Raw genomic sequence first — 115,343 nt, 5'->3', positions numbered from 1 at the left:
TTTTATTCAAATTTTTAAAGAAAAGCGTGGTTTTATAACTCCGTAATTGCTCTTCAGTATCGTACAGCAAACGAAACAACATAACGGTTGGCGATGGTTTTGGCGGAATTACTTCTTCTTGCCAACGCAAGGTAGGTTTGGTTCTGAATCCGCCCATCGGCGCTTTTAAATGTAAAATATTGGAAGTAGAAATATACAAAATATCAAATCCTCTTTGTCGCAATTGCATTCCGAAATCATTGTCTTCTCCAAAACCAAATTCGTAACCCATATTAAATCGAAGACCTTTAAGGCAAGAAGATTTTACAAAAGCATGACCTGCGCCAAAAACGGTAAATTGCTTTGGCGTTTGTCGCTCAATAATTTGTGTTTTCAAATGACAAGCCACCAAAAATACTTCGTTACCGGTTGATCGAAACGATTCCATCGCCTTTTCAAGTAAATTATTTTCGAAAACAATATCATCATCGGCCAAAAAACAAAACTCGCTTTCTATCAAATCCAATCCAATATTTCTTGCATTACAAGCGCCACTTTGATGGGTGAAATGGTGTTTGATAGTAAAAGGCCACGGGTTATTTTGAATAAAATCCAATTCGGAAACACTGTCTTCTAATGGATTTTGTTCAATGATGATTACGTTAGTCGGTAAATGAGTTTGTGATGCCAAATGGTTAAGCACATCAAACAAATATTGTTTTCTTCCGATAGTGGGAATCAACACATCTATCGTACCTTTTTCAATGATGGATTTGGTAGAAATTAACGGAATTTGGTTTAATCGCTCGGGGTTAAAACTTCTCTTTTTATAAAACAAAGAAGTGACCAATGGCATTAAAGGAAATCGCTTTTCAAACAGTAATAAATTGAAAAACAAAAGAAAAATCCAACGCGTTCGGTAATGTTGTTTGGTGAATTTAAAAAGTTGTGAAAGACTTTCCTTTGGAACAGACTCTTCAATACTTTTTCCCTTAAGTAATTTCGGTTCGGAATAGCATAACAATCCGTGAACAATAGCTCTTTTGGCAAAGGAATGAAGAAAATAATCAAAATTGTTTTCAACTTTTAAATCAAGTTTACAAGCTTTTAAAACTGAAGCTTGAATTGCGCCAACTTGACTACTCGTTTGCCAAGTAGCATATCGAACTTCTTTATTGATTTTAATAAAAGGCGAATCTTCGATATAACCCAATTCTCTTCCGAAATAATTATTGTCCGAAGGATTGAACGAAAAAAGCAACTTTTGGTGATGGAATAAACTTTCAACAACGGCAACATTCAAATGATTTCTTTGACTTTCGTGACACCAAACCAATATTTCATGCTCCAATTGATCCGCAAAATCAAGTAACACCGCCACTACATTCCGATGGATTTCCTTCGAAAAATCGGACGCCGTATCGGAAACGACTTCGGTTACTTTTGATTTGTTGTGATAAATTATAATCATGACTGTTCTTTGCTTTATTTCAGATTAGGTCCGGCGAACGTAATAATTTCATTACCTCTGAATCTGACCGTTTTGTGCGGATAATTCATTTTTTTGAAAAATTCTTCCACTTTGATATGCGTTTTTTCACCATTGACAACGTGATAAGAAGCGATGGCAAAATTGGGTTTCAGCGTTTTAATCGTTTCAACACAACCATCAAGTGCTTCAATTTCGGCACCTTCGATATCCATTTTGATAAAATCCAATTTGGCAATGGCACTACTTTTCACCCAATTGTCAATAGTCACCGCTTGCTTCTTAACGCAATGTTCTGCATCGGGCATCCAAACCGCGGAAGAACCAACTGTTCCGACTTCGTAAAAATCAATCAGCTCATTTTTATTCCAAAGAAGTAAATCCTGAATGATTATATTGTTCGTTAAATCTTCGTTTAGACTGATATTTTTATGAATTCTTTCGATATTGAATTTATCCGGTTCAAAGGCAAATACTTTTCCGTTTTGACCTACCAATTTGGAGAAGAAAACAGACAAATGCCCACAATTGGCACCTGCATCAATTACAATATCCTCATTTTTTACTTTATAAAAATGTTGGTAATAATTAAAATCATCGACAATTGGATACAAAGCTTCGTTAGTAATCAAAAAAAGATTCTGAAAAGTAGTTTTGTAAGTTGCTTTTCCGTTGGTTTCAACCAAATCAAAAGCCACATTTTTCGGCTTCAACAACCTATAGTAAAATAACTTAAAGCGTTCTTTGACATTTCCTTTCGGCACCAATTGGCTGAGTATTTTTTTTAATGCCTTTTTCATTGGATTATAGATTTATAAAAATCGGCACTTTGCTTGGCTACTACTTCTATGCTGAATTTTTGTTCGACTTTTTTTCTCGCGGCGGCACCAAATTGATTTCTCAAAGCTTCATTTTCGAGTAATGTGATTATTTTTTGGGCAAATTGTTGGTGTTCTCTTGGAGGAACCAAAAAGCCATTAACGCCATTGTCTATAACCTCTGTTGCCCAACCAATATTGGAAGCCACGATGGCTTTTTGCATCGCCATTGCTTCTATCCATGAAACCGGTAAAGCTTCCGCAAATGTAGGGAAAACGCAAACGGTTGCCGCATTAATATGTTCCTTGATGGTTTCATAAGGAACACTTCCCAAATAGGTTACCTTTTGAAAAGCAGCTTTATCAAATAAGGGTTGCATCATTGACCAAACAGAGGAATTTCCGGTAACGATATCCGAAGCATCTCGTCCGATGATGATTAGTTTGGCTTGATTATTTTCTTTGTAAACTTCATTAAAAATCAAAGGCAATTCGAGTGACCCTTTTTTTCGGATGAGTGTCCCAAAGTACAAAATGGTATTTTCTTGTTGGATATTTGAATCATTATTCGAAAAATTCTCCAAATCTATACTATTGGGAATAATCGTAAAATCATTTTTTAACGAAAATAATTCCTTCGTCACATCGGCTGTGTATTGGCTAACCGAAAGCAAGGCATCAGCGTTTTGCAAAGCTTTTTTCTCTCGAAATTTATTGAGAGTTTTAACCGGTCTTTGGTCCAAATGACAAAAATAAGTATCCGAACCATTGAGCCGAATCACCACAGGACAATTGGGTTTAATTTCGGAAGTGATTCCGGTCCAATCCGGTGCTTCTACAATATCAAGGGCTTTGTTTTTGACTAAAGTATTGATGACTTTTTGGATTTTCTTTTGGGTCAAAAGTCTGGAAAAACCTTTTAGCTTGACGTTTTTGATTCGGTAATAATGAATATTGTTTTCAGTAAAAACCTCATCTTCTTTTTGGCCGTAAACTAAAACATAAACTTCATGTCCGGCTGTCGTCAAACCTTTGGCCAAATTCAAAATACTCGTCCCTATTCCACCGGACGAACCCATTTTGGGATGCGGAAATTCGGGTGTTAGAAAAGCCACTCTCATGTTAGTTCGGGAATTCGTGAATGTAATACGCCGATAAATCTTTATCGATAATGGTCATCTTGGAAGGCAAAACCGTTTTTCCTTCCGGAATATCGTCGGTTACCACAGCATTCGCACCGATTACTACATTATTGCCAATAGTAATATTGCCAAAAACACCTGCATTCGGACCGATAAAAACGCGATTACCAATAGTGGGCACACCTATCTTTTGACCATAATTGCTGACACCAATCGTAATACCTTGAGAAATATTGCAGTTTTCACCTATGACGCTATCGCCATGGATTACGACATTGCCAAAGTGACCAATGTAAAATCCTTTTCCTATTTCTGTTCGATAAGAAATATCAAAACCATACTTGACTTTAAGCCGTCTTAACCAAAGGAAAAAAAAGTAAAATAATAAGCGATTCTTAGTACGATAATGCTGTACTAAACGAAAAATAGTCATGAATTTTAAACCCGGAATCGGATGCGAAATAAAGACAAAGAACAGCGTTCTAAAATTGATTTTAGAAAGGTTATATCGTTTATAATCTGCTAAAAGTAGACTTTTAACCATACTAGTCTTTTATTATATTTCTTATGGCTGTCCAAATTCTCTCCGAAGCCAATTCGGGCGGATGCTGATTGATTTTTTCAAACCATTGTTGGGCATTGACAATGATAGCATTGGCTTCATTACCCATTCCTTTTATAAGGCAATCTTCCATTTCAGCTGGACTATTAATCCACAAAACCGAGTCTATATTCGGCATTGATCTGAAATGTATAAATTTATAAATATTTTTTACAGTCCAATGTGGAAATTGCACATTCGGAATATCATAATTGATATAAGCGCAAGGCTTTTGAAAAGATACATAATCAAAAACCATTGACGAACCCAAATTAACCACCATCTCCGTGTGAGCAATCGTATTCATTTGAAGCATCAAATCTTCTTTGGTTGGCAAAATGTCGTGCCAGGCTTCACCCATTTTTTTCCATTTGGGATTGACACTGACAATTATATCTTTATATTGCTCTAAAACAGCGTCATAACGGTTTGAAAAATCAACCGGACATCTTCTGAAAACAATGCCTAAATTATGCCCTTTTTGATTGAGTTTTGCCACCGCTGCAGCAGTATCTGACAAATAAGTTGGATCGTTCGGTGAAGTGGTCACATCATCTCCCGAAAAACATATATATTTTTTAGCTAAATCTAATTGGTATTCCTTGAAAAAAGCTTCTTTTGAAACTAATAAGTTCTTTTCGATATGGGTTTCAAACTGTGGCGTTCCGGTAACAAACACCTGATTTTCTTTGAGATGCGGATAATAATACAACAACTCATTTTTCATGTGATTACTCCAAACAAAGTAGTAATCAGTTTCAATAATTTTGGTGGCTTTGGGCAAATTATCCCATGAGAAAATAAACGTTGCAGTCGGAATTCCTAAATCCTGCGCTGCCAATATAGGTGCAATCGCCAGCATCATTCTTTGATTGGTACAAAAAACAAAATCGGGTTTCTCTTTTTCAAGTGTTTCCAGACTGTCGAAATACAATTTGGTCTTTCGTTCCTGCTTGACAATATTTTTTCTGATTCGATTTAACCCTTTTTCAGAGTTGTTCCAAAAAACCAACCAATTAGTACTAACGCTTTTTAGTGATGATTTAATATCTCGGTAAGAAAATGGAAATCTATAAGAATCGTATACTTTATCTTTTGATTTTTTGATACTAAGATTTAGCTCAATTTGGGTTTGCGCTTTTTTTAAAATATCGGTTAACGGATGTACTTTGGCATTTTGAAAGCATATTTCTTTGAATCCCAATTCACTTAAATTAAAAGGCGTATTATTCCAAAAAGAAATGTCATTTCCCTTATTTATACCAATGCTGTGAAAATTGGTAAAAGCAAAGTTCTTTAAACCCACACCATCAGGAAGCAAAATAAATATTTTTTTATTTTCAGAATTTATCATTTTTTCAAAATTTGGGCCGTATTAATCCATTGCCAAATGTGAAAACTACTTTGATTATCTCCTTTAAAGAAATTATCCAATTCGTTTTGCAACTGTTTTTTATCAAACCAATTATTCTTTTCCAATAGTCCAACTTCAGCCATTACCCAATCTTTTAAATCGGCTGAAAGCCATTCTCTTTGTGGTGTTTGCAAAGGTCTTTTGGGTGCCAAAACTAAGTCTTTTTGCAAAAACTTCTCGGCTATTTTACGAAGCATCCATTTTTGAGCACCATCTTTTATTTTAAAATCGGTTGGTCGGCTGAAAACATATTCTACCAATTCATAATCCAAAAACGGTTCGCGCAATTCTGTGCCATACATCATAGAAACCCGATCATTGAAACGCAATGCTCTTGGGATTTTGGTATAAAATAAATCGCGGTATTGCAAATTGAGTAAATGGTCTTCAAAAGGCTTTGGATAGTTCGTTTTACCGTAATCTTTAGCAAAATCACTGTCTAAAACACCGATTCTAAAAGGTGACTTTGTTACACCTTGCACTACACTATTTGAATTGGAAACATAATAATCATAACCTGCCCAAGCTTCGTCTGAACCTTGTCCGTCAAGCAAAACCTTTACCCCTTTTTCGCTGGCTGTTTTAAAGATTTTAGCATAAGCAATCGTTGGAACACCACCATAAGGTTCAGCCTGATGTTGTGCCATTTTAGAAGCCAAATCCGGAATTTCATTTGCAGATAGAGAACAAACATTCAAATGATAAGGTCTTTGTTCGAGCATCAGTTTTACCCAAGGCAATTCATCATAGCGCTCGTCATTGGTTACAAAAGTAAAAGCCTCAATCGTTGATTTGTCTATATTTTGTTGGTCAATCAGTGCCAATAAAGTACTCGAATCCAAACCACCGCTCAAATTAAATCCGATAGGAACATCGGCTCTGAATCGGAAATTGATAGCTTTTAGAAGCAAATTGGTGATGTAATCTTCTTCGTTTTGCTCAAAATGATTTTGCAATTTCACAATTCGTTCTTCAAAATGATACCATTTTTTAATTTGTAAATGGTTGTTTTTTAAAGTCAAAAAATGTCCGGCTTCGAGTTGGTGTATGTTCGTCCAAAAGGTCTCATTGGGCAAACCATAACTGCCTTCGGAGAAAAAGTTAAGCCAAACCTTCTCGTTTGGAATTTTAGCAATATCGGCTGCAAAAAGCGTGTTGATTTCTGAAGCAAAATAGAAGTCATTTTGGTCGAAAAAATAATAAAACGGCTTTACACCAAAGCGGTCTCGTGCGGCAAATAACGTTTGTTCTTTGAGGTTCCAAATGGCAAACGCGAACATACCGTTGCATTGGTCCAAACACTTTTCACCCCATTCGCGGTAAGCATTAAGTAAAACTTCGGTATCTGATTGGGTTTTAAAAGTATATTTAGGTTGGAGCAACTTTCGCAATTCCAAATAATTGTAAATCTCTCCATTGAAAATCAGCACAAAATTGCCGCAATCGCTAAAAAAAGGTTGGTTTCCGGCAGCGGATAAATCAATAATACTCAAACGGTTGTGACCTAAAGCGATTTGGTTTTCAATCAGCCATTTTCCGGTAAAATCAGGTCCGCGGTGTTTTTGTACACCGAGCATGTTCAACAAAGTATGCTGATGGGCATTGGGTCCAATGATTCCGGCAATTCCGCACATAAGTTATTATCTTATTCTATAATTAATAGCCGTTTTGATTTTATAAACCACATAATCTATCTGTTGTTTCAAAGTTGGATTGGTAAAAATCAGTTGCAATCCACCGGAATAAGTGTCAGAAGGAAACGGTCCGTAATCCGGACTTTTATAATTTGAAATCACTCTGGTGTACAATGATTTAGGAAAAATATCTCTGATAATTTTTAATTGCGGAATTCTGTCGCCTTCTATGATGATGATACCATTATTCGTAATCATATTCTTGATTTTCAATACATGTTCATCAGTACCGTCAATAATGATTAAATCAAATTTTTGAGTCGTTTCAATATCTTTTAACGTATTGAAAATTTGAACTTTGGAATAATACTCTTTTAAATATTTGGACAAGGCATTCAAACAAAACTCGTTGGCTTCAGTACCTACGTAATTCAATTTTCGATGCTGCTTTTGATAAAAATCCTGAATACAATAAGCAATAGAACCGATTCCGAGTCCTAGTTCTAATACATTTTCGGTTTTGTATTTGTCCACAATATCCACTATCGTTTTCAAGGCAAATTCAGAGGCAATATGTTGGTTTCCTTCCAGACCGGAAAAATATTTAAACGTGGTTACTGCAATATCTTTATTACTCATTGGGTTATAATTTGTTTAGTAATTTTTCTGCCTTTTCCCAATCTTCCATAGTGTCGATATTCACGTGAAATTCAGGATTACTTTCAAGATAGGCTATCTTATTTCCGTAAAGACTCCCGTTTTTAATCACTTCTGTTTTGGTCACATAGATAGAACCGTCACGGTGAAATGCTTTAGGTAATGCTTGTCTTCGGGGAATAATGGTCGCTTCACCGGTAGCAATTTTTAACAAACCATTTTCAGTTTCTTCAAACGCCCAATGTGGATTGTATTCCAACGGTATCGGTAAAACACTAACCAAACAATCAGCATTGGTATTTATAAATTGTGAAATGGCTTTGTCTATACAGCCTTTTTCACGAAACGGACTGGTCGGTTGTAACAAACAAACGGCATCAAAAAAGATATTTTGAGCTTCAAAGAAAGCAATGGCGTGTTGCACTACTTCGAGTGAAGTTGAAGTGTCTTCAGCCAATTCCGCCGGACGAATAAATGGCGGTTTACAACCGTAAATTTCTGCGGCTATTGCAATTTCTTCATTATCTGTTGAAACCACTACTTGCGTTAACAATGTTGATTCTTTCGCAGAATCTATGGTGTATTCAATTAAGGGTTTTCTACCCAATAATTTGATGTTTTTTTTAGGAACGCCTTTCGAACCACCACGAGCCGGTATTAATCCTAATATTCTCATTAATAGGTGATTGTTTTATGAAACTGCAAAGGCAAATCTTTGAGCAGTTGCGCTATTTTAATTCCGGCGTCGCCTCCGCCATAAATATCAGATTTTGGTCTTTCTTTTTTGGTTAAAAGGGTTGCGATTGCTGCTACAATTTCTTCTTCAGCATAACTTACATCCACTACATTTTGACCACGGTCACGTCTGTTTTGGCGCGAACCGATATTGATTGTCGGAACGCCAAGATATGCACACTCTCGAATTCCTACGCTCGAATTCCCAACCAAACAAAGAGAAGAATGCAATAAATTCAAAAAATCATCACCTTCCATATTTTTGAAAAAGTGAACATTACTCATCTCGTATTTTTCGCGAAACGAACGAATTCCGGTCGAAGTTCCATCGGCTCCGGCATCTACATTGGGCCAAAACCAAAGCGTTGGCTTATTTATTTTTTGAATCGCTCTTAAAGTCGCTTCTATGTGTTTTCTGGAATCTTGGTATTCGTTGGTCACCGGATGTTGCATCACGACGATGTAGCCGTTACTCAAATCAGGTTGTGAACCAACACCACCATATTTTTCATAAGGATTGAACGTTAGTGCATTATTTTTGGCTACTTCCTGAGCAATGTCGATGGACGGACAACCCGTATTGAAAACCAATGATTCATTTTCTCCCAATTGAATGACCCTTTGTTTGGCATTTTCGGAAGCTACAAAATGATAATCGGCTAATTTGGTAATGGCGTGTCTGACTTTCTCATCAATATTTCCGGTTACTTCGCCACCTTGTATGTGTGCCAAAGGAATATTCATATAAGAAGCGGAAATCGCAGTCGCCATCGTTTCAAATCTATCGGCAACGGTTACTACAATATCGGGACGAAGATTGTCAAAAACAGTAGACAATTCAAGAATTCCGATTCCGGTGGTTTTGGCTGCTGCAGTTAGGTTTTCACCTTCTAAGACATTAAACACTTTGGCGGCAATTTCGAAACCGTCTTTTTCTATATAATTCACCGCACTTCCGTATCGGTCGAGCAAAGCAGAAGCCGCGACAATGAGTTGCAACTCTAATTCAGGGTGTTTTTTGATAGCGGTTAAAACGGTTTTAACTCGGCTATAAGATGGTCTGGCTGTAATAACGACAGCTATTTTTCTGGTGTTGCTCATGCTAAGTCTTCTTCATTCAAAAAATCCCATTGGGACATATTGGTATTCAATTGTCTTCCGATTACTTTTTCAAAATCGGCTGCGGAAATGCCGTAACCTTTGGGCTTTTTACTTTCTAAATCCGCAAAAGTCAGGATATGACCTTGTGGTAAATTTTTATTGATGGCCAATGATTTTTCAAAGATGCTTTTAAGTTCTCTGAAATCTTCATTGCTGTTTTTATTGATTGGGTTATTTTGGGCTACATGAATTTCATTTACTGCTTCCACCAGTTGTTTGGTTTCTTCTAAGGTCAATGACGCAATCGCATCAGGGCCAAACATCGAACGGTTAAAAACCACATGAAATTCAAGTATCTCGGCACCAAGCGCTACAGCGGCAATTCCGGTTGAAATTTTAGCTGAATGGTCTGAAAAACCAATGGTCACTTTATACCTTTCTTTTAATTCCGAAATCACATTCAGTCCGAATTGTTCCGGTTTTGTCGGATAAGCTGTGGTGCATTGCAAAATGGAGAAATCCGCCTTTTTACTTTTCAGAAAGTCAACCGTTTTATCTAATTCGGCAAAACTGCTCATCCCTGACGAAATGATGATTGGCTTTCCGGTTTGGGTAATTTTTTCGAGTAAAAGAAAATTATTGACTTCTCCTGAACCTACTTTATAAGTATGAACGCCAACTTCCTCCAGCCAATCCACGGCTAAATTACTGAATGGCGAACAAATAAAATCCAAACCCACTTCATCACAATGTTTTTTAATGCTTTTCCATTGTTCCAAGGTAAATTCCATTCGTTTCCAATAGTCATAACGCGTGGCATCTTCTTTGGAAAATTTGACCCGAAAAGGTTCATGAATACTGCTTTCCGCTTCGGCTATGTGCATTTGGAATTTAATTGCCTGAACACCGGTTTGTGCCACGGCATCAATATAGGAATGCAAAATTCCCAAACTTCCATCGTGAGCTTGCGCAATTTCGGCTATTAAATAAGGTTTGTTGTTCATTAAAAAAGGTTGTAACGGAAGTAAAAATAAGTATTTTTATGCTTTAAGGTATAATTTTACGTGCTTTAATTTGGGGTAAATATTAAATGCTGTTTATGTTAATTCCTTTGGTGGATACAACATTTTGCTAGAGTCAAAAATAACACTTTTGATTCAGACGCTATTTATCTTGGAGTATTTCATTCAGTCTCAATTTAAAATTGGCATTGCTAAAATAATCTCCGAATGGATAAACCGGTTCATCAGACTTTATCCTGGAGAGAATAAGTTGTTCCAACTTATCTTGTATTTCCTTTTTATCATCCATAGTGGCAATATACTTTTCGTCTTTAATAATAGTTCTCAATTCACTCACTTGAGGAGAAATAGACAATACCGGTTTGTTAAAAGAGGCTAAAAACGGTGCTTTACCCACTAGAATATTACAATATAACGGACCGTTTTCTAAGATGATATTGATATCGGCAACATGGGTTTGTTCATAGCATGAATTGGAAAAATTCAAAGTATCTAAAATAACAATGTTGGGTGTTTTAGCATATCGTTCTGCAAGTTTTTTGAGATCAATTCCTTTTAATCTCAAGATAAACTCAGTTTTTTCACTGTAGATTGAATTACTATGAACCAATGCTTCATAAGCATCTAAAAGGTTTTCTATATTTCTGCCAAATTGAATCGCACCATGATAGGCTATGGTTATGGCTTTACCTTTTTTTAAGGCCTTATCAGTATCTGATAAATCAAAAACACTTTCACAATATTGATGAGGCAAACTGTAAAACTTCTTTCTCGAACCATACAAAAACTGCATGTCTTTTGCCATTGCATTGGCGGAACTCATACAGGTTTTGGCTTGAGAAACCACTTTTTGCATCGATTTCATTTGAAACAATTCTAAATTGGTTAGCTCTTTTGTTGTTCCGACATACCAAAAAATCGGATACGGATCGTGAAAATTAACAATGGCCTTTTTTAATATCGGAAGATTTTTACACCCTAAAATTGTTTCATGAGCCAAACCGGCACTTCTGATAAAAATATGGTCATACCCTTGATAATCAATCTTTCCAATGTAAGAACCATAAACCTTATTAATGTGTTCTATGGCTAATGAAACGCCAAACAATCGCCAATAAAATTTATTAATTAATTTGGTTAAAAAAGGAATTTTTAAGTTTAAAACGTGGCTTTCTATGGAATCAACAGGTAATAAATGCAATTGATCATCACTCGGCTGACTTTTAAGATAAACTACATTAATAATCGCATTCGGATGAGCGTTTCTTAATCGGTATAAAAAGGAGCGAGAAATGATACCCTGACTGGTTCCGGACACTCTTAAATCTTGCTCGATTATTAAAATTTTCATTTGTTTTTTATTTTAAGGCTTTCCTAATCCTGTAAAAACTTAACCTTACCGGCAAAATAACATAAAAAAAACGCCATTTGAGTTGATCTATCTTGGACAGTTCAAGGATAGTTAAAATTTTTTCAAATAAAGCATACTCTTTAAAATTTATTGAAATAGCCATAAAATAACGGACAATAGCATAAGACAATAATTTCTTTTCTTTCAAATTTTTTATTACCAACAATATTGCATTAACATAAGATTCTCTTCTAATCGGGTTATGATTATAAAACTCTCCTGTGTTTGATTCAGGATGTTTACGGCCATAGAACAAGCATTTGTCAATGGAAATCCCTTTGTATCCTGAAGAAACAATTCTGGAGTACAATTCCCATTCTTCCGCATACATCAAATGTTCTTCAAACCTATTGTGCTCAAAGCATTCTTTTTTCCACATTACAGCGCAAGAATTAAAAGGAAGTTCATTCTTAATCATCGCTTCTACATCATTCTGGTCGATGTAAAATGAGGTGTAATCTTTGGAAAAATCAAATTGATAATCAAAAACACCAAAAAAGACATTTCGGATATAACGACAAAAATAAATATTGGTATCAGCCAATTCAGAAACACACAATTCTAAATTTTGCGGATGCGGAAGATCATCGTCATCAAAAAAGATAATACATTCACCTTTCGCCAAATCTAAACCATAATTTCTACAACCCGGCAAACCTTTTATGTACTTATCGGAACGTTTTAAAAACTGAAAACGCTTGTCCTGACTGAGAATAGGTGCGATAACTTCGGCTGTGTTATCCGTTCCGCCATCATCAATAATGAGACATTCCCAATCGGAAAACGTCTGATTTTGAATGGACAGCAAAGTCTCCAAGATAAAATTGGCCCTGTTATAGGTTGCCATGATTATGGTTACTTTTACTCCGTTCATGCTGTTATGGTTAAAAACATTGGCTTATTTGTTGGATACTCTTTTCTTGAAAAATTCATTTATGGTGCTCCTATTCAGGTTGGTTAAATAATGCCACCCTAAAAACCCCCAATCTTTAAATTGCAATGGTCTGATTTTCTTTAGTTCTTCTTGATACTTTCTGAGTATTTTGATCCGTTGGTATTTGGTATAATAGTTTAGTTTTTTTTCAATCAAAAAAGTATAAAAGGCAACAAGAGAATTGCTTTTCAGCGGTAAATTATCTTTTTTACCGGTAATATTCAAACCCGATAAACGGACACAAACTACACTTTCGTTGATGGAATAAATTGGTTTATCTTCAGCAAAATCGAGCCATGCCCTATCATCACTATTCCAAGCCAATGGATAATTGTAAAATCGGTGCTTTTCAAAGGCACTTTTCAAAAATACATATTCTGAAAGTGAACTTCTGGAAATTTTCATGAGCTTTCTAAAATAAGAATCGGTAGCGCTTTCCCAAATCGGATTGTTACATACTGCGGCTTTGTGCTTGGTTTCCTCTACTATAGTTTGTGAGGCAAATCGAACCAAATTGGTTTTAGAAAGAAATTGAGGAAGTTGAGCATAAAACTGCTCTACAACCGTATCAGTTAAGTAATCATCATCGCCTAAAATCATGAGCCATTCCTCGTTTTTAGTAAGCGAAATGCATCGTTCCCATTGTTTGACCAAAGCTTTCCCACCCAAATTATCATCAAAACGATGGTAAACCCATTGGAACTTATCTTTGAATTTAGCCAACATATCTTTGGGGGTTTCCGGACTCGCATCATCACCTATATAAACTGTAAAACGCTGGTCCGTTTGGTTGGCCAACGAAGCTAGGGTTTCCTCAAAAAAAGCGAGTTTGAAATACGGAATGACGATGGCTAACATTACTTTTTTTTAGTTTTATACAATCCAAATATAGAAAAACCAAAAAAGGTTTTACAAAATAAATCGATTACAAATTTCTCACTTTTTAATTGGGCTGCGTGATGGGTTTCCGTTTTTTTATACAGTAAAAAAAGATCCAAATAATGCTTTTGACATTGTTCACTGTACTTTTTAAATATATAGTCGTTGTTGGCTTGTTGCATCGCTTCTGTGAACGATCTGATCATGGACTTTTTGGAGACATAATATCGGAAAGTGATTTTGTTTAAATGATGGAATTGAACATTTAAAACTCCTAAAGCTATCCAAAAATCCCAATCTTCATGGCCTTGATAGGGCATATTTTCATCATAACCACCAACCTCAACCCACAACTGCTTTTTGTAAATGGCACAAGCATCAATATAATTGGCGGCCAATATTTTTTTGAAATCGTAAGGTTCAACTTCCCAAAGACCTTGCTTTTCTCCGAAATAGGCGGCATGTCCGTAAACCACTCCAATATTGTTATTTGCTTCAAAAACAGTGATGGCCTCTTTAGCAAAATCTGCCATCAACAGATTATCTGAATCCAAAGGTAAGATGTAGGTTCCTTGCGCTTTTTCAATTCCAAAATTGCGGGTTTTGCCTAAACCTTCATTGGATTTGGTAAAATATTTAAACCTGTCGTCCTTTTTCACCCAACTTAAAGCGATAGCTTCTGTGGTATCGGTTGAACCATCATTGACAATTATGGCTTCCCATTTTTGGAAATTTTGCGCAACGACGGATTCCAAAGTAGCTTCTAAAGTGGCTTCAGAATTATAGCACGGAATAATGATACTAAGCACAGGATTCATAGGTATCGATAAGATTTTATCAAATTAAAAAACAAATGCAATTTCCTTGCTATTTTTTGGGAAGGATGTTTATAATTCGACACATTAGACAAAGACTTTTTGATTTTTTGAGAGACTATTAATTTCTCCTTTTCCGTAAGATAAAAATAAATCTTTTTGTAAAAAAGCAGGTATTTATTTTCTGCTTCTACGGGTTTCACTTTCGACCAAATGCCGTCACCATGAATGCGATACACGCTCATAACTTCATCTATACAGGCAATCTTTTTTTGCTGACTTACCACTTTATATACTCCTAAATCTCCGAAAGGCAAAGTAGTAATCCAGTCAGGAATAATCAAATTTTCTTGATTCCTGAACATTACACTGGCGGTTGTAATAAAATTATAATACCGCAACAATTCTTCATAAGAAAAAGGAACAGTATTAAATGGCTTGGGCACTTTATGTAATTTCAATTCAGCATCTTTCAACATATTAGCTCGGGTAAAGCAAATATTGCAGTCTTGGTTGGCTTCCAAAAAATCAACTTGTTTTTGTAGCTTTAATGGATCAGTCCAATAATCATCACCTTCACACAAGGCAATATATTTTGCTCCGGTTTCAATACAATGTTGGTACATAAAAATCCCGTTAGGACTAGCGCCTAAGTTTTTTTCGTGTAATATTAATTCGATTGTATCAGGGTATTTCGCTTTATATTCCTGAAGCAGTTTTCTGGTAGTATCTGTAGAACAGTCATCGCCAATATACAGTTTAAAATCAAAATTGGTTTGTTGCATTACAATAGACTCCATGGCCTGTACAATATAAGATTCATGATTATAAGTCACCATCCATACTGCTACAAAAGGGTTTCTATTATTTTCAACTTCCAAATCCAAATCCTGACTTTTCATTACTGTAGTGATCTCTAAAAATTATCTTTTTACAAATAGTATGTTGAAAAGATTGGGTTCGTTGGGAACATTGAATCTTTTATCTTCTACAAATCCATTCTCATTCAAAAGCGAAATTATACTTTTAAAATTAGGATCGATTTCATTCAATTCAAAAATAATTCCTTTTAGTTCTTTACTTTTCAGCGTTTTAGCAGCACCAATTAAAAAAGGCATTTCAGAACCATCGATATCAATCTTTAGATAATTGGGTGCCGGATAAATTCCTTCTTCCACAAAGCTGTCAATAGAAATCAACTGAATCTCTTGATTTTCAACAAAATTGAAGTTCAAATCATTACGAATTTCGCCATGCTCAACCACTTTCTGATGTCCGCCTTCCCAAGGTTGTCCAATGTTGATAATCGCTTTTCCATTTTTGGCTCCAACTCCTGCGTTTATGGCTTTAAGTCTATCTTCGCCAATATTGTTGATTGCTATATTTTGTGAAAAAACAGAGAAATTTTTGGCTTCCGGTTCAAACGACACTACTCTAACGCCTTTTAAAGCGGCGTATAAAGAAAAACGGCCTTCGCAAGCACCTAAATCATACAGCACTTGATTGGGTTTTATGGTATCAATAAAATCCAGGTTCTCGGTTTCATAATTCATTCTGGCGCATAGCTCAAGTGAACGTGTATAAGTCATTAATTTAAAGTCTATTCCACGAACTTCTACTTCGCTGTATTTCTTTTCTTCAGTGTTCATTTATGAGTAAATTTTTGATAGGTCATCTATTGACGGGAAGTCTTTTGTAATCAATTCTTCCATCGGTTTATAAATATAAGGATGCGCAAATTTTCTTTGGATAAAAGACGAATCCTCTAAATCATTGTACCTGAAATGGCAACTCCATCTGGGATTATTGGTGATGTTATCGCCGCTTTGGTGAATTAAAAAAGAAGAAAAAAGTAAGGCGTCACCGGCATTAAGTTCTACAGAAATTAATTTTTCTTTTTCGGCTTCGCTTAAAACCACCATACCGAAACCATTTTCAATATGATCTGTTCTTAATCCGTCCAAATGACTTTTAGGCAATACTTCTAAGGCGCCCAATTCTTTATTGATATCAACTAAGGGTATCCAAATCACAACAGAATTCAACGACCCTTGCATACTTCTCCAATCCTGATGGGCATCGACGGTATGAAATACTTTTTGTTTGGCTAACTTAGGATGATTAAAATACAAAACAGGTCTGGTGCTGACAATGGGTGTTTTCAGTCCCATTTTTTTGAGCAGTTCCACAATTTTAGTATCAAGAGACAAAGTGTGTAGGCTAATCAAATGCTGCGCTTGTTTACCGCAATTGGAAAGACACTCTAAATCGTCTTCAAACAAACGATATAAAAAACTGTTGAATTGGGCTTCGTTAATCTCTTCTAAAACACATTGTGCAACATATTTTTTTTCTATAAACTGCCTTAAAAAAACATTTTTCGCGTCTTTTAAAACTGCTTCAATCGCTTGTTTAGGAAAAAAATTCTCCAAAATTAGGTATCCGTTTTTATTAAAAAATTCAATTTCCTCTTTCATAATTCAAAAAAAACAATTTTAATTTGATTCAACTTATTCCTAAACATCTTCTCCAAAATCATTTGTCTTACTTAAAAATTGGGCACAATAATTTTTTTCTTAAAAGCCTCAATTTCCAATTTTTCATACTCATAAGTGCTTAGTTTATTCACAATTTTACCTTTTTTATCTTTCAAGTTTAAAATGTAAAACTCAATCCAAGGTTCTTGCTTCCAAGGTTTTGAATTACCTTCATACTTAAAAGGCTGGTGCATCTGTTTTACATATATCGTTGCGCTCTTGTATCGATTTCTATTTTGATTGTCAAGCGAATACATCACAATCCCTTGCAATTCCTTTTCCATGGGTAAATTTAATGTAGAACTCGATAAAAAAGGTTCAGATCTTACTGCATCCATCATTCTAAAACAACTCAATATAAATCTTTCATTCCCAATTAACGGATGGTTTTCGCTAATGGCACCATCTTCATCAAAGTAATTAATTATTTCTACTTGTTTGTTATCATAATCAGTAAAGATAACTTTAAAATAAAGTCTATCAAACAGATGGTGATAATTAAATAAAGATATGGACCATGTAAATTTCCAAAACTTATAAGGTTGTATCGGTGCTATAAAAACCCTATCGATGTAACTCAATCTATAAGTTATTGCGTTTTGAGGAACGGTTTTGGGCAATTGGGTATTCTTAAAATTACCAAACTGCGCCGGATTGTTTAATTTCTTTAATCTGTAATCTCTGTACAAATCATGAGAACAGGACAAAATAGTATACCAAAAAATAACCATTCCAACACCTACAGAACTCAACACAGAATATTTGGCTTTGGGTTTTGTGAAATCTTCAACTTTATTATTTTTCTTAAAAAAAAATCGGCTTAACTTAACCGGTATATTGGTTAAAGACAAGAACAATAATATCATACAGAAAACAATTGGCCCGCCCATAATTCCAATTCCTGACATGGCAAAAGTTAGAAATAATGCCAATCCGAGAAAACACCAAATAACCAAAGACCAAGCTCTTTTAAATAAAAATAAAGGAAGCGCAATTACCTCGATAATGATGGTTGACCAATTAAAAAAATACATTAAGCCCTTATAATCCAACAGATTCCAAAGATACCTGTCCGGAAAAAATGAAATATTCAGAGAATAGTAAAATCCTAAACCTTCTTGCCATACCGGCCCTAAAAGTTTGTGTAATCCGGCAGCGGTCATCAATACCGAAGCGGAAAGACACATTAAAACAATTGCCCATGAGCCTTCATTCGTTTTCTTGCCTTTCCATAAGTCTACCGAAATAAAAATAGCATAAAAATTAAAAATGTTTTTCAGAAATATCTCCAAGGAAAAAGGAATAACCAAACCGCCTAACACAAAAATTAATATCCAAGCCAGTCTGATTCTGTAGCCAACCAATAACATCAATAAAGAGATTATGTAAAAGAAGGACAAGAGATAAGATTCTGTACTTGGTACTTCTCTTCCTAAAAGCAGTAAATTATAAGGTTCTAAGCCGTATTTAATTAAAGAGAAATGTTGAACAGCAGAAAAAAGGCAAAGGATAGCATACCCTTTTCTGGTAATGACCATCAATTGTGGGTTTACAGAAACTGACAACCAACTACTGATTCTTTTATAGGTTAAAATTACTGTGAGTAAAAGAGTAGAAATAAAGAAAAAAGACAAAGAAATTTTATTGATAAATCTTCTGAATACAGGATGCTGAAAATCACAAACTATATAGAGTAATTGAAGCATGGCACTTGCAATTGCTACATAAATTAAAATGGCTTTCCAATTGTAGGTCTTCCATTGGTTTATAAACTTCAAAATACTATTTTTTAGGGTCATCAATAAATTATTCTTGCCAAAGGGCATAGCCAAGTCCGGTTTTTCCAAACCCATTGCCATTGTAAAGCATAGCCAATTCGCTTTCGTTTTTAAAAACACATGGATAAGAAATCATTTCAGAATCCCAACCTTCAGCCGAAACATCAATTCCTGATAAATTATCTTTTCGTTCCCAATTCATTCCATCAGTTGATTCGGCATAACCGATACGATAAGAATTCTTTGAGTTGGTTCTGTAATCGCTTTTCTTTCTCTTGCCAAACCACATTTTATAAATATTATCGGTCTTGATTACTGATGCACTGACCAAACCGCCTTCGTCTTCCTTTAAGGCAATGGCTACTTTTCCGGTTTGCTTCCAATGAATACCATCCGGAGATTCTGCATATTTTATATTATAAATAGGTTCCGGTTTGTCTTCAAAAATCTCCCATTTGACACAAGACAAATACCACATTTTAAACACTCCATTATCAATCATAACATACGAAGTACCCGAAAAATAAGGTTCAATATGATTAACGGTAATAATTGGTCCTTCGGAAAATTTATGGAAGGTTTTCCCGCCATCTTCACTTATCGCCAATCCGACAGCATTTTGAAACGGAACGGTTTGTCTTGTGGTCCAACCAATGTAATACAAATACTTTTTATTCCCAACATTAATTATAGAAGAAGGCATGATACCCGAATCGTCAAAGGCGCCGAGATTTCCAAAAGGCAATAAAGGTTGGTTGTTTTCAAATAGAATTTGGCTCGGATTATTTTTAGCTACTTCGATGAAAGAAATAGTACTTTTTCCCAACGAATTTCTGGTAGCATAATAAATTCTGATTCTGTCGAAAAGGACATCGGCAACAGGAACTTGAGCATGACTTTTGTTCCAATCATGTTCAGCCTTTACGTTGTAAATTAATCCTTTCTTGTTCCACATGGTTATAAACTTTTAGTCGATTTTTCGGATTTCACCGCCGGATTTCCTTTGTACATAGACCAAGGTTCTGTATTTTTAATAATACTGGCAGCCATGGCTACAAAAGTTCCTTCCGCAATAGTTATTCCGTCTCTAATGGTAGCATTCACGCCCAAAGTAGCATAACTTTCCACCACACAATGCCCTGATAAAACTACTTGAGAAGTAAACATTACATGGTCTTTAATCACAGAATGATGACCAATATGATTACCGCTCCATAAAATTACATTGTTCCCAATGGAGGTAAAAGGTTGAATGGTATTGTTTTCCAAAATAAAACAATTATCACCTATCGGATTATTGAACAAAGTGGCTTTGCTACTTACATAACTAATCAACTCATAGCCTTTAGCTTTGATAGTATTATAAACACTTTCTCTGAGTTTGTTCATGTCTTGAGGCGCCATTGGGGCAAAAAACTTGAACGCTGTCGGAGCATACTCTTTTTCAATATTTTCAAATGCTACTATAGGTAAGCCATGAAACAAACGATTTTCGGGTAAATATTTTTCGTGAACGCTAAAGGCAACTACCTCATGTTCCGAATCATTTTCGAGATAATAATGTGCCAATTCTGCAAAATCTTGGATTCCGAAAATTATAACTTTTGCCATATTGCTTATTTTTTTAAAACATAAACCGTGTACTCATACAAACCATAGTCATTTCTTATCACGTAATCTCTGGTAAGATTTTGACATAAAAATTGACTCAAAGCGTCATGCGAAACATGAAACAAATCTTCTCTTTCCCAATCGACATTTTTTGACATCACATTAAAAGAAAAACCTTTATTGCATTTGTTGTAAATGATGCTTATCATCTTGGTAAAATAATCCCACATTTCGGCATAAGACAATTCTCTTTTTTCAGTAAAAACACCATTCATAATCACATAATCAAAATGGTCAAGGCTATCTTCTGCTTCTAAAATATCAACACAATAAAAAGAATTGTTCGGATATTTCTCTTGGGCAACATCAACAAACTTTTGGGAAATATCTAAGCCTGAATAAACGATGTTTTGAAGATTATGATGCTGAATATACGCTAAAAGATGGGCTGTTCCGCAACCAAAATCCAATAAAGACACTTCGTGGTCATTGGCTTCATTTAATCTTATAATGTCTAACATTACTTTGTAGCGTTTGTCTACGTCTTCAAGTTTTGGCCAATCAACACCTAAGTGATTGTCGCCATGTTTTTCAAGACAACTTTCGTAGTGTTCAATGATTTTACCGTATATCTTTTTCATATTAATTCATATTGCTCTAGAAAACACTTTATCTGTTCGGGTGCATTAAACATCATTACATCAATGATTGACAAATGAGGTATAAAGGCATTCTTAAATTGCGGATAAACTATCGAATCCGATTTAATAAATTGCAAAACGATATTGTTCCCTAAAAATACATTTTCCTCATACAATGTCATGCCTCCAACCGCGTTGATGTAATTCGTTGCACCTAATTTTTTACAAATTTCGATAATCTTATCTTGTCCTTTTAAACTATTGTCTTTTTCTATATCAGAAGAAATTATAATAGTCGTTGGAATCGAGAGATAACTACTTATTTGCTGCAAAGAATAAACAATCAATTTTGAAAGATTGGTTTCTTGCTGTTCAATTATATCTTGGATAAGCGGAAAAACTTGTTCAAAAAACGTAGCCTTTCCATAAGCCAAATGAATCGTTTTCAATAAAGCTGTTTTCCAATTCGAATTGTCATCCAGCTCAATTTGGTTAATCAATTTATTCTGACTTGCCGATTTTAAGGCAATAGTGAATAGGTATTGTTTGTTGTTAAGCAATATATTATTTCTGTTGACCCAACCCTTTTTAATAAAATTAACATCATCATAAACTACAAAAGTATCCACCGCATTGAGCAATTGGAAATAGCCAATATAAGGAAAAAAATAAGGCTGCATTATCGCTGCTTTCATTATAAATTGATATTTATTAATGAAACTATTCTCTCCGTTTCTGTTCTTGATAATTCCTTATACAAGGGCAAACACAAAACCCTTTCGGCAACACTTTCTGAAATAGGCATTGAATTTCCTTGGGTGTATTCAATGGTATTTAAGGAAGGATAAAAATAACGTCTTGGGTAAATATCATTATCATTCAACGCTTTTTGAACCGCCAATAATTGCTCTTCAGTTTCAAAAATCACAGGATAATAGCTGTAATTCCACTGCGTATTTTCTCTGATTTTTAGTGGTTGGAGTTTTGAAAAATCCAAATGGGTATTATAAAAGTCAACCACTTCTTTTCGGGCTTTCACTATGGCAGCAACATAAGGCAAGACCGTCAATCCCATAGCCGCTTGCAACTCGGAAATCTTACCGTTGATGCCAACGCCGTAATAATCGATTGGTCCTAAATGCCCAAAAGTATGGCTGTAAAAAATCTGATGTTCTAATGATTTGTCTTTGCAAAATGCGGCACCGCCTTCACCGGTATGGAAAAGTTTGGTGGCATGAAAACTACAGGTACTTACATCGCCATAATCAAAAATAGATTTGCCTTTGTAGGTTACTCCAAAAGAATGAGCCGCATCATAAATAACTTTAAGATGGTGCTTTTGGGCAATAGCTTCGATAGCTTCAATATGACACGGATTTCCAAAAACGTGTGTCGCCAATATAGCTGTTGTTTTGCTGGTAATCGCTGCTTCTATTTTGGTTTCGTCGATAGTTAAATATTCCGGATGTATGTCTACAAAAACCGGAGTACAATTTTCCCAAACGATGGCGGCAGTCGTAGCCACGTAACTGAATGGTGTTGTGATGATTTCACCGCCATTTCCTAATAATTTCAAAGCGATTTGTAATGGAATGGTACCATTATTCATCAAAATAATATTGGAAATATTCAGATGCGTTTTTAGCTTATCCTCTAACTCCAAAACCAATTGTCCTCTGTTAGTTAACCATTGATTTTCCCATATACGCTTAAGTTGTTCGGTATATTCTTCAATAGGCGGAAAAAAAGTTTTGGTAACGTTGATCATTTTAAACTTTAGGTATAACTTGATTGTCGATGACGCCGTTCTTTAAAACAAAAACTATTTCAACCAACCACAAAACTTTAAGATTAAAAGGTCGATTTAAATCTGTTATTTCAAAAAGACGGTAGCCTTTCTCATCCATAAAGTTAACTATTTTAAGAAAACTGTTGTCATATAATTTATTAACAACACTGGCTTCAACCATGATAATCTCGGTTTTTCCAAGATAATTACTCGCTCCTTTTAAAACTTCAATATCCAATCCTTCTGCATCTATTTTAATGATATCCGGAATGGGTAACTTGTTATCTGAAAGCAATTCGTTTAAAGTAATAATGGGTAATGTAATTTGCTTTAAACCCATTTCTGCTGCTTGCTCTTTTGAATATTGAAACGAACAACTGTCATCTCTGTCCAAAATAGTAAATTCAAACGAACCAGATTGTTCGCCGGCTCCAAAAGGATAAAAGCTAACATTACTTTTGCGGTCTAAAATATCTTGAAGCGAACTTTGTAACCAATATTGCGGTTCCACTAAAGTATAGACAGCATCGGGAAAATAATTCAAAGTTTCTCTGGTCCACGCGCCGTGATTAGCTCCAACATCAACAATATGTTTGGGATAAAAATGGAACGATTTTAAAATATTGTAAAAATTATGCAAAAGAAAATCTTTACTATTGACATCAGAAAGCTTTGAATGGGTACTGACTTTCTTGACCTCAAATCCGCGTTTTAAGATTAATTTTCTAACTATTTTCTTGATCATACTGTTTTATTTATTCAATAGTCCATTGAAATTTTGGTTTTATAAATCCGGGTTCTTTGCCCATCCATGAGCCAATAGGTCTTTCTCCTTCTTGAATGGTAAAGGTTAGAATGTCCTTTTCTACAAATAAAGTGGTTTTGGAATTCTCTATAACATAAAAAGTCAAATAATAAGACCCAATATTTAGAAACCCTTCCGGTAATTTACAATTAATTTTATTCAACCCTTGTTTTAGTTTTGATCCGCTGTTACTGTGTGAAAAGGTAAATAAAGTTTCTCCGTATTCATTATTTAAAACATAAGTCACATGCAAATTCTTAGCGCTGTGTTTTAACGTAAACAACATATTGAACTCTATACTTTGATATTCATCCAATATGGCATTTGGTGTTTTTCCTACTGGATTTACGCCTAACTCGTGCAGTGTAAAATCTTGTTTATCATATTCACTACTGAATATTTTATGGTTTTGTATTCCGAAATTACCGGTAAGATAAGTAGCTACTGCATTTTCTACCGTATCATCTTTTATAACCAAACCGTTTTCCAAAACAATGCCTCTTTGACATAAACTCTTTACTGCTGCCATATTATGACTCACAAACAACACGGTTCTTCCTTGTCCTTTACTGATGTCGCCCATTTTACCCAAACATTTCTTCTGAAACTCGGCATCACCTACTGCAAGTACTTCATCAACAATCAGAATTTCACTTTCAAGATGTGCGGCTACAGCAAATGCCAAACGCACATACATCCCCGAAGAATACCTTTTCACCGGAGTATCAATATACCTTTCAACTCCAGAAAAGTCGATAATTTCATCAAGTTTGCGAGTGATTTCTTTTTTGCGCATTCCGAGAATAGCGCCGTTCAAATAAATGTTTTCTCTTCCTGACAACTCGGGATGAAAACCGGTTCCTACTTCAAGCAGACTGGCAATTCTTCCTTTGATTTTGATTTCGCCCGTAGTCGGACTGGTCACTCGGGACAACAGTTTTAGTAAAGTACTTTTTCCGGCACCATTTTTCCCTATTATACCGACGGCATCGCCTTGGTTGATTTGGAAATTTATATCTCTTAATGACCAAACGATATCACTAATCCCTTTAATACTTCTGTCATTGGTTTCCCCAATTTTTAAAAAAGGATCTTCTTTACCCATCACTTTGGTTAACCAAAACCGCTCGATATCCCTTGAAATGGTTCCGGTTCCAATTTGCCCTATTTGATAGGCTTTGGATAAATCTTTAACTTGTATAACAGTTTGGCTCATACTAGATAGTGTCTACGAAATTCTTTTCGGTTTTATTAAAAATAATAATACCCAGAAAAAGGATGACCAATGTAACTATAGTCGAATACCCAATACTGGAAATCGTAAATTCTCCTTTTCCTAAAAAAGCAAAGCGAAAGGCTTCAATAATACCTGTCATTGGATTTAAGGCTACGATATCACCATATCCTTTTTCTTTGGCATAACTCAACGGATAAATCACGGTAGTGGAATACATTAACAATTGCACACCAAAGGTAACCAAGAACGTTAAATCTTTATACTTTGTAGTCACCGCAGTAATAATAAGCCCTAAGCCCAATCCCAAAAGTGCCATTAAAATGACTAAAAAGGGGAACAACAATATCCCATTACTAATGTGAAAATCAGTTCCTTCTTCCGGATTGAGATAAAAATAACCCATCAGCACAAACAACAATAGTAATTGAACGCCAAAACGCACCAAGTTACTGACTACTATACTCAACGGCATGATTAATCTTGGAAAGTATACTTTACCAAAAATATTGGCATTGTCTCTAAAAACAGTACTGGTTTTAGTTAAGCAATCAGAAAAATAATTCCATGAGGTAATTCCGGCCAAATAAAACAATTGTTGTGGCAAACCGTCTGAGCTGATTCCGGCAAGATTCCCAAAAACAAAGGTAAAAACTAAGGTTGTAAAAATAGGTTGAATAAAAAACCACAACGGGCCTAATATAGTTTGCTTGTAAAAACTAACAAAGTCTCGCTTAACAAACATCAATAACAAATCTCTATAATGCCAAAGATCTCTGAATTTAATATCAAAAAGCGAAGTATGCCCTTTAATTACTAAATCCCAATCTTGAGACTGATTATCGTTTTTCATTTATTCTTTTTTTAAACAATGTTCTGTTTTAACTAGTAATTGCAAATATATAAATTAGCAAACCCCATGGAAAGATTTGGGTTGTTTTATTTTCTAATTCATTAAAATTGACAAAACCGACTATAATTTGATTAATTTTACGAAGTTAAATACTTCATTTTGATTCACCTTTTCAAACAAAAACCTATTTTATGTGATTTAATCCCAAACAATCACATTGATATTCATTCGCATTTACTTCCGGGAATAGATGATGGAGCCACTAGTCTTGAAAACAGTATTTCTTTAATCAATCAAATGAATGAAATAGGCTTCAAAAACATCATCACGACACCTCATATCATTGAAAGTGTATGGAACAACAGCGAAAGTTCGATTACAGAAAAACACCAAGAAATCTCAAATGCTGTTCAAGAAAAATGTGAAATAGCCTCTTTTAATGTGGCTGTGGAATACATGATGGACGATAGTTTCGTGAAAAGACTAGGCACAGAAAAATTACTGACAATAAAAGACAACTATATCTTAGTAGAAATGTCCTATTTGAGTCCGCCAATCCAGTTATACGATATCATATTTGAAATTCAATTAGCAGGTTACAAACCTATTTTGGCTCATCCGGAACGTTATCAATTTTACCATGAAAATTTCAAGGAATACAGCAAACTAAAAAAAGCAGGTTGTTTATTTCAGCTAAACCTCTTATCAACTGTTGATTATTACGGCAAAAATGTAAGATTGGTGACTGAAAAGTTGTTAACCAATGACTACTTCGATTTTGTCGGAAGTGATATTCACCATCAAAATCACGTAAATGCCTTTAAGAACAAAGTAAAATTAAAAAGCCTTCCCCAATTAGAGAAGGCAATCCATAATAATTTATTTTTTCTTAAATAACTTACCTTTCCAAGATTTTCTTTCTTCTTCAGTTCCATAGCCATAACCGTAACCGTAACCATAGCCGTAAGTTTTTCTCCAAATGGTATCGTTAAGTAGAATAGCCATATTAGGCAATTTCTTTTCCTGATAAAAACTATCAGCAATTTTTAACAATCGTTTGTCAAGATAATTTGCTCTGACAATGTAGACAAAAGCATCTGCGTGTTTCGCAACCAACAAGGTATCGGTAACCAAACTTACCGGAGCGGTATCAACCACTATGTAATCATATTGTTGCTTCAAAGTCTCGAACATTTCATCCACTTTAGGACTCAAAAGCAAATCCGCAGGATTGGGCGGAATAACCCCTGAAGGTAACACATGTAAATTTTCAAACGCATCAAGTTTGGTGATAAAATCATCAATTTTTTGTCCCGATTTAACAATATAATTGGTAAGCCCTTTAGCAGGAACATTCAGATACTTATCTATTTTCGGATTTCTAATATCAAGCCCTATAAGTAAAACCTTTCTTCCGGTTAGCGCTATAGTACTGGCAAGATTAATAGCCACGAAAGTTTTCCCTTCTTTAGGCATAGTTGAAGTAACAAAAATAGTTTTAGCCCTATTTTCAGGAACAGAATTCAACATGAATTCCAAATTGGTTCTCACAATCCTAATGGCCTCAGCCGAACTCGAACGGCTGGATGCACTGATAATTTCATCTTCCGTATCTGATTTTGGGATATCACCCAAAAAAGGAATTATGGTGTTGTTCTCTATATCTTGTCTGTTTTTAACTTTGGTATCGAATAAATCAATTAAGTAAATTATTAAAAACGGAATGAGCAAACCTAAAGTAAACCCAATCAATAAAATAATATTGGATTTAGGAAATATTGGGGCATTTTTGAATTTAGCCTCATCAATCAATTTGGCTTTTGGTGAAGTTACCGCGAGTGAAATACCTACTTCTTCTCTCTTTTGAAGCAAATAAAGATATAATGATTCTTTTATTTTTTGTTGTCTACCAATGACATTAAGTTCTCTGGTTTGCTTAGGAATTTCTGAAATTTTTCCGCTTAGCATATTATCCTGCGCTTGTAAATCCGACCTTCTAATTTTAAGAGAAGCAATCAAGCGATTCAGGCTCTCCTTAACGCTTTTTCGCATATCATCAATTCTATTGTTTAAATTGATTACGACACTATTTTTGGGCGTACCACCTCCGTTAACAATTCTGTTTCTCTCGATTACAAAACCATTATATTGGTTAATTAAATCGGCGGCATTGCTATTGCTGCCATTTTTGTCTGAAGGAATAAGATTACTAGGTATGATATCGTCTTGTGAAGAGCCGTTAAGATAATCCAACATACTCGATACAACTTTGATTTGTGTTTCGGTTTCTATTAAAGCCTTTTCAAAATCGACTGAATTTTGAATAAACAAATCTGCATCAGAAGCAATGTTGGTCAATCTGTTAGAAGTCATATAACTTTCTCCTTCTTTTTCAACATCTCCAAGCTCTTTAGTGATAAACTGTAGTCGTTCATCAATAAACTTTTGGGTATTTCTGGAAATATAATTCTTATCATCAATAGCATCTTGATTATAGATGGCAATAATGGTATTAAGTAAGTCTTCGGCTTTTTTAGCAACCGGATCATTTAACGTTAACTCAACAACACTCGATTTATCGTTTAAAGGAGCAATAGTCAGCCTGCTCTTATATCCCTGAACAACGTTGTCAATGTTATTAACACTTACCGTCACAGAGAAATCCTGATTATTTAACTTAGACGATAACATTCTTTTGATTACAACCATCTTACAGTTGCTTAATCTTATGGTTGAACCATACTTAAAAACATTAATTGGCTTTCCTTCGGTAGTTTGCAATTCAAAAGTGCTTTCCGTCTTTGAATTGATTACATAGGATTGTCTTTTGGTGTAAAAAGTATCATCCGACTCAAAAAAAGAAACATCTATAGGTCTGTCTTCATAGAGTTCTTTTACTTTAACCCTACCTTCGGTATAATAGTAAATATTAAAATTAAGTTTCTTAACCGCAGTTTTAACAATAGATCTCGACTTTATAATTTCAATTTCATTATCGACATTGCTTTTCATACCTTTCATCAATCCCAAATCAGCAAAAGCAGATAATTCAGATTCTAAACTCCCTTTCTTTTCATCTTTTACTAAAATAGTAGCACTCGCTTGGTAAAGTGGCACAGTATATCTCAAATACAAAAAAGAAACCCCAACGCAAACAATCACTGAAATAATAAACCAAGGCCAATACTTGAAATACTTATCAAACTGTTCTCTGAGGTCAAGACTGTCGTCTTTGTGTGCATGTCTAAAGGAAGATTGATCTTGCATATTATCGGGTAAGAATGATTAAAATGGTTCCTAAAAGCGATAAAGCTGATATTATAGTGGTAACATTAGGACCAATTACTGAAGAGTTCATCTTGGTTTTATTAGGTTCTACTAAAACAACATCGTTTTGAGAAAGATAATAAAAAGGAGAGTTAATAAAATCAGCGTTGGTAATGTCTATACGATTATAAGTCATTTTTCCGTCTGATTCTCTGATGACAAGTATATTATCTCTTTTACCATAAATAGTCAAATCACCGGCCTGACTTATAGCTTCTAAAAGAGTTATTCTCTCGCTGTTAATCCTAATAGTTCCCGGTTTAAGCACTTCTCCTAAAACAGATACTTTATAATTTAAAATCCTTAAATTAATTGTCGGATTGGTAATGTATTCTTTTATAGATGTTTGGAGTTTAGTAACCGCTTCAGAGCGACTAAGTCCGGCTAATTTTATTTTACCAACTACCGGAAACTCAATAAACCCATAAGCATCTATCAAATAAGTTTTAATTCCATCTTGGTTTTCGTTAATTTGATAATTACCTTGTATTTGAGGCATGTTAAATGGAATCGTCAGTTCTGGCTGATCGGCTGAAACTATAATGCTTAACATATCATCTTTTTGTAATTTTGGCTCGTAATTTAATGCTTCCTTGCTGTTTTGAAGAGAATCTACATTTTGAAGGTAAGCAATGTCTTTTCTAGAAGCACAGGAAAACAACAATACCAATGAAATCAATAAAAAAGCTGATTTTGTTATAAATTTAAAATTCATAGGGTAAGTTTTGGGTTGTAAATATAGCATAATTTATGATTGATTAGAATCAAAACTAATTATCAAGGGTCTCAAATACCGAGTTCATACTTTTAAATTCGGGTACAATTTTCTTCATCAACCCAACAATTTCAGCACTTGAAGATTTTTTTGCAGTTTGGATTAAGGTAGAAATAAGCAAATTAACATCTTCAAAATTATCTAAATTATCTTGTCCTATCATGATTTTTTCGTTGTGTGTAGGCAATGTTTTTGAAGCATCATTGAGTAGTTCTTCATATAATTTTTCGCCTGGCCTTAAGCCTATAATCTTGATTTTAATCTCATTATCAGGCACAAAACCAGCCAATCTGATCATTTTTTTAGCCAAATCAATAATCTTTACCGGCTCACCCATATCAAAAATATAAATTTCACCACCATTCCCCATAGCACCTGCTTCTAATACAAGCTGACAAGCTTCTGGAATGGTCATAAAGTACCTAATAATTTCTGGGTGTGTTATGGTCAATGGCCCGCCTTCCTGAATTTGTTTGGTGAATAATGGAACTATAGAACCATTAGAACCTAAGACATTACCAAATCGGGTTGTAATAAATTTAGTGACATTGTTTTTCTGGCTTTCCAACAAATGAAAGTTCAACGACTGAACATATTTCTCAGCAATACGCTTGCTGGCACCCATTACACTACTTGGATTTACCGCTTTATCTGTAGAAATAAGCACAAATTTTTCAACCTTATATTTACTCGACAAATCGGCAAGATTTTTAGTTCCTATCACATTGGTAAAAATAGCTTGTGCCGGATTTTCCTCCATCAAAGGAACATGCTTGTAGGCCGCAGCATGGTATACATAATCGGGTTTATAGGTTAGGAAGACATATTCCATTTCTTCAAAATTTTTAACATCGGCCAATACAGTTCGTATTCTTACTTTATTAGAAATTTCAGAAACTTCTAGTTGCAAATTATGAAGTGGAGATTCTGCCTGATCTAGGATAATGATTTTATAGGGTGAAAAATGAATGACTTGCCTAACTATCTCGCTGCCAATAGATCCGGCGCCTCCGGTTATTAAAACCGTTTTTCCATTGATTTGAGAAGAAATGGTTTTACTGTCTAAAACTATTGGTTTTCGATGTAATAAGTCTTCAATATCAAAGTTTTTAAGTTGATTGGAAATCTGCTTTTGATCTTCCCAGTCTGTAATTAAAGGCACCGTAAATACCTTAAAATTGTATTCCAAACATTCCTCAACTATAGCAACGGTTTCCTCTTTGGTAAGACTCTTCTCGGCAATAATTAAGGCCTCAGCACCTACACTTCGCAAAATAACATGGATATCTCTAGACTGATTGACTATCGGCAAGTCTAATATACTCTTAGACGTTTTAGTTTGCTTGTATTTATCTATAAAAGCAACCAAATTAAACCGAGAAGGCTTTTCTGTTTTAAGCGCATTGGCAACAGAAATGGCATTGGCATCGGCACCATAGATGACTGCTTTAATCAACTTTCTTTTATCATCACTTTGCAAATACTTTTCAAAAATGTTTTTTACCAATATCCTGAATAGAAACAACAACAAAAATGAAATCACAAAAGTGATAAACAGACCTGTTGATAAAAACAATTTTTTGTTGGTCAGAAAATAGTAACCGATATTGACGAAAAGCAATATAAAATAAGAAGAAGTAGTTGCTACCAATAATTTAATACCATCTATAAATGTGGAATGCCTTATGATACCCGAATAGGTTCTGTAAACCATAAAGAAAACCGCATTGACCAAAACAATGATAAGATTGAGCGAAATGACATCCAAAGAACTCTTATAAACTACCGAAAGGGTGTTGATAATAACTGTAGTAATAATACAAGCTACAGAAACGATAAAAACATCAATAGCAAAAATAATCCAGCGAGGTAAGTAACCTATATTCTGAAATTTTTTGTTAAATATGCTACGCTCCAATTCTTTAAAAATAGTTTTATTCATGCGTCATGTGGTCAATGGTTCAAAATTAAACTAATTTTAACATTTAGTTAGTAAATTATTAAAAAAATCATCAAGTGTTTTTTCTAATCGCAACCTATCGGCATCGGACAAATTTGATCCTGAAGGCAAACACAGTCCTTCATCAAATAAAGTCTCCGAAACATTTGTCCCATAATAAGGGTATTGGGCAAAAATCGGCTGTAAATGCATGGGTTTCCACAATGGTCTTGACTCTATATTGTGTTCCTCTAAAAACAACCTTAAATCCTCTCTGCTTTTACCGGTAATTATAGGATTAATTGTAATACTGGTTAACCAATGGTTTGAATAATAATCAGCATTGGGTTCACTAAAAACAGTTACTCCGTTTTTATCAGCAAAATACGCTTGATAAAAATCATGCATCTTACGTCTTAAATTGACATGATTTTCCAATACTTCCATTTGCCCTCTTCCAATACCGGCAGATATATTACTCATACGATAATTATAACCTACTTCGCTATGCTGATAGTGAGGCGCATTGTCCCGGGCTTGAGTCGAAAGAAAAACGGCTTTATCTTTTTGCTTAGCAGTATGAGTCACCAAAGCACCGCCACCAGAAGTCGTTATGATTTTATTGCCATTAAAAGACAATACAGATATATCCCCAAACGTACCACATCTTTTACCTTTATAACTGCTTCCTAAAGCTTCGGCACTGTCTTCCAAAATAGGAATTCCATATTGTTGTGCTACCGCTCTAACTTCATCAATTTTAAAAGGCATTCCATAAAGATGGACCCCAATAATAGCTTTTGGCTTTTTCCCTTTGGCGATTCGGTCAACAATAGCTTTTTCTAAAGCAATGGGACATAAATTCCAAGTCTCTTTTTCGCTATCTATAAAAACAGGAGTAGCCGCTAAGTAAAGAATAGGATTTGCAGAAGCCGAAAAAGTAAAGCTTTGACAAATAACCTCATCACCTGCCTGAACACCTAGTAAAATTAAACCCAAATGTATCGCCGCAGTTCCCGAACTCAAAGCGGCAACATGAACATCATCATTTAAAAAATTTTCTAAATCCTGCTCAAATCCGTTAACATTTGGACCTAAAGGAGCAACCCAATTGGTATCAAAGGCCTCTTTGACAAATTTTTGTTCATTACCTCCCATGTGCGGAGAAGAAAGCCAAATTTTTGATTGTATCATTGTTATTTTTGCTTAATATTTAAATTTATTTTCCACTGAATGGCTCCGTAGTGGCAGCATTAGCAGCATTAATACCGTCTCTTTTGAATACTTTTAAAATAGTTTTGAATAAAATTTTCAGATCAACAGACAAAGACATATTGTCTACATACCAAACATCATATTCAAATTTTTTTTTCCATGAAATAGCATTTCTACCATTGACTTGTGCCCAACCGGTGATTCCGGGTTTGATTTCGTGTCTTCGGTTTTGAAAATCGTCATACAAATGTAAATAAGTCGTCAACAAAGGTCTTGGTCCGATTAAACTCATATCGCCTTTCAAGACATTGATTAATTGAGGTAATTCGTCAATTGAGGTCTTGCGAACAAAACTCCCGACTGCCGTTAACCTTTGTGCATCAGGAAGCAATTTACCTTCAATGTCTTTTTTGTCATTCATGGTTTTAAACTTAACAATCTTAAAGGTCTTCCCTTTTTTACCGGGACGCAATTGAAAAAAAAACGGCTTCCCATTATTGGCAAAAAATAATAAGATTGTAAAAAGCAACAAAAACGGAAACAACAATATAAGACCTAGTAAGGAAATCAAAAAATCGAATACCGGCTTTACTAAAAGTTTGTACATTTTTTATTAAATATAACTAATATTCATCTCAGTAATATATTCTATTTAAACAGACAGCGATTCAAAGCTTTCGAATAAAAAAAAGCGATCGTGTCCCGGATATATTGTCATTCCTTTCTTCAAATTTCCTTTCAGTTTCTCCATCGAATACTGATAATCTTTTCGGCTACTGTGTGGAAAAGTGAGTGGCGATTTTACTCCGTTTAAAATAGTATCACCTGTAAACAAAATATCTCCCAATAAAACACACATTCCACCGGGACTATGACCCGGAGTTTCTATAAAGGTAAACGACTGACCGGCTATGTTTTTTACTTCGTAATCTTTCACAATGGCTACCTTGCTGTGTTTGACTTCGAAGGTATCAATTTCTTCTAAATAATAGGAAAAATTTTGACGACAGTTTCTGATATTTTCTTCACACTTTGAAGTACAAATTAACTCAAACGAATATGCCTCAGCCAAAGCATCAATTCCACAACAATGATCGGCATGTTCATGGGTTAAAATCACATGGGTCAACTCTTTTTTTTCTTGCTTCAACCATGCGGTGAAAGGTTTGGTATCAAAATTACCAACATCAATTAAAACAACTTTACCGGCAGCCAAATCCAAAACATAGGTATTGGAGAGTCTGTGTGGATTGATATACTGGTGAATTTTCATAAAAATTGTGTTCAAGAAATAAGAATGGTTGTCTAGTCAAAGTTATAAATGATTTTACCAACATCATTTCTAGGGATTTCAGGGATGAATAATACTTCGAATGCTTGATGGTACAAACCTGTCTTCTGAATGACAAAAGAAGCAACGGCTGCTACTACAGTCTCATCCGTGACATATATTTTCATTTTTTCATCTGTGCCGGTGCAAATATTTTCTACACCAAATTCCTGAAAAATAAGCTGTTCCACTTCATCCAAACCTATTCTGACTCCATACAACTTGAGGAATCGGCTTATTCTGCCAACAATGTAGAAAAAACCGTCTTGGTCTTGAATAGCGATATCACCCGTTGGTAAAATACCTTGACGCTCATCGCCTTTTTGCAAATCTTCTCCGGTGTAGGCATAGCCTAAAGTCACATTTGGCCCACTGTAAACCATTTCTCCGGGAACATCTGCTTCCGAAATTTCGTTTCCATTATCGTCAATCAAAAATAATTTTCCGTTCGGAATTGCTTTTCCGATACTTCCAATTTTAGTCTTGGCAAACGCTGCCGGAAGGTAAGCCATTCTTGCCGTTCCTTCTGTTTGTCCATAAGTGGCAATAAACATTTTGCCGGTTCGTTCTGCATATTCGGCAAAATCGTTAAACAGACTCGCGTTCAATTTTCCACCACCTTGCGATACAATTTTTAAATCGGGCAAATCCATACGGGTAAATCGCAACTTGGAAAGAATTTCAAAACTATAGGGAACACCGGTCAAAATGGTGGTTTTTTGTTCTTTCAAAAATTTCCAAAATACCCCATCAGTCAAACTTCCGTTAAATAGTAAAATGGTAGCTCCACCATACAAATAACTTGTAATCACTGAAAGACCCATAGTATAATACATCGGTAAAACGGCTAAAGCTCTGTCATGGCTACTGATATCAAAAACTTTCCCGACATTCCGGGCGTTGGCTTCTATATTTTTATAACTGTGACGCACCAATTTAGGACTGCCGGTAGAACCAGAAGTAGGCAACAATAACGATAAGTCTTCATGCAAAATTGGTGGTTGTAAACCGCTTTTCAGCAAAACATAACCAAAGGCACTGAAAACAACTTCATGATTAAATTCGGCAGCCATTGATTCAGGCAGCCAAAAGTATTCAGGTTTGTATTTATTAATTAGTTCCTCTCTTAACGCTTTATCCGTTCCGGCATGAAGCAAAAGCGGGACAATTTTAGTTTCTAAAGCTGCAACATAACCAGCTACTGAACCAAAAGTATTTTCTGAAAAAATAAAAATTAACGTGCGCTTATTGATTTGCTCAAAGAAGACCATCGAAAAATCAGACAATGCTTTGTAGGATAATGTATTTCCGTCAACATCTATAAATGCGGTAGTATTGTCCTTGATAAACGCTGCTTGGAGAAGCATAGGCTTTGTATTTAAAATGAAGTCGAACCGTCAACTCCAATGATTTGACCGGTTACATAAGTGGAAAGGTCTGAAGCCAAAAACACGCAAACATCTGCAATCTCGTTAGGTTCAGCTAATCTTCCTATTCCTATATTGGAAATTTTATCTTTAAATTTTTCTTCAAAAACTTGGGTAAATCTTTCGGTGCCAACCATTCCCGGAGCAATGGCATTGACACGAATATTGTGTTCTATCAGTTCTTTCGCAGCCGATTTTGTCAATGAAATCACAGCACCTTTAGTAGCAGAATAACCTAACTGACCTTTAACACCTTGCACACCAACGATGCTCGACATGTTAATGATCGAGCCGCTTTTTTGACGCGACATCACACGAGAAGCGAGCTGTACCAACTGAATCATCGCAATGACATTGATATCAAACATCGTTCTCAATTTGTCAAAATCAATCATTGGTAACAATTCATAGGTAACCATTCCCGCATTGTTAACTAAAACATCGATACGACCATAATCCGATTTTATTTTCAGAATTGCGGTTTTACAAGCAATAGCATCAGTGACATCAAAATAGAGCGGAATTACAGTCGTGCTGTATTTTTCCGAACAGTCTTTTGCCCAATCGTCTAAGGAAGCTTCTTTTCGGGCATTCGCAAAAACAATAGCACCTTCTTCGGCGTATCTTTCCACAATCGATTTCCCGATGCCGCGATTGGTTCCTGTCACTAAGCAAATTTTGCCTTCCAAAATTCTATTGCTCTTCATAAAAATAGTTTTAGAAGTTTACACCATATTTGGCGACAATTTCTTTACCAACTGCATACGATTTAAAGTTCAAAATATCTTCCGGATCGAGCATAATATCAAAAGTATCTTCCATGGCGGTAACCAAACTCAATTGGGTAATAGAATCCCAATTATCAACACTGGTAGCGCTGAAATCATCACTCAACACCGATTCATCAACATTAAAAACGGAACTAAAAACAGAATTGTAATTTTCTAAGACATTCATTTTTGTATATCTGTTAGGCTGTATTATTAAAATAAATTAAGTGGTAAAAGTAAGCCGTTTTTACCTATAAAACAAACGGCCATCTCAAAATCAATAGGCTTCTTTATAGTAAGAATCGGTTTCAATTAATGGATTAATGACAGCCGTATCAATGGTCAAATCACCGCAAGCCAATGACAAACCTGCACCAAAACCACAGATAAATATCTTAATATTCCCTTGCTTTTTTAATCCGAAATGATCTGCTAATACTAACGGAATCGAGTTACTACTGTTGTTCCCGAAACGATCTAACGAAACCGGAATTTTCTCGGTCTGAATTTTCAATTTTCGAGACAACTGCTTCAAAATATAATTATTGGCCTGATGCAGAATGAAGTAATCATAGTCTTCGGGCGTTTTTTCTTGAACAGTCAGGAAGTCTTTCATCAACAAAGGCACATCAGTAATCGAAAAACCAAAAACATCCATCCCTTTCATGTGGGTATCATAATCAGAACGCAAAATACCGTCACTCCAAGCCACGCGCTCCTTTGGTGCGTAACGATTTCGGTAAGCGCCTGAAGGTGTAATAATACTTTTAAAGCGATCGCCATCAGTACGAAAAGCCAACTTGATTGGCGTTGGAACCGTCGTTTTTTCCAGTAAAGTGGCCGAACCGCTATCGCCAAAAAGCATGACCATTGTTCGGTCATGAGGCGACAATGTTTTCACCGAAGTATCGCCGGTAATGAGCAAAGCGGCTTTTGAACTCGAATTCTCCAACAAGGAAAGTATCGTTTGCAAACCGAAAATAAATCCGGAACAGGCCAAATTTAAATCAAAGCACAAACAATTTTCGGAAAGCCCGAGACGTTTGTGAAGTACAAAAGCAGTCGAAGGGACACGATAATCCGGTTTTTGACTTACGAAAATTAGAATCCCGATATCTTTTTTAGAAAGTTCAGATTTATTCAAAACATCTTCCGCGGCTTCATAACCTAAATCGGAAGCTGTTTGTTTAGGCTTTGCTCTCGAAACCGAATGAACTCCGGTCATTTCCTTAAATTTCACCACATTCTCTTCACCGAAAACATCATAAAAAAGCTCAACGGGAACTTTATCCATTGGTACTGCTACTGATAAGCCTGCTATTTTAATATTTTGAAATTGTCCTGTCAGCATAGCTTAAATTTCATGAGTTACAAAACCTTCTGCAAAATAGTCATCGGTTTCAATTAAGGGTAAAACCGTATTTTCTTCCAAATAAAAATCGGCAAAACCCCAAGACAATCCTTCGCCATAAGCACAAGCTAAAATTCTTTTTTTCTCATTGATACCCGAAATCAATAAGGGTATCGAGGAACCGGAGCAATCGGCAAAATTTTTAAAATTGGATTGTAATTGAGATTGATCAAAACCTGCGTTTTTAATAATTTCCAGATTCATTTCTGCATTAGATTGTTGGAAAGCCAACACATCATAAGAGGAAATTTGTCCATTAGATTTAACCATAAAATCGGTCAAATCACTTGGTATTTTTTCAGCAAAGAATTGATGCATTCTTTGTTTGTCGTAGTTCAATTGGTTAAACGTTCCGGCAGTCGGAAGGCTTGACAAGTCATAACTTTCTCGCTTTTCATTAGTTCTAAAAGCACCACCGGGAATTATGTAAGTCTCGTAGGCATCCCCTCGTGAAAATGACTGAATATGAATTGGTGTAGCTTTCTCTTTTTCTAAAAGAATAGCCGTTGCTGCATCTCCAAAATGGTAAAAAAGCGGATCTTTTTCGGCTATCTGCTTGCTGTTAGTATCGCCTATAATCACCAATCCTTTTGTGGCATTTAAACCATTTAACAAAGAACAGCCCAATTGTAATCCGGCGATAAAGCCAACCGCACCCAAGTTGATATCATAAGCCAAACAATCCTTCGGAAGTTGCAAACGGTGTTGCAACACTATAGCGGACGCCGGACTTCTGTAATCGGGTGTTTTGGTCAGAAAAATGATGAATCCCAGCTGGGTTCGGTCTATGCTTTTGGTTTCCAATAAATTGGTAGCAGCGGCATAACCTAAATCTGAAGCTGTTTGCAAATCTACCGAACGTGCTTGCTTTGGAATAGCTGAGGCTATACCTGAAATTTTGACGTTATTAAAATGGTAAAAAGACATATTTAAGGGTTTATTAACCTACATTACTATTCGTTTGGCAGGATTTCCGAAGACGGTAGTATTTTTTTTCACACGACGCAAAACTACGCTGCCAATACCGACAACCGCTTCTTCTTCGACCACTATATTTTGTATAATTCTGACACCTGCATTGATGGAAACCATATCGTGTACACGAACATAACCGGCAAAAAATGAAAACGAATTCACTTGACAAAAGCGTCCAATATGAACGTCATGTCCCATAATTACAGAACTTTGCAAAAAAGTAAAATCTTCAACGGTAACATCACTGGCTAAAACACAAAATGATTTGATGCCTATTCCTATTCCCAATTTTACACTGGGAGAAACAATGGCTGTCGGGTGAATCAGATTGATAAATTTCCCGCCTTTCGACAAAATGATTTCGACTGTTTTTCTTCTGTGGTACAAGTTTCCTATGGCGCAGAAAAAAACATCGCCATCAACAGGCTCATAATCGGTTACGGTATTCAAAACCGGCGGATAGCCTAATTCTTCAATATTGGATGGATTGTCACTTAAAAATCCTTTAATGCTGAAATCGGATTGATTGCCATAACAAGCCAAGGCCAAATCGTACATTTCTCTGGCAAAACCACTGGCTCCAATTATTACTAAGTTTCTCATAATTTATTTCAAGGTGTAGCCGCCGTCTAAAGTCAGAAGGCTTCCGGTCATCCATTTGGAAACGTCGGCCATCAAATAAACGGTTAAACCGGCAATATCTTCAGGTTGACCAAATCGACCTAAAGGGTAATTTTTTAAATGGGCTTGCAATTGTTCCTCAGAAATGGTACCGGATTCTAAAATGGCTGTTTGCACCATACCCGGTAAAATCGCATTAACCCTAATTTGCTTTGGCGCTACTTCTAACGCTAAAGATTTGGTAAACGAATTCAAAGCGCCTTTTGCAGCACTGTAAATAGCATTACCTATGGTTATTTTTTGAGAAGCTACCGAAGAGATAAAACATACCGAGGCTTCGGGTTTAAGCTTTTTACTTTTTAAAAGTTGTTGGAGTAACAAAATAGAGCTGTGCAGCATCAAATCAAACATATAATCCAAGTCATCCCGTTTGATAAATTGTACCGGAACAGTTTTGACCATACCGGCATTTAATATGATGCCATCCAAAGCCGGCAATTGGGCTACTAATTCCTTAATAGCTTCATCAGACGTTAAATCAGTTGAAAAATATTGGTGGTTTCCTTTGGGTAATGATTGTAATGTGATTTGTAAACGCTCTTCATTTCTGGCAGTCATGATTACGGTTGCGCCTTGATGGGCTAACATTTCGGAAACAGAACGACCGATGCCCGAGGAAGCACCGGTAACCAAAATTGTTTTATTATTTAAACTAAAAAGTGAATTCATACTATCATTGAAGTATTACCATCAAATGAATAAATCTTTAGGCCATTCTTTTTTTAACTTCTTCAGCCAAATCACCTACTGTAATCAGATTTTTAAAATCTTGCGAGGCAATGTGAACGCCAAAAGAGTCATCAAGCATGGCAATAACCGAAAGATTAGCCATAGAATCCCAGTTATCATAATCTCTAAAAGTGTCTGTAAGTGTTACAGTTCCAGGATCCAATTCTAAAATATCTTCCAATTGTTCAAAAAGTTCTTTTTCCATTTGTTCTCTTATTTTATGTTGCTAAACTAGGTATAAAAATTATCATTCAAAAGTAAAAAAAAGGAATACTACAATTAATATAATTCCTAAAAGTCTTTTGAAATTGTCATTCTCAAGGTTTGATTTGATTTGCCACTTCTTTGGAGAACAGTAAAGCTCCTTTGTCGTTTAAATGTTCCGAATCATGAAAAAGAGTTTTTTGACTTACAAACTCTTCTGCAGTAGAATAATCAACCAACTTGACTTTGTTTTGGGCAGCTATTTCATTGGCAATAGTAAAAAACTCCGGTTTTATTTTTTTGAACGTTGGTGAAATCACCAAAATAACTTTAATATTTTTTGATTGGGCTTTAGTGATAAATAGATTTATTGTTTTAATCAACTCAGGTCCAATGGTAAAAGTATCATTTTTCAATACCTTGTCTTCTCCATTCCATTCTCCTTTTAGTGGGATATATCCTTTGAAGTTATCATTGTTTTTAACAACATTGGCCGTAAGTATATTAAAAAATTTCTTATTGTATTTGAGTAAATTGGAACGGTAAAAAATACCATCATACCAGTTTCTACTGATGTAATTATCAAATTCTGCATTAACTTTTCCGTAGAAAGGCGCTAAATCACTAAAAACATCTTCACCAAAATTGCCGCCTCTATCATAAACATCTCTAAAGTCTAAATCCAAAACGACTACTTTAGGGCTGTATCGCTCTAAGGTTGCTAAAAGTGCGGCATAGTGAAAATAAATCCCCATACCTTCTCTCCCGGCATTATAACAAGTCAGACCGGTTCTTTCTGAAATAATATCCGGTTTGTAATGAAACGCAGCTCTTGAAGATCCGAAAATCAAGATACTATCATTTGTTTTATTGAATACTTGATTCTCTTGATAAGCAACTCCCGATTTAGAATTTGAATACAATGAGTCAAAAATAAAACCGGAACACACATCAATAGTAACTAATACAATCACAAACAATAGTGCTTTTTTTAGAATTGAAATCCTTTTTTCTCTTTTCATCTAGACTTAAAATTGGAAATAAATAAATTGCCCTTCATCAAAAACGCCCATTAATAATATCAGTGCCACGATAAAGGCATAAAATAGTATACTCACATTTGGTTTCTTTAAAAACGAAAGTTTGTTCAGCAAAAACTCATCCCTGAACTCCTTTAAAATCAAAACAGACAACCCAATAAACACCCCAAAAAACACATCCCATTTTACAAATAAATCGGTGGACAAATCGGTTCCTATTTTTTCTACAATCGTGAAAGCTTCCTGAACATTATTAGCTCTAAAAAATATCCAAGCAAATGAACTCAGAATAAATGTTGTAATGATTTGTATTGCGGTAAAAAAAGTTCTGTTCCTTGATAATCCGGTAGCATCATTAAATTTGTTGCGATACCTTTGAGTGACTATGGCAATGACTAAATAGGCTCCATTCAATGCGCCCCAAATAAAAAACGTCCAATTGGCGCCATGCCATATTCCGCTGACCAAAAAGACGAAAAACAAATTGAAATACCATCTGTTTCTGGATACTTTATTACCACCAAGCGGCAAGTACAAATAATCTCTAAACCAAGTACTAAGTGAAATGTGCCATCTTTTCCAGAATTCAGAAATGGTTTTGGCAAAATAAGGTCGGTTAAAATTGGTCATCAAATCAAAACCCATAATTTTTGCTGTACCAATGGCAATGGATGAGTATCCGGCAAAGTCACAATAGATTTGGAAGGAAAAAAAGACTGTTGCCAGCAGTAGCGTTGAACCATTATGATTGTCTACATTATTGTAAGCCGCATTGACATAAAGTGCTAATCGATCGGCAACCACTACTTTCATAAAAAAACCCCAAATAATGAGTTTGAACCCTTTGGCAAAGTTCTCATACAGAAAATATTTCTTTTCGTGAAATTGATGCAAGACATTTTGTGGTCTTTCAATCGGTCCGGCAACAAGTTGAGGAAAAAACATTACATACAGCGCATAGATTCCGAAATGTTTCTCGGCTTTTTGATTCCCTCTGTATACTTCTATGGTGTAACTCATCGCCTGAAAAGTGTGAAATGACAAACCTACCGGCAGCAAAATGGACAAATAAGGCAAATTGCTTTTACTGCCTAAAGCCGCAAGTAAAACTTCAATATTTTCTATAAAGAAATTATAATATTTAAAAACGGCCAAAACCAATATATTGGCAAACAAACTCATTATTAAATAAAACCGCCGTTTTGTTCCTTGGTTGTTTTCAATGAGTATACCGGCAAAATAGTCGATTACAATAGTACCAGCCAAAATCAATATGTATATTGGAATAAAATACATATAAAAATAGCAACTTGCTACTAACAACAACAGCCATCTGTATTTTGTTGGGAACCCAAAAAAGAGTATACATACCAGAGGAAAAAAAAGCAGAAAATCTAGTGAATTAAAGAGCATTACTAAGCCTTTTGTTTATGGTGAAAAAAATGTGCTATAATTTTAAGTATGCCGAACGCATTGAGTAAATAAAATTAAATCACTTATAACTCGTTTGTAAATGTATTTATAATTTAAATTTCTTGTAGCACTAATTTCAGTTGTGCTCAATTTTGAAATAATCTATTTTGTGAACAGATAAAATCAAAAGACAGGATTGCTATTCCCTTGAGCAATAAATCACATTCATTCCATCCCAAATCATTTTGCTGTCAAAGTTTTTGGCCCAAATCAAACCATTCATTCCCAATTCCTTTCTTTTTTCCGGATTCTCTTCTAACAAAGCCATCGCATTTTGTAAATCCATAACTGATTTTGCGGGAATCAACAAACCGTTAAAATCTTTGGAAACGGCATCTTTACTTCCGGTAACATCAGTAGCAATGACAGGCAATCCCATCGCAGCAGCTTGCACTGATACATTGCCAAAACCTTCCCACCAAGCAGGCAGACAAAAAACATCCATTACCGACAAATACAGCGGGACATTGCTTTGGGTGCCCACCAATAAAATTCCGGGATGTTGTTCCATTTTTTCTATTAAACTCAAATCAGCGATTTGGCTTTTTTCAATCGGACCTACAATCAATAATCTAGAAGAATGGTTCTTTGCATACAAATTATCGAAAGCCTCATACAGTTCTTTAATTCCTTTTCTGTCAATTAATCTTCCCACAAAACCATACACAAAATGAGTTTCATTCAATCCTAGTTCGTTTTTCAAAGCTGAGATTTGTGTCGCGTTAATTTGACTTGGACTAAATCTTTCCAAATCAATCCCGTTACTGCTTCCTTTGTGAATTACTAAAGATTTATCTTTTGAAAAAATAGTATTTTCAATACCTAAATCCCTAACCGAATTACTGATACAAATGATTTTATGTGCAAAACGTGCGGTTATTTTTTCCATGGTAACCAGTATTGTTTTTTTCAATCCGGTTTCATGTTCAAAACGAAAACCCCGACAGGTATAAATCCTGTTTTTAACTCCTAGTAGCTTTGCCGCAATCATTCCTAACAAACTTACTTTTGGTGTACCAAAATTCACTACATCGGGTTTTACCCTTCGCAAATGCTTGATCACCTGAAATAATGCTTTAATATCCTTAACAGGGGAAATTTCACGTTCTAAATCTACCGGTAAATGAACACAACCCTCTTGCTGACAGTAATCCGTCACCCTTTGGTGATTCGGTGCCATCAAATAAGTTTCATAACCCAAAGCTTTAAAATAACGCATTTGACCCGCTATTAAAATTACACTTCCGGGAGCGGTAATTCCGAGTACTAATTTTTTATTCATTTTTTGTATTGCTCATATATTCACCTAATTGTTGGCTGTTCATAAATTCGACATCAGGCCATTTTTTTACAATTGCTTTCAAAAGCGCATCTAAAGCTTTAATTGAATCAGATTGATTTTTTTTTGAAAGATGACCAATAAAATTGACCCTGTGCGAATTGATAACAGCGGGTTTACCAAAAGTAAAAGCATTGTTAATTTCTGCCATGCACAAATCAACCCAATCCAAATTTTGATTTTTACTAGGCTCAAAAGTCACATTTCTTCTCCAATAAAGCAAGCCGCTCTCATCTTTAAAACCCCAGTATTTATTAACTATACCATGTTTTGGATCTTCTAGATAAGGCAACAATTGTTGGGCGTTTTGGTGATACTTAACGCCGTTTTGGGCTAATATAGCATTGATGTGATTCCCTCGGATGGATTGAGAAGCAATAAATGATTTCGATTGAAATCCAAATACCGTTTCAAACATTTGAAGTCCATCAATCAAATCTGTTTCAATAGTTGACTTTTCCTGCTCATTATAATAATCAAATGCGGCCAAATAATTTATCCTATTGGATGTTCCCAAATTAATCCCCGGAATCGCATCATGGTCAAAGCAAATTTTTTCCTTTTCACAGGTCATGACAGCTTTCATCCATCGGGTAGGATGCAAATGCTCTCTGCCGTGAAATTGAGGGTAAAAAATATTTTGTTCAACTCCTTGCTTCCATAAACCAACCATTGCTTCCTTAGAAGAATACTTTTGGTAACTATCAAATATTGATTCATAATGATAGGTTTTCAAATCGTCTGCTCTAATTTTATCAAAATCAGGATTGGCAGGTAATGAGTTTACAGTTATAGTTGCGGGTTGTTGATTAGCGTCTTTATGGGAACTGAGCATCTCAAACAAAACGCTCAAATCATCAGGTGTTTCAAGACCGTCAAACTTGGTATATCTGTTTTTATCAACCGGAATTCCTTTTTTGACCAGTGCTTGATAGGTTTCAGTATTTGGCATGCGAATACTTCCCCAATCATCGGATTCAATGACCACAATTTTTTTATGGGTTGACCAACCTCTGTAGTTTACATATGACTTTCTAAGTAATGTAATTAAATTCATAAATAATCAATTAAATTTTAAATCAAAATAGTCTATGCAATCCTTAATTTGTTTGTCTTTTCCACCTTTAAATGAATTACTTGATACCAGGGAAACTTTATGCGTGGACTTCACACTGATAGGATCTTTATTGTATTTGGCATTGGTAACCACCTCAACTTGAAGTCGAATCAAATTCATCTTAAGCCACACATCATCAGAGTTGGGACTCAGTTTAAAAATTAAATCTTTATCAAATACCGTTTGGTCAAAAATATTTTTGCCGGGCAATAATGTTCCATTGCCACTCGTATGGTGTAAATATATTGAGGGCTTTTCTTCATTGTAATTATGTGTCCATTGCAAATATGGAAGTATTGAGCCCTCTTTGAAATTGATTAAGTGAGCCCGTGAAGCAATTACTTTATTGGGATATTTTAGGTGTAATGCCATTAAATCTTTAATCATGTCCTTGTAATAATATAAATCGTCATCAAACATAATCACCTTACTTTGAGGAAACTCGATTAAAGAGTAATAGTATTTTTTATGAGATCGTAAATCATCACAAAACCTAATTTCTAAACCACGCTTGGTCTGATCCAACAACTTTTTTGGCAATGAAGCTAAACCTTCAGGAAATTGCTCTTTGGCCAACCAAAGTATTAGTTTATCAGGCTGATGAGATTGTCTTAATATACATTCAACACTCAAATAAGTATGTTCTATTCTGGCAGGAAAACTGGTCAGACTGGCGATAATTAAGTCACTAGGCTTTTTATCGAAAGTGCTCGTTTGAAGAGTATATTTGGTATTCTTTGAAGTAAATTTAAAAAAAATAGGACAGTAAAAATCAAACCATGTTTTTAGAACTTTCTCCATACTTCTATTCAAAATTTTACCCAAAACGGATTGATTTTGAAAATTAGGAATACTGTAATATAATCGAAGTAATAAATTCATAGTTATTAATTCAGGATTTCTTCAAACTTAGTAAAAATTATCGGCAATGCCAGTCGTTCTCTAATAGATTGAGCATTTTTACCCATAGTCATTCTTAGTGATTCTGACTGCAATAAGTGGTTGATATTCGATGATAAATCGACAACATCATCTCGTTTTGCCACTAAAAAATCTACCCCTTTCGTCCCTAAATCTTCATAAGGAATTCCTTCCACACAAACGCATGGTAATCCGGCTGCCATTGCCTCACACAAAGCATTGGGAAATCCTTCCAATACAGAAGGCAAAACATACAAAGATGCTTTGGAAAAATAGGAATCAACATCTTTTACCTGTCCGACAAATTGAATATTGTCTCCTAATTTTAATCCCGAGGCTAATGATTTCATGGCAGGAAGTAACGGTCCGTCTCCCAACATTACTAATTGCCATCCTTCCCTATTTTCAATCATAGAAAATGCTCTAATTAAGGCCTCAGGGTTTTTTTCCCAAGCAAATCGGCCGACATAAAGCAATGTCTTTTCCTTAGCTATAGTAGTATCGACAATAACTTCTCTTATCGGATTGGGAATTACTTTAATATTGAGTTTGTTTGCAAATTTCTTTTCATTCCATTGGGCAGCTTTCGTAGTTTGTGCTACAAAAGTAGTGGAATAAGGATAAGTAATTTTTTTTAAGAAAGAGACATACCATTTGAACTTAAAATCAGGACTCGTTCGGTCTGAAATATGCACCTTCTTTTTTAAGCCAATACTCGCTATCAAAGTCAATGGGTTAAAAACATCTCCAAATGAAATAATATGTTGTGAGGAATTGGCTTTAAAGGCTTTTCTTAAATAAAAAATAATCCTGATGTAGTGAAAAATAATATTGCCCTGATTTCCGGGATGTTCTTTTTGAGGTGTAATTAGAGTTACTTTTGGGTCTAGAGGATAAAAAAGAGGTTCTTTTTTACAAGAAACTAAAGTAACCTGGTATCCATTATTTACAAACCAATTGGCCAAATTGGTCATTGCTCTTTGAATACCGCCTATTCCTAATTTTGGAGAAACTAAAATTACTTCTTTCAAGATTACTTCTTTAAGTTCAAAAACGTTTCTTTTAAATCTTCAATAATCCATTCATAAGGATTGAAGTTTCCGGCATGCCAATTCAAACTACTGTCCCAATAGCCTTCACAGGCATAATAGCCTTCTTTTCGATAACCATAACTCATTTCTACCAGTAAGGGTTTTCCGTCTCGGTAAACAAAATCAAATGCTATACATTGAGTTTTCACCTTTGACGCTATTTCAAAAGAAGTCTTTAACAACTCATCAGCAAACAACTCCTTTTTGTATTCTATATAACCGCTGCCACTGGCTCTGAAATCGTTAGGCCGTGTATAACGTTTTATCGCAAAAGCCTTGTCTTTAATAACAATAACCCGATAATCAGAATCATTATTAGGAATAAATTCCTGCAGATAAACATAACCCCAAGCCTTACCGCTCATGCGTTCATATTTGACAGGGTAAACCAAATGGGCTATGGCTTTGAAAATATCAATCATTTTCTTTTTACCCATTTTATAACGTCTGATAGCTTCTTTAATGCCATCGACAGCATCATATTCTCTTATGCCGCTTCCAAACATTTTTTGGCCAATGGCAATCAGCTCGCTTTCGCTTTTAACCAGCTTTACATTTCTACTTCCGGAACCGCCTTTTAACTTCCAAACAATCGGATAGGAACTGGTTTTAGCAAATTTTTTAAGAGATTTTAAATCGTAGAAAACATAATTTTCAGGCGTTGCTATATCTAACCCTTCAAACAGGTATTTTTGGGCTACCTTATCATCAAAATGCCAATTGGTATTGTGGTCAGGAAAAACCAATTTACCGGAAAATTCTAAAGCTTCCAATAATTTTTTGGCCATAAAATAATCCGTTGGATTGGACTGTTGATGATGCCATAATAAAATGTCAAATGATTTCATTTGTTCCATAATATCAGAATCATAACAGTTTACAATGGCAAAATCAATGCTATTGTCTTTACAGTATTCTATCCATTTTGAAGCAAAAGAGCCCGGATTATCATGTATTGCGATTCTCATGAATTACTTTTTAGTGTTTTTTAATCTTCTCTTTTAATATATGCTCCAGCAAATACTTATGAGATTCACATCTTATTAAATTGAGTAATAATAATATTTTCTTTTTACTGTACACTGAGGGAAGTATGCCTTTTTTAAATAAAGAACTCAACTTGCCTTCGTATGGATTTATAAATGCCAAATACTGCAACCCCATTTTTCCGGCAAATCTATTATATTCTTCTTGTAACTTTTGATCATCATTGATAATTTCGCTATATTTTTTTAGCTTAACTTCAAAATCTTGCAATGCTTGGGCTTTTAATTTTTTTATGCCTATTTCTTTATCATTTTGTAAAAACGGAATGATTTGGAAATCTAATTGGTCATTGATAACATTTAATCCGATGGCAACACCGGTATTCCAATTTTCGCCTTTCGATTTTTTATTGCTATCAAAGATAAAGTTGCCAAGACTGTAAAAAATTGGACAATCATGATACTTCTCATAACCGCTAAAGGTATGGGTATGATGCCCAATCACCGCTGAAGCACCGGCGTCTACAAAAAAACGGAATATTTTCTTCATATCAGGTGTGGGAAGCGGATGGTATTCATTGCCGCCATGGTAGATCACAATGATAAAATCTGTGGTGGAACGCAAGGCTTTAATTTGATAAAAATTCTCAATTACATCAACTCCGTTGGCACCCGATTCACTATTGATATCAGAAATCCACTCATGCTCACAAACGTTGATTATGGCAATTTTTTTTGACTTAATCTCTGTTATAAATGGTTTTCTTTTGGCAGTTTTAGAAAGCCCGGCACCGACAAAATTTAAATTAGACTCATCCAATCTTGTCAAAGTTTCCTTGAATCCTTCGATACCAAAATCCATTATATGATTATTGGCTAAAGTCACTAAATTTATATTTGCATCAAGTAAAGCTTCCATTACTAAAGGCTTCATAGAAATCACAGGACCTGTTTTAGGAGATGGATTTCCGGAGCTAACTACCGGTCCTTCGAGATTCACTATGGATAAATTTGATGCTTTCAAATCTTCATACAATTCACCAAACAATAAAGCATACTCTTTATTGGCTACAACAGCATCAAGTCTTCCTCCGGCATGTGGCCCAACATAAAAATCTCCGCAAACTAAAATATCATAACTCATTTTTTAGAAATTCTTATAAAGTTAGACAATTCCTCTGTATTCATAAATTCAATATCGGGGTATCTTTTTACTAAATCGCTAAGTATCTCACCAAACAATTTCAAATTACGCTCTCTGTTTTTTTCATCCAAGCCACCCATAAAATTAACCCTATGAGATGATAAAATAACCGGTGCTCCAACTAAAAAAGCAGCTTTGACTTCGTTTAAAATTTTTTGATGCCAATTGACATTTGGTCTTGTAGCTGGTTCAAAACCGGTATTTCGAATTAAAAAAATCTGTCCTAAACCATTACGATTTCCCATATAATGCTTGATGGTTTGATACCCTTCGTGATTGCCCGGCACTTTTTGAGCTCTACCGCCTTGAATAGTATTTACGCCTATTTTATCCAAAAAAACTTCATGATTGGGATGCCAAGTATAATTAGCCGCAATAAATGAGGTTGAAGGAAAACCAAAATTTTCTTTAAAAATGTGTTGCGCTTCCAAAAGTATTGACTCGTGTGCGTCTAATTCCTCCAAACTATTACCATCAAGTGCTGTTAAAAAACTTTTTCTTTTGGTGGAAGTTATGGTAGTACTCAATCCATAAACTTGGTTGTCAAAAGCCAGTCTGGTTGCTGAATCGCCATTTTTTAAAGCGCCCATCCAATTATTCAAAAAAATATGCTCTCGCCCATGCAATTGTGGGAAATATAATTTTTCTTTTATTCCTTGTTTGATTACATCCAATGTATGGTTAGCTCCTTGGTGCCTTTTGTAAGATTGATCGAATGTTTCAAAATAATAATTTTCAAAATTGCCTTCTCTTATTTTTTCATAATCGGGATTGGCGACGATAGTATTGGCTGTGATAATTGGAGAATTGCCGTTTTTATCTTTAATTTTATTCAACTGATTAAAGATAGCATCAAAATCTTGTACTGATTCCAGACTGTCAAAAGTATTGTAACCACATTGATCCACTTTGACACCGGCTTTCAATAAATTCTCAAAGGCTTGTTTTGAAGGCATCCTAACCGAACCCCAATCATCGGATTCGATGACTAAGATTTTTCTTTTGGACTTGAATCCTTTAGAATTCAATAAGATATTTTTTAAAATTTCTACCATTTTCCTTATACGTTTCGCCTAACTATATTTTATAAAACCAATCATTTCTCATCTACTTAAACATAAAGCTCATGCGATACATTATCCGCTAATTAAAAAATAAGAAGACAGCCAATTTCCAAAAATAAGATTCGGGAAATTAAAAATGGTCTTCGCCATATAGGCAAAATTTATAAAGTTTAATACGATGAGCAGGCTTATGAAATGAAAGAATGTTTTATTTTTCAAGAAGAAAGCTTTGTTTTGCTCAAAAGAAACTTTGGTAGAAGCAATCATAAAAAATAATACAAAATAAAAATAAAAATTGCTGACAGAGAAAAAACGACTTCCATGCAGGACTGAAGAAGCAAAATTAGTCAATGAATATGACAACAAAGCCATTATCAACATATCTTCATAAAACTTATTCTGTGCTAAAAATTTTTTCCTTTTAAGAATAAAAAACAACAAACTAAACATTAAAATTTGTCTAGAATAAGTAATTATTCCTCTATTTATAGCTCTTCGGGCAGAACCTTCTTTTACCGCTTTTGCATATCGCTGGTCGTTGCTTTCAATGCCTTCTTCGGAAGCATAGGCATCCACTTGATTGGAGATACTCTCTCTAAGATACTGCTTGGAAAAAGTATCAACCACACTAGAAAGATTAGAGTTAGAATACACAAAAGACAATCCAAATAATAAGATTGCAATATTGGTTCTTCTTTTCATATTCTTGATCGCCAAATAAACGAAAGGCAAAATGGTGTAAAACAGAAATGAAAAGTGAATAAAAGGCGTTAATAAAATGATATACAAAAATTTCTTCTTACCGTTTAAAGTATATTCCAACAAACACCACGTAAAAAAAATTACAGCCGAATTGTATCTAAATGCTGTAACAACTGTAAAAGGAAGAACAGTATACAATGCTAAGACATAAAACCAAGGAATATATGCTCTGTAATTTGGATCTAAATTATCAGAGATTACTTTAATACACTTATAAAATAAAAAATAATAAATTGTTGTAAAACAGACGGTAATAAAATAAAAATCGCTTGAGATGGAATTAATTATTTTGGAAAGAAGCGGATAAAAAAAATCTTTTTCCAAAAAAATTTCTACCAAAGATGTGTTTTTATAATACACCGAACGAGTCACATACCTATACATGTCAGAAGTAGGTGCATTAAACATGTTAATCCCAACAAACGCTGCAAAAAACATGAAAAATAAAAGTAAATATCTCGATTTTAAATCTTTAAAGACACTAATAATTGTTGGGAGCGGCCAAACAAAAACAAAAAGTAACTTGGGTACAATACTGCTTCTCATAACTTTTTATTTAGTGGTAATTTTGGTATTATACTTTTCTAAAAAAAGCACTTTCTTCAACAAAAAATAATTAAAGAAATATAAAAATATGTAATTTATTAGAATTCCTATTGATATAGTACTCAATAAATCCACATCAAATACCAGGTAACACAGAATTGGGAAAACGGCATAACCCAATAATTCGAAAAAAAGAAAAACGTAAGCCTCTTTGTAAGCCTTTAAAGTATACAGAATGTTGTGTGTCGTGGCATAACTTGAAAAAATAAATGCAACCGACATAATTTGAATCGAAAAAACAGAAGCGGCAAATTTCGGGAAAAACGTTTCAATTATGTAAGGCATAAAAATAATAACAACTATTGAAAACGGTATAGAAATCAGAGGATAAAATAAAATCATTTTCCTCATATAAGGCCAGAGCAATGCCGCTTTTCCTTCCTTGCCGTATTTAAAACCCATTTGTGGTTGCAAGAATTGATTAATTTGACTTGGTAATAAATTCATCATTCCCTTTAATGCCATCGCAGGTGAAAACAATCCCAGTTGGAGTACACCACCAATACTCAGTATAATCCATTTAGGAAAACTTTGAGCCAACACTCTTAATTGGTAAAACGACATGATGATCATACCTCGCTTAAACAATTTTTGCAAAAAATCTTTGGAAAAATCAGGTTTTATGTCCTTGTATGGCGAGAAAACAAATAGTAAAATCGTATGCTGAACTACTACAATGATATTAAATAACAGTATTCCATAGTAGTGATATTTGTAAACAAAATAGGCTGAAAGTAGCGTTAACACACTTTCAATAATATATATTTTGGTTAGTTTATCAAATGATTTTGAGGTTCTAAAGGTGGAAATCAAATGTAATGTTAACGAAGTGCTTGCCGCAATAACACAGATTGTACCGATGCCGAGTGTAAGGTCTAAGTTATCTGTAAAAAAGAAAGAACCAAGTGTGATGAGAAATCCAATGACGATAAACAAAGTCGAAACAAAATAAGAATACCATCGTGCTGAAGATATGTACTTCTTATAATCTTTATCGTTATTCCCCATCAATATGGGTAATTCAATGGACAAACCATTTTGAATTCCGAGTTGAAAAAAAGGAATATAGGCTAAAAAAATCGACACCGCGTTCCACAAACCAAGCTCATACGGATTCAACCATTTCATAATAACAATTCCGACAAACATTTTGGAAATGCTGTTTATAGTACTCGACAAACTATAATAAGAACCGGTCTTAATTAAATCGTTAGATTGAAACTTATGGTAAATTTTTTTTAACATTTAAAAATCAATTTCATTCAAATCATCAATATTAACAATATGATCTGTTGGGTTTCCGATATCAACTTGGGTAAAAATATTGCCAAAATGATACAACTTATAGGTATAATAATACTTACACGTTTCATTATAAGCAAACATAGAGGTCGATGCCGCACTCAAAATAATGGTGTTTTTCATGGTTAAAACATATAACTCAGCAGGAATTTTGTTCCTGATCATCATAATGTTTTCATAGTCATTGTACAAATCGAGTTGACCAGGTTCTGAATTTGGATGAGATTTATAAATGATTTTTTTATTGGGAAACTTTTTAATCAAGTAATCAAATATTTCTTTTTCTCGTTCCCAATAGATTTGTTTCCAAGCCTGACCGAGATACAAAATAGATTCGACATCAAAATCAACTTTAAACTGGAACAATTTATTGGAAAACGCTATTGATTCTTGAGAATAATAGGGCAATTGAAGCAACTTTTTGCGGGTTCTGTTATTGTATTTCTCCGGATAATTCAACCAAACTTCATCTACTTCTTTAGAAAAAGCATATTTGTAGTTGTTGTGAAATCCAATTAGCGCGACTTGCTTGCGCTTAAACATTTCTTTATAATCATTGAGCGTATCTCTGAGTATACAATATAAGAGTCTTTTCTTTCTGTAATGATGATAAGGTTTGGTTCCGTCTTGCAACAATGAAATTATAATATCAGTCTTGGCCAGTTTATTAATTATAAACAACGTCTCAGAACAGTTTTCTTGGAAAAAGAAAAAACGCTCAGGATTAATTTCTTTGAGTTGGTTAACAAAGTCAATATTTCCAAATTTGTTTCTCTCTAGTTCTTTGAAAACCATAAAGTCTTCTTGACTGTCAAAATCATTGATTATTCTTCCCTTGAGATAATAAATAATATTATTACAATCTTTGTAATTGTTAAAAATAGTATTGACAGACATTAACACATGGTATTGTGTCCTCACTAAAAACACATTCGTTTTTTTCATTCTATTACCTAAATTAATTTCTGTTACAAAGTAGCATCGTTATCCAAAAAATCCAAACTCATTCTGGATCCTTTTTCTAAATCTTGATTACTCTTTTTTCCAATGATTTGATTGTAATATTTTGGATGCAAACCAAAGCCCGGCCTGATACTTTTGACATGCTCTTCCGTAATTACATCTCCTTTTTTCAGGTCTTTGACAACATATAAGGAGCGTGAAAAATCTTTGCCTTTGGCTTGTTTGTCCGTTAATTGATAATCGACAACACCCATCGCTTTTTCTGCTTCTCTAACGGATTTTACCATGGCTGTAAATTCTTGCTCATTCATCGAAAAGGAAGCATCCGGTCCTCCGATAGAACGGTCTAAAATAAAATGCTTTTCTATGATTTTGGCACCAAAACAAGTGGCTACTACCGGAACAGTTGCACCCATGGTATGGTCGGACAATCCGGTAATCACGCCAAAACGTTCTGCAAAATCTTTAACCATGACCATATTGGCCTCTTCAATCGGTGCCGGATAACTTGACGTACATTTCAATAAAGCGATATCGTTATTACCCATTCTTCGGCAGGCATCTAAAGCCAATTCGATGTCTTCTGTAGTGGCAATACCGGTCGACATGATAATGGGTTTTCCTTTGCTGGCGGTGTATTCAATCAGAGGTATGTCTGTAATTTCAAAGGAAGCTATTTTATAGGCCGGCGCATTTAATGATTCTAACAAATCAACGGCTGTTTTATCAAATGGGGAAGAAAAACAGATCAATCCATTTCTTTCTGCTTCATCAAATATTATCTGATGCCATTCCCAAGGCGTATAAGCTTCTTGGTATAATTCATATAAATTCTTACCATCCCAAATGGTTCCTTTGATTAAAAAATCCTCTTTTTTGGAATCAATAGTTATCGTATCTGCGGTGTAGGTTTGCAATTTTATACAATCTGCTCCTGCTCTTTTGGCGGCACGAACTGTTTCTAAGGCAGTCTCTAAACTTCCGTTGTGATTGGCAGAAAGTTCAGCGATTATAAATACCTGTGAATCTTTATTTATATTGAAGTTCTTAATCTTCATAGTAGTTTGAATTTTATGGTATTTTCATTTAAAAACTCCTCCTTAAAACTTAAATCTCTAAAGATTTTTAAAGAGGCCTTATTTTCATTCTCAACAATTCCAACAATAGCATAATTTTGCGAATCCATTCTAAAGTGTTCTATACCTTCTTTTACTATTTTTTTTCCAAAACCATTTCCATGAAATTTTGGATCAATCAAATAGCTGATAACCGCTTCCCTATCCACTTGGTCAAAACGAATAGATCCGACAGGTTGCTCATCAACCATTGCAATGTAATAATAAACTTTTGGGTCAATAATTTTAGCATTAAACCATAACTTATGACTTTCAAATTCTATTTTATTTTTAGTGAGCGCATACTTTCTGACGACTTCATTTGAAGCCCAATCAAAAGTAATATTTACATCTGAACTATTGGCTTTTCTTAGCTCCAGTTTGCTTTTATATTTGGCATGTATCACTACATCTTTAAATTTGTTTTCAAAAAAACAATGGTCTTTCAGTACTGCTTCTTTTTGAAAACCGGTAGATTCCAGTACTTCATACAAATGCGGTCTCAAATCAAAAGCATAAGTATATATTTTATGCAAATTCAAATCTTGAAAAGCTACTTGTTCTATTAAGCCTAAATAAACTGACCAAATCTCATGAAAACGTTCCTTTTCGAGAGAAGTATCCATAATAAAGGATATTTCAGCATTTTTATCAATCCAATTAAGATGCACTAAACCGCCATAACCAATGCAAACGCCATGCTCCAGAAAAGAAAATAAAATTTGATTCGGGAATTCTTGTTCAAAAAGAGAACCAACCACTTGGTTAAAATAGTTCTCTTGATCTTCAGCAGTCAAGGGTTTATTTTGCCGTAAATGATAAATTTGTTCATTTCTCCATTTCATGATTGCCATCCTATCCTCAAAACGAATAGGAACAATAGCAAAATGGCCAACGGAAAACACTTGCTTATGCAATACTTTGTATTTCATAGGACTAATTTAATCTCTTGAAACCCGAATGACAAATAGGTCCTTCTAACAAAGAATTAATGTCTAAAGTACCATTTTCATGTTCTTTTATTTTTTTATAAACCGTATCTAATTCCGAAAAATATTGCTCAAAATCGACATCTTCATGCGCAATTGAAGCATAAAAATTAGTACTGGCTAAAAATCCTTTTTTCAACATTTCCTGAGTGATAAAGGTTTTGAACAACAAGGCATTATCACTATTAAAAGCATAAGTAGTTAGTGATGGAATTCCTGACACTGTGATGGACAGCTTATTATCATTAGCTAACTTTTGCCATCCTTCTTGCATTTGTTTGCCTTTGGCAGTAATAATCTCCCAAGATTTGATGCGCTCCATAACTTCAAGTGTCTTTAAAGCCGCTGTCGGACCAATTCGCTCAGTCCAAAAGGTACTGCTGATAAAAGTCTTCTGAGCTGCTTCCATTACTGATTTTTTTCCAACCACTGCGGTCAAGGCGTATCCGTTTCCAATCGTTTTACCATACATAGCCATATCCGGCTCAACTCCATATTTTTTATAAATACCGCCAAAGGTTTCTCTGAATCCCGAAGTACATTCATCAAAGATAAGGACGATATTTTTCTTGGTAGCTAAATCTCTGACTTTCTGTAAAAAATTATCCTCAGGGCCAAAATTTCTAACCACTTCCATTTTGATTACTCCAATATCTTGAGTCGCTACGATGGTTTCCAATTCTTCAATGTTATTGTAATGAAAAGGAAAAACAGAATCTTTTAAATTTTTTGGAACACCTGCTGGTTCTAAACCAGGTAATAAATGTCCCGAAAGGCCATCACCGCTGTTGTGATTAGTAGACAAATACCAATCATGCCAACCGTGATAACCGCAAATGGCTACTTTATCTTTTCCGGAGGCAGCGCGGGCAATTCTGATGGCAATGGCATTGGCTTCTCCACCACTTCGAGCAAAACGAACCATATCTGCCCAAGGATTCATTTCAATAAGTTTCTCCGCTAAGTAAACTTCCTCAGGACAATTTAAGGTACTCATATTGCCATTAAGAACTGTTTTCATAACAGCTTCATCTACTTCGTCATGACCGTAACCTAAGGTATTGGTACCAATTCCCATGATCGACATATCGGTAAATTGGTTTCCATCCAAATCCCACACTTTATTTCCTTTTGATTTAGAAAAATAACTCGGCCAATTGTCCGGCAAAAACATTTCCGGTCTTTTGGATAATAGCATTGTACCACCGGGAATTAGTGATTTTGCTTTTTCATATAATTTTTGTCCCGTTCTATTGCCCATTTGTATCTTTATTTAGTGATTTTAAATAGCCTTCGTTTCTGATAATATTTTGATTCTCTAATATTTCTTGATGTTCTATAATGTAATTGGTGTAAGACTTCCAGTCTTTGTCAATGCCTAATTTTTGAATTAAGACCGCTACCGTTTCTAAATCTGACGGTTCATCAACGGTCATTCTCACATGATTAAAATTTTCGGGAGCATTGTAATTCCTAGCTTTGAACATATTGCCATTATTGAAATCTGTATTTTTTCGAATATAAGGAGTAACATGTTCTCTGTCGGATGATAATGTGGCTTCTTCCCATGCTTTTTGCAAAGCTTTAAAAGTAAAAACCTCTACGTCTTGTCCGTCGGGAAAATTCTCAATCAATATATTGGCGCCGTAATCAAGTTTGTGTTCTTGTACCATGCTAATGACCTCGTCTATTAGGATGGCATCAATCAAAGGACAATCAGAAGTTACCCTAACAACGTAATCCGGATTATGATTCGCCACTGATTGGTAAAACCTATCCAAAACATCCTCGGTCGAACCTTTAAAAGCTTCAACTCCGGCATTGTTTGCAATGGCTACTATTTGGTCTGATTTGTTTTCATGAGTGGTAGCCACTATAATTTGGCTTGCCAATTTTGACTTTTTCAGCCTTTCCAGATGAACGCCCAATAAAGTTGAATCTCCTAGTGTTTGAAGAACTTTTTCGGGAAATCTGCTACTTCCGATTCTGGCTTGGGTTACTATAATTATTTTGTTCATTACCATTTTGAAGGATTTAACAAGTCTAAATCGGTCACCTCTATCAAATCAATTTGATTGAAAACTGCACCATCAATTGTCTCTTTTGCCCATTTGATATTGTTTTCAAGTTGCGTTACGGTGTCAACTCCAATTAACACCTTATCGATATAACTTTTACTCAGGGCATATTGCAAAGCCAAATGTCCCATTTCGATTTTATTTTCAACAGCTATTTGCTTTAACTTATTTAAAAAGGGTTTAACAGCCGTTAACTTTTCGGGGACTTTATCCTGATTTAAAAAAAATAATCCTTGCAAAAAACAAGAACGGGTGTGTATTTCTTTTTTTTGTTCTCTCAATTTTTCAACAATAGCATTTCTTTTCAAATGATTGTCTAATAAATTAAAAGGAAGCTGTACAACGCTTACCCATTCATCATTAATTAAAGCTTCCATTTCCTCATTGGTATAAACAGAAACCCCAATTCTTTTAAAATATTTGGAAACACCGGTGGCATAAATCTCCTTTAAATCAGGCTTATTATTGAGATAGGATTCAAAGGAATGAAACATAATCGTGTCTATTTGTTCCAGCTTCATCGAATGAATACTGTTGATCAAAGACTGCAACCAGGTTACCGAGGAATCTTTACTGAATTTTGTATTAACCGTAAACTTTTGATTAGCATTTAGTTCATGAAAATTACCAATTCTGTTCTCCGCCAAACCATAAGCTGCTGCAGTATCAAGTGTTCTTATTCCTGAATTATAGGCGCAAGCTAAAATAGCATTGACATCATTCTCCGAAGGCATGCCTATGGAATTATTAATACCATAATTGATTCCGAATTGAACCGTTCCCAATATCAACTTCTCTTTCATGAAAAATCAATTTAGGTATTTACAATTTTATTTAAAATGGCGAAAGCCTCTTCTTTATCGAATTCCCACCATTTGCTTTCTAACAAAGCAGTCCTTTCTGAAGGGGTAAGTCTTTCAGAAAGAATTTTAGCCGGTGTACCGGCAACAACGGTAAATGGAGGAACGTCTTTGGTCACAACCGATTTACTTCCTATTACTGCACCAATGCCAATCTCGATGCCAGACATAATGGTAACGCCTTCACCTATATAAACGTCGTGCCCAATTTTTAAAACATTTTGCTTTTTTAAATCTATCGTTTTGTCTTTTGAACAATCAAAACTTTCTTTGCTTTTGCCAAATTGATATTCAAAAGGATAAGTGGTTAACCTACTCACATCGTGTCCGATAAGTCCAAGTCTGCAATCTGCACCGATATGGCAATAATTCCCAATCTCAACATTATATAAAACGGTGCTGGGTTTAAAATAGGAATATTTCCCAATGCTTGCCATCCCAACTCTTCTAGACTGATCACTATAGTAAGCTTCTGAATAGTATCTCTTAATCTTATCAGGAGCTGCATTTAAGGAAATTAATTGTTCTTTAACCCTTTCAAAAGCTATAATACCTACTACAATCAAATCAAAAAGCGAAAGATCTGCTTCATAAGGACTCAATACTTTAACACCTTCGTAAGTGGAACTACTCAATCTGCTATCATTATCAATAAAAACAAAAGTTACTTCTTGATGGTTAATTAATGATGAAGAATACAAGTTTCGGTAAACTTCCAATCCTTCTCTACAGGCTCCAAAAACAGCTATGTTTTTCATATTTCTTTATTGTAAAAGCTAACGACTTTATCAATTACAAACTGTTGTTCTTCCTCTGTCAATGTTGGATACATCGGCAAACTGATACAGTGTTTATAATAGTTTTCCGCCTTGGGCATGTCACCATCTTTCCATCCCATTTGTCTGTAATAAGGCATTAAATGACAAGGAATATAATGTATTTGGGCAAAAATATTTTGAGTTCTCAAATAATTATAGAGACCTAGTCTATCGGCTACTTCTAGGATATACAAATGATAAGCATGTCCTTCAACAACTCCGGATTGACCTTTTATAAATGATTTACCTTTAAAGGCTTCTTCATATTTTTGAGCAATATTTCTTCTTCTGACGATTCCTTCGTTGGCTCTTTTTAATTGGCTTAAGCCTAAAGCAGCTTGAAAATCGGTTAATCTATAGTTAAAACCTAACTCCTGCATTTCCATATACCAACCGGGATAATTATTATCACCACCAGCGAACTCTATGGAATTAGTATATAAATCTTCCGATTTTACTATGCCATGCGTTCTTAACATCAACAATTTTTTATATAACTTTTCATCGTTAGTGGTAACCATTCCACCTTCACCCGAAGCGATGTGCTTGACTGGATGAAAAGAAAATATGGCTAAATCGGCAAAATTTCCGTTGCCACAATTTTGGTGATTTCCATTGCTATCAATAAAATAACCACCGGGTGAATGGCAAGAATCTTCCACTATCCATAGGTTGTATTTATCGGCTAACGCTTTAAATTTTTCTAAGTCGACGGCTCTTCCGGCAAAATCAACCGGAATAATACCTTGATAGGTTCCTGATGGAGACGCTTCGAGTAATTTCTCAACTGATTGATAATCCAAGAGATAGGTTTCCGGATCAATATCTGCAAAAACTACCTCGCCGCCACAATACCGAACACAATTGGCAGAAGCAGCAAAAGTGATAGGTGTTGTGATTACTTTTTGCCCGGGTTTAACTTCTAACGCTAAAGTGCACAAATGAAGTGCAGCAGTTCCATTGGCAACAGCCACGGCGTATTTACTGCCTATATATTTTGCAAAAGCTTCTTCAAAAGAGGCAATCATTGGCCCTTGGGTAAGGTAGTCTGACTGTAAAGTTTCAACGACAGTCGCTAAATCTTCCGAAGTAATATTTTGTCTTCCATAGGGGATCGCTTTTCTCATAGCACAAAATTGGAATCAACATGTTCCTTTATCAAAGCCCTCATGCTGTCTACCGTTTCCCATTCAGTATTCTCTCCTGAATTATAAGTAAAACCTACCGGCACTTTTACTGCATCTAAGGTATTGACAAAGTTCTCCACTGACCAATTAGGTCTGGAAGGCAAAATGGCGTAGTATTTTCCTAAATCGTAGGTATTAAAAGAATCAGAAGCCGTAATCATTTCTTCATGAACCTTTTCTCCCGGACGAATTCCGACCACTTCTTTTTTGCATTCTGGTCCTATAGCTTCCGCTACATCTAATATTTTATAGGAAGGTATTTTTGGCACAAAAAGTTCACCGCCCCAAGCATGTTCTAAAGCATGCATAACCATATCAACACCGCCTTGCAAAGAGATATTAAATCTTGTCATTTCAGGGTCAGTAATAGGCAATATGCCTTCTTTTCTCTTCTTAATAAAAAAAGGAATAACCGAACCGTTTGAACCCATCACATTCCCGTAGCGAACTACCGAAAATCGAATTGGGTTATGGCCTTTAATATTATTAGCAGCAACAAATAATTTATCCGACGTTAACTTGGTGGCACCATATAAATTTATTGGAGCGCAAGCTTTGTCTGTTGACAAGGCTACAACGCGTTCAACAGTAGTCTCTAATGAAGCGTGAATTACGTTATCAGCACCACCAATATTTGTTTTCACACACTCATCCGGATTATACTCTGCAATAGGCACATGCTTCATTGCAGCGGCATGAATTACATAATCAACTCCTTTAAAAGCACGCATTAATCGCTCTCTATCGCGAACATCCCCAATAAAAAACCGAATTTGAGGATAGCTTTGTGAAGGATAGTCTTGCGCCATCTCAAATTGCTTTTGCTCATCTCTAGAGTAAATGATTAGCTTCTTTATTTCAGGATGCTTATGAAGTATATGTGAAGTAAGTGCTTTACCAAGTGATCCTGTACCACCGGTGATTAATAACGTTTTGTCTTTTAGAAACATTTTTTAGGTTATGATTAAAATAATTTAAAAGTTTAAAATACAAGCAGACATCAGAAAATGTAATTAAAATAAATACTACATCTCAACTCAGCCAAAATAACTAATTAACTATAAAAGTAATTAATATTACAATCAACCACACTGGTCATTATAACGATTACAAATATAAATAAATTTGAAGCTTTCAAGGCAAAAGCCATAAATAAATAGCAAACAACATTTTAATTAACCATAAATTCACATAAAACACTTTCATCCACCCAATTCCCAGTAAAAACCCTTAGCTAACTTTACACTCTTTGTTACCAAAAAAAAATCCCCATCTCGTTTACCGAGACAGGGATTTCTATATAATCAGAACCGGAATTCTTAAACTCCAATTCCTTAATTCTTAATTTTAATTATCGTTTAATCACTCGAAGGGTTTTCACTTCTTCACCTTGTGTAATAATAACATTGTAAACGCCACTTGGGTATTGCTCACCAATAGTCATACTTTTCATATCCGAAACAGCAACGCTTCTTTGATCTACAACTCTTCCAACCATATCATAAACCTTGATACTTACTGATGATTGACTCTCTGTGGTCAAATCAATCAAGAAGTTGTTTGCAAATGGGTTTGGATAAGCTTTAGCAGCAAACGCTGATGTAACAACCATTTTAGTAGCTACAGATGGTGTTCTGATAATACAATCTTTACCCACAGGACCTTCGCCATAGTGAAGCAATTTCACATAAACCACATAATCCGTATCTGCTAACTCGCCGTCAATCATATCCAAAGTAAAGTAGTTTCCGGAACGTGTAGTGCTTAATGGTGTTCCTGTTGGTACTCCATTCACTAATTGTTGTAATAAGAACTCATAAGAAGCACCCGACACAAACTCACTGTAAATAAGTTCTGAATTTGATTGTACTTGGTAAGGACCAGGAGTCTGCTCATTTCCATCACTACATTGTGAAGACTGAAGACCTACCGTTGGGAATGGCGGTGTACTGATGATACATGGCGTACTAAATTCTGATTCATAATAAACGCCATCGATAAGGATTTCTACCATTACCGAAACATTATACTCAGAATCATAAGTCAATGACAATGATGGGAAATTATTCAAACGGAAACTCGTGAAACTAGTCTTGAAATCATAAGCTTGTGCACTACCAACTTTCTGTACACGGTAGGTATAATTCACAGCATTCGGTACTGAGTTAACATAAATTCTATCCAAGATAGTCGTCAAAGTCTGACCACACTGATTAGCTGAAACGCTGATAGTAGAAGCCGCCGGTGTACTTACATTACAAACTGTGCTATAATCTGAGGTAAATGATACCCCATTGATAACAACATCCGATTGAACTTCTACCAAATAAGTCTTACCAAAAGTAACATTCAAATTAGGTACATTGGTCAATCTAAAACTTGATGAAGTTGTAGTAAGTGTGAAATAAGTCGTTGGTGCTGTAGACAAAGCAACTCTCCATCTGTAAAGTACAGAACCTGAAACTGTAGAAGCATAAATTCTTGTATTCAAAGACTCTAAAGTCTGACCACATAATGAAGTTACTTGATTCGATGGAACACTTGGAGTAGTAATAACACATACGCCACTGCTATAAGGCTGTAAAACGCCATTAACGATAGCAGCTACTTGAACATTATAACTTGTTCCGTAAGCAAAAACACTACTGTTAATCATGCCCATATTAAAACTGGCAACATTGCTATCTACTGTAGTAGACATAGCCGTAACATTATTGGTCACTTTAAATCGATAACCTAAAACACCTACAACGCCACTTGGTACAGAACATTTTATTCTTGAACCAACTGCCAGTAAGGTCTGACCACAATAATTAGTGATATTGGTAAAATAAGCACCTGTTACGGTATTGGCTATAACATTACTATCGACGGTTAGTGTCGATAAACAAGTGCCTCCCGTTACTGTGATACTAACACTAACCTGATCACCATTGGCCAAGTTATTCTCATTGGCTGTACTAACAGTATAAGTATTAGAAGCACCGTCTTGAACCGATACACCATTTACCTTGAAATCATAACTCGCAGTGCCGCCACCTAAATTTCCGGCATTGGCCGTGAAAGTAACACTTGTGCCATAAGCAAACGTATTATCAGCATCACTGCTTACTAACGAAACCGTTGGAGTTGTTAGAGGTGTAATCATTATTGTTGCCTGAGCTGAAGCTGAACAACCATTAGCATTGGTAACCGTGACAGTATAAGCTGTCTCAGCAGTTGGAGAAACCACAATGGCAGCGGTAGTCTGTATCGGATTAGTATTCCAAGAATAAGAAGTTCCTCCGCTAGCAGTTAAGGTTGCAGAGTCACCTGAACAAACTGTACTATCATTATTAGCAACTCCTGATGCATCTGTTTCAACAATAGAAGCTGTTGGAAGCGCATTGACTGTTACTTGTCTTTGCCCATTAGACCATGCACCGGCACAATCTTGCGGAGTTACAAAACAAGCAAAAGTAGCATCTTGAGTTAATGCAACAGGGCTAAAAGAAGCGCCCGAACCTACAAGCGTCCATGTTTCCGGAATAACAGAACCGGTTGGAGCAGTAGTAATACCATCAAAACGATACCATTGATAGGTATAAGAACCTGTACTTCCTGAAGCAGAGCTTACAGTGATAGTACTTGGTGCAGTACCACTACAGATGGTCTCAACTGAAGAACTAACAGTACATGTATAAGTTGAAGAAGATGTATTTCTTGGAGAAGGCGTCGTCGCTGTAAAATCTGTCGCGTTATTATTCGTATCTGTACAACCACCATTAATTCTTACAGTTGCAGTGGTATTAGTATGAAGTGGTCCTGGGCTAGTTTCACTGCAATTTGCTGAAGACCCAAATCCGATAAAATCAATAAGAGCTGCAGATGGACAAGATGTTCCATCATAGGAAGTAGTTGCATTTGAAAGCGCAATTTTTCCACTACCAACTCCAATATTGAATAATGAAGTAGCATCTGGCGTTGGTAAAAGTGCCCCAACAGCTCCGCCGGAAGCTCCTTGAATTAAATAGTATCCTTTCGCTGGTATAGTACCTGACAGATTAACTTCAGTCCATGTTGTACCCGTCGCAGATGCTTGTTGAATTGACCATCCGGTTAAAGAAACACTATTGTCGCTTGAATTGTATAATTCTACAAAATCATTTCTATAGGTAGCCCCTGAATTTCCGCCACCACCATATATTTGACTTATAACTACATGATTTGCTCCAGGAGCAGGAACATCCAAATTTGAAACACTTCCAACAACCAATGCCGAACTTACAGTAACAATAATTTCTTCCGAAGAATTACTTAAACAACCATTACTATCAATAACTTGAACACTATAATTACCCGAAGTGGAAACTTCTATAGAAGAGGTTTCTTCATCATTTGACCACAAATAAGCATCACCTACACTTGAAGTTAAGGTTACGCTTTCTCCCGCACACAAAGTTGTTGAGCCACTAGGAGTAATCGTTGGAGTAGCTGGTAAAGGATTAACAGTTACAGAAGTTACTTCTGAAACCGGACTTTGACAACCATTAGCTGCAGTTACAACAACCGAATAATCACCTGAAACACCTACATTGATAGCTTGTGTAGTAGCTCCGTTTGACCATAAATAACTTTCACTTGCATTTGCAGTTAAAACAGCACTGTTGCCTTCACATAAAGTGATTGATCCTGAAGGATTTATTGTAGCTTCCGGTGTATCGATAACTTCTACTTTTACAGTATTGGAAGCCAAAGCTTGTAAACCACTATTTTGAACACATTCATTATCAACAGCATACGCGACACAGAAATAATAACGAGTTTCTACAGTGGCTGTCGATGGAGAATAAGTACTTGAAGTTGCGCCATCAATTTGAGTAGCACCTAAAACAGTATTATCATCAGTTAAGTTGTAATACCATTGGTATTGTATGGTTGGGGTTCCGTTTATACCGCTAGTAGCAGCAGTAGCTGTAAGCAATGTAGCAACCGAACCTTCACAAACGATTTGATCATTACCTGGCGCAATAGTAGTACCGGATGGACAAACAGGTTGAGAAGCAGAAGTTACACTAAAACTACCATCTACATAAGTAAAATTATAATTGTCAGAAACACCACCAGTAGCAACTATGCTATAGTTATTCACTACAGCTATATTGGCCGTTGGACTATCTGCTGTTGGTGCAGTAATCAAATCAGTCTCATCCTCTCCATTTACAAAACCTGTGTAACTAACAGTAAATGATGGAATACTTGAATTTTGTACTGCAGTTTTATCATCAGCAGTTACGGTTAAGCCTGCTTTAGCAATTGTAAAACTGTATGCCGCAGAAGAAGCACTTAGATAATTATCATCTTCAGCAACCGTTGCTACAACATTATAGTCACCGGCATTGGTTGGCTTCACTGCGGTTGGACCATAAGCTACCGATCCATAAGTAGTTCCTGAATAACTGTAAGAACGTGTTCCTGTAGAACTAGTCGTAGAAGAATCAGGTCCTTGTGGTGAGCCATTATATTCAAGTGATTGGAAACCGGAAGCAGTTATAGTCGGAGTCGCTTTATCCGTAGTTACATTAACACTCGTTGTAATTGTATTGTAATTAGCCGTATCTGTTGGTGTAAAAGTCACACTATAACTGGCCGTACCTGCATTAGGTGCTGTACTAGAAGTTGTAAAAGCAAAAGTCCCAAGCACACTTACGGAGCCGCCTGTTAAACTAGAAGCAACCAAGGTCTGACCGAAAGTTATGTTTGAAGCTGTTGGGTTTGTTGTAATCGTTGGAGTAGCTTTATTAACCGTCAATGCCTGAGTAACAGGATTGGCAGCACAATAAGTACCATCACCCGCTTGTGAAGCGGTGATTGTAGCAGTACCAGCACCTTGAATTGTAACGATTCCATTTGCATCAACCGAAGCCACACTACCATTACTAGTTCCATAAGTAACGGTAAGACCGGATGGAGTAGCATTAGTGAACACACTATAAGTTGCATCACCAAAAGTTTTAGTAACCGGTGTAGCTAAAGCCGTTATGGTTTGAGAAGTACATGTAGGTATTGCAACTCCATTTATAACAACATCATCCATACGGAATGTCCCTCCACTTGCAGGGTTACCACTAGAAGGATTACCATCCGCTTCTCCGTCACTTCTACATACAAGTCGTATAACTACGTTTGGATTATTATCTAATGCGTTTATTGAAGAAAAATCAATCGTTCTTGATGCACATGAAGAAGCATTTGTACTAGATAAAGTGGAAAGTGTAGTAAAAGTTCCGCTTGTACCAGTTGAACTATATTGTACATTAAATGCTGCCGGCCCAGTATTTGAACTCCTTACATTTAAAGTCATTGTTGTAATTTCGTAACCTGTTGTAGGTGCAAGAATTTGGATATAATCACCTGCTGCCCAAGCTGACCCTCCATAACCATTACCTGTACAACCTGTCGATGCAAATGATATACCGTTTGAACTAATAGTCGTTGTTCCTCCCGGCAAATTAGTAACCGCATTGTTGTTTGCTGTGAAGTCCCAAGTCATTATGGGACCCTGTGCCCAAGCCGTGTTGAGCGAGAGACAAATCAACAAAAGCCAAATAGGCTTTCTAAAAAGTAAAATATTTTTCATAGATAAAAAGTTTAATTACAAGACAAAATTACTCAATAATTAACTCTTAAAAATTATAAAAGATTAACTAATTGTTAACCAATCACAAAGAAGCTTTTGGACGATTTTTTTATGTATTTAATCGATAAAAAAATAGTATTTACAAAAAAATTTATAAGAAATTTAAGAAGTTTGATATTAGTTATGGGTAAAAGGACAATAGCCTAACAAAAATATAATCCGTTTTATTGCGATAAAAAAGGTTGCATATATGCTTAAGACCTTAAAGAAAGGGTAATCGATAAAAGTTCAAGCAGAAAACAAATCGCGGTAAAAAAAAATCCCTATCTCGTTTACCGAGACAGGGATTTAAAAATCTTAATACGCTTTACTTAATACTTAGTATCTCGTAATTTGTAATTATCTTATCTTTTAATCACTCGAAGGGTTTTCACCTCTTCATCTTGAGTAACAACCACATTGTAAACGCCACTTGGGTATCTATCTCCTATTGGGAAAGAACTTAAGTTAGAGGCTTTTGACTCATGTGATTCTACTAATCTTCCAACCATATCATAAACCTTGATACTTACTGATGATTGACTCTCTGTAGTCAAATCAATCAAGAAGTTGTTTGCAAATGGGTTTGGATATGCTTTAGCAGCAAACGCTGATGTAACAACCATTTTAGTAGCTACTGATGGTGTTCTGATAATACAATCTTTACCCACAGGACCTTCGCCATAGTGAAGCAATTTCACATAAACCACATAATCCGTATCTGCTAACTCGCCGTCAATCATATCCAAAGAAAAGTAGTTTCCGGAACGTGTAGTGCTTAATGGTGTTCCTGTTGGTACTCCATTCACTAATTGTTGTAATAAGAACTCATAAGAAGCGCCCGACACAAACTCACTGTAAATAAGTTCTGAATTTGATTGTACTTGGTAAGGCCCAGGAGTCTGCTCATTTCCATCACTACATTGTGAAGACTGAAGACCTACCGTTGGGAATAATGGTGTTCTGATGATACATGGCTCACTAAATTCTGATTCATAATAAACGCCATCGATAAGGAGTTGTACCATTACCGAAACATTATACTCAGAATCATAAGTCAATGACAATGATGGGAAATTATTCAAACGGAAACTTGTGAAACTAGTTGTGAAATCATAAGCTTGTGCACTACCTACTTTCTGTACACGGTAGGTATAATTCACCGCATTCGGTACCGAGTTAACATAAATTCTATCCAAGATAGTCGTCAAAGTCTGACCACACTGATTAGCTGAAACGCTGATAGTAGAAGCCGCCGGTGTACTTACATTACAAACTGTGCTATAATCTGAGGTAAATGACACTCCATTGATTACAACATCCGATTGAACTTCTACCAAATAAGTCTTACCAAAAGTAACATTCAAATTAGGTACATTGGTCAATCTAAAACTTGATGAAGTTGTAGTAAGTGTGAAATAAGTCGTTGGTGCTGTAGACAAAGCAACTCTCCATCTATAAAGTACAGAACCTGAAACAGTAGAAGCATAAATTCTTGTATTCAAAGACTCTAAAGTCTGACCACATAATGAAGTTACTTGATTCGATGGAACACTTGGAGTAGTGATAACACATACGCCACTGCTATAAGGCTGTAAAACGCCATTAACGATAGCCGCTACTTGAACATTATAACTTGTTCCGTATGCAAAAACACTACTGTTAATCATGCCCATATTAAAACTGGCAACATTGCTATCTACTGTAGTAGACATAGCCGTAACATTGTTGGTCACTTTAAATCGATAACCTAAAACACCTACAACGCCACTTGGCACAGAACATTTTATTCTTGAACCAACTGCCGGTAAAGTCTGACCACAATAATTAGTGATATTGGTAAAATAAGCTCCTGTTACGGTATTGGCTATAACATTACTATCGGCGGTTGGTGTCGATAAACAAGTGCCTCCCGTTACTGTGATACTAACACTAACCTGATTACCATTGGCCAAGTTATTCTCATTGGCTGTACTAACAGTATATGTATTAGAAGCACCATTTTGAACCGATACACCATTTACCTTGAAATCATAACTCGCAGTACCGCCACCTAAATTTCCGGCATTGGCCGTGAAAGTAACACTCGTGCCATAGGCAAATGTATTATCGCCATCACTGCTGCTTAACGAAACCGTTGGAGCTGTTGGTTGAATAATAGTTAAATTCAAAGTTTTAGTATCAGTACAACCGCCTCCAATTGGAGTTTCTGAAGTGTAAGTACCACTTTCAGTATAAGTTTGACCGTTACCAGCTGTCCAAGTATAAGAACCACATGCTGTTTCTGTAATAGAACTAGAGGTATTTGTACATGTATTCAACAAGTAGGGTGAATTAACATAAGAAAATGACAAATTAGCACCTACACCATAGGTAGTACTACTTATATTGGTACCGACATAAACAGTTGCCTGAGTAGTTGCATATCCTCCTTGTGCAGCTCCTTGAAAAGCTAACAAAGCATTACTTTGACTTGTCCAGTTTACACCTCCAGCATTTGCAAAAGTAAAGCGTCCAATTTTATATGGAACACCTATAGTCAACACTGGTGAGTTATCAATAGTTGCAGGTGAAGAAGTCTGAAAACGCAAATGGTTTTTAGTTGCGCTATACTGATGAAGTACATTGGCATATGGATTTAAACCATTTAGTCCTTCTGAACGAGAACCAGCCTCGTATGTATAATTGGTATTATTACCAGTAGCATTTGTTGAACCATTTAATATGAGTGAACTATAATTAATACCTATGCTTAAATTTGCAAGTTTAATTTGAGTAGTACCATCATTAGTAATGTAAACATCATAAGACAAAGTATTTGTAGTTGATGTAAAATTTGTTATTGTATAAGTAAGGTGCGCTTGTGAATACGAAGTAACAAACGAAAACAAAACAAAACAAAGCAATAACCAATCTTTTTTAATTTTTTTAAATTTTGTAGACATATTAAAGTTATTTAATTAATAAATTTTTATAAGCTTATAAAAGATCACCATGCATATAATATAAATACATGGTGACTCTTTTTATATTATGGATGAATAGAATAAATTAGATTATTATAATTAGTTTCCCAAATAGAGTAATCAAATCCGTCAACATTTCCGTCTCCATTCAAATCAGTAGCATAATATCCAAACAGTAAATCATTATAATCAGATTCCCAAATTGAATAGTCAAATCCATCAATATTTTCATCTTGGATTAAATTCAAATCTCCTGAATAGAAGCCGTAAACGCCTAACTCTAACATTTTCATATTATCACCATACGCTTTGTCTACCGCTGTTGTGAAATCGTAACTTGAAGGAGAAGTTCCCACAGTTACTGGATTAGCACTCCAAGTCTGAATAGCATTTCTGTGTTTTACTGCTATGTAGAATGAACCACTTGGTGCTGTAGCAAACGTTGCAACTGCATTTCCGTTGGTTTGTAACATCGCAGTAGTCGTGTCAACCAATTCATAGGTAGTAGCATCACGCAACTCAATTGTAACAGTATCAACATCTGTTTCACTGCTTCCAACGCCTTGGTTTAACAATACAGGTTTCATTGCATGAGTATCCGTATCATAATAACCTTCAATGATCATCTTAACAGTAACAACTGTTTCACATGGATTAGTAAGATTACGCAACGGATCTGTATCGTCACAATCAAAACCTAATGTGGTTTGAGAGTATCCGGCAGGTACAGTAGCACCCCAACAAACATTAACGTTTCCATTGTCATAACCATCACCATCAAGATCTACAAACAACGAAGTACTTTGCCATTTGGTTGGATCTGCAGGATCACAATCTTTGTCGCTCAAAGAATAACCTGTTGGAGGTGTATTAGCATCAACAGCACATACACTTACTAAACTTCCGGCACCGAAACCATCTCCATCTGTATCAGCGAAGAAAGAATAAGTGGTGAATAGCAATGCATTGGCATCGTTACAATCGGTGTTATTCAACGAGTAACCAGCCGGTGGTGTATTAGCATCTACCGCACAAACACTCACTAAACTTCCAGTTCCATAGGTATCTCCATCAGCGTCAACATAGAAAGTAAACGTTTGATAAATAAATGGATCTGTTGGTGCACAATCCGTGTTATTTACTGAATAACCTGAAGGAGGTGTAGTTGCATTTACAGCACACAATAAAACGGATGCTCCTGCTCCATAACCATCACCGTCAGCATCAGCATAGAATGGGAAAGTAGCATTCACAAATTCATTTGCATCATCACAATCAGTATTATTAGTTACATAACCTGAAGGTTGACCCAAACATGAAATTTCTGTAACAGCATTGTCCCCAAATCCGTCACCGTCAGCATCAGCATAATAAGTCACTAACGGTTGAACCGAGATAACTACCGTATTGTTAGCTGAAATAGCCGTAGCACAATTTGGTGTTAAATCTGTCCTAGTTAATGAAGTAATAGCCAATGTTCTACCGTTGTTAACCGCTGGTAAAGCAACTGTAAACGAAGCATTTCCTGAAGCATCAGCAACAACACCAGTAATAGCAGTTTGAACAACACCATTAATGGTATAACCAATAGTAGAAGTACTGTTAGGTAACAAACCGGTTAAGTTAAACGTAGTTTGAGAACCTGAACATGTAACTGCTGGTTGCGTGATAGAAGCTAAAGTTGACGATGTTAATACATTCACATTAACTACAGCAGAATTTGTACATCCCAAACTGTTAGTAAATGTTGCTGTATAAGCCTGAGACGTATTTGTCTTAACATATACTGTAGTAGCATTCGCTCCATCTGTGTAAGCTGTAGTAGCACCTAGATTTGTATACAATCCGGTTGCTGGAGACCATGTTGTAATGGCTCCCAAAACGCCAAACTGCATGTTATTTCTGGATGAATAACTAAAAGAAGCAGTAGTTTGAGCCGCTACAGCAGTTGCAGATGTAGAATCTGCTCTGTAGAATAATGTTGAGGTATAGCTGGTAGTGCTGTGATAAGCTCTATTAGTACCCGAACCTCCTCCATCATTATTAGAGAATGTTAATTCTACAATCAAACTTCCTCCTGTATAAGTAAAACTATTGTCAAATACAATAGTATTCCAACCAACTACTGGTGAATAATTGGCCGCATTTCTTACTGAAGTGGTTCCCGTTTCAAAAGTTGTATTAGCAAATGCTGTAGTTGAAGTATTCTTCATCTTAACCGTAAAGTTTTGAAGCGTTCTTGATTCAGCAGCACTCAAATTAATAGCAACTGAGTTAATAACATAACCATTAGAAACACCTAATGTGGTCAACTCAGCAGCTGTAATCAACATTTGTTGTCTGGTACCTCCGTAGTAGGTTTGCATAGGGTTTGGACCTAAAGCAGCAGCAGTTGAGCTACCTGTAGAAAGTGAAGTACCTGTTCCTAAAGTCAATGTACTCGTTGGAACATTGGTCACTGTCAATGCTTGAGCCACATCAGAACAAACATCCAAACTTGCAGAAGCAAATGTTGGGGCAACAGGTTGGCTAACAGTTAATGTAGCAACATTTGAAGTAACTGACCCACAAGGAGCAGCACCTGAAATAATTACACGATATTGGTAACCTGACATTCCCATAGTAACAGCATTAACAGTCAATGAAGAAGCTGTTTCACCAGACAATTCAGACCATAGCGTACCATCAGTACTTATTTCCCACTGGTAGCTTAGAGCAGTACCGCTAGCAGTAACTGAGAACGTAGCATTAGCCCCATTACAAACTGTACTATTAGCAGGTTGAGCAGACACCGCAACAACCGTATTAACTACTAAAGTAGCCACACTTGAAGTCAACGGACTACAAGGAGAAGCGCCTGAAACAATCACTTGGTATTGGTAACCATTCATTCCAACTGTCAAACTATTAAGCGTTAAAGTAGCTAAAGTAGCTCCTGAAATATTATTCCAAGTTGTACCATCAGCACTTTCCTGCCATTGATAAGCCAAGTTATCACCAGTTGCCACAACACTAAAAGTTGTTGAACCAGCTGAACATGCTGTTGCGCTCGATGGTTGAGTTGTAATAGCCACTGCCGTTTTGATAGTCAAAGTAGCAGGGTTTGAATTTACAGCCCCATTAAGCACACAACGGAATTGTAATCCGTCATTAGACAACGACAATCCTGATAACAATAAAGTAGCAGTATCGGCATCAGCATAGATACCACCATTGGTAATATCTGACCAAGTAGTACCGTTAGTACTCACTTGCCATTGATAAGAAGTAACTACACCGGTAGTTGTAACAGAGAAAGAAGCGGTATTCGCACCTTCGCTACAAGCTGTAAAGTTCGCCGGGTTAGTGGCTATTGCAGCCGTATTAACAGTTAACGTAGCAGCATTACTTGTAACAGGAGCACAAGAGGTAGCACCTGAAACAATTACTCTATACTGGTAACTATTCATTTCAGAAGTTACTGCAGTCAAACTTAAAGTAGCAGCAGTCTCTCCAGAAAGAGTAGTCCATCCTAATCCGTCATTTACCTCCCATTGGTAAGTTAAACCGGTTCCTGTTGCAGTAACAGAGAACGAGGTATTATCACCAGGCAATTGAGAAACACTACTTGGTTGAGCAGTAATTACAACCGCACTGTTTATGGTTACTTCAAAAGTAGAAACACTATTAGGACAACCCGCAACCGATACTGTATTAGTTACAGTATAAGTACCCGCTGTTGAAGTAGCTAAAGTAATAGCACCCGTAGTCGAATTGATACTTAATCCTGCCGGAGAAGCTGTAAATGTTCCTGAAGCACCTGAAACCGTTGGAGTTGCAGTACCTTGATTAGTACAATATGCAGCAAAATCATAAGCAAAACCAGAAGTTAAAGCTTGATTGATTACTACAGTAGTAGTTGCAGTTTGAGCAGTACAATAAGTAGTACCGTCCATTGTGTAAGTTACTGTATAAGTACCAGGAGTACTAGCGGTAATATCAATTTCTCCTGTAGAAGAATCGATAGTCAAACCACTGGTAGAGGAATAAGTTCCTCCGGTTGTACCGGTTCTCGTTACAGTACCAATTGTAGCTGTACTACAGAAAGGTGAACCTGTATAAGAAATAGTAGCTGTTGGAAGCGGATCTACAGTAGCTACAACAGCAGTTCTTGCTGAAGAACAACCAGTGCTGACAGCTAGATTGTATAAATACATATTTGAAGTAGTAGAACTGAACCAATATCCTCCAGTAACACTAAATGTTCCACCCAAAGCTGTAAGCGGATAAGTAACTGTAGAATATCCTAACCCTCCAACTGTTCCGGTAACCGAATTAACTATTAACAAATAGTTTCCAGCGGTTGGAATAGTAATATCCAAAGGAATAGTAAGCGCAGTCGTTCCTAAACCTGTAACCGTACCGGTTGTAACCGATGAAAGAACTGTACTATTAGCAGTATTTTTCAAGGCAATTGTCAACGTCCCTGTTCCAGTAAATGGAATATCAGCACTTACAATTTTTACACTTGGTACAGTAGTAGTAATGGCAATACCATGACTTCCTGTATTAGCTCCATTATTTGTTGTTCCTGAATAAGTTGAAGTTGCATTTCCAACGCCTCCTCCTGCAACAGCCTCAGCATAATAAGTAGTGGTTGCTGCTATACTAGGAGTTGTAAAACTAGTTCCGGTTCCTAATGTAGTGCCACCTGTAGCAGCTGAATACCAATTGATAGAAGAACCAGCGTTAGCTTCTGCACCTAAAACAACTGTTCCTGTACCACATCTACCAGCAGGTGTTGAACCTGTGATAAGTGGATTGGCTACTGTTATAGTTACTGTATTTGAAGTTTCAGAACCTCCCTCAGAACAAGATGTCACACAGTAATAATAAGCATTAGCTGTTAAACTTCCTGTAGTTAATGTTGTTGAATTAGCCTCAGAAACCGGGCTAAAATCAACACCATTAGCAGAGTAATACCATTGATATGTCAAACCAGCAACACCAGTAGTGAATCCAGTCAATGAAAGTGAAGCAGTATTGCCAAAACAAATTGAAGTACTAGTGGCTGAAGCTGTACCGGCTACAAAAGACCCTGAAGCACATACTGGTTGTGGCAAAATTTCAAATGTATAATCTTCAGTTTCCGCTCTTGTGCTTTGAACACATGGATTAGCTGGATTTGAATTGTTCCAATCCATCATAATTCTCATTCTGGTAGCTCCGACTGTAGCACTCATTGGAACTGCAAAACTTCCTGAGAACGTACTCACGTAACCTGTTGTATTTGCAACTCTTTCTGTAGTTTCAAAAGATCCATTTTTATTCCAGTCAACCCAAATAGCAATACCTACTGTTGTTCCAATAAGCGTAGTACTATAAGTAACTGAGTTTCCTAAAACTTGAGAAACGGAGAATGAAGAAGTAAAGTTTCCATAACCGTTAGTTGAAAATCCTGAAGCAGTGTTATCAAAACTAGTAGCACCATTCATTGTCACTTGATCAAAATAAGAAGTTGTTGATGTTGCAATTGATGGTGTACAGTATCCGTTGATTGTCAATTGAGCACCAACTGAATTAACTGAACATCCATTATAGGTTACAACACATCTATAGAAATTATTACTAACCGCAGGCGTTGCTTCTGTTGTAACAACTGACAAACTAGCCGAATCTGCTCCTGAGTAAGTAACTCCGACCGGAGTTGCATCAGAAACATTAGTATAAGTTCCATTTACGGTAGTAGAATATTGCCATTGGTAAGAAGTTGCAGCACTAGCAACTACCGAGAAGGCAGCCGTATTCCCTCTTAAAACTGATACAGCCGAAGGTGCAGTAGTAATAGTTGGATTGTTTATAAATAAAGTAGCAGCAGCTGTAGTAACTGAATCACAAGCAGCATTACCCGAAACCACTACTCTATATTGGGTACCATCAGTAGCCAAAGCAGGGTTAACAATAGAGATAGACGCTGTAGTAGCACCAGTACCTACGTAAGGATTCCATGACGAACCTCCATCAGTACTAAACTGCCATTGGTAAGCCAAATCAGAACCCGTAGCAGTAGTGCTGAAAACAGCAGTTCCACCTGATGAACAAACCGTTTGATTTGCAGGATTAGAAGCAACTACCGGAGATTTCACAGTAAGTGTTGCTGCATCACTCGGCAAATAGAAATTAATTTGACAAAGGAATTTTAATCCATCATTAGCAACGGTAATTCCTGAAACATTCAACGTTAGTTGATCTACACCCGAGAAAGTAAGACCGGTAACAGCATCAAAACCATCGCTGATATTCTCATAAACAATACCATCAAGGCTTATTTGCCATTCAATGCCATAAGGCTCATCACCACTCGTTACAATACTAAATGAAGTTGATGAAGGGGCACAAACGGTAACACTTTGTGGTTGTTGTTCTATACCTGTAGTATCTACTGTTAAAGTAGCCACAATAGGAATTAAAGCCGCACAAGGAGATTCACCAGTAACCAAACATTGGTACTGATAACCATTGAAAGTTTCATCAATGTCAGCCACCGTTAAAGTAGCCGTGTTAACATTTGAATAGTTACTATCATCAGACAAGTTAGTCCATGGATCATTAATACTTGTTCTCACTTGCCATTGGTAAGTATAAACAGGTCCTGACGCGGTAGCCACTGTAAAAGTAGTAGAACCGCCCGGAATAACTATTTGAGAAGTAGTTGTACCTGTAGATAATACAGCACCCGGATCACTCACAGTAACGATAACCTCTTGAGTAGCTTGACAACCGGTTGCGGTTTCCGTTGCTACTACATTATAAGTAGTAGTTGTTGATGGAGTAACCGAAATGGAAGCGGTTGTTGCACCGGTTGACCATAAATAAGTCAGACCAGAACCAGTCACTTCTAAAGTAGTAGACTGTCCTTTACAGATAGTTACATCATCCGACAAAGTGAAAGTCGGTAGTGCATTAGGAGTAACAATAATTGAAGAAGATGTTGTACAAGCTCCACTTGAAGCAGTCACCATATAAGTTGTTTCTCCATTCACCGTTACATTGGTAGGATTTTGAACACTAGAGGTAAATCCTGCAGGTGTTGAAGTCCAAGCATAAGTAACGGTTTGACCTCCTGATATAGCAAAATCATCAACATAAATAGTATCTTGATCTGCAGTAGAAAAACAATTTAAACCGAAATAATATGTACCCGTAGTTGTAGGTGTGAATGTAGTTGTAGCTTGTTGGAAAGTAGCAATACCACTTAATGAAGTTAAATTAATCAAAGTAGTAGTTTGATCTGCTACTGTTGCTAATGTACCTACTGTTAATTTTATATTTTCTGAATAAGATGAATTAGGCACTCTATACCAGAAAGAAACAGTATATGGAACGCCTGCTGTTAATGTTTGAGCTGGAGTAATAGCCCAAGCATTTCCAGAAAAATCTGTATCATAATAATAAGCCATAGAGCTAGTCCCTGTTCTAACCCCATCAGGTTCTAAAACATTAGTAGCTTGCCAAGAATTACCCAAACCAGGATTTAACATCGTCCAACCGGTAGGTGGGAATGTTTCAAATCCTTCAGTATAACTAAAAGCTGAACCAGCTGAGGTAGAAGTTAAGTCAACTGTACCTCCTACACAAACTGCTGGGTTAATAACACCCGCTGTAATGGAAGGAAGAGGTTGATTTACTGTAACTAAAACAGTACTAGCAGCAGTAGTACATCCATTCTCATCAACCCCAGTAACTGAATAAGTAGTATTACTACTTGGAGAAGCAGTTACGCTAGCACCGGTAGTCTCACTTAATCCTAGAGCAGGTGTCCAAGTGTAAGATACAGCACCAGAAGCGCTTAATACAGTGCTTCCGCCTGCACAAACAAAGGCAGCTGGAGAAACTATTAAAGTTGCTGGAGCAACGACAGTCGTTGTAACTGCTGCTCTAGGACTTTCACATCCTCCTGGACTTACAACAGACACATAGAAAGTTGTAGTAGTGCTTACACTAGTAGTATAAGTAGTAGAGGTACTGGTTTGTAATGCTGTAGTAGTAACTTCATCTGCATACCACTTAAAGGTAGGCGTTGTATAACCATTAGTATCGGCTACGGCAACCAAAGGAACTCTTGTTCCACACTGATTTGCATTAGTTACAGAAGGAGCAGTTGGTGGAGTAAATACTGTTACAGTATTACTTGTTGTTGCTGTACACCCTGTTGTAGAATCATAACCCGAAACTGTATAAGTCGTTGTTGCACTTGGCGTAACGGTTAACACATTTCCGGTAGTAGTGGCTGGATCGTTCCAAGTATAAGCTAAAGTACCAACACCTTGAGAACCAACTTGCCCACCAAATGTAGCATTAGGTCTACTAGTTACCGCTGTAGTAGCTGTAGTAGCTGTACAAGCACCGGTACTTCCTAACAATTGACTGTTCGTGTTTGAACTGGTTGTTGTAGCTTCAACATATGAAGTTGAACTCGCACCTGAAACAGTGTAACAAACATTTACTAAAACACTTGAAATACCATCCCAAACAAATCCAGTTGAACCTGAACCTGTACCAAAAGTAAAGGTATTAATACCTGAAACTAAAGTAAATGATGGAGCAGTGTATACTTGTGTTAGTGTACTAGGATTAAAAGTGGTAGTTAGAGATGTTGCACTAACATTTGCTAAACTAACAGTATAATCTGAATAATCTGGAGACCCTAAAGTAGTAACATTAAACGCAACAGATGTTAATGGCCCGGCAGTTAAACCTGCAGCAGTTAATTCAGACGCACTATATAATAATTGATGTCTAAAATTACCATTTCCAAATCCATGTCTAAAAATACTATAACTAAATTCAGATGTTGTTCCAGAACCAATTTTAGCCGTTCCTGAAGCAGTAGTTGTTGTCAAAGCAGTCAACGTTGTCGAAGCCCCAACACAAATTGAACTAGGAACAGCTGTTACATTAACAACTGGTAGAGCCGTTGGCGTAACAACAACTGTAGCCGTTGTAGAACAACCACCTCCAGTTACTGTTAATGTATATGTAGTAGTTGTAGTTGGGCTAAAAGTCCAACCCGTAGTTTCGTTTCCTGAAACTGTACCGGCATTAGACCATGAATAACTATCATAACCTTCATTAGTAGCAATAGTGATTGGAGTTAAACTTGGTGATCCACTACAATTTGTAGTACTGGATGCCGACAAGCTAAAAGCAAGAGGAGGAGTTACTGTTGCAGTAACGGCTGTTCTCGGGCTTTCACATAAACCATCAGCACTAACTTCAGATACATAGAATATTGTAGTAGCCGCAATTGCATATGGTACTATTAATGAATTACCTGTTTGACCCGAAATAGCAGTACCATTAGTAGAAACAGTATACCAACGGAATGTACTTCCCGGTGTGCCGCTTCCTACAACAGAACAAGTTGGTGTTGCAGTACCACATTGAGTACTGTCTGTACCTGTTGGTGCTGGGATTGTAGTATTAACAGTCACCGCACTTGTAGTCAATGAATTTGTACATCCTGCAGCTGAAGTAGCTGTTGCTGTAAAAGTTTGATTTAAAGCACTACCACTAGTGTTAGTTATAGAAGTGGTACCCGTAGCTGTTGTCACAGCTGGAGTTGAATTCCATGACCAAGTGTAAGTAGAAGCTAAATTAGTAGCTATTACACCGCCTAATGTTAATCTTGGACGAATGCTTACAGTTGATGATGCTGAAGTTTCAGCTAACATAGCAGCTGGTGTAAAACTATCTCTTTGTCTATAGGCACCACATACAAATCCTACTGTATCGGATTTCATAGTTGATGAAGTAGAAGTTGATGCACTTGGCACTCTACTCCAAGAAAAAGTAAGAACAATATTTGAAATTCCATCCCAAGCAAAACTGCTGGCAGAACCCACACCTGTACCAAAGGCCAATGTATTAACAGTATTAGCAACAGGAGTAAAACCATTGTCTGCTAATGTTCCTGCATATACTTGTGTCCCATTAGAAAGGAAAGTAGTGGTTAAAACGGTATTAGACGTTGACGCTATACTTACAAAAAAGCCTTGATAAGTTTGACCGGAAGTAGTAGGTTCAAAAGCCACAGAAGTTATATTGCCTGCCACATAACCTAATGCTGTCAATTCGGAAGCTCTAATCAAATATTGAGATTTAGCTCCTCCCCAACCACCTGGAAAAATAGAATTCCCGGTAGAAGAACTTGAAGTTGCTCCTGCCCCTAAAGCAGAAGTACCATTAGCATTAACCACACTTAACCCAGTTAAAGCAATAGGCGAATCACTACAAACTGTAGCAGGAGTAGCCGTAACCGAAGATATAACTGGCAAAGCATTAACTGTAACAGAAATTGTTCTTGTAAACGAACAATCGCCATTAGTAGTAAATGTATAAACATAAGTTCCGGCAGCTGTTGGAGTTACTGATGTAGAATCACCTGAAATTGGTGTTTCAGCACCACTTCCTGCTGTAGCAGAAACCCATGAAGAAGTTGTTGTCCCTGGAGTACCTGTATATGTCGCGGATAAAGTTACTGATGAACCAATACAGATTGAAACTGCACTAGCAGCAACTGTAACATCAGTTATGGTTAAAGTAGCCACACTAGAAGTTACCGCACTACATGGTGAAGTTCCTGAAACGACAACGCGGTATTGATTATTATTTAGACCAACACCCGGAGTGTTGATAGTATAAGTAGCTGAAGTAGCACCCGAAACATTGTTCCAATTAGAACCACTATCGGTACTTAATTGCCATTGATATGACACCCCTGATCCTGTAGCCGCACTTTCAAACGAAACAGAAGCGGCATTAGAACAAACCGTTTGGCTTGCAGGTTGTGTACCAATTACGATAGCATCAAAGACAGTTAAAGTAGCTGCATTAGAAATAAGTGCCCCACCATTCAATGAACAACGGAATAAGTATCCCGATAATGATGAATTGATACCGGTTAAAACTAAACTACTATTGGTTGCGATACCAGGTGCAGTAAACCAATTTACATTATCAGTTGAATACTGCCATAAGTAAGAAGTAACATCACCTGTAGTCGTAATAGCAAAAGTAGCCGTTCCATCACTACAAATAGTTTGGCTAGTAGGCTGTGAAACAATAGCCACTGACCCAACTAATAATGAAGCTGATGCTGAAGTTACAGAAGCACATGGTGCAGTACCTGAAACAACAACACGGTATAAGTAATTATTTTGTGAAGTACTGGCTGAAGCTATAGCATAAGTGGCAGCTGTTTCCCCTGAAAGTGAATTCCAGTTAGCACCACTGTCTGAACTATATTCCCACTGATAAGTTAATCCAGTACCGGTGGCAGTTACACTAAAAGAAGCCGGACCATTTTCCAAAGCCGTTTGATTGGCTGGCTGTACCGTGACAGCAACCGGTTCATTAACTGTAACAACAGCAGTAGCTGTATTTTGACAACCATTAGCATCAGTACCTGTTACCGTATAAGTAGTAGTTGTACTTGGCGTAGCCGTTGGATTAGCCACATTAGCAGCAGATAATCCTGTTGCAGGCGACCAAACATAAGACACACCTCCTGTGGCAGTTAAACTTGCTCCTGCTCCACCATTACATATGGCTACATCACCACTGGTTGCAATAGTCGGTAAAGCGTTTGGCGTTACTGTAACAGAACCTGAAGTTGGACAAGAACCTAAAGTAGCCGTAGCTATATAAGTTTGTTCAACATTTGATTTAGAGTAAACTACTTTAATATTCTCACCTGAATACGATTGAGTAGCAGCTGCATCGGTAAACAAATCAGTTGATGGAGACCATAAAACTGATGGCTGTGTCGGTGCATTGAAAGTCAAAATAGTACCGGAAGGGATATTGGCAGTATTTACTGATGTATTCTCAGTAGAACTTGATATTGTTGAAGTTCCAATTGGGCTTAATGGAGTAACACTTATGTAATTACCAGATGCTCCCGAAATACCTATTGAGGCAGTTGGGGAAGACAAAGCAGCGCTCTGAGCACCATAAATGAACTGAATATTTCCATTTTCATACAGTAAAGCTTGCATATCTATAGTTGGATTAGTAGCACTACCTGCTCCTGCTACGTGCATCCCGGTCCATTGAACAGTCAATACACGGTTTGGTGCAGTTCCGGTAGTACTATAGATAACACTACCACCAGTAGTATTATTATCATCCCACAAAGGAGCAATGAAAAGAGCACCCGTTGCTAATGCATTTGTAAAATTAAAATTCCCAGTAATAGCAGGAGTTGTATTTCCTAAAATTAAAAACCCATTAGAATGTACGGCAAATACGGTTTGGTTTGTTCCATTGTAATTAAACGAAAAACCAATAGGTAAATTACCCGCGCCAAATTCATCCCCAATAGCAGCAGTTACAGTGGTTCCTGTAATAGGAGTATAAGTCCCAGTCGTACCAGCAAATCCATAAGCGGAAGGGGTTGAGCTAACAGTCCCCCCATTTGCAGTTAATGTAGTAATACCTCCCAAACAAGCTACTGTTGGATTTTTAGAAACAGTAACAGCACTTGCCACTGGACTCACGGTTATCGCAACTGTATTAGTAGCTGTACAACCCGCAGTACTTGTACCTGTAACGGTATAAGTAGTGTTAGTGGTTGGACTTGCTGTAACACTAGCTCCTGTAGTAGCCGATAAACCTGTACTTGGCGACCAAGCATAAGTGTTGGCACCTGTTGCCGTAAGTACTGTATTAGCTCCCAAACAGATAGTCGCAGCTGAACTTACTCCAACTGTTGGAGGATCAGCCGTGGTAAATGAAGAACTAGAGTCTACTGAACCCGCCGGGTTAATAACACGAATAATACCATCTACTACTCCGGCCGGCGAAGTCACAGTTAAACTAGTACTAGTGGCATTAGTAATAGAACCTACAAGATTTACCCCTGCACCACCATTAAACAATACTGAAGATACTGTATCCAAATTAGTTCCTGTAATTGTAACTACTGAACCTCCATTCGAACACAAGTATATTGGAGCAGTTGGACTAAAGGCTGTTGTAAACCCTGTAATAGTAGGCAAAACAACAGTTCCGTTAACCCATTCGTCAGCACCAATATCTGGTGTACTGGCATCACGAGTCTCTCCGTCAAAATCAGTTGTGTAACCCGCAATGACTTGACCACTGGCACCTGCTAAATTAACCGCACCCGAAACAAACTTCAAGAAGGTTGCATCTGAACCGGTTATACTGGCAAATGTTGGATTTTGGTATTTTGAAGCAGTCTCTCTAGGTGAAACCAAAGTTTGGAAAGCGCCAAAAGATGCCACAGTACCATCACTGAAAGCACCGCTGGTTCCAAAAAACAAGTTATTGTTTGAGGTACTGGCATAATTATTCAAATTAGTAGCTGAACTTCTTCTGAAAGCAACCGCAAATCCGGTACCATTAGCACTCGAAGCGTTTACAACAATGTTGTTTCTTAAATCTAAAGCCGAAGTAGTCGCAGTAGTACTAAAAGTATGGAAAATACCCGAAGAACCAAAATTAGTTCCGCTTGAAGTGCCATTCAAATAAATAGTATTGTAATATACTCTTTGATTAGAAGTACCTGTTGAAGATGTAATACTGATACCTCTGATAACATCGGTTCCCGAAGCAGCTGTAGCGCGTAAATCACCTATAAGGTTATTAAATGTATTAATATTTACTCCACTAGTAATCAAAATACCGTTTACAGTCGAGGAAGCATTAGTCCCTAACAAGTTGTAAACTTTGTTTTGATAAACGTTTGTCGTAGCACCGCCTCCAATACTAATACCAGTAACGGCAGAACTTGAAGTGGTAGACAAAGTATGAATCGTATTACTGTTTAAGTTAATGGTTGTAGAAGCATTAGAACAAGACAATCCTATTACTGCACCACCAGTTCCTGTAGACGATAAATTATTGATAACATTATTAGCTACATTAAGTGTAGTAGCCAAATTGGCACTAGAACCGATACTTAAACCGGTAATAGAACTTTGACCTGTAATGTTAGTTATAGTATTATTACTCATAGTAGAAGTGGTACCACCAAAATAACCATAAGTAATGGCTGTTATAGAACCAGTCCCTCCTACCCAATTATTAAAAGTATTCCCTGTACACACCCTTGTTGCACTTGAAGAGGAACCATCAAAATTACTTAATCCTGTAATTCCGGTAGCACCGGTAACAGTAATATTGGAGAAATTATTATTGGTAACAGTACTGGTTGTACCGTTTGGCGAAGAACTTGAGGAAGTAGCAACAGTAACGGTTCCGCCTGCTCCGGTTTTATTAAAAGCAGTTACAATAGAGTTACCACTAATGGTTTGAGAACCGCCAGCAGGCATTGTATAACTGTGACCAATAAAAGTAAAACTTCCCGTTGTATTGGAAGTAATGTTAGTAAATGTATTGCTATTAATATTAGTTACTAAATTCGGCATAACACATGAGATTGCAGTAATTGTTCCCGAAGTAGCAACACTGCTTCCCAAAGCCGTAAAATTATTATTATTAATATTTTGGGTTGAAGTAGCAGTACCTGTAGTTGCCTCAACAGTAATCCCTTGTATAGTACCCGAAGAGAAACCATGCGTTAAAGCAATCGTATTGTTGTTGATTGTATTGGTAAAAGTTCCTGTAGGAGCATTTGATGCAGCAGGAATAAATATACCTCTTAAAGTTTGTGCTGCAGTTATACCTCCATTTGAACTGGTAACTGAGTTATAAGAAACATTAAATCCAGTAGAATTACGTACTAAAATACCATTAACAGTTCCTGACACATTAGCATAACCGGAAAAAGTACTTGTAGTACCAAAATTGGTAATTGTATTACCTGTTCCTGAAGCAGCACCCCCAATATCAATGCCTGTATTGTGGTTCGCTGCCGCAGTTGGACCAACAACCATAATACCAAAATTGACATTACTAATTGCATTCCCATACACTTTTAAACCACTATTGCTTCCTGCCACAGAAGAAGCCGTAGCACTCGTTGTAGCATTAGTAGCAGTATGAGTAGAGTTACTGTAAATACCAAAAGTGTTTTGGTAAGTCCTATTCAAAGAAATTGTGTTGTTTTGAATAGTACAGTTTTGAGCACCGTCTGTAGCCGTAGCATAAAATAACGCGACACCAAATTCGGTCATGTTATTACTAGCAGCAGTAGTTGTTGTGTTCGCTGCATTTTCCTGCATGGTGAAATTCTGGATAGTTATCCAGTCTGCACCCGTAATTTTGAAAATGGCATCTACCAATATACCGGAAGCCTGAGGCGTAGGAGCGGTTATGGTGCTCGAACTACCTTGAATGGTAATGGTATTGGTTGATGTTCCTGACTTGGTGATGTTGTACCCACCGGCAGGCGCCGTTTCATTTCCGGTCAAAGTAATGACCACAGGAGATGAAATCGTCGCAGCATTTAAAGCGGTAATTGCCTCAGCCAAAGTACCATAAGACCCCGCTAAACCGGACCCTCCATTGGTAGTAACCTGAGCATTTACTCCAAAAACACCGAACATAACAAAAAACAGCAGCAATACTGCTTTCTTTTGCCATGTTTGTACACACGTAGTAATTCCACTACTGTACCATGAATTGTAATTGTTGTTCATCATTAAAAAATTGGATTAGAAAAAATTTTTTTTTGTCGGCAATGCTTTCACACTACCATTGTATTATATTCTTTTGTTGATTATTCATTTTAACTTAAAGTCAAAACAGACCTAAGCAATTGCATTACCATGACCACCGCCACCACTGCCAATTCCTTCAAAAAAGGCATGAGACAAATAGTGACTGACAAAGGTAGATTGCAGCCTAAAAGCGACTTGATAAAAATTGTTGGAAAAGGCAATTAAACTAGAGCCAAAAGATCCTAAAAGCATAAAGAAGAAAACCAAATTTACTCTCGCTTCCTTAAGCCTTTTTTGATTGTCTAAGGCTTCATCATTAATAAAAATAGGATTGAAAAGAATAAACAGCTTTGTAGGAAAAAAAACGTAAAGTTGCGACATACTAGTTATTTACAAAAAGTTAACAGAGTGTTAATATATAGATATTATCAGTTAAGTTTTTACAAAAAAATTACATAATCGATAAAAAACATCAAAATCCGACGAATAGCATCAGAGTGTAATACATAGCTTATAATCCACGATTATTTTAAAAAATCAATCATTCGTCAGTGATATCGTAGATACTGATTCCAAAATACACCCCTAATAAAACACTCTTACATTCCACTCTGACACGACCGCCATTCAATGAAAAAATAATCTTATAATTGTGACAATAAAACAAAAAAAAGAGCTTCCAAATATTGAAAGCTCTTTTTTTTTGTTAAATCATTAGCCTAAATCTCAAAAGCTATAAAACGCTTTAAAGGACAAAACTAGGTTTGTGCTGTGTTGCTTAATAAAGTACTTTTTTGGTAATCGTCGCACCGCTTTGTGAAGTAACTTTAACCAATAACACTTGCTGTGTTTGTGGCAAAGTAGTAAAGGAGGTTTCGGTTGAGTTAATTGCATTTTTAGAAACTACCAAACGACCGGTAACATCATAAATCGCAACCGATTCCATTGGAACCCTACCGGTAGAAATATGAACACCTCGATTATTTCTATATACTACTATACTTTCATCATTAAAAGTCGGAACATCCAATGTTTCAGTAGTAAAACGAAGCACAAATCGTTCTTCAAATGTACCGGCATCACTAGCAAATGAATAGGAACTCTCTTTTAAGTTGTGGATGACATTTAATAAGGTATCTTCCAAATAAATAGCTTGACCGGTAAACAAACCATCATAATCTGATAAGTTTATGGTATAATTATCGGCTACAGTTGCTTTATAACCCAATGCAAAAATATCGTCAGTCGTAAAAGTCAAACCACGACCTTGAATACTGAGTTTCTTATCTTCAACTTTAGTGTATAAAACTATTCTATTTTCATTGTCAACCATTTCGCCATCAAACAGACGATCTAATCCATCGGTTCCGTCTTGAATATAACCCACTAACATTTGTTTATAGGCATTACCCTCATTACTAATATCCAACCAAATTCTGTGCTTTTCATATGTAGCGGTTGGGTCGGTATTAGCGGTATTTAAATTAGTTGCGTTTCTGTAGAAATTAGTATTGCTGTTAGTGGCGCCTCCAGTACGCATAGTGTTTCTAAAATAAGCAGTTCCTGTAGCAATAGTTTTTATGAAGAAACCTTGTCCTGCGGCTATATTTCCGGTAGGAGCATTCATGTTACCGGAACCAATACTGCTCGAAGCATAAGTATTAATGCCCCCTAATATATTCCAAACAGCATAATCATTGTATTCATACTGACCGGTTACCATATTTAAATTGGTATTGTGTGACCACAAATAAATAGTACCTCCAAGGAAATTACCATTAACATTAAAACCGGGATCTGTTACTAAATTAGCCGCATTTAAAGCACTTGGATACGGATTTCCAATCAAGTTCAATCCATCGGGTGCATTATAAACTACACTAAGTGGAATGGTACCATTGTTAGGTACACCGGTAAAATTAGCCGTAAAATTAATTGGAAGTGAAGGCGAAACAGGAAAAGTACTAGGAACACGAACCAAATACCCTTTACCAATAGTCATAGGTAAAGCACTATTGGATTCTTGCCAAAAAGAAATAGTCGGATTGTAATCAAAGAATCCCGAAGCACTGGTACCCGGTGATAAACCAATCAAGGTTTGTGACGCTACCGGACTTGACCAATAGGTGTAATCATAACGGAAACAAGGTGTCGAATCTCTCTTATAGATAATATTACCGGTATTGGTAACCGGATTAGTTTGCAGTAAACTAGCACCACTATCAAAAGTCATAGAACCCCCTGAAACTGTCAAACCATTCACTAAGGACACCGTATGACCATTAGCAATAGTAACAGTAGCGCCAGTTACTGAACAACTACAAGCAGACAAATCGCCGGTTGAAGTATAAGTTCCCGAATTGAAAACAAGATTTTCAGTACCATTATTTAAAGGTGGACCACCAGGAGTCCAGAAACCTACGTTATATGTTTTAGTCGAAACGGTAAAAATAACCGTAGCAGTATCAAAACAACCGCTAGGGGTATTAGTACCGGTTAAAGTAATGGTAGCGGTAGTTGGTGTTTTTACATAAATGGCGGCCGCATTTGAACCCGCTACATAAGGCGTAGTTCCTGTAGCATCGGTAAACAAAGTATTGGCAACTGTTGAAGTCCAAGTATAAGTTGAAGCAGTTCCTGCAGACGAAACGAGGATAACTGAGTTTGCACAAATGTTTCCGCCGGCCGTTGGAATCGAAACCGTTGGTTTTGGGTTTACCGTCACCACAACACTATCACTAGCAGATGTACATCCGTTAAGCGTAGTAGTTACAGTATAAGTTTGGTCTGAAGTTGGCGACGCAACAGGATTGGCAATGTTCGTTGCACTCAAACCGGTAGCCGGCGACCAAGCATAAGTTAAAGTGGCATTCAACTGGTAATATACTGCTCCATTGAAAGTTCTTCCGGCATTAACTAAAGAAAATGAACCACAAAGCCCTGCTCCGGTAACAATAGAAATATCAGCATTGGAATAAGTGGTTGCTAAACTAGTGTAAGAAGCATTATAATTGATATAAATACCATAAGTTGAAGAAGCCGGTATATTAATATTGCCAGTAGGCATATTAATTAATACTCTGGAAACACCATTAACCGGATAGGTTCCTAATAGTGTCCATGCTCCGGCAGTTGTTTCACTACCAACATAAGTTCCTACTTTATAGTAAACACTAACATTTTGAAGTGCTGTATTTTCGGGTACTATGTCAAAAGCATTGATGGTAATAGGACTGGAACCTGTTACGATGTCAAACATGTTTCCACCAGTACAACCATTGCCTCCAATTACTGTAGTAGCTAAAGAACCATTGACCGGTGCTGAAGCAACACTTAAATTAGTACTCAAACCCGAACAAATAACAACATCTGCACTGGCTACAGGAGTAGAAGGAAGAGGTCTAACTTGAAAAGAAGTAACACTATTGCCAAGAGCATCCGGAGTAATTACAGAAATCACCCCTGTGGTAGCACTCACCGGCAAAGTAGCGGTTATTGTTGTAGCATTTACAACTGTATGAGCCGCAACAACACCATTAAAAGTTACCGAAGTGGCACCCGTAAAATTAGTTCCGGTGATGGTCACTAAAGGCGTACTTCCGGCACAAGCAAAAGTTGGAGTAAAACTCGTTATACTAGGAACGCTTACACAAGTAATATTAGCATCCCATCCTGTAGAAGTTTCTGAAATATCAGAAGTAAATCTAAAAGTCAAACTTCCACCATTAGCCGCAGAAGAATAAAAAGCCTGTCCTGCTGCAATTTGAGTACCACTGAAAGTTCCCAATAAAGGAGAAGCTGTTGTTGGTCCGTCATAAATAGACAGAAAATCATAGCCCGGCTCAGTACTAAAAGAGTTGAACAACACTTTTAAGTTAGTACCTGAAGCCGGTGTAAAAGTATAAGTAAAGCTTTCATTATTGTTATATTGACTGGCAAAACCGGCACTATCATAAAACTTAGCATTACAAGTAGTTAAAGAACCCGTGGTCATGTTAACAATATCAAGATTAACCGTGGTGAAATTAGCAGAACCAATCCAAGCACTATAAGATACGGCATCACATTTCACACGAACCCAAAAATAATAAGTAACCCCCAAAGTTAATCCGGTGACATTGGCAGTCAAAGCTCCGGTTACCGTTCCCATCCCTATCGGATCTGAACCTAAAGCCGGAGGCGTATTGGTGGTACTTACCCAATAATTATAAATCGTATTAGGAGTCATGGCAGCATCAGACCAAACTAAACTAGCCGAAGTAGCCGATACATTCACCGTGGTTAAAGCAGAAGGTGTTGAGACAGCACAAGGTGGTACTGCTATTACATTTAAAGTATAATCTTCAAAAGCTTGGTAGTTTCCATTTCGACACGGATCGGTAAACGGCCCGAAATCAATAGCTCCTACTCTCATGCGGTGAGAACCTACCGTACTTAAAGCGTTGGAATTAAGCAAAGGAACCGGAAAACTTCCCGATAATGTAGTAGGAATAGTGGCTCCTGATTCTCCTTGGTAAACCAATTCTCCTGCATCAATAAAATCACCATCATTGTTCCAATCGACCCAAACATTAGTACTATAACCATATCCTGTTCTTAGCGTAACACTAAACGGTAAGGTAGCCCCAACAAAAACATTAGTACTCAAACTCGTATAATCTCCATAATTATTAGCTTCTATAACAGTAGTATTATTGATGGTGCCCGCACTAAAATTGGTAATCCCAAGCGGATCCTGGAAAAAACCATTACCACTAGGAATACAATAACTCAAAGCCGTAGTGGTTACCGTAATAATATTAGAAGAAGTTGTAGTACCACAAGTATTAAAAGCCCTTACTCTATAATAATATGTTGTTCCTGCATTCAACCCGGCTACTGATAACGTAACCACATTGCCCAAAGCCAAATTGTTATATATCCCAACATAACTGCCAAAAGCAATATTCGTAGAAACATCAAGGCGATATCCTGTTGCACCGGCAACCGCACCCCAATTGGCACTAAAAGAATTTGAAGTCACGAGCGTTCCTGCTGTAGCTACCGGCGCCACCGAAGGCGCAGCAATAACTGTAACCGCTCCCGAAACCGTACTGGTTGCAGAACAACCGGGTGTCGTACTGGTTACCACACAATAATAATAGAGTGTTCCGGTAGCGGTGGTAAGCGGACTGTAAGTATCAAGTGTAGCGCCACCTAATAATGTTCCGCCCGAATTAGAATTGACCACATTACTATACCATTGGTACCCATACCCTGCTCCACCGGTCGCGGCAACCGTTAAGGCTGTTGAACCTGCACTCAAACAAGGGTTTTGTGCAGTATTGGAAGGATTGGTGGTTATTGAAAAAGCAGAACAATCTACCGTACTAAAACTGATTGGAGAAGACCACGGACTATAACTATCCGGAGAACTCGAACAGCGGGAACGAACCCAAACGTAATAAGTGGCACTGGTAGTTAAACCGGTAAGATTAACTGTATTCGCACCGGGAACATTAATGACATTAAAAGTTGGCGGATTATTTACAGGATTAGCCGAGGGCGGAGTATTACTAGTACTATAATAGACGTCATAATTATTTGCCGAAGTGGCACCCCAAGTTAAAGAAGCTGTGGTTGAACCTACAGACGAAGCGGCCAAACCGGTTGGCACTGCACAACGCACTAAATCAACTAGTATTTTAAAACCCAAATTATTTGTAACAGCATCAGACGCAAATCGAACCGTTAGCGAACCATCTGTAGCTATGGTAGAAATATAAGTCAAAACACTTGGAACCAAACCATTGGCAGAAGTATGACCTAGTATATTGGTAGTAGCGTCTAACGTTGTACCATTATTATCCCAAACATCTATCCTATCTGTTGTTGCTGCAAAACCAACACTGGTATAGTTTACAAACTGAACACGAACCCTGTCACCGGCAGTAAATGCAGCACCACTAGGGCTAAAAGTCACTTGATTGTTTTGATTGAGATTATACCCATCAAATTCGCCTCCATTGTCATACATCGTATAAACATCACTTGAGTTTAAAGTCACACTACCGCCGGCACAATTAGTTGGTGCTCCATTGCCTTGTTGAACAGGTACAATAGTTCTGTTTTCACTTGCTACGGTAGAAGTCCAAGAAAAATCATCTAGATAAAGAGCACTTCCGGCAGTATTTGAAACATAAGTTACCCTTACATATATATTAGACAACCCACTCAAAGAGACAGAATAATTAGAATAGGTTAATGAAGAAACGGTTAAATTGCCCGATGTACCTAGTATAGAACCAAAAGCTATATCAGTTGACCATTCGACTTTAAAAGTAATTGTGTTTACAGTACTATTATTTCTGTAATAAAAAGAAAAATTATCCGGATTCGCAATTAATGGTGTTTGAATATAAAAATTCACATTTCCCAATAAAGCATATGTTGTTCCGGAACGAGCAATACCAAGAGTTGTCCCAACATTTGCCGTAGTAGAAAAAGACCATCCATCGGCTTGCATATTAGCTTTTGATTTAACACTCTCAAAACGAGCATAAGGTCCGATACATTGCGCACTGGTTTTCTCAATAAGTGCAAAATTCAAAACCAGCAATAAAGTCACTAACAATCCGGAGGATTTTGGGGAATAACATTGAAACCAATTAAGAGTTTGAATGAGTAATTTTTTTTTCATAATATTTTTAAAAATAATAAAACATGTATAAGCTATTTCCTCCACTATACTTAAGGTGTCCTGATATAGAAATTGACTACCAGACACCACACAAAAAGAATTACAAAAAAAACGCTTTCTCTAATTTCAAACAGATGACTGATAATCAACCTACAACTGCAAAAAAATACAAGCGTTAAGTATGCATTACATAACTTAAATGTGTGTAAATAGGCTTTAAAAATACACTTTTTTTACAATTAACTTAAAGTTAAGTTAATAATTTAGTAAAAAAAATGATTTATATGAATAAAAACTTACTTAACGTATTCGTATTTGAAATAAAAATGAAATTAAAGCCTATTTTCTTCATCAAACAAAAAAATAACTAGGAAATGTAAAAAGCTTCCCATCAGGATTTAACCGTAATAAACCTAAATTTTAACGTATGGAAATACTAAAACTGTAAACCAATTCTACAAAACCAATAATTCACTAAAAAGGTATATTAAAACAGTGAAATGAGAGCCAAGAACAGTAACTAACGAACAAAGAATCGCAAATAAGAAACAGAGAGTAGTAAACAACGAACAGAGAATCGTAAATAGCGATCAGTAAACCACAAATAAGGAATAGAGAATAGAAAATAACGAACTGAGAACAGTAAATAGCAAACCGAGAATAGTAAACGGAGAACAGAGAATAGTAAATCACAGAAAAGTCTCCTTGCAATAACTGAAAGCAATAGAAAAGCATTAGAGGACCAAAGAGGATTTAAAAACCCTTCGTGAACTTCGCGTCGTCTTTGCGCCTTCTTGGCTAAAAAAAATCCCTATCTCGTTTACTGAGACAGGGATTTAAAAATCTTAATACGCTTTACTTAATACTTAGTACCTCGTAATTTGTAATATACCTTATCGTTTAATCACTCGAAGGGTTTTCACTTCTTCACCTTGTGTAATAATAACATTGTAAACACCACTTGGGTATTGCTCACCAATAGTCATACTTTCCATATCCGAAACAGCAACGCTTCTTTGATCTACAACTCTTCCAACCATATCATAAACTTTGATACTTACTGATGATTTGCTCTCTGTAGCCAAATCAATCAAGAAGTTGTTTGCAAATGGGTTTGGATAAGCTTTAGCAGCAAATGCTGATGACGCAATAGTCATTTTAGAAGCTACTGATGGTGTTCTGATAATACAATCTTTACCCACAGGACCTTCGCCATAGTGAAGCAATTTCACATAAACCACATAATCTGTATCTGCTAACTCTCCGTCAATCATATCCAAAGAAAAGTAGTTTCCGGAACGTGTAGTGCTTAATGGTGTTCCTGTTGGCACTCCATTTACTAATGGCTGTAGCAAGAACTCATAAGAAGCGCCCGATACAAACTCACTATAAATAAGTTCTGAATTTGATTGTACTTGGTAAGGCCCAGGAGTTTCCTCATTTCCATCACTACATTGTGAAGACTGAAGACCTACTGTTGGGAATAATGGTGTTCTGATGATACATGGCGTACTAAATTCTGATTCATAATAAACGCCATCGATAAGGAGTTCTACCATTACCGAAACATTATACTCAGAATCATAAGTCAATGACAATGATGGGAAATTATTCAAACGGAAACTCGTAAAACTGGTTGTGAAGTCATAAGCTTGTGCACTACCAACTTTCTGTACACGGTAGGTATAATTCACAGCATTCGGTACTGAGTTAACATAAATTCTATCCAAGATAGTCGTCAAAGTCTGACCACACTGATTAGCTGAAACGCTGATAGTAGAAGCCGCCGGTGTACTTACATTACAAACTGTGCTATAATCTGAGGTAAATGACACTCCATTGATAACAACATCCGATTGAACTTCTACCAAATAAGTCTTACCAAAAGTAACATTCAAATCAGGTACATTGGTCAATCTAAAACTTGATGAAGTTGTAGTAAGTGTGAAATAAGTCGTTGGTGCTGTAGACAAAGCAACTCTCCATCTGTAAAGTACAGAACCTGAAACTGTAGAAGCATAAATTCTTGTATTCAAAGACTCTAAAGTCTGACCACATAATGAAGTTACTTGATTCGATGGAACACTTGGAGTAGTGATAACACATACGCCACTGCTATAAGGCTGTAAAACGCCATTAACGATAGCAGCTACTTGAACATTATAACTTGTTCCGTATGCAAAAACACTACTGTTAATCATGCCCATATTAAAACTGGCAACATTGCTGTCTACTGTAGTAGACATAGCAGTAACATTATTGGTCACTTTAAATCGATAGCCTAAAACACCTACAACGCCGCTTGGTACAGAACATTTTATTCTTGAACCAACTGCCGGTAAGGTCTGACCACAATAATTAGTGATATTGGTAAAATAAGCTCCTGTTACGGTATTGGCTATAACATTACTATCGGCTGTTGGTGTCGATAAACAAGTGCCTCCTGTTACCGTGATACTAACACTAACCTGATTACCATTGGCCAAGTTATTCTCATTGGCTGTACTAACAGTATAAGTATTAGAAGCACCATTTTGAACCGATACGCCATTTACCTTGAAATCATAACTCGCAGTACCGCCACCTAAATTTCCTGCATTGGCCGTGAAAGTAACGCTTGTACCATAGGCAAATGTATTATCGCCATCGCTGCTGCTTAACGAAACTGTTGGGGTTGCTAGTGGTGTTACTGTTACAGTTACTTGAGCACAAGTCGTAGTGTTACAGTTACCCGAATATCTAACATAGTAAGTGGTATCAGCTAGCAAACTTGTAGTGTTTAAAGTATCTCCTGTTCCAACTAAGGTACCACCACAAGAACCTGTATACCATTGCGTCACCGCACCGGTTCCTTTTGTCCCACCGTTTACGGTAAGTGAAGTACTTGAGCCCGCACAAATAGAAGTATTCCCTAAGATTCCAGTTGGCGCAGTCGATAAATCACAAATTGTTACATCACCTGTAGCATAATTAAAACTAACAGACTTACTACCAACTAAATTACTGGTTAATGTTCTCGAGGTATTCCCTCCAAGTTGTCCCGGTAAAAAATCGTAAGTTCCTGCAGCTTGTGTAGTAGAAGCAAAAGTAAAAGCAATCGCCCCTGTAGTTATATTGGCCGAATGACCTCCTTTTTGTACAATTAATGTTCCTGATTCAACAGTGGTAGATCCGGTGTAAGAGTTCGTTGCATTAGACAAAGTCACAGTAACATTTTGTTTTACTGTAAATCCACCATTCCCGGATATCGCTCCAGTAAAAGCCACGCTCCTACCACTGTTACCATAAACGTCTATCCAAGACCCCATGTTGTTCATAGTACCGTTGAAGGTCAAATTTCCATCATATACATAAATTTCCAAAGGATCGGCAACATCTCCATCACCTTCAATGTTATTGTTGATAACGTGTGTTGCAGTAGATGTATTTGTAATGGAAGGATTCTGTGTGGTAAAATCAAAAAACCTCACTTTATTTCCGGAAAAAGTATGCGCTGCATTGGCACCGCCCTTGAATAAGAATCGCCATGTGCTAACATCCGAAGTAGATTGCTGAGAAGTTTGATGGTTATTATCCCATTCTTGTTGCCCAAATACTATAGGACTTCCATTTGGAAAATTCCACCAATTATCATTGGTTTGCCAAATGTTGTTAGTAGCCTCAGACCTCCAAGTTTGATAAGTTTGACCAAAAAAAGGAGAACTGATCAAAATCAGTAAAAAGGGTAAAATTCTTTTCATAAAGTAATTTTTAAATTAGTAAAAGTTAAAAATGACAATAACATTCAAATGACTTAAACAAGCCAAAAGGAATTAAGAAGTAGTAGAATTTGGGTCAATAAAACTATAAAATTAACCAATCCAAATTACAAAACTAAATTTAACCATACGAACGAAAACGTTTGCGTGTTAATAAATTGTTGATTTTTAGTTAATATACTACACATTCTAAAAAAAATGCGCCCCTAAATTAACAACTAAACAATTACCCTGTTCAGAGTAAAAAACTACCATACTAAATCATTCTAACCCAATTGCCATTTTAAACTAAAAAGAAACCAATTATTAACCGTTTATCTTCTTGATTAAAAACAAAAAAGCCTTGCAAAAACAAGACTTTCATTTTATAAAAACTAAGATTGAACGCTAAGAATACTGCTTCTCATAATACTTCGAATATTCGCCCGAAGTTACATTATGCAACCAAACTTCATTGGCAAGAAACCAATCTATAGTTTGTTCCAAACCTTCTTCAAAAGTAACTGAAGGCTTCCAACCCAATTCCGAATTGATTTTAGAAGCATCAATAGCATACCTCAAATCGTGGCCAGGTCGGTCTTTTACATAAGTAATCAACTTCTCGGAAGTCCCGGAAGCCCTACCTAATTTACCATCCATTTTTTGACAAAGTAATTTCACCAAGTCAATATTTCGCCATTCATTAAAACCACCAATATTGTAGGTTTCGTGATTGCGTCCTTCATGGAAAACCAAATCAATTGCAATAGCATGATCAATAACATACAACCAATCACGGGTGTAATTTCCATCACCATAAACCGGCAAAGACTTGTTATTAATAATGTTATTGATAAAAAGCGGAATTAACTTCTCCGGAAAATGATTTGGTCCGTAGTTGTTTGAACAATTCGTAATCACATAAGGCAAACCATAAGTTTCTCCATACGCACGAACAAAATGATCTGAACTTGCTTTAGAAGCCGAGTAAGGAGAATTCGGGTCATAAGGCGTAGTCTCTGTAAACAAACCCGTTGCACCCAAACTGCCATAAACCTCATCGGTACTGACATGGTAAAACCTTTTGTCTTCAAACTTAGCTGCCCAAATGGTTTTTGCGGCATTCAATAAATTCATCGTGCCAAAAACATTGGTTTTAACAAACGCTAAAGGATCAGTTATAGAGCGATCTACATGGGATTCTGCAGCCAAATGAATTACGCCATCAAACTGGTGTTTTTGAAACAAATCATTGATAAAATCTGCATCAACTATATCTCCTTTAATAAAAGTGTAATTAGGTGTTTGCTCGATATCTGCAATATTTTCTAAATTTCCGGCATAAGTCAAGGCATCCAAATTAAATATTTGATACGCCGGATACTTAGTCACAAAACGACGAACTACATGAGAACCAATAAACCCTGCGCCACCCGTTATTAAAATCTTTTTCATTTTTTAAATCGTAATTCGTAATATATAATTCGTAATTCTTTACAATCTCCCATCTGCCTTTTCATTCAAAACACCTTTAACATCAAACAAAACGCCATTGGCTTTTTTCAATTTAGACAAATCAATCGTTACAAATTCTTGATGCGCTACACCCAAAACAATAGCATCAAAAGTATCGGCAGGCAAATCATTTGTCGTTACCAATTGGTACTCATGCTTCACTTCAGAAGGTTTGGCCCAAGGATCAAAAATGGTAACAGCGATACCATAATCTTCCAGAGCATGCACTACATCAACTATCTTCGTATTGCGTACATCGGGACAATTTTCTTTAAAAGTAATGCCTAACATCAACAATTTGGCCCCATTTATAGCAACGCCTTTTTTAATCATTAGCTTAACTACTTGAGAAGCTACATATTCGCCCATACTATCATTCAATCGTCTTCCGGCCAAAATAATTTCGGGATGATAGCCTTTTTCTTGTGCTTTTTGCGCCAAATAATAAGGATCAACTCCAATACAATGTCCACCAACCAATCCCGGTTTGAACGGCAAAAAGTTCCACTTAGTTCCGGCAGCTTCTAAAACGGCATGGGTATCAATTTCCAATAAATTAAAAATTTTAGCCAACTCATTTACAAAAGCAATATTAATATCACGTTGCGAATTCTCAATCACTTTGGCGGCTTCAGCCACTTTTATAGAAGGTGCTAAATGCGTGCCGGCAATAATAACCGACTTGTATAAATCATTTACTTTCTGACCGATTTCCGGTGTAGAACCCGAAGTTACTTTTAGGATTTTCTCTACCGTATGTTCTTTATCGCCCGGATTAATTCTTTCCGGAGAATAGCCTGCGAAGAAATCAATATTGAATTTCAAGCCACTCACTCTTTCCAAAACAGGAATACACTCTTCCTCAGTAACTCCCGGATAAACCGTTGATTCATAGATGACGATATCCCCTTTTTTCAATACTTTCCCAACAGTTTCACTCGACTTATAAAGCGGCGTTAAATCGGGACGATTGTTTTTGTCAACCGGCGTAGGAACCGTTACTATATAATAATTGCAATCTTTGATATCGGCAATGTTATTGCTGCAAAAAAGGCCGTTAGCATCATTACTTGAGGTAACAAGAACTGCATTTAAAGTTTCCTTATCTATTTCCAAAGTGGAATCAACCCCGGAGTTCAATTCCTGAATTCTATTTTGATTAATATCAAAACCAACAACCGGATACTTTGTAGCAAACAATCTTGCTAATGGCAAACCCACATATCCTAACCCTATAACAGCAATTTTAATATTCATTATTATATATTTTTTTTGATATCCTCTGTCTCCTATTTTTTATTCTACAAAACCAACAACTGACAATTAACTGCCAATAGATTGGTAAACAAATCCAATTGCTCTCAACTTATCAGCATCTAATAGATTTCTACCGTCAAATATAAAGGCAGGCTTCAACATGCTGTCATATATTTTTTCCCAATCGTAATCTTTAAACTCATCCCATTCCGTCAATATCGCTACAGCATGTGAGTTTTCGCAAGCGGTATATGGATTGTCGAAAGTCACAATGTGTTTTTCATTATCAGCAGGTTTTCTGGTATTCAAATAATCTAAATCAGACAACACTTGTTGGTGACCAACTTTAGGATCATAAAGCGCAATATTAGCTTGCTCATTAATCAAATCATCAGCAACATAAATCGCAGCAGATTCTCTGGTATCATTGGTGTCTTTTTTGAACGCCCAACCCAAGAAAGCAATCTTTTTTCCCGATACGGTATTGTACAAAGTTTGCACTATATTTCTGGAAAAACGTCTCTTTTGATGGTCATTCATGATAATGACTTGCTCCCAATAATCAGCCACTTCGTTTAATCCGAAAGCTTTAGAAATATAAACCAAATTCAAAATGTCTTTTTGAAAACAAGAACCGCCAAAACCAACGGAAGCCTTTAAGAATTTAGAACCAATTCTACTATCCATTCCGATAGCTTTGGCTACTTCATTCACGTTAGCCTCTGTTTTTTCACACAATTCCGACATCGCATTAATCGAAGAAACTCTTTGGGCTAAAAAAGCATTAGCCGTTAATTTCGACAATTCCGATGACCAAACATTGGTTTTCAAAATGCGTTCTTTAGGAACCCAATTCGCATAAACAGCTACCAAAGATTCGATTGCTTCTTGTCCTTCCGGCGTAGTTTCACCACCAATTAAAACCCTGTCAGGATTTAATAAATCTTGGACAGCAGTTCCTTCAGCAAGAAATTCGGGATTAGAAAGAATTTGGAACTGAACACCATTTCCGGTATTGTCTAGAATGCTTTTTAAAGCTTCTGCGGTTCTTACCGGTAAAGTAGATTTTTCAACAATAATTTTATCGTTTTTAGCTACTTTAGCAATTTGACGAGCACACAATTCTATATGTTTTAAATCGGCTGCCATTCCCTTTCCTGTACCATAGGTTTTGGTTGGTGTATTTACCGATATAAAAATCAATTCAGCTTCATCAATGGCTTTATCAACCTCGGTAGAAAAGAATAAATTTTTATTTCTGGTATTGGCTACAATTTCGTTCAATCCAGGCTCGTAAATAGGAATATTATTTACATCTTCATCATTCCAAGCCGCAATTCTGGCTTCATTTAAATCGACTACAGTCACTTTAATGTGTGGACATTTTTCGGCTATAACAGCCATGGTTGGTCCTCCAACATAACCTGCTCCGATACAACAAATATTAGTTATTTTCATTATCAATAGTAATTTTTAATCTTTTTTTAAATGCTTCCAATACCACGCAACTGCTTCTTTCAAACCATCTTGAAAAGAGAATTTCGGGTTATATTTTAGTAATTGTTTTGCCTTGTCAATACTGGCTAAAGAATGAGGAATATCACCTGCTCTGTTAGGGCCATACACCACCTCAATATCAGCTATCTTCGGGTCAAATTCCGACAAATATAATTTGAGGTATTTAACCATATCATTCAAAGTTGTTCTGTCTCCAAAAGCTGTGTTATAAACCGTATTCACCGCTTCCGGATTTTGAGTCAACATCGCCAACTCATTCATTTGAATCACATTATCTATATAAGTAAAGTCTCTTGAATAATTGCCATCGCCATTAATTACCGGACTTTCCTGTGCCATGAATTGCATAACAAATTTCGGAATCACAGCCGCATAAGCACCTTTGGGATCTTGTCTTCTGCCATAAACATTAAAATAGCGCAATCCGATGGTTTCTAATCCATACGTTTTACCAAAAATTTCCGCATACAATTCGTTTACATACTTCGTAATGGCATAAGGAGAAAGTGGTTTCCCAATCTTATCTTCCACCTTAGGCAAACTCTCTGAATCTCCATAAGTAGAAGAACTAGCCGCATAAACAAATCTTTTCACACCGGCATCTCTTGAAGCCACGAGCATATTTAAAAACCCGGAAACATTCACCTCATTACTGGTAATTGGATCATTGATAGAACGAGGCACCGAACCCAAAGCCGCTTGATGTAAAACAAAATCTATATTTTTCACTGCTTCATTACAAGTCTCAATATTTCTAATATCACCTTCTATCAACTTAAAATTTTCATGGTTTAAAAATCCTGCAATGTTGTGTCGGTGACCGGTTGCAAAATTATCTAAGCAAGTAACCAAATAGCCTTTGCCTAAAAAATAGTCACAAAGGTTTGAACCTATAAATCCCGCACCTCCGGTTATGAGAATTGCTTTTGCATTATCTATCATGACTTGAATCTTTTTAGTAGTCTGTATTTCCATTTGGCAAAGAATCCGTTTGGTTCATCATCTTCATGATAACCACTACCGTAACCATAGCCATAACTGTAGCCGTAGCCATAACCATAGCCATAACCAACACCATATTTGGCTTTATTTTCATAGCCGTTAAAAATAATGCTCACATTGTTCAACTCACCGCGTTTGGTTCTGTTGTTTAAAAGTGTCAACATTTCTTTTTTGGTAAAATTTTGACGAACGATATATAAGGTAACATCACAAAACTGAGCCAACTCTAAAGCATCCGAAACCAAACCAACCGGTGGAGTATCCAAAATAATATAATCGTAATCCTCCTTGAGACGCGCAATCATTTCCTTCATGGAATCACCAAGAATTAACTCCGATGGATTGGGCGGAATTGGTCCAGATGTGATTACATCAAGATAAGGAATGTGTGTATGCTGAATAACTTCGTCTAATGTTTTTTGACCAATCAAATAATTCACCGCTCCGATATCATTTTGAATATTGAAATCATCAAAAATCTTAGGTTTTCTTAAATCGAGACCTAATATGATGGTCTTTTTCTCGCTCAAAGCAAAAACGGTCGCTATATTGATAGAACAGAATGTTTTTCCTTCTCCACTGACAGAAGAAGTCAACATCAAAGTTTTGGTTCCTTCTATGCTTTGCTTTTTGTATAAAAATTGTAAAGACGAACGAATGGCTCTAAAGGACTCCGAAAGTGCCGATTTTGGTCTTTCAAAAACAGATAAATTGGTTTCAGAATGTTTCACTCCCACAATTCCGATTAATGGCAATTGTGTTAAGCTTGAAATATCTTCAATATTCTGAATAGAGTTACTGATAAAGAAAATAAAGAAAACCAATACCAATGGAATTAACAATCCCATAAAAAATGCCAAAACATAATTGACACCGGTTTTTGGTCCTAATAAACCACCACCAACATCTTTGGCCGGATCAATGAATTTAATATCTGATAAATTGGCCGCTTTTACGATAGAAGCTTCACTCCTTTTTTGCAAAAAGGTGTTGTAAATGTTATCGCTTAAATTGTATTTTCTAGAGAGCTTTAACCATTCTTGCTTGTTTTCAGGAAGCGTACTGATTTCACCTTCTACCTTTTGAATTTTTTGATTGACAAGCCTTAAATCATACTCTAACGCAATTCGCAATGAATTACCATTTTCCAACAACACTTTTTTAACCGATTGAATTTCGTTGTCTATTCTTTCATAATAAACATCACCTTTGATGGAATAAGCTAACTGTGATCTTTGGATAGACAAATCAATTAACTTACTAACATTACCGGTAATATTTGGTTCCTCAATACCGGCAACTGTTGGCGCAGGTAATTTTGAAAAATCCACACTGTTTTTGAGGTAATTTTTTAATAAGTTGAGATAGGCTATCTTTCTTTCCACTTCATCTTTCTGCTTGTCATAATCTATCAACTGACTTTTGTAAGTGACTCCGCCTTCTTCAATGTCAAGAATATTATTGGATTTACTGAAAGTTTTTAAGTCATCACCCGAATCTTTTAATTGTTCTTCCATTTTCACCAAGGTTTCATCAATAAAATTGATCGTATTCTCGGCAAATTGGTTTTTACTTTCAAGCTGTCTTTTGATTAAAACGTCTACGGTAGCGTTTAAGTATGCAACCATTCTGGATTTGTTAGTTCCTTCCATACTTAACCTAAGTATAGAACCGGCTCTTTCATCCACATCAACACGAACACCTTTTAAAGAAGAAACAGTATTGTCAAAGGAATTGAAACGAATTAATATCTCTTCCCCAAAGTTTTTACTAGGATCTTTGGACAAATTTAATTTCCAATGTAGGAAAGGCAGATTGACTTCTTGCCCTATTTTAAAAGTTCTTTTAAATTCAGCATTGGGAACAGGAACAACTGATTTAGTATTGTCTTTGTAACGAATCACTCCTGCATTACTTGCTTGAAACGGAATGGTAATTTGATAGGTGTCGTTGGACAGCATTTTTACTCTGACAAACTGTTCATACAATTGGTCTTTACTTTTATCTATTACTACTTCGAATGGTACTTCACCATAAACATCTTGTAAAAAATATTTCGTCTGTTTGAAATAATCGATATAAAATCCTAACCTGTCTACTACTAGTTCGTTGTGAGATCTTGATTTCAAGGTAGTAGAAATCATTTGTACTTTATCCGAAGTACCACCCCAATTAAATACTAAACTCGTATTGGCAGTAAAAAAGGGATTATTCTCTTCTTGAACAGCTATTGTAGTATCAATCCCGTAAATTTTTTGCTTTCTGACATTAACTTGGTGCGCAATGGAAAAAGCAATAATTAAACCAACAACAAACCATTTCCAATAGCTCAATGTTTTAATTAAAAAACCCTTAAAATCAAAGCTATTTTGTTTATCAAAAAAAGTAAAATCTTTTACGTCTAACATGAAAATAGGTGTTAATTATTAAGCAGCAAATAAGTAGTGGTTGCTAAAGACAATAAAGTTACTATAGTGGTCAAGGATTCGATTCCTGTTTTTCCTGTTCCCCATGTTTTTTGTTTCAGAGGTTTTACATAGATGTAATCATTGGGTTGAAGAAAAAATACAGGTGAATTTACCGCTTTACTATCGGTCAAATCTATGCTGAAAGTTTCACTACCCTGAGGAAAGCTTCTTATTACTTTTACATCTTTTCTATCTCCTGTTATGGATATATCTCCAGCATTTGCAATGGCTTCCATGATGTTAACTTTATCTTGGTATAAAGTTTTAGTACCCATACTGCCCACTTCTCCATTTATGGTATACCTGAATCCGGATAGTTTCACTATTACAAAAATTCCGGCTTCATTTTTAAAAAATTTTTCGAAAAGCAACTTCTCAATCTTAAGTCTAACTTCCTCAGTGGTATAACCTAAAACGTTTAGTTCACCTAAAACAGGCAATCTTATGTTTCCATGATCATCAACAGAATAACCATTCAAATAGTTACTTTGTTCTCCGACAGAGCCAACAGTTTGTCCTCCGGTAGGATTAAATATTTCAACCAATTTAGGATCTACGGCTCTGATAGCAATATTTACCAAATCATTGGTTTGCAAACGATAAGGTTTTTGATTTGAAGGAGTTACCGCCGCATTTGTACCATCGTTTTTATTTTGAAGATAAATCAAATCCTTGGTAGGAACGCAAGAGGTCAATAAAATACTAAAGAGAAAAAATAAATATATATTGGGTTTATTCATTAGTTTTTAGAAAAAATTAGCAAACAAAGATAGATTTTTCAAATCTAAATACAAAAATGTAGTATGCTATTATTTTTTTATAAATTTTTCAAAGAATTTTCAAAAGGAACCCTATTCAAAATACTTCTCCCTAAAGTCACCTCATCAGCATATTCCAATTCATCTCCTACCGCAATTCCTCTGGCGATGGTAGATGTCTTTATCTCTAAATCTTTGATTTGTTTGAATATATAAAAATTAGTTGTATCACCTTCCATCGTTGAACTTAAGGCAAAAATCAATTCTTCTGTTTGTCCCAATTTTACTTTTTCTACCAAAGAATTAATGTTCAACTGACTTGGACCAACGCCGTCAATTGGAGAAATCTTGCCACCCAAAACATGGTAAATCCCTTTGAATTGATTGGTATTTTCAATTGCCATTACATCGCGTACATCTTCCACCACACAGATAATTTTGTGATTTCTTGCAGGGTTATTGCAAATTTCACATACTTCTACATCTGAAATGTTGTGACAAGTTTTACAAAACTTAATTTCCTCACGCATGGTTGTTAACGCTTGAGACAAAAACCGGGTTTGTTCTACAGGCTGTTTCAGTAAATGCAACACCAATCGCAAGGCCGTTCGCTTTCCTATTCCTGGTAATTGCGCTATTTCGTTGACCGCTTTTTCTAAAAGTTTTGATGAGAATTCCATGGGGCAAAAATAACAAAATAGTCCTGAACGTTCGAGATAGATTATTAGAATTTTAGATTGTTCGTCAGATAATTGTTATCAACATTTATTCTTTACAAATAACCCAATAACCAAATCAACTCATTGACATTTTTTAGTATTTTGGCTTACTATAAAATCCAACTTATGTCACCAACGACCATCTTAATTATCATCGTCATTTACTTCGGGTTACTGATTTTGATTTCCAATATTGTAAGCAAAAAAGGAAGTGATAACGACACTTTTTTCAAAGCCAATAAAAACTCGAAATGGTATTTGGTGGCCTTTGGAATGATTGGCACTGCGCTTTCGGGTGTGACTTTTATTTCGGTTCCGGGCGAAGTGGGCAATCCCGATTTGCAGTTTAAATATTTCCAATTTGTTTTAGGTAACGCTATTGGTTTTTTAATCATTGCCAAAGTCTTGCTACCGCTGTATTACCGTATGAATCTAACTTCGATTTATAGTTATATTGAACAACGATTGGGCACAATAAGTTATAAAACCGCGGCTTCTATTTTCTTAATCAGCCGAACGATTGGCTCGGCTTTCCGATTGTATTTGGTGGTGATTGTATTGCAACGCTATGTGTTTGATGCTTTCAACATTCCTTTTGCTTTAACGGTTTTAATTTCACTCGGATTGATTTTCGCGTACACGTATCGTGGCGGTTTGAAAACGATTATTATTACTGATACTTTGCAAACTTTCTTCTTAGTTTCATCAGTATTTCTGACCATTATTTTCATTTGCAATAGTTTGGATTTATCCTTTTTTCAAGCTTTTGAAACGGTTAAAGAAAGTAACTATTCTAAAATTTTCTTTTTCGAAGATTATTTGAAAGGTAATTATTTTTGGAAACAAGTGCTTGGCGGCATATTTGTAACCATTGCCATGGTTGGTCTTGATCAGGATTTGATGCAAAAGAATTTAAGTTGTAAAAACATAGGCGAAGCACAAAAAAACATGTTCACTTTCACCGGAATATTTGTGCTGATTAATATTTTCTTTTTGAGTGTTGGTGCACTCCTTTATATGTATGCAGAAAAAAACGGTATCGCAGTTCCGATGGTTGATGGCGTAGCACGAACCGACTTTTTATTCCCTGAAATTGCCTTAAATCATCTGGGCGTAATTCCGGCAGTAGTATTTTTATTGGGATTGACTGCAGCGACTTTTGCCACAACCGATAGTGCTTTGACAGCCTTAACAACTTCATTTTGCGTAGATTTTTTAGGCATGGATAAAGCTGAAAACCAAAACAAACCCAACATTGTTAGAACGCGTCATTGGGTTCATATTGGATTTTCGTTTCTGATGTTTTTGGTGATTATCTTATTCAATACGGTAAACGACGCTTCGGTAGTAAAAATGATTTTCAAGATTGCGTCTTACACCTACGGACCACTTTTAGGGCTGTATGCCTTTGGGTTATTTGTGAAATCAAAAACGGTTCATGACAAATTCGTACCCTTGGTTTGTGTGATTTCGCCGGCGATTTGCTTTTTTATCAGCAAATATTCTGCGGAGTTATTGGGAAATTACACTATAGATAACGAGTTGATTATAGTGAATGGTTTAATCACTTTTATCGGATTGCTTTTGATTAGCAAACCGGCGACGGAAAACACCCGATATTAAAAAGGCTTCCCTTTTAGCCCCGGTTGTAGTGGAAATCATCCCGATTTATCGGGATATTGTAACGGAAAACGGGAAATACCATTCCAAATAAAACCCGAACCATTCGCTCCTAGTACTGATTTGTAGCTAACAAAACCAACGTACAAGCAACCTCAACCTTAATTCCATTGCCTTGCAACAATTGGTAAAACTCAGGATTTTCGGTTCCCGGATTGAAGATAACGCGTTTGGGTTTGGTTTCAATAATATAGTTGTAATAATCACGTTGGCGCACCGGATTTAAATATAAAGTCACCGTGTCAATATTCTTTAACGGAATATTTTTAGTTCTGATGGCAACTCCGGCTACTTCTCCTTGATTTTGACCGATGGCCAACACCGAATGTCCTTTTTCAACTAACATAGTGATGGCTTTGAAGGCATATCGTTCGGGTTTTGTCGTAGCGCCGAGCACGAGTGTTTTCTTGTTTTTCATAGCGCAAATTTAACGAATAATGTTTTTAATTTAACGCTTACTTTTATTCTTTACCTATCTTTGTTGCCGATTCGAATTATTAGAAAAAATGGAAATCTTTTTGAATACTTTTTTTGTGCTGTTGGGTGCTTTGTTTTCGGTTTTGAACCCCATTGGTGCCATCCCTTTCTTTGTTGGTTTAACGCAAGATTACAACAAAACCGAACGCTTTCGGGTATCGCTTTTAACCGCCGTAAATGTTTGTATCATTTTATTAATCTCCTTTTTTATTGGCGAATATGTTTTGAGCTTTTTTGGGATTACGATTTCGGCACTTAGAATTGCGGGCGGTATTTTGATTGCCAGCTCCGGATTTGGTTTGCTGAATGCCAATCCGAAAAAGCGAAAAGGAATCAGCAAAGAAGTAGAAGAAGATTTGCAAAACAGGAATTCAATTGCGTTAACACCGTTGGCGATGCCAATGTTAGCCGGACCGGGTTCGATTTCGCTATTGATTGCTTTTAACCAAGACCACGATTCTACCCCGGAAATTTTATCTTCTGTCATTTCCATCATCATAGTCTCTTTATTGATTTTTTTAATTTTGAGAAGCGCTCATTATTTGGCTAAATATCTTGGTGCTTCCGGAATTGTGGCCATTTCCAGAATAGTTGGTTTTTTGACCGTTGCTATTGGAATTCAGTACATTATTAGTGCGGTTTTGAGTATCATCAGAGGAATATAATCAATTAAGAATAACGAATAAAAAAAGTCCACAATTTAGACGATTTTGGGCTTTTTAATTGATTTTATTTTTCAAGAATTATTCTTTAGGCAGGAAAATTTCCGCCATCATACAACGCGCACTTCCCCCGCCGCAAGCTTCAATAGTATCTAAACTCGAGTGAATTATTTCGACATGTGCTTCAAGTTGTGCAATTTGCTTTTTGGTCAAACTTTTATAAGCTGACTCGCTCATTACTAAGAATCGTTCATCGTTTTTACCTTTTACTTCAAGCATGTTTCCGGCGAAGTTGTTGACTTGGTCTTCGGTGATTAAAATCACTTCTTTATCATCGCCACGAAGGCTGTCTAAGACCATTTTGCGTTCTTTTTTGTCATCGATACAATCGGCACAAATGACGGCAAAGGTATCACCTAAAGTCATCATGACATTAGTATGGTAGATTAGTTTTCTTTCACCGTTAACGGTTTGGAACGCTTCAAAAATCACCGGAGTAAATTCGAAATCTTCACAGAATTCAATCATCAATTCTTCATCGGCTCTTGGAGATAAAGCACAATAAGCTTTCCCGTTTTCACGGTCTAAAAGCAAACTTCCGGTTCCTTCGAGGAAAACATTGTCTTCTTCGGCCAAGGTATAATCCATGATTTCGTTGATTTCGAAGCCATCATCTTCCAAAATATCGAGGATATCTTCTCTTCTTTCGGCGCGACGGTTTTCGGCAAACATCGGATATAAAACCACATCACCGTTTTCGTGAAATGAAATCCAGTTGTTTGGAAAAATACTATCGGGCGTATTCGGTTCCAAAGTATCTTCGACTACCACAACGTTCACGCCTACTTTTCGCAACTTGTTTACAAAAGTATCAAACTCAGCCTGTGCTTTGGCGTTTACGGTTTCGGGCGATAGTCCATCGAGTACTTTTTGGTAATAATTGTTTACCGCCGTTTGTTCATTCATGCGAAACGCCACCGGACGAATCATTAATATGGAATTGGTAGTTTGTTTCATTTTTTTGGTTGTATGTTGTCGGTTTTCTGTTTTCTGTTATCGGTTCTCTGTTTTCAGTAAAAAAAATCAGGTTTTCCAGTTTTCTTCGACGTATTTTATAAAGTTAAAAATTTTTGCTCCTAGTATATCATAATCATTGATAAATTTTAAATTATCAGGAATTAATCCTTCGTATAAATTATGTATTTTCTCCAAATGACCTTTTGTTTCCAGACAACTTGAATGGCTAAAAACTAAAAACCTGATAAAATCTGCTTTATATCTTTTTCGCCCGTAACCTTCAATAATATTAGAAACCACAGAATCAGATGATCTTCTTAATTGGCTTCCCAATTCATAAAGTTCATACTTTGGCAAAAGTAAAGTTGCCGGATGAACTTGATAGAACAAATCTAAAGCAATCTTGTAAATGTCTAAATCTTTGTAACTATTCATTATTAGAATTTTAACAGACAACAGAGAACCGATAACAGAAAACTAATCTCTAATCAACGGCAAAGTCGAACACCTCAACAATCCTTCTTGTTTGGCAATCTCTGCGTATGGTATTTCTTCTACGATAAATCCGTTATCGCGAAGCCAATTGTTTAATCTGGTGAAGTTTTTTTCAGAAACTACCACATTGTCATCTATGGAAAACACATTGGAATTCATGTCGTACATTTCGTCACGCGTAATATGGAACAAGTTGTCTTTGCCAAATAATTTGACCAAAAAAACATAATCCGATTCTTGACGGAAACCACTTTTGTAAATGATGCCTTTGTTTTTACCAACCGGTTGAAAACAACAGTCTAAATGTAGTGCATTATCGCGAGCTTCCAACTTAGATTTTACCAAATCAAACTCTTTGACTATTTTGTTTGGAAATAATTCCTTGATATAATTTACACCTTGAATGTTGGTACGAGCCGTAATATAATCTTTATAATCGGAACCTTTGTAAGTGCCAATAAAAATATAATCGTTCCAAAGCATTACATCGCCACCTTCGATATGCACTTCTTCGGGTGGACGAACCACTTTAGCCGGATTGATTTGGTCAATGACGTATTGAATAGCATCGAGTTCTCTTTCTCTATCAGGCAAAATATTAGCTTTGATGAAAATGTCGTCAATGACAAATCCGATGTCACGAGTGAAAATTTGATTGTAGTTTTCAATCATTTCCGGGCGGTAAACCTGCACATTGTATTTTTGGAACACTTGATTAAAGGCTTCCATTTCTTTGATCATGTCGGCTTCAATAGGATAAGTTCCGGCGAGAATGTGTTCTAATGATTTAGGATCATACGCTTCATCGGCGCTTGGTGTTGGACCATTGTTTACGGCTGAACCGAGCACTACGGCTCTTAATCTTGACGTTTCGTTTTTTACATTGAGTTGTAACATAAATTAGCTTTTGGCTTTTGACAAATATAAAAAAGCTTCCCGATTAGGAGAAGCTTTGTTTATAAGTATTTCGAAGTAAAATTAATTCTTGATTAACTTCTCGGTATGAATTCGTCCATCGTCTGAAGTTATGTTGATGATATAAACTCCATTAGCATATCTACTAACGTCTAATTGGGTTTTATCGGTCATTTCTATATTTCTTTCTAAGACTGTTTTACCATCTATAGAAGTAACATTTACCTTGTTGAATTGGGCATTTTTCATCACAATGTCAATAGTATTACTTGATGGATTCGGAATAATAGCGAAACCATTGGTCAGTTTGATTAAATTAACCACACCATCATCAACCGCTGATTTGGTTGTTGAAACATTTGTATTTTGATTTTGTGCTTTATACTCAAAATCAGCCGTACAACCTTCGGGATAAGCGACAAATTGCGACCCTAAAACAGCTTCAAAACCGGGATTTAATTCAACATAATTTGCGGCATGATAAACAACTCCATTGGCTAAAACGTTGTCACCGACTGACACAATATTAGCGGCTTTGATCCAATCCGACCTTTCTTTTTCTTTAGTAGTGGCAGTTGCCAAATTATTGAGGTTATCTGCAGGTGAAACTAGCGTTAGTGTTGGTTGACAACAATTGTCAAAAGTGACATCGGCACCAACATTAGCCGAGTTATCTGAGATATCATAAATAAATGTTCCCGCCGGGCAATTGACATTGAAAGTACCATTGACTTGGAATTCAAAATCGCCTGATGGACTGGCACCAAACAAACTTGGATTAACGTTAAAACAATAAGTACTTGACGTTAAAGTTGTTGGCGTTGCCATACTTCCTATCACCACGTTGTTTTGTAAAATATTTAATGAGATAGTATTTACCGTCGCATTAACCGGTGGCTGGTAAGTACCACAAACTTGTATTGGCGTACTACCGGTCATATCAGGACAATTGATATTAGTTGGATCTGTACTTAAAGCGCCTAATTGAGGAACAGCACAAGTTAACCCACAAATATTATCGATATAAACAGTACCAAAGTGTGCTGAAGGCTCACAATCGCTTACCGTAAACTCGATTGTTCCCGGTTGGTTTAAAATATCTTGAACATTCAATCGGGCACAAATCCAGTTGGTATATAAAACCCTTCTGTTATTACTTACCACTAAAGTATTAAAAAGACAGTTGTCCGGATTCGCAATGATACAAATTTCATCTACTATATTATTGAATTGATCATAAACTCTTACTCTAAAAAATGGTTGTATAGGTTGACCGTGCGCCGGTTTATTGTCCATTATCAGCGAAAAATTAAAGTCAATTGTCGATTGATTAATGACCGGAAAGTATCTGGACATGGTAGTCACATCGGAAGAACCAAAACCATTAGCATTGTTTAACTTAATGGATTTTGTTCCTCCATTAGTATTTAACGTAGGCACATTTATTCCTAAACCTGCCAAAGTTGGATCGTATTGCTGATAACCTGCATTGGTACTGCTAATCAAAGTTATAGTTGAGCCAAAGTTGTTGGTACTCGGTGTCACCAAATTGGTTGCTGTTGCCGCTGTTGACATTGAACAAGACTGAAAAAATCCTGTACCGGTTGCCGGCTGTGGATAAGCATCAGACCAAAAAGTATAACCAGCAGTATTGGTTTCAAAATCACCATTGGTACAAGTTTGCATTACCGTTGGCGGTGGTGGTTTGGCAATATAACCGTCTTTTTTATCCGGATTTTCAAAAAAGAATAATTTTCTAAGCTCGTAAATCTTAGTATTAATTAAGGCTTTTTGAAATTCTTCTTCTGTGAATTCCTCTTCTTCTCGCAAATGCTTTATCACATCATCAGTAACTTCTTTTGATAATTTGTAGTTTTTAAAATTATCATTTACAAACCGTTGGATTTCGATTTCCGTTTTTTGGGACAAAGAAATCCTGCTGTCTTCTTCAGCCAGATATTGATCGAGCTGAGCCGAGACTGTAGCTGAATTGAGCACAACACAGCTGAGTAAAACTATTTTAAATATCTTGTGCATATTATTTAGTTTTGGCAATTATAGCTTGCATTTGAGCTTTCAACGCTTCAATTTCTTTGTTGTTTTTTTCTATAGCTTTGCTTTGAGCTTCAATTTTTTTGTCTTGGTCAATAATGTAAAGGGTTAGTTCTTCTATTTTCTCCATTTGTTTAGATTGCATTTCTGCTACATCAAGACCATTTTTTGCTAATACTTCCGCCGAATCAATTCCCGGCAAATGTTTGTTAATTTTAACGAATTTTTCTACTTCTGTTAACGGCATTAATTTGTAATCGCTAGCAAAAACGTAATCTGCCCAATTGGCTGAACTTCTTAAAGCTACTTTTACTTTTTCGGTTAGAATTCCACCTTCAACAAACAATTTATAGTTTCCGGTTGTACTTGGATAAACGGAAGTTGAACCCAAATAAATTTTACCATTCGAAGTACTATTGGCAGTATTGAACCAAATATTACTATTATTCATATCAACAACTCTGTTACCGCTTGTGGTTGTAGCTTGATTGATAACACCATTATTAGCATAAAGACTGGTATCAGCTGAACTCACTACGTAAGGTGTCGCTGTTGTACCATTTCCGGTAACTGTTACATTATTGCCTGCAGTTACGCTGGTTGTTGGCAATGTAAATGAGCCTCCACCATTAGAAAGCGTTACTGTATTTCCTGATTGAGAAACCGTTTGAAAAGTTTGGGCAGGCAATGTAATACTGTTTCCGTTAGAGATTGATAATGTATTTCCGCTTAACGTTAAAGATTGAGCATCTGTATTGGTAAAGGTTGGTAATGTAAATGAACCTCCTCCATTGGAAAGTGTTACCACATTTCCAGTTTGTGAAATAGTTTGCGGTGTTTGAGCCGGCAAAGTCACGCTATTTCCGTTAGAAATTGAAAGCACATTACCTGCCAGAGCTAAAGATTGAGCATCAGTATTAGTATCTTCAAAAATCGGAATGGTTACTGAGCCACCACCATTGGATAAAGTTATGGTATTTTCTGATTGAGAAAGTGTTTGTATTACTTGAGGATTTGGTAAATTAACCGGATTACTCGCTACACCATTGACAATAGTAACCAATTGGTTATTGGAATTGATCATGTTTGATATTGAGTTAACAATCGGAGCTGAGGCCGGAATATTGTTTACATTCGTAGTCATCAAATTCGCATTTGATGATAAAACATTGGTAGTATTAGCAAAACCTGCCATTTTTTGGAGCACGACATCACCATTGGCATTAACCGTTAAAAACTTATCTGATACTTGAGTAGCTGCCGGCAAGAATTGACTGGTAAGATTTGTAAATCGAAGACCTGAATTACCGCTTACACCATGTGTAATTTCAACTTTATTGTTAGGCGCTTTATTTCCTATCCCAACTTTTCCCTCTACCAACAATCCACTAGCAGGAGCTAAAGTGGTGTTATTTGTTGTGGTTGATGCATTTGGAACATACGTTTTACCGATTACCACACCACCATTTACATCTAATCTATTAGCCGGAATTACATTGTTTCCTAAACCAATTCCGGTATGTCCGTTTTGATTGATAAAAATTCTTTGGTTTCCGACTCCA

82 protein-coding genes (2 of these 82 cut by a window edge) are annotated in these 115,343 nt (G+C 36.2%); 3 read left to right on the top strand and 79 right to left on the bottom strand.

The window, feature by feature from the left end; all coding sequences use genetic code 11:
• The 26 genes from C8C84_RS07705 to C8C84_RS07580 all read right to left on the bottom strand — a co-directional run.
• Positions 1-1,450, bottom strand: partial view of a glycosyltransferase family 2 protein gene (locus tag C8C84_RS07705; protein ID WP_121312979.1) — the 5' portion only. The gene continues 92 nt to the left of window position 1, outside the view; the window shows 1,450 of its 1,542 coding nt (coding positions 1-1,450); the start codon lies at positions 1,448-1,450; its stop codon lies beyond the left edge, outside the window.
• A gap of 14 nt (positions 1,451-1,464) precedes the next feature.
• On the bottom strand, positions 1,465-2,268 hold the full coding sequence (locus C8C84_RS07700; RefSeq protein WP_233549758.1) for an FkbM family methyltransferase: 804 nt from the start codon (positions 2,266-2,268) through the stop codon (positions 1,465-1,467).
• A complete protein-coding gene (locus tag C8C84_RS07695; protein ID WP_121312978.1) occupies positions 2,265-3,407 on the bottom strand; it encodes a glycosyltransferase family 4 protein in 1,143 nt (380 codons plus the stop codon). The genes C8C84_RS07700 and C8C84_RS07695 overlap by 4 nt, the downstream gene beginning before the upstream one ends.
• Position 3,408: 1 nt before the next feature.
• Positions 3,409-3,972 (bottom strand): serine acetyltransferase, encoded by a 564-nt coding sequence (locus tag C8C84_RS07690; RefSeq protein ID WP_121312977.1) that lies wholly within the window; start codon positions 3,970-3,972, stop codon positions 3,409-3,411.
• Between the two features lies 1 nt (position 3,973).
• Complete coding sequence (locus C8C84_RS07685; protein ID WP_121312976.1) at positions 3,974-5,383, bottom strand: UDP-glycosyltransferase; 1,410 nt, start codon at positions 5,381-5,383, stop codon at positions 3,974-3,976.
• Positions 5,380-7,077 carry an asparagine synthase (glutamine-hydrolyzing) gene (asnB, locus tag C8C84_RS07680; RefSeq protein WP_121312975.1) on the bottom strand — a complete coding sequence of 566 codons (1,698 nt, stop codon included), beginning with the start codon at positions 7,075-7,077 and terminating at the stop codon, positions 5,380-5,382. Before asnB ends, C8C84_RS07685 begins: the two co-directional genes overlap by 4 nt.
• 6 nt (positions 7,078-7,083) lie before the next feature.
• Positions 7,084-7,716 (bottom strand): hypothetical protein, encoded by a 633-nt coding sequence (locus C8C84_RS07675; protein ID WP_121312974.1) that lies wholly within the window; start codon positions 7,714-7,716, stop codon positions 7,084-7,086.
• A gap of 4 nt (positions 7,717-7,720) precedes the next feature.
• Positions 7,721-8,410 carry a cytidylyltransferase domain-containing protein gene (locus tag C8C84_RS07670; protein WP_121312973.1) on the bottom strand — a complete coding sequence of 230 codons (690 nt, stop codon included), beginning with the start codon at positions 8,408-8,410 and terminating at the stop codon, positions 7,721-7,723.
• Positions 8,410-9,570 (bottom strand): UDP-N-acetylglucosamine 2-epimerase, encoded by a 1,161-nt coding sequence (gene neuC / locus C8C84_RS07665; RefSeq protein WP_121312972.1) that lies wholly within the window; start codon positions 9,568-9,570, stop codon positions 8,410-8,412. Before neuC ends, C8C84_RS07670 begins: the two co-directional genes overlap by 1 nt.
• On the bottom strand, positions 9,567-10,574 hold the full coding sequence (locus C8C84_RS07660; protein WP_121312971.1) for an N-acetylneuraminate synthase family protein: 1,008 nt from the start codon (positions 10,572-10,574) through the stop codon (positions 9,567-9,569). Before C8C84_RS07660 ends, neuC begins: the two co-directional genes overlap by 4 nt.
• A gap of 160 nt (positions 10,575-10,734) precedes the next feature.
• The gene (locus C8C84_RS07655) at positions 10,735-11,943 is read right to left on the bottom strand and encodes a hypothetical protein (RefSeq protein ID WP_121312970.1); all 1,209 of its coding nucleotides are present in this window, start codon (positions 11,941-11,943) and stop codon (positions 10,735-10,737) included.
• A gap of 7 nt (positions 11,944-11,950) precedes the next feature.
• Positions 11,951-12,877, bottom strand: coding sequence for a glycosyltransferase family 2 protein (locus C8C84_RS07650; RefSeq protein ID WP_121312969.1), 927 nt, complete (start codon positions 12,875-12,877; stop codon positions 11,951-11,953).
• A gap of 24 nt (positions 12,878-12,901) precedes the next feature.
• Positions 12,902-13,795: a glycosyltransferase family 2 protein gene (locus C8C84_RS07645; RefSeq protein ID WP_121312968.1), complete on the bottom strand. Its 894-nt coding sequence runs from the start codon at positions 13,793-13,795 to the stop codon at positions 12,902-12,904.
• Positions 13,795-14,634, bottom strand: coding sequence for a glycosyltransferase family A protein (locus C8C84_RS07640; RefSeq protein WP_121312967.1), 840 nt, complete (start codon positions 14,632-14,634; stop codon positions 13,795-13,797). The genes C8C84_RS07645 and C8C84_RS07640 overlap by 1 nt, the downstream gene beginning before the upstream one ends.
• Complete coding sequence (locus C8C84_RS07635; RefSeq protein ID WP_121312966.1) at positions 14,631-15,533, bottom strand: glycosyltransferase; 903 nt, start codon at positions 15,531-15,533, stop codon at positions 14,631-14,633. The genes C8C84_RS07640 and C8C84_RS07635 overlap by 4 nt, the downstream gene beginning before the upstream one ends.
• Before the next feature lie 21 nt (positions 15,534-15,554).
• Positions 15,555-16,280, bottom strand: a complete 726-nt coding sequence (locus C8C84_RS07630) for an FkbM family methyltransferase (protein WP_121312965.1) — start codon at positions 16,278-16,280, stop codon at positions 15,555-15,557.
• The gene (locus C8C84_RS07625) at positions 16,281-17,108 is read right to left on the bottom strand and encodes a phytanoyl-CoA dioxygenase family protein (RefSeq protein WP_121312964.1); all 828 of its coding nucleotides are present in this window, start codon (positions 17,106-17,108) and stop codon (positions 16,281-16,283) included.
• Positions 17,109-17,179: 71 nt separating this feature from the next.
• Positions 17,180-18,946 (bottom strand): hypothetical protein, encoded by a 1,767-nt coding sequence (locus tag C8C84_RS07620; RefSeq protein ID WP_147406825.1) that lies wholly within the window; start codon positions 18,944-18,946, stop codon positions 17,180-17,182.
• A gap of 28 nt (positions 18,947-18,974) precedes the next feature.
• A complete protein-coding gene (locus tag C8C84_RS07615; RefSeq protein WP_121312962.1) occupies positions 18,975-19,901 on the bottom strand; it encodes a hypothetical protein in 927 nt (308 codons plus the stop codon).
• Between the two features lie 2 nt (positions 19,902-19,903).
• Positions 19,904-20,557 (bottom strand): acetyltransferase, encoded by a 654-nt coding sequence (locus C8C84_RS07610; protein ID WP_121312961.1) that lies wholly within the window; start codon positions 20,555-20,557, stop codon positions 19,904-19,906.
• A 5-nt stretch (positions 20,558-20,562) separates the two neighbouring features.
• Entirely contained in the window at positions 20,563-21,198 is a 636-nt protein-coding gene (locus C8C84_RS07605; protein WP_121312960.1) for a class I SAM-dependent methyltransferase, read from the bottom strand.
• A complete protein-coding gene (locus C8C84_RS07600) occupies positions 21,195-21,893 on the bottom strand; it encodes a WbqC family protein (protein ID WP_121312959.1) in 699 nt (232 codons plus the stop codon). The genes C8C84_RS07605 and C8C84_RS07600 overlap by 4 nt, the downstream gene beginning before the upstream one ends.
• The gene (locus C8C84_RS07595) at positions 21,893-22,966 is read right to left on the bottom strand and encodes a DegT/DnrJ/EryC1/StrS aminotransferase family protein (RefSeq protein ID WP_121312958.1); all 1,074 of its coding nucleotides are present in this window, start codon (positions 22,964-22,966) and stop codon (positions 21,893-21,895) included. The genes C8C84_RS07600 and C8C84_RS07595 overlap by 1 nt, the downstream gene beginning before the upstream one ends.
• Position 22,967: 1 nt before the next feature.
• Positions 22,968-23,732: an FkbM family methyltransferase gene (locus C8C84_RS07590; protein WP_121312957.1), complete on the bottom strand. Its 765-nt coding sequence runs from the start codon at positions 23,730-23,732 to the stop codon at positions 22,968-22,970.
• A 10-nt stretch (positions 23,733-23,742) separates the two neighbouring features.
• Positions 23,743-25,008 carry an ABC transporter ATP-binding protein gene (locus C8C84_RS07585; RefSeq protein ID WP_121312956.1) on the bottom strand — a complete coding sequence of 422 codons (1,266 nt, stop codon included), beginning with the start codon at positions 25,006-25,008 and terminating at the stop codon, positions 23,743-23,745.
• A gap of 1 nt (position 25,009) precedes the next feature.
• Positions 25,010-25,879 carry an ABC transporter permease gene (locus tag C8C84_RS07580; protein WP_121312955.1) on the bottom strand — a complete coding sequence of 290 codons (870 nt, stop codon included), beginning with the start codon at positions 25,877-25,879 and terminating at the stop codon, positions 25,010-25,012.
• 159 nt (positions 25,880-26,038) lie between these two features.
• Between C8C84_RS07580 and C8C84_RS07575 the strand changes: the two genes are divergently transcribed.
• Positions 26,039-26,776, top strand: a complete 738-nt coding sequence (locus tag C8C84_RS07575; RefSeq protein ID WP_121312954.1) for a tyrosine-protein phosphatase — start codon at positions 26,039-26,041, stop codon at positions 26,774-26,776.
• Here the strand turns inward: C8C84_RS07575 and C8C84_RS07570 are convergent.
• From C8C84_RS07570 to recR, 47 genes are all read right to left on the bottom strand, one after another.
• Positions 26,759-29,146, bottom strand: a complete 2,388-nt coding sequence (locus C8C84_RS07570; protein WP_121312953.1) for a polysaccharide biosynthesis tyrosine autokinase — start codon at positions 29,144-29,146, stop codon at positions 26,759-26,761. The genes C8C84_RS07575 and C8C84_RS07570 overlap by 18 nt on opposite strands.
• Position 29,147: 1 nt before the next feature.
• On the bottom strand, positions 29,148-29,921 hold the full coding sequence (locus tag C8C84_RS07565; protein WP_121315005.1) for a polysaccharide biosynthesis/export family protein: 774 nt from the start codon (positions 29,919-29,921) through the stop codon (positions 29,148-29,150).
• A 55-nt stretch (positions 29,922-29,976) separates the two neighbouring features.
• A complete protein-coding gene (locus tag C8C84_RS07560; protein WP_121312952.1) occupies positions 29,977-31,923 on the bottom strand; it encodes a nucleoside-diphosphate sugar epimerase/dehydratase in 1,947 nt (648 codons plus the stop codon).
• Between the two features lie 36 nt (positions 31,924-31,959).
• The gene (locus C8C84_RS07555) at positions 31,960-33,114 is read right to left on the bottom strand and encodes a DegT/DnrJ/EryC1/StrS aminotransferase family protein (protein WP_121312951.1); all 1,155 of its coding nucleotides are present in this window, start codon (positions 33,112-33,114) and stop codon (positions 31,960-31,962) included.
• Positions 33,115-33,139: 25 nt separating this feature from the next.
• On the bottom strand, positions 33,140-33,742 hold the full coding sequence (locus tag C8C84_RS07550; RefSeq protein WP_121312950.1) for a sugar transferase: 603 nt from the start codon (positions 33,740-33,742) through the stop codon (positions 33,140-33,142).
• 45 nt (positions 33,743-33,787) lie between these two features.
• Positions 33,788-34,408 (bottom strand): MBL fold metallo-hydrolase, encoded by a 621-nt coding sequence (locus C8C84_RS07545; RefSeq protein WP_147406824.1) that lies wholly within the window; start codon positions 34,406-34,408, stop codon positions 33,788-33,790.
• A 32-nt stretch (positions 34,409-34,440) separates the two neighbouring features.
• The gene (locus C8C84_RS07540; protein ID WP_121312948.1) at positions 34,441-35,832 is read right to left on the bottom strand and encodes an AMP-binding protein; all 1,392 of its coding nucleotides are present in this window, start codon (positions 35,830-35,832) and stop codon (positions 34,441-34,443) included.
• Between the two features lie 11 nt (positions 35,833-35,843).
• Positions 35,844-36,599 carry an SDR family NAD(P)-dependent oxidoreductase gene (locus C8C84_RS07535; protein ID WP_121312947.1) on the bottom strand — a complete coding sequence of 252 codons (756 nt, stop codon included), beginning with the start codon at positions 36,597-36,599 and terminating at the stop codon, positions 35,844-35,846.
• Between the two features lie 10 nt (positions 36,600-36,609).
• Entirely contained in the window at positions 36,610-36,849 is a 240-nt protein-coding gene (locus C8C84_RS07530) for an acyl carrier protein (RefSeq protein ID WP_121312946.1), read from the bottom strand.
• Positions 36,850-36,939: 90 nt separating this feature from the next.
• Entirely contained in the window at positions 36,940-38,013 is a 1,074-nt protein-coding gene (locus tag C8C84_RS07525; RefSeq protein ID WP_121312945.1) for a 3-oxoacyl-ACP synthase III family protein, read from the bottom strand.
• Positions 38,014-38,016: 3 nt separating this feature from the next.
• A complete protein-coding gene (locus C8C84_RS07520) occupies positions 38,017-39,000 on the bottom strand; it encodes a 3-oxoacyl-[acyl-carrier-protein] synthase III C-terminal domain-containing protein (protein ID WP_121312944.1) in 984 nt (327 codons plus the stop codon).
• 18 nt (positions 39,001-39,018) lie between these two features.
• The gene (locus C8C84_RS07515) at positions 39,019-39,651 is read right to left on the bottom strand and encodes a NeuD/PglB/VioB family sugar acetyltransferase (protein ID WP_121312943.1); all 633 of its coding nucleotides are present in this window, start codon (positions 39,649-39,651) and stop codon (positions 39,019-39,021) included.
• A gap of 3 nt (positions 39,652-39,654) precedes the next feature.
• Positions 39,655-40,398: an SDR family NAD(P)-dependent oxidoreductase gene (locus C8C84_RS07510; protein ID WP_121312942.1), complete on the bottom strand. Its 744-nt coding sequence runs from the start codon at positions 40,396-40,398 to the stop codon at positions 39,655-39,657.
• Between the two features lie 37 nt (positions 40,399-40,435).
• Complete coding sequence (locus C8C84_RS07505) at positions 40,436-40,663, bottom strand: acyl carrier protein (protein ID WP_121312941.1); 228 nt, start codon at positions 40,661-40,663, stop codon at positions 40,436-40,438.
• A 112-nt stretch (positions 40,664-40,775) separates the two neighbouring features.
• Positions 40,776-41,684, bottom strand: coding sequence for a hypothetical protein (locus C8C84_RS07500; RefSeq protein ID WP_121312940.1), 909 nt, complete (start codon positions 41,682-41,684; stop codon positions 40,776-40,778).
• Between the two features lie 6 nt (positions 41,685-41,690).
• A complete protein-coding gene (locus C8C84_RS07495; RefSeq protein WP_199717111.1) occupies positions 41,691-42,998 on the bottom strand; it encodes an MBOAT family protein in 1,308 nt (435 codons plus the stop codon).
• Between the two features lie 316 nt (positions 42,999-43,314).
• On the bottom strand, positions 43,315-44,457 hold the full coding sequence (locus C8C84_RS07490) for a glycosyltransferase family 4 protein (RefSeq protein WP_121312938.1): 1,143 nt from the start codon (positions 44,455-44,457) through the stop codon (positions 43,315-43,317).
• On the bottom strand, positions 44,450-45,571 hold the full coding sequence (locus tag C8C84_RS07485) for a hypothetical protein (RefSeq protein ID WP_121312937.1): 1,122 nt from the start codon (positions 45,569-45,571) through the stop codon (positions 44,450-44,452). The genes C8C84_RS07490 and C8C84_RS07485 overlap by 8 nt, the downstream gene beginning before the upstream one ends.
• 6 nt (positions 45,572-45,577) lie before the next feature.
• Positions 45,578-46,432, bottom strand: coding sequence for a hypothetical protein (locus C8C84_RS07480; RefSeq protein ID WP_147406823.1), 855 nt, complete (start codon positions 46,430-46,432; stop codon positions 45,578-45,580).
• Between the two features lie 86 nt (positions 46,433-46,518).
• Positions 46,519-47,583: a glycosyltransferase gene (locus C8C84_RS07475; protein WP_121312935.1), complete on the bottom strand. Its 1,065-nt coding sequence runs from the start codon at positions 47,581-47,583 to the stop codon at positions 46,519-46,521.
• A gap of 2 nt (positions 47,584-47,585) precedes the next feature.
• Entirely contained in the window at positions 47,586-48,611 is a 1,026-nt protein-coding gene (locus C8C84_RS07470) for a RimK family alpha-L-glutamate ligase (RefSeq protein WP_121312934.1), read from the bottom strand.
• 10 nt (positions 48,612-48,621) lie between these two features.
• Positions 48,622-49,773, bottom strand: a complete 1,152-nt coding sequence (locus C8C84_RS07465; RefSeq protein WP_121312933.1) for a CapA family protein — start codon at positions 49,771-49,773, stop codon at positions 48,622-48,624.
• Entirely contained in the window at positions 49,770-50,888 is a 1,119-nt protein-coding gene (locus tag C8C84_RS07460; protein ID WP_121312932.1) for a hypothetical protein, read from the bottom strand. The genes C8C84_RS07465 and C8C84_RS07460 overlap by 4 nt, the downstream gene beginning before the upstream one ends.
• Positions 50,889-50,969: 81 nt before the next feature.
• Positions 50,970-52,205 (bottom strand): EpsG family protein, encoded by a 1,236-nt coding sequence (locus tag C8C84_RS07455; RefSeq protein ID WP_121312931.1) that lies wholly within the window; start codon positions 52,203-52,205, stop codon positions 50,970-50,972.
• 6 nt (positions 52,206-52,211) lie between these two features.
• Positions 52,212-53,510, bottom strand: a complete 1,299-nt coding sequence (locus tag C8C84_RS07450) for a lipopolysaccharide biosynthesis protein (RefSeq protein ID WP_121312930.1) — start codon at positions 53,508-53,510, stop codon at positions 52,212-52,214.
• On the bottom strand, positions 53,511-54,512 hold the full coding sequence (locus C8C84_RS07445; protein WP_121312929.1) for a polysialyltransferase family glycosyltransferase: 1,002 nt from the start codon (positions 54,510-54,512) through the stop codon (positions 53,511-53,513).
• A gap of 23 nt (positions 54,513-54,535) precedes the next feature.
• Positions 54,536-55,588, bottom strand: coding sequence for a pseudaminic acid synthase (gene pseI, locus C8C84_RS07440; protein ID WP_121312928.1), 1,053 nt, complete (start codon positions 55,586-55,588; stop codon positions 54,536-54,538).
• Positions 55,585-56,577: a GNAT family N-acetyltransferase gene (locus C8C84_RS07435; RefSeq protein WP_121312927.1), complete on the bottom strand. Its 993-nt coding sequence runs from the start codon at positions 56,575-56,577 to the stop codon at positions 55,585-55,587. Before C8C84_RS07435 ends, pseI begins: the two co-directional genes overlap by 4 nt.
• A 4-nt stretch (positions 56,578-56,581) precedes the next feature.
• Positions 56,582-57,895 carry an aminotransferase class III-fold pyridoxal phosphate-dependent enzyme gene (locus C8C84_RS17120; RefSeq protein WP_199717109.1) on the bottom strand — a complete coding sequence of 438 codons (1,314 nt, stop codon included), beginning with the start codon at positions 57,893-57,895 and terminating at the stop codon, positions 56,582-56,584.
• Positions 57,885-58,652 (bottom strand): cytidylyltransferase domain-containing protein, encoded by a 768-nt coding sequence (locus C8C84_RS17115; protein ID WP_199717107.1) that lies wholly within the window; start codon positions 58,650-58,652, stop codon positions 57,885-57,887. The genes C8C84_RS17120 and C8C84_RS17115 overlap by 11 nt, the downstream gene beginning before the upstream one ends.
• Positions 58,652-59,515, bottom strand: coding sequence for an aldo/keto reductase (locus tag C8C84_RS07425; protein ID WP_121312926.1), 864 nt, complete (start codon positions 59,513-59,515; stop codon positions 58,652-58,654). The genes C8C84_RS17115 and C8C84_RS07425 overlap by 1 nt, the downstream gene beginning before the upstream one ends.
• Positions 59,516-59,526: 11 nt before the next feature.
• On the bottom strand, positions 59,527-60,330 hold the full coding sequence (locus tag C8C84_RS07420; protein WP_121312925.1) for a CatB-related O-acetyltransferase: 804 nt from the start codon (positions 60,328-60,330) through the stop codon (positions 59,527-59,529).
• Positions 60,327-61,517, bottom strand: coding sequence for a UDP-4-amino-4,6-dideoxy-N-acetyl-beta-L-altrosamine transaminase (gene pseC, locus C8C84_RS07415; protein ID WP_121312924.1), 1,191 nt, complete (start codon positions 61,515-61,517; stop codon positions 60,327-60,329). Before pseC ends, C8C84_RS07420 begins: the two co-directional genes overlap by 4 nt.
• A complete protein-coding gene (pseB, locus tag C8C84_RS07410) occupies positions 61,514-62,527 on the bottom strand; it encodes a UDP-N-acetylglucosamine 4,6-dehydratase (inverting) (protein WP_121312923.1) in 1,014 nt (337 codons plus the stop codon). The genes pseC and pseB overlap by 4 nt, the downstream gene beginning before the upstream one ends.
• A gap of 401 nt (positions 62,528-62,928) precedes the next feature.
• On the bottom strand, positions 62,929-68,196 hold the full coding sequence (locus tag C8C84_RS07405; RefSeq protein ID WP_121312922.1) for an MBG domain-containing protein: 5,268 nt from the start codon (positions 68,194-68,196) through the stop codon (positions 62,929-62,931).
• Positions 68,197-68,600: 404 nt separating this feature from the next.
• Complete coding sequence (locus tag C8C84_RS07400) at positions 68,601-71,180, bottom strand: T9SS type A sorting domain-containing protein (protein ID WP_121312921.1); 2,580 nt, start codon at positions 71,178-71,180, stop codon at positions 68,601-68,603.
• Positions 71,181-71,266: 86 nt separating this feature from the next.
• Complete coding sequence (locus tag C8C84_RS07395) at positions 71,267-86,812, bottom strand: S-layer family protein (RefSeq protein ID WP_147406822.1); 15,546 nt, start codon at positions 86,810-86,812, stop codon at positions 71,267-71,269.
• A 108-nt stretch (positions 86,813-86,920) separates the two neighbouring features.
• Positions 86,921-87,211: a hypothetical protein gene (locus C8C84_RS07390; protein WP_121312919.1), complete on the bottom strand. Its 291-nt coding sequence runs from the start codon at positions 87,209-87,211 to the stop codon at positions 86,921-86,923.
• 397 nt (positions 87,212-87,608) lie between these two features.
• Entirely contained in the window at positions 87,609-93,509 is a 5,901-nt protein-coding gene (locus tag C8C84_RS07385) for a T9SS sorting signal type C domain-containing protein (RefSeq protein ID WP_121312918.1), read from the bottom strand.
• Between the two features lie 893 nt (positions 93,510-94,402).
• On the bottom strand, positions 94,403-97,249 hold the full coding sequence (locus C8C84_RS07375) for a T9SS type A sorting domain-containing protein (RefSeq protein WP_121312917.1): 2,847 nt from the start codon (positions 97,247-97,249) through the stop codon (positions 94,403-94,405).
• 405 nt (positions 97,250-97,654) lie between these two features.
• On the bottom strand, positions 97,655-98,701 hold the full coding sequence (gene rfbB / locus C8C84_RS07370) for a dTDP-glucose 4,6-dehydratase (RefSeq protein ID WP_121312916.1): 1,047 nt from the start codon (positions 98,699-98,701) through the stop codon (positions 97,655-97,657).
• A gap of 39 nt (positions 98,702-98,740) precedes the next feature.
• Positions 98,741-100,018, bottom strand: coding sequence for a nucleotide sugar dehydrogenase (locus tag C8C84_RS07365; RefSeq protein ID WP_199717105.1), 1,278 nt, complete (start codon positions 100,016-100,018; stop codon positions 98,741-98,743).
• Between the two features lie 66 nt (positions 100,019-100,084).
• Positions 100,085-101,476: a UDP-glucose 6-dehydrogenase gene (locus tag C8C84_RS07360; protein WP_121312915.1), complete on the bottom strand. Its 1,392-nt coding sequence runs from the start codon at positions 101,474-101,476 to the stop codon at positions 100,085-100,087.
• Positions 101,477-101,491: 15 nt separating this feature from the next.
• Positions 101,492-102,478, bottom strand: a complete 987-nt coding sequence (locus tag C8C84_RS07355; RefSeq protein ID WP_121312914.1) for an SDR family oxidoreductase — start codon at positions 102,476-102,478, stop codon at positions 101,492-101,494.
• Entirely contained in the window at positions 102,475-104,946 is a 2,472-nt protein-coding gene (locus tag C8C84_RS07350) for an exopolysaccharide transport family protein (RefSeq protein WP_121312913.1), read from the bottom strand. Before C8C84_RS07350 ends, C8C84_RS07355 begins: the two co-directional genes overlap by 4 nt.
• A gap of 11 nt (positions 104,947-104,957) precedes the next feature.
• Positions 104,958-105,746: a polysaccharide biosynthesis/export family protein gene (locus C8C84_RS07345; RefSeq protein ID WP_121312912.1), complete on the bottom strand. Its 789-nt coding sequence runs from the start codon at positions 105,744-105,746 to the stop codon at positions 104,958-104,960.
• A 77-nt stretch (positions 105,747-105,823) separates the two neighbouring features.
• Positions 105,824-106,444 carry a recombination mediator RecR gene (gene recR / locus C8C84_RS07340; protein ID WP_121312911.1) on the bottom strand — a complete coding sequence of 207 codons (621 nt, stop codon included), beginning with the start codon at positions 106,442-106,444 and terminating at the stop codon, positions 105,824-105,826.
• A gap of 165 nt (positions 106,445-106,609) precedes the next feature.
• Between recR and C8C84_RS07335 the strand changes: the two genes are divergently transcribed.
• Positions 106,610-108,106 (top strand): sodium:solute symporter, encoded by a 1,497-nt coding sequence (locus tag C8C84_RS07335; protein WP_121312910.1) that lies wholly within the window; start codon positions 106,610-106,612, stop codon positions 108,104-108,106.
• A gap of 109 nt (positions 108,107-108,215) precedes the next feature.
• Here C8C84_RS07335 and C8C84_RS07330 read toward each other — a convergent pair whose 3' ends face one another.
• Entirely contained in the window at positions 108,216-108,581 is a 366-nt protein-coding gene (locus C8C84_RS07330; RefSeq protein ID WP_121312909.1) for a CoA-binding protein, read from the bottom strand.
• Between the two features lie 88 nt (positions 108,582-108,669).
• Here C8C84_RS07330 and C8C84_RS07325 point away from each other — a divergent pair, with 88 nt between their 5' ends.
• On the top strand, positions 108,670-109,305 hold the full coding sequence (locus tag C8C84_RS07325) for a MarC family NAAT transporter (protein WP_121312908.1): 636 nt from the start codon (positions 108,670-108,672) through the stop codon (positions 109,303-109,305).
• Positions 109,306-109,383: 78 nt separating this feature from the next.
• Here C8C84_RS07325 and ctlX read toward each other — a convergent pair whose 3' ends face one another.
• From ctlX to C8C84_RS07300, 5 genes are all read right to left on the bottom strand, one after another.
• Entirely contained in the window at positions 109,384-110,319 is a 936-nt protein-coding gene (gene ctlX / locus C8C84_RS07320; RefSeq protein WP_121312907.1) for a citrulline utilization hydrolase CtlX, read from the bottom strand.
• A 66-nt stretch (positions 110,320-110,385) separates the two neighbouring features.
• Positions 110,386-110,754, bottom strand: coding sequence for a four helix bundle protein (locus C8C84_RS07315; protein ID WP_121312906.1), 369 nt, complete (start codon positions 110,752-110,754; stop codon positions 110,386-110,388).
• Positions 110,755-110,796: 42 nt separating this feature from the next.
• Complete coding sequence (locus C8C84_RS07310; RefSeq protein WP_121312905.1) at positions 110,797-111,711, bottom strand: dimethylarginine dimethylaminohydrolase family protein; 915 nt, start codon at positions 111,709-111,711, stop codon at positions 110,797-110,799.
• A gap of 81 nt (positions 111,712-111,792) precedes the next feature.
• Complete coding sequence (locus C8C84_RS07305) at positions 111,793-113,766, bottom strand: T9SS type A sorting domain-containing protein (RefSeq protein WP_121312904.1); 1,974 nt, start codon at positions 113,764-113,766, stop codon at positions 111,793-111,795.
• Between the two features lies 1 nt (position 113,767).
• Positions 113,768-115,343, bottom strand: partial view of a hypothetical protein gene (locus tag C8C84_RS07300; RefSeq protein ID WP_147406821.1) — the 3' portion only. 614 nt of this gene lie beyond the right edge of the window; the window shows 1,576 of its 2,190 coding nt (coding positions 615-2,190); the start codon falls outside the window, past its right edge — the gene reads right to left on this strand; the stop codon is at positions 113,768-113,770.

The sequence above is a fragment of the Flavobacterium sp. 102 genome (assembly GCF_003634615.1).
Lineage (GTDB): Bacteria > Bacteroidota > Bacteroidia > Flavobacteriales > Flavobacteriaceae > Flavobacterium.
This window is presented reverse-complemented; position numbering and strand designations above follow the sequence as displayed.

What these genes read in the sequence shown, in the direction of transcription:
- C8C84_RS07700 (WP_233549758.1), bottom strand. Translation starts at nt 2,268, where the DNA reads ATGAAAAAGGCATTAAAAAAAATACTCAGCCAATTGGTGCCGAAAGGA.
- C8C84_RS07695 (WP_121312978.1), bottom strand. Translation starts at nt 3,407, where the DNA reads ATGAGAGTGGCTTTTCTAACACCCGAATTTCCGCATCCCAAAATGGGT.
- C8C84_RS07690 (WP_121312977.1), bottom strand. Translation starts at nt 3,972, where the DNA reads ATGGTTAAAAGTCTACTTTTAGCAGATTATAAACGATATAACCTTTCT.
- C8C84_RS07685 (WP_121312976.1), bottom strand. Translation starts at nt 5,383, where the DNA reads ATGATAAATTCTGAAAATAAAAAAATATTTATTTTGCTTCCTGATGGT.
- asnB (WP_121312975.1), bottom strand. Translation starts at nt 7,077, where the DNA reads ATGTGCGGAATTGCCGGAATCATTGGACCCAATGCCCATCAGCATACT.
- C8C84_RS07675 (WP_121312974.1), bottom strand. Translation starts at nt 7,716, where the DNA reads ATGAGTAATAAAGATATTGCAGTAACCACGTTTAAATATTTTTCCGGT.
- C8C84_RS07670 (WP_121312973.1), bottom strand. Translation starts at nt 8,410, where the DNA reads ATGAGAATATTAGGATTAATACCGGCTCGTGGTGGTTCGAAAGGCGTT.
- neuC (WP_121312972.1), bottom strand. Translation starts at nt 9,570, where the DNA reads ATGAGCAACACCAGAAAAATAGCTGTCGTTATTACAGCCAGACCATCT.
- C8C84_RS07660 (WP_121312971.1), bottom strand. Translation starts at nt 10,574, where the DNA reads ATGAACAACAAACCTTATTTAATAGCCGAAATTGCGCAAGCTCACGAT.
- C8C84_RS07655 (WP_121312970.1), bottom strand. Translation starts at nt 11,943, where the DNA reads ATGAAAATTTTAATAATCGAGCAAGATTTAAGAGTGTCCGGAACCAGT.
- C8C84_RS07650 (WP_121312969.1), bottom strand. Translation starts at nt 12,877, where the DNA reads ATGAACGGAGTAAAAGTAACCATAATCATGGCAACCTATAACAGGGCC.
- C8C84_RS07645 (WP_121312968.1), bottom strand. Translation starts at nt 13,795, where the DNA reads ATGTTAGCCATCGTCATTCCGTATTTCAAACTCGCTTTTTTTGAGGAA.
- C8C84_RS07640 (WP_121312967.1), bottom strand. Translation starts at nt 14,634, where the DNA reads ATGAATCCTGTGCTTAGTATCATTATTCCGTGCTATAATTCTGAAGCC.
- C8C84_RS07635 (WP_121312966.1), bottom strand. Translation starts at nt 15,533, where the DNA reads ATGAAAAGTCAGGATTTGGATTTGGAAGTTGAAAATAATAGAAACCCT.
- C8C84_RS07630 (WP_121312965.1), bottom strand. Translation starts at nt 16,280, where the DNA reads ATGAACACTGAAGAAAAGAAATACAGCGAAGTAGAAGTTCGTGGAATA.
- C8C84_RS07625 (WP_121312964.1), bottom strand. Translation starts at nt 17,108, where the DNA reads ATGAAAGAGGAAATTGAATTTTTTAATAAAAACGGATACCTAATTTTG.
- C8C84_RS07615 (WP_121312962.1), bottom strand. Translation starts at nt 19,901, where the DNA reads ATGTGGAACAAGAAAGGATTAATTTACAACGTAAAGGCTGAACATGAT.
- C8C84_RS07610 (WP_121312961.1), bottom strand. Translation starts at nt 20,557, where the DNA reads ATGGCAAAAGTTATAATTTTCGGAATCCAAGATTTTGCAGAATTGGCA.
- C8C84_RS07605 (WP_121312960.1), bottom strand. Translation starts at nt 21,198, where the DNA reads ATGAAAAAGATATACGGTAAAATCATTGAACACTACGAAAGTTGTCTT.
- C8C84_RS07600 (WP_121312959.1), bottom strand. Translation starts at nt 21,893, where the DNA reads ATGAAAGCAGCGATAATGCAGCCTTATTTTTTTCCTTATATTGGCTAT.
- C8C84_RS07595 (WP_121312958.1), bottom strand. Translation starts at nt 22,966, where the DNA reads ATGATCAACGTTACCAAAACTTTTTTTCCGCCTATTGAAGAATATACC.
- C8C84_RS07590 (WP_121312957.1), bottom strand. Translation starts at nt 23,732, where the DNA reads ATGATCAAGAAAATAGTTAGAAAATTAATCTTAAAACGCGGATTTGAG.
- C8C84_RS07585 (WP_121312956.1), bottom strand. Translation starts at nt 25,008, where the DNA reads ATGAGCCAAACTGTTATACAAGTTAAAGATTTATCCAAAGCCTATCAA.
- C8C84_RS07580 (WP_121312955.1), bottom strand. Translation starts at nt 25,879, where the DNA reads ATGAAAAACGATAATCAGTCTCAAGATTGGGATTTAGTAATTAAAGGG.
- C8C84_RS07570 (WP_121312953.1), bottom strand. Translation starts at nt 29,146, where the DNA reads ATGCAAGATCAATCTTCCTTTAGACATGCACACAAAGACGACAGTCTT.
- C8C84_RS07565 (WP_121315005.1), bottom strand. Translation starts at nt 29,921, where the DNA reads ATGAATTTTAAATTTATAACAAAATCAGCTTTTTTATTGATTTCATTG.
- C8C84_RS07560 (WP_121312952.1), bottom strand. Translation starts at nt 31,923, where the DNA reads ATGAATAAAACTATTTTTAAAGAATTGGAGCGTAGCATATTTAACAAA.
- C8C84_RS07555 (WP_121312951.1), bottom strand. Translation starts at nt 33,114, where the DNA reads ATGATACAATCAAAAATTTGGCTTTCTTCTCCGCACATGGGAGGTAAT.
- C8C84_RS07550 (WP_121312950.1), bottom strand. Translation starts at nt 33,742, where the DNA reads ATGTACAAACTTTTAGTAAAGCCGGTATTCGATTTTTTGATTTCCTTA.
- C8C84_RS07545 (WP_147406824.1), bottom strand. Translation starts at nt 34,408, where the DNA reads ATGAAAATTCACCAGTATATCAATCCACACAGACTCTCCAATACCTAT.
- C8C84_RS07540 (WP_121312948.1), bottom strand. Translation starts at nt 35,832, where the DNA reads ATGCTTCTCCAAGCAGCGTTTATCAAGGACAATACTACCGCATTTATA.
- C8C84_RS07535 (WP_121312947.1), bottom strand. Translation starts at nt 36,599, where the DNA reads ATGAAGAGCAATAGAATTTTGGAAGGCAAAATTTGCTTAGTGACAGGA.
- C8C84_RS07530 (WP_121312946.1), bottom strand. Translation starts at nt 36,849, where the DNA reads ATGAATGTCTTAGAAAATTACAATTCTGTTTTTAGTTCCGTTTTTAAT.
- C8C84_RS07525 (WP_121312945.1), bottom strand. Translation starts at nt 38,013, where the DNA reads ATGCTGACAGGACAATTTCAAAATATTAAAATAGCAGGCTTATCAGTA.
- C8C84_RS07520 (WP_121312944.1), bottom strand. Translation starts at nt 39,000, where the DNA reads ATGTCTTTTTACCATTTTAATAACGTCAAAATTTCAGGTATAGCCTCA.
- C8C84_RS07515 (WP_121312943.1), bottom strand. Translation starts at nt 39,651, where the DNA reads ATGAGAAACTTAGTAATAATTGGAGCCAGTGGTTTTGCCAGAGAAATG.
- C8C84_RS07510 (WP_121312942.1), bottom strand. Translation starts at nt 40,398, where the DNA reads ATGAATTCACTTTTTAGTTTAAATAATAAAACAATTTTGGTTACCGGT.
- C8C84_RS07505 (WP_121312941.1), bottom strand. Translation starts at nt 40,663, where the DNA reads ATGGAAAAAGAACTTTTTGAACAATTGGAAGATATTTTAGAATTGGAT.
- C8C84_RS07500 (WP_121312940.1), bottom strand. Translation starts at nt 41,684, where the DNA reads ATGAAAAGAGAAAAAAGGATTTCAATTCTAAAAAAAGCACTATTGTTT.
- C8C84_RS07495 (WP_199717111.1), bottom strand. Translation starts at nt 42,998, where the DNA reads ATGTATTTTATTCCAATATACATATTGATTTTGGCTGGTACTATTGTA.
- C8C84_RS07490 (WP_121312938.1), bottom strand. Translation starts at nt 44,457, where the DNA reads ATGAATAAAAAATTAGTACTCGGAATTACCGCTCCCGGAAGTGTAATT.
- C8C84_RS07485 (WP_121312937.1), bottom strand. Translation starts at nt 45,571, where the DNA reads ATGAATTTAATTACATTACTTAGAAAGTCATATGTAAACTACAGAGGT.
- C8C84_RS07480 (WP_147406823.1), bottom strand. Translation starts at nt 46,432, where the DNA reads ATGGAGAAAGTTCTAAAAACATGGTTTGATTTTTACTGTCCTATTTTT.
- C8C84_RS07470 (WP_121312934.1), bottom strand. Translation starts at nt 48,611, where the DNA reads ATGAGAATCGCAATACATGATAATCCGGGCTCTTTTGCTTCAAAATGG.
- C8C84_RS07465 (WP_121312933.1), bottom strand. Translation starts at nt 49,773, where the DNA reads ATGAGTTATGATATTTTAGTTTGCGGAGATTTTTATGTTGGGCCACAT.
- C8C84_RS07460 (WP_121312932.1), bottom strand. Translation starts at nt 50,888, where the DNA reads ATGGTAGAAATTTTAAAAAATATCTTATTGAATTCTAAAGGATTCAAG.
- C8C84_RS07455 (WP_121312931.1), bottom strand. Translation starts at nt 52,205, where the DNA reads ATGAGAAGCAGTATTGTACCCAAGTTACTTTTTGTTTTTGTTTGGCCG.
- C8C84_RS07450 (WP_121312930.1), bottom strand. Translation starts at nt 53,510, where the DNA reads ATGTTAAAAAAAATTTACCATAAGTTTCAATCTAACGATTTAATTAAG.
- C8C84_RS07445 (WP_121312929.1), bottom strand. Translation starts at nt 54,512, where the DNA reads ATGAAAAAAACGAATGTGTTTTTAGTGAGGACACAATACCATGTGTTA.
- pseI (WP_121312928.1), bottom strand. Translation starts at nt 55,588, where the DNA reads ATGAAGATTAAGAACTTCAATATAAATAAAGATTCACAGGTATTTATA.
- C8C84_RS07435 (WP_121312927.1), bottom strand. Translation starts at nt 56,577, where the DNA reads ATGAAATACAAAGTATTGCATAAGCAAGTGTTTTCCGTTGGCCATTTT.
- C8C84_RS17120 (WP_199717109.1), bottom strand. Translation starts at nt 57,895, where the DNA reads ATGGGCAATAGAACGGGACAAAAATTATATGAAAAAGCAAAATCACTA.
- C8C84_RS17115 (WP_199717107.1), bottom strand. Translation starts at nt 58,652, where the DNA reads ATGAACAAAATAATTATAGTAACCCAAGCCAGAATCGGAAGTAGCAGA.
- C8C84_RS07425 (WP_121312926.1), bottom strand. Translation starts at nt 59,515, where the DNA reads ATGAAAGAGAAGTTGATATTGGGAACGGTTCAATTCGGAATCAATTAT.
- C8C84_RS07420 (WP_121312925.1), bottom strand. Translation starts at nt 60,330, where the DNA reads ATGAAAAACATAGCTGTTTTTGGAGCCTGTAGAGAAGGATTGGAAGTT.
- pseC (WP_121312924.1), bottom strand. Translation starts at nt 61,517, where the DNA reads ATGAGAAAAGCGATCCCCTATGGAAGACAAAATATTACTTCGGAAGAT.
- pseB (WP_121312923.1), bottom strand. Translation starts at nt 62,527, where the DNA reads ATGTTTCTAAAAGACAAAACGTTATTAATCACCGGTGGTACAGGATCA.
- C8C84_RS07405 (WP_121312922.1), bottom strand. Translation starts at nt 68,196, where the DNA reads ATGAAAAATATTTTACTTTTTAGAAAGCCTATTTGGCTTTTGTTGATT.
- C8C84_RS07400 (WP_121312921.1), bottom strand. Translation starts at nt 71,180, where the DNA reads ATGTCTACAAAATTTAAAAAAATTAAAAAAGATTGGTTATTGCTTTGT.
- C8C84_RS07395 (WP_147406822.1), bottom strand. Translation starts at nt 86,812, where the DNA reads ATGATGAACAACAATTACAATTCATGGTACAGTAGTGGAATTACTACG.
- C8C84_RS07390 (WP_121312919.1), bottom strand. Translation starts at nt 87,211, where the DNA reads ATGTCGCAACTTTACGTTTTTTTTCCTACAAAGCTGTTTATTCTTTTC.
- C8C84_RS07385 (WP_121312918.1), bottom strand. Translation starts at nt 93,509, where the DNA reads ATGAAAAAAAAATTACTCATTCAAACTCTTAATTGGTTTCAATGTTAT.
- C8C84_RS07375 (WP_121312917.1), bottom strand. Translation starts at nt 97,249, where the DNA reads ATGAAAAGAATTTTACCCTTTTTACTGATTTTGATCAGTTCTCCTTTT.
- rfbB (WP_121312916.1), bottom strand. Translation starts at nt 98,701, where the DNA reads ATGAAAAAGATTTTAATAACGGGTGGCGCAGGGTTTATTGGTTCTCAT.
- C8C84_RS07365 (WP_199717105.1), bottom strand. Translation starts at nt 100,018, where the DNA reads ATGAATATTAAAATTGCTGTTATAGGGTTAGGATATGTGGGTTTGCCA.
- C8C84_RS07360 (WP_121312915.1), bottom strand. Translation starts at nt 101,476, where the DNA reads ATGAAAATAACTAATATTTGTTGTATCGGAGCAGGTTATGTTGGAGGA.
- C8C84_RS07355 (WP_121312914.1), bottom strand. Translation starts at nt 102,478, where the DNA reads ATGATAGATAATGCAAAAGCAATTCTCATAACCGGAGGTGCGGGATTT.
- C8C84_RS07350 (WP_121312913.1), bottom strand. Translation starts at nt 104,946, where the DNA reads ATGTTAGACGTAAAAGATTTTACTTTTTTTGATAAACAAAATAGCTTT.
- C8C84_RS07345 (WP_121312912.1), bottom strand. Translation starts at nt 105,746, where the DNA reads ATGAATAAACCCAATATATATTTATTTTTTCTCTTTAGTATTTTATTG.
- recR (WP_121312911.1), bottom strand. Translation starts at nt 106,444, where the DNA reads ATGGAATTCTCATCAAAACTTTTAGAAAAAGCGGTCAACGAAATAGCG.
- C8C84_RS07335 (WP_121312910.1), top strand. Translation starts at nt 106,610, where the DNA reads ATGTCACCAACGACCATCTTAATTATCATCGTCATTTACTTCGGGTTA.
- C8C84_RS07330 (WP_121312909.1), bottom strand. Translation starts at nt 108,581, where the DNA reads ATGAAAAACAAGAAAACACTCGTGCTCGGCGCTACGACAAAACCCGAA.
- C8C84_RS07325 (WP_121312908.1), top strand. Translation starts at nt 108,670, where the DNA reads ATGGAAATCTTTTTGAATACTTTTTTTGTGCTGTTGGGTGCTTTGTTT.
- ctlX (WP_121312907.1), bottom strand. Translation starts at nt 110,319, where the DNA reads ATGAAACAAACTACCAATTCCATATTAATGATTCGTCCGGTGGCGTTT.
- C8C84_RS07315 (WP_121312906.1), bottom strand. Translation starts at nt 110,754, where the DNA reads ATGAATAGTTACAAAGATTTAGACATTTACAAGATTGCTTTAGATTTG.
- C8C84_RS07310 (WP_121312905.1), bottom strand. Translation starts at nt 111,711, where the DNA reads ATGTTACAACTCAATGTAAAAAACGAAACGTCAAGATTAAGAGCCGTA.
- C8C84_RS07305 (WP_121312904.1), bottom strand. Translation starts at nt 113,766, where the DNA reads ATGCACAAGATATTTAAAATAGTTTTACTCAGCTGTGTTGTGCTCAAT.